Origin of the sequence: Anaerobium acetethylicum, assembly GCF_900096945.1 — a bacterium.
GTDB classification, from domain to species: domain Bacteria; phylum Bacillota; class Clostridia; order Lachnospirales; family Lachnospiraceae; genus Anaerobium; species Anaerobium acetethylicum.
This window is the reverse complement of sequence record NZ_FMKA01000005.1, coordinates 1-115,343: the sequence shown is the minus strand read 5'-3', so window position 1 is coordinate 115,343 and position 115,343 is coordinate 1. Positions and strand designations below refer to the sequence as shown.

The window sequence follows — 115,343 nt, the reverse complement described above, 5'->3', positions numbered from 1 at the left end:
TTGTCTATATCGCTGTTTTCTATCATCCTGTGTACGGCTTTTATAGCCTTCATAAGATTTTGATTTCCCTTTTCTTTAAAATTCATATCACTTTTGCGGTACAGCATATTGATCTGCGCCGCTTTCCTCCTCTCATATGAATTTACACTTGAAAACCTTTTTACGGATTCTGAATGGTTACAACGATTTTAACATATCAGCGGCTGCTTCATCAAGTCATGTAGGGCGAAATGGTGTGCAGCACCATTTCTGTGCATCGCGCAGCGTGTTACTGTTCACAGTGTGAACAGCAGCCAGTAAACAAGTACTTGTCAAAATCAGGCATAAGAGGATATAATTACAGCATAAGAAACTAATACAGATTGGGATGGTCTTATGCTAAATGAGAAATACAAAACAAACAAACCGCGAAAAGACAGACAGGTATGGTACAAGCTGGATCTATCTGCAAATGTATATCCCACTCTACAGAGAAAAAACTTTTCCTCTGTATTCAGGCTCTCATGCCTGCTTAAAGAAGAGGTAAGGCCGGATATCCTGCAGGAAGCGCTTGACAGGACCATACACCGTTTTCCTTCCTTCCATGTAGCCATAAGGAAAGGGCTGTTCTGGCGCTATCTGGAGCCAAACAGAAATCCCGGACCATTTGTTATGCCCGACATCATAAATCCCTGTATGCCGATGCCATTCAAATCAAAGCACCAGCATCTGATCAGAATTTATTATTATGACCGGAGAATCGCACTGGAAATATTCCATTCGGTTGCTGATGGCGGCGGGGGAATGTTCTTTTTAAAGACCCTGATTGCGGTCTACCTGAGGCTGCTTGGCCATGAAATTCCTGACACCTTTGGAGTTCTGGATATCAATGAGCCTCCCCACAGGGAAGAGCTCGAAGATGCCTATCTGCGGTATGCCAGTTCGAAGATCAGGCTGCCCAGAAGCCAGCAGAAAGCTTACCAGGTAAGCGGCACCAAAGAGCAGTTCCACACGCTCAACATCATCTGCGGAGTCATTCCCACAGACAAGATCCTGGCTGCAGCAAAAAGATATAAGGTGTCCCTGACGGAATATCTGAATGCCGTCCTGATTTATTCGCTTTTAGAAAAGCAGAAATCAGACGGGAATTTCCGGCTGAAGCCCGTTACGCTGGCGATACCAGTAAGCTTACGAAAATACTTTCCTTCCATGACGCTGAGGAATTTCATTGCCATGATTTATCCAACCGTGGATCCACGGTACGGAGATTATACATTTGAAGAGATTGTTGACCAGGTACATTTCTACATGCGGTATCATCTGAATGCAAAATACATGAATGCTTCCATCAGCACAAATATGAGTGCCACTCGAAATCTTTTCGTCAGAATTGTTCCTCTCTTTATAAAGGATTTTATATTAAAGAGGTATTACATGCGGATAGGTGACAAGCAGGCTTCTGCCGGACTGACGAATCTGGGCCCGCAGAGCGTCCCTGAAGAAATGAAGGAACATATCGAACGTTTTGACGTTCTCATGGGGCAGCCTTTTTCTGCCAAAACAAACTGCGCAGTCATTAGTTTCGGAAATGTCCTGACAGTTAATTTTGCAAGCAGCATAGTGGAAACTGATGTTGAGATGGTTTTTTTCAGAAAGCTTATATCTGACGGAATTCCAGTAAAAATCGAATCCAACAGAAATATGGAGGTGTTATAATGTCATACTGCGTCCACTGCGGAGTTGAGCTTGATCGTACGGAAGTTTCCTGCCCTCTTTGCAACACTCCCGTAAATAATCCGAACCAGCCAATAGATATAAACGGCAAACTCCCTTACCCGACCTTAAAGGGACAGGTCGATCCGGTAAAGAGAGGTGATTCCGCAATCCTTCTGACTGTCGTACTTCTTTCGACAGCAGTCGCATGCGGAGCTCTGAATCTCCTGGTATTTAAACAAGGGCTCTGGTCTCTGTATATAATCGGTCTGTGTGCACTTTTATGGGTATTTTTCATTCCTGTTCTTATATACAGCAGACTTTCCATATACCTGACCATATTATTCGACTGGGCTGCCGTGGCCCTGTACTGCTGGATCATCTATTACCAGTTTCCGGTCAACCACTGGTTCCTTAGGCTGGCCGTCCCCATCATTTCACTGCTGACGGCTTTTGTACTCATATTTACATTTGCAATCAGATATTTCAAAACATCCATCTTATCAACAGCCTTCCTGGTATTTGCAGAAATTGCCGGTCTGGGCGTTGGATTAGAAATTTTCATACGCATGTTCCTGAATCAGAAGATTCATATTACCTGGTCCGCTGTGGTACTGGTATGCTGCATCATAATCGACGGCATGCTCTTCACCATCCTCAAGCGTACTAGACTTCGAGAAGAGGTAAGAAGAAGGATGCATATATAATTACCAGATCAAGCAGGTTCAACTAAACCAGAGAGCCCGCCGCCATGAACGATTGTTCATGGCGGCGGGCTCTCTGTCTGTCATTCATGCTGACAGCATAGCAGTTCAATATCCTCTTTTGAAAGTGGTCTGCTGAAGAGATATCCCTGTCCATAATCGCAGTTGTGAAGCATCAGATAATCAAGCTGCTTCTCCGTTTCTATGCCTTCTGCAACGATTTCCAAAAGGAGGTCATGGGTCAGCTGTATAACGCTTTTCACGATCAGATCGACCTGATCCACATTCATCATATCCCAGATAAACTGCCTGTCCAGCTTCACCACGTCAATCGGAAGATTTTTCAGATAAGTAAAAGAAGAATATCCTGTACCAAAATCATCCAGCGCTATTTTTATCCCGATTCTCCTGATCTTCTCAAGTATCACAGCCGATTCCCTGATGTTTTCCATCAGAGCCGTTTCCGTGACCTCTATCTGCAAAAGGCTGCAGTCTATTCCGTATTCCTCAATCAGATCTTCGATACATTCAACGAGGCCTGTCTTGACAAGGCTTGACCCGGAAAGGTTTATGGATATCTTAAGATATCCCAAACCGTTTTCTTCCCATTCCTTCTTCTGCCTGCTGACGGTCCTTAAAACCCACTTGTCAATTTCATAAATCATACCTGTTTCTTCTGCCAGCGGTATAAATTCCACCGGCGAAACAAAGCCTTTAACAGGATGCTTCCACCTGATCAGCGCCTCAACCCCTACTATCTTTTTTTTGCCCAGGTTTTTTATTGGCTGATATAAAAGAATAAATTCCCCGTTATCCACAGCCTGCCTCAGTTCATTTGCAAGCTCGACTTTCCGGATATTCTTTTCCATGATTTCCGTTGAATAATAAGCGTGGCTGTCTTTCGTCTCTTTTTTGACTGCATACATAGCAGTATCCGCGTTCATCAGGAGCTTATTCATACTGATTCCGTCATCTGGGTATATGGTGATTCCGACACTGTAGGTAATGAAAAAATGGTGTCCGGAAATGCTCCATGGTTTCCTGATGTGATCCAGCAGCTGCGCAAGTTTTTCGTCTATCTCCTGTGTTGTTCCCGCATCAGCAAATATAACAGCGAATTCATCACCGCTTATTCTGAAAGCCATATCCGGCTTCCTGACCACCTTATCAATCACCCTGCTTATCTCTACCAGCAGTTCATCCCCTACATTATGGCCTAATGTATCATTGATGTTCTTGAAATTATCAACATCCAGATATAGTACGGCATACCTGCTCTGATCACAGCTATCGCCAATCCTTTGGACTTCCTTCTCCAATGCCCTTTTATTTGGAAGCCCTGTCAGGTAATCCGTGTAGGCAAGCCTGCTTAGATTCCCTTCCATTTCCAGAAGCTTCTCATGAGCTGTGTTCAGTTCCAGGTAATTCCGCCTGAACTTATCAATGATTTCCACAAAACTGAACATATTTCTGAGCACCATGCAGAAAACCAGAATCGTCGTCATTACTACGAACAGCCACCCTTTGTATATTTCATACCTTTCAAGCTCATCCAGATCAGTAACAAAAAAACGCAGCATCTTGCTTGAAAACAGTATCCAGAATATGCCCACGGTGCCATATGCCAGTGCAATTTTTACCGATACGAAAAAAGGTCTGAGCCTGCTGTTCTCATTCATATACGAGGTAATATCGGTGTCCGTCTTTATTATATTCTTAAACACGTTCATCATCACATTCTTTAATTTCCCTGACATACTTATCCCCGTATCTTTCTGCACTGAGCAATGGCTTCTTACTGATCATATTCCTATAGGATCACGATTGCACAGCTTTCTCATTCTTCTAAATATACAACTAAATATAGCATTTTTCAAATGCCGTGTAAATGGCTTGCAAGTCCAAAGCTGTTTATGATGTCTTTGAACTCAGCTGAATTCGCAAATCCAAGAAGTATTTCTTCTCTGCCAGTACCTTCCGCTATTCTTTTCAGATGGTAAGCAAGTCCTGATGGCTCCGCTTCTCTTCCCATAAAGGTTCTATAAAGCAATTCAACATAGGCTTCATCTGACAGATTCTTATTCCTAAATTCAGATGAGAATATAAAGTTCTGCGCTGCCTGCACCGGGGTTACCCTTCCGGCAAGAATTTCCCCTGCATGGTAATTCAGTCCGCCTGACTCTGCTTCTCTTCCCAATGCCTTGCTATACAGACGGTCCACATACATTGTGAGGAACGGGTTCTGATCTCTCGGCTCCGTAAGTGCAGTGTTACCTCTTTCGATTTCGCTGGATTCACAGATAGCAGTATATTCCTGTGATTCTACAAATCCTCTGAATACGTAAAGCCTCGAAACGCCATTGTCCAGGAAGTTTGTCCAGTATGATCTGCCGCCTTCATCCGAAGCACGTCCCATGAAGGTTTCATACAATACTTCGACGTAGTCGGCGTTGCTTAATCCCCGTCCTGTAAATTCAGGGCTGAACATGAATCCGTATCCTGCGTCAGCACCCGTCTTTTCTTTTGCTTTCAGGGATGTGGTGTAATAGCTGATCTCACTTTCTTCTGCAGTTCTGTCAAGTACTTTTTCATACAGTCTTTCAACGAACTCCCTTACCTTGTCTTCCCCGCGAAGTACCGTAAATATTTCATAAATTGAAGGGGTTGTACCCTCCGGCCATGTGAATTTCAATGAAAGGATGTCGGTTGCTGCTAACGGGAGATTAAATTCAGCACACGCCTGATCCATTGTTCCAAGCGTTATCTGTGAGACTTTGGTTCCGTCATAAACTTCCGCTGTTACAGTTGCATTTGTGATTTCTGATGCATCCTGAAGGATTGTAAGCTTTTCTACATTTGTATGATCAGAAAATCTGTATTCAAAATACGCTGAACCGTCCGATTCTGTTCCCGGACACCATACTGTTGAAACGTCGCCGTCAACAGTGCTTTCGTAGCTTCCACCAAGATTCCCTGAAAAGGAATTCCCGACAGTTTCTACCGTCTTGTTGATTGCAACCTCATTGATTCTCAAATATGCTTCAGTAGCAGATGTAATATAGATCCTCACATATCGTTCTGATTTGCCATGAAGGTTCTTGCTAATTGTATAAAAAGCTCCCTGATAGGATGCATCTCCTGCACTGTCAGAAACTGTCGCTATGGTTTCCCAAACCGTATTATCTGCAGACACCTGGATTTCGGCATCGTATAGTCTCGGTCTTCCGTCAGCTGTCGTGACCGTAACATCATAAACAGGTACTGAAGTTCCCAGATCGATTGTAATGTACTGCCCCTCTGCCTGATTTGCACTTGTCCATGCATAAGTTGAAACATCGCCATCGAATAGATTCGCCCACGCTCCCTCTTTTAAGGAAAGTGCCGTTGTGTCGCCCGCGGCGCCGCTCTTTCTGGTTTCACTCACTGCAGGACGGATTTCCATACGACCGGTAGTAACCGCAAAGCTTCTTGCAGTGAAAGCCGCATCTTCTGCTCCGAGATTGATCCATCTCGCATATCTTGCAGTTGAACCGTTTACGCTTTCACCTGCATCGGTCCAGATTACCCCGTTCTCCGAATACTGGACCGCAAGTGACCCGGCTGTTATTGCCGCATCTGCATTGATGGATGTTAAAGTTTCCACAGAAGGAAGTTTCATTCCAAGGTATTCGCCTGGTTTTAGTATCGCTTCCGTTACTCCGCTGATCGCATAAGTGTTATCCGTAACAGAAACTGCCTTGTATGCTAAATCCGGCTGGTTTGTATATATTTCTGCTTTCCCTGACCCCTGGTCTTTGTTGATTGCAAATTCACGGATAAAAGTCCAGTAATCATTTTTCTGGTATCCAACTTTTGTAAGCCTCATGCGCACATAACGTGCTTTGATATTAAGATCTGAAAGGCTGATTTTGTACTGCAGATCCTGCTGTCCAATACTGGTCCAGTTCTGTCCGTCTTCTGAATATTCAAGAGCTGCATAGTGGAAAATATCAATGTCCGAATCAGCCCTCCCTTGCAGGATATCGATTGTATTGACAGTAATAACCCTTCCCAGGTCAACGCCATAATAGTCTCCGGCCTTCTGAACTGTCTGGTAAGACCCGTATGTTGCTTCATCTTTGTCGAACAGTTTTGCTGACTGGAGATCATCTGTTTTGACCGCTCCCCCAAGGACTGCGTAAAAGCTGTTCGTAAATGCTGTGCTGTCCGGGTTCAGCAACGGAGTAATCATCTGTTTTGCGGCTGCAACTATTTTTGTCGCAAAAGGATAGATTCGTCTGCTGCCTCCTTTTGCAATAACTGTTTCTCCTGCAGCCGCACGATAGGTATATGCCGTTGAAAGTGCTTTTGATGCTATGCTCAGCTGCTGCCAGCCTCTTTCTGCATCTCCAGCCTGGAGAGCGATGACGCTTAGAAGACCTGACTGCGAAGCATGGACTCCATCCTTCAGGGATTTCAGCCATGGTTCGATTTCTGCAAGAAGAGCTGTGTTTTTACAGTTTGCACGCATCGTAGTGATTGCATTTAAAATATTGTCAAATTCTGCCAGAAGTTCTGCTGCTTCCTGGTCTGCTGCAAGAGGAGTTCCCATTGCAGCCTTGGCGAGTACGCTTTCAAGCCTGCTCCTGATATATTCCGATTCCGGAAATCCGGCTGCGATACGTCCCGAATTAGGGCAGTTTGATATGTTTCTTGCGATTGTCAGGTATTCCTGATAAACTTCCGGCTGCAGATACTTGAAGGACTCCTCCCAGACGGACTCTGCTTTTTCTTCATATCCGTTGTTATTCCACGTCAGCGCCGCCAGCTGAAAAAGCGCTGTTTTATTCGCTTCTGTATAGCGGCATGGATTTGATACAAGTCCTGAAAGTCCCGTTACGCTGTTTCTTGCGTAATAAGAAATGTTGCCCAGGAAAAGACCAGATGACGCATGTTCGTTAATCGGATAGTTTAGCCAGTACACCGGGCTGTGGTTTGTCCTCGATTTCAGAAAATCTACCGTGGACTGCGTGACTGGCGCGTTTACATCCGCTCCCGTCCAGTAGATGTCTATCGTATCATTCAGTCCCTGAAGCGCTGTCAGTTCAGTACCCGTGCCTGACCAGGCTTCATTATATCCCTGCGGGCAGTAGCTCATTCTTTCACAGCCGTTAGGTCTTAAGAATTCGTTATCCAGTTTATTGAGAAGACGTACAACCTCACTGTGGCTTCCCGCTCCAAAATCATCATTCAAAATATCGAATTTCCTGACCCCGGCATCATAAAGCTGCTGGAATTTCGCGAAAAGCTGTGTATACTGCGCGTTGAAATTCGTGTTATACTGCTCTGTTCCGACTGTATATCCGCTCAGGCTGTTGAAGAAATACGAAATATGTACCGACCAGGCATATTCGACCTTTGTCTGCTTCCCGATTTCCACCAGATGCGCAATCTCGGCCAGCTGGTCTGCAGGATAGAGAGCAGCGTTTTTGTGATAGCTGTCAGTTTTTGAAGCATAGACATAAGTATTCATCTTGTAGTCCCTGGCAAATCTCATCAGGCTCTCACGGCCAGCATAATCCCAGCTTCCGTAGAATCCCTCAATGAATCCCCTGGTCTCCATGGAGGCATGATCCTCAATCCTTGCTGTCAGAAATCTGTTTCCTGCAAATGAGGAGAACATCATCTGAAGCGTTGCTATCCCATAAAAGGCTGCTTCTGCATCGGCACCGATGATGGTAATTGCTCCGTTTTCTGCACTTATGGAATAGGCATCGATTCTACTGAATAAATTGACATCCCCCAATGTCACATGCTCAGTAAAATATTGTCTTGCCGTGCCTTCTGTTCCATTCGTACCAAGTAAAATATTAGTCCTGCCCTCAACGATCCCGTCCGTCACAGTAAAAGTGCGTCCATATTTCGTAAGGACTTCTGAAAGAAAATCTTTTGTATACTGGTCTATTCCCGGATCGCAGACTACATTCACGTCATCTGTAACCTGAAACTCTGTCGGTGCCGCATCATTGTCATATACAACTGACTGCGGCACCGGATACACTGCGTACCGGTTCCTTTCCGAAGAATAGCCCTCCTGCAGCACTGCTGCTGTGTCCGTATTCTGTGGCTCCTGGTAAGCGAATGCCGGTGCGCATGACGATAAAGCCATGACTGCAGCCAGAGCAAAACTTACCGCTGATTTCATTAATACCTTCATCTTTTCCTCCTGTACATTAAGTAGTTTTTCCCATTTATAGTTTCTATAACCTTTCCCACTAATATTATACATGAATCCGAATATTACTTCAAACCGGCTCAATCAAAGTCTTTCCTTTTTTTACACAAACGTTTTCCTTTCTACTAATTGCATTGTAAATATTTTCTATGTTATACTGGATTCACCACAGTGGTAGTCGGAGGCGGTTTACAGACCCAGACGCTGCTATCCGATATTATATTTAACAACACAACAGGAGGTATAAAATGCTTATCAACATACAAAGTAGCACCGCATCAGCGGCAATCAATTCTTTCGGGGCGGAACTGACATCCTTTAAAAATTCAGCAGGGAAGGAATTTATCTGGCAGGCAGACCCTGCTTTCTGGCCGAAACATTCGCCTGTACTCTTCCCGTCAATCGGCAATGTGCGCAATGGCAAAACCATGATTGAGGGAAAAGAATACGCAATTCCAAAACACGGTTTTGCAAGGGATTATGATTTTGAAATTGAAAAGGCCGGGGAGAGCGTGGCTGTATTCTCTCTGACATCCAACGACAACATGCTTAAGATGTACCCTTACAAATTCAAACTGACTATGACTTACTCCATTGAAGGAGAAACGTTGCGCCTGACCTATGACATTGCAAATCTTGACGACAGGGAGATGCCGTTTCAAATCGGCGCGCATCCGGGATTCAGCTGTCCACTCAACGAAGTAGAAGCCTTCGGGGACTATGCTCTCAAATTCGAGAAGCCGGAAACCGTGGACAGCCCTTTATATAATTTTGAAACATTGTCAATTGATCCCGACAGAACAGTTCGCTTCCTGAACGGCTCTGATACCCTCCCTCTTGATTACAGCATATTCGAAAACGATGCAGTGATTTTTGACGGACTTGAGTCAAAGAAAGTACAGCTCCTCAACCAGTCAACCGGAGAAGGTGTTGAAGTCAGCTATGATGGCTTTGAAGTTCTCGGATTCTGGACTCCGGTCAATCCGGGAGCTCCATTCCTCTGCATCGAGCCATGGAACGGCGGAGCCATCTACAGCGATGAAAGCGATGAATTCAGAACCAGGCGCCATACCCAGATAGCAGCTCCCGGAGCGACGAAAACTTATGCTTTGGAAATCAGGATTCTGTAGCAGAACGCTGACAAATCAGATGATGATAACATACGCGGCTCTGATCAGCTAATGAATCAGAAGACATAGACGCAGAAACAGCCGGAAAATCTCCCGGCTGTTTCTGCGTCATTTTTTTATAAAACCATATTCTGTTGCTATGTAACATTTCAGGGCAATGTCCTCGATTGCTACCTGCTAATCATTCTCATATCCATCAATAATAACCTCCAGACCGCCTGTCTGGGGATCCATAATCAGACCGTGTACCCTTATGTCACCAGGAATCATGGGATGTCTTTTGATCAGTTCCACACTCTCTCTGACCGATTCTTCAACGGAGTCAAACCCATGCAGCCATTTTTTTATATCAATTCCTGCATTTCCCAAGGTATCCATTACCTCAGGGGTTATGCCTCTCGCCGTGGCTTTTTTCAGTATCTCATCTGTATTGATGCTGCTCATCCCGCAGCCGTGATGGCCGACAACAAAAACCTCATCCGCCTGGAACTCGTAGACCGCAACTACAATACTCCTCATGATACTTCCAAACGGGTGCATAATTGTAGCACCTGCATTCTTGATCAGCTTTACATCGCCATTCCTGATGTTCATGGCTTTTGGAAGAAGCTCCGTAAGCCTGGTGTCCATGCATGAGAGAATAACCATCTTCTTATTCGGTTCCTTCGATGTGATATACTTGCAGTACTTCTTATCCTCAACAAATACCCTGTTGTGATCTAAAATCTCCTGTAATTTACTCATTCCTTTACCTCCCGGATTGTCTTCCAATGTACAGTTACTCCCAGCCTTTCCATATTTCAGGCCTATATCCTACAGTTGCCCTCTTTCCATCCCTTACGATTGGCGTTTTGAAAAGCTTAGGGTTCTCAAGAAGCTTTTCTTCCCTGTCCTCTTCTGCCAGATATTTAATCAGGACAAGCGTATCCTTATCCTTTGCCTTTTCGTCAATCAGCTTTTCATAGCCGCCAACAGCCTGTTTCACATTGTTGAACTCGCCTCTGCTCATTCCTTTCTGCGCCAGGTCAATCAGCTGATACTTTATTCCGCGTTCTTTAAAATAACGCTCTGCTTTCTTTGTATCGAAACATTTTGTTTTTCCAAATATCTGAATATTCAAATTTCAAACCTCCAGTCTGTCATGCTGTTGCTGTTTTCAGACCGTCATAAAGACCATAAAGTCCGGTTTCCCTGAATGGTATCTTATCAGCTTCCAGTTCTTCTGTTGTTACTTTGTATGTTTTTCTCCGTGTCTTAATCCACAGGGTGTATCCCATATCTTTCATGCTCATCCTGTAAAAATTGCTTTTGTAATCCAGACTGACTATCTCGTCATATCTGATGCTGAATAGTTTCCTGCCTACCCGCACTTCACAGGATTCTTCAGAAAACTCAGCCCCGCCATCCACGGTATAATCGCCGTATTTTTTTGACACTATGATTATGCCGGCTGCAAGAGTAATTAGCGGAATCAGATCCACAAACCAGCTGTCATATCCATTATTAGAAATTATCGCTGAAATCACCGCTCCCATTGCAAAAGAAACAAAACACAGAACTATGCTGTCCCTCTCCTGGTTTCTATCCTTGCACTTAAAATTCACTATTGTTTTCTCCATTTTTTCCTTCGCTTTCCTGTTGGCATTGCAATAAAATGGGCAGCTGTTGCAAGCCACCCATCCCTAAGTTCCTGTATAAGTATGCCTGCCGTCAGTCGTACATGCCGTGTTCAATTTCCTCAACGATCTTACTTGCAAATGCTGCCGCATTTTCCAGATCCCGTTTGTCAGGATGAAGCATCGCCTCATTGAAGTTCTTGATCATAAATTTGGCCTTTTCATCACCCGCATCGCGTTTCAGCATTTCCTCATACTTATTCCGGACCTGTATAGGCATTTTCCCCTGGCAGAGGAACATTCCAAGATATTCGTTGTCATCTGGAATGAAAGCGCTGACGCTTGCTTCTATTCCGGCATAATATTCTTTGTTCGATCCCATGCCGCAGGTTCCAAACAACGCAATCTTCTTCCCATGAATTTCATCAAGGCAGTCCATAACCTCCATGCTGCAGCTGCCGTGGTCAGCCCAGAACCCTATAAAATAGATTTCCGCATCATCCCCGCCTTCAAATGCTTCGATTTTCTGGATATCCTTCGAACTGTCTGCAATTGCCTCATAAATCTTCACTGCGACCTTTTCTGTATTGCCTGTACGGCTGGTAAACAATACCTTGTATTTTTTCATGCGAACCCTCCCTCTTATTTCGTGAATGTATTATGCCGCATCCGGCAGGAAGATGTCTTTACCACACATTTAAAAACCACATCTGCATCTTTTATACTGATTATAGCCCAAAACGGGCTTTTTTACAATCATGGCTGCCATTCCGGGCTATGTCCTTCCTGGCTGACCAGGATTCACGTTCAGCTCTTCTTAACGAATTCCGTCCTGCATTTCGGGCAGCGTACCATGATTTTCCCCTTGCCCTTCGGAATCCTGATCTTCTGCTTGCAGGACGGGCATTTATAGATATGATAGACCTTCCTCTGCTTCATCAGATTCATCCTGCTGATAAAATAATATTTGACCTTGTTATGGTATTTCATGTATTTCTGGTTCTCTTCATAGCGCCTGCAGGTGTTTTTCGAAAACACGCGGAAATATGAATAAAAAGCCAGCATAATGAACATCCAGTAAAAGAACTGGACTCCTGTGAATGATGACAACAGGACAAATACGAATGATACCGCCAGCAAAGTTTTTGACAGCTGGTCGACCCCATACCTTCCCTGCATAAATCTGATTAATTTTTCCTTCATTCCTTGTTTCCTCGCTTTCTTACAACTGTTTCTTCAAGCCAGGTTCTACAATCACTATATGGATGATTCCTGCTCTTCCCCGAATAATGAATTCGGGCCGAAATTCAACAATGTGTAGTTATTATATACGCATATAGTGGCAAATTTCAATTGATTTTTTACCATTTTTACAGGTTTTCCGGGTTTTTTTTCCTAATTGTTAAAAAAGAATTTCATCTATTAAAACCTCATAAAAATCGTATAATCTCAAGGTAAAGGATATATGAACAAAGTAATTTGGCAGTCTAAATGAAATTCTTATAATCAGCCAGATTCTTTTCCAGAAGCGCAGGTGTATCCAGTCCGTAAGGGCAGTGATTTTTGCAATGGTCGCAATGGATGCAGTCCTCGATCTTCTTCATCTTCGCCTTCCACTCATCATTCAGGTACACAGAAACAGGAGCTCTCCTGATCATCAGCGACATCCGTGCAGCGGTGGGGATATCGATGCCCGCAGGACATGGCAGGCAATAGCCGCAGCCTCTGCAGAACTCTCCGCCCAGTTCCTTCCTGTCCTTCTCTATAACAGACAGCAATTCTTCATTCATCACCGGCGGATTATCAATATAGGAAATGAACTCATCAAGTTCAGTCTCTTTCTGCACACCCCAGATAGGAAGCACATTATCAAACTGCGCCAGATATGCATAGGCGGCTGCAGAATTGGTAATGAGCCCTCCCGACAGCGCCTTCATGGCAATGAAGCCGATTTTCTTTTCCTTGCACTTTTGCACAAGCCCAATCTCTTCTTCAGTCGCGAGGTAGCTGAACGGGAACTGGATTGTCTCATAAAGCCCTGATTCTGCGGCCTCCATAGCAACCTTAATCCTGTGGTTCGTGATTCCGATATGGCGGATCATTCCTTTTTCCTTTGCTTCCAGCATGGCTTCATAAAGCCCGCTTCCATCACCTGGTTTCGGACAGAATGCCGGGTTGTGGAACTGGAAAACATCAAGATAATCCGTATTCATCATTTCAAGTGATGCATATAAATGCTGCCAGAATTCCTCCGCATTGGCAGACATTGTTTTTGATGCAAGATAGATCTTGTCCCTTACGTCGTCCAGTGCATATCCAATTTTTTTCTCGCTGTCCGTATAAAATCTGGCTGTATCGAAAAAATTGATTCCACTGTCGTAAGCTTTCCTCAAAATAAATTTTGCTTCCTCCATGCCGATTCGCTGGATCGGGAGCGCACCGAATCCGTTCTTATTCACAATGATCCCCGTGTTTCCTAATGTTATCTGACTCATATTGTTCTTCCTTTCTTTTATCTGAATCAGGTACTGTTCAGTACCTTTGTCCGCTGATTTTCTTCTATTGACTCTGATTATAGCGTTTTGCTCCTGTGTCATTCAAATCGCATCCTGATAACCGGACCGCTACTTCTGATTATACAACATTTTCAATTCACATGGCAATTTTCCTGGCTGTTTTCAACTATTGTCTCAATTTTATTTCTGTGCTATATTTTTATACGAAAGGTGGTTTTATTATGAACTATGATATCAAACTGATAGGTCTCGACCTTGATGGAACTGTATTCAATGACAACAAGCACATTACTGAACGCACCCTGAACGCATTCAGCAGTGCAATCGATAAAGGCGTCACCGTACTTCCCGCAACCGGAAGGCCATATCAGGGTCTTCCCACAGAATTCACCAGCATTCAGGGAATCAACTATGCAATCACCTCAAATGGCTCTTCCATCCGCGATTTAAGAAATGGAGAACTCATTTATGAGGATCTGATTACCCTTCCCGTGGCTTTAAAAGCACTCGAAATCATTTCAGACTTTGATTCCATGATGGAGGTATATATTGATGGCTGCGGCTATGCGTCCAGCTCATTTGTCAACCGTCTTGATGATTATATGCCTACTGCGTTTATCCCCTATTTTCACCAGACGAAGAAGCTTTTTAACGGAGATGCCCGTGATTATATCGTCGGCAGAAACAAACCGCTTGAAAAAATCAACCTTCTTTTCCGCGACATGTCTGAACGGGAAAAAGCCCTGCGGAAACTCCAGGAATTTTCTGACATATCAGTTACCTCTGCAATCTCAAATAATCTGGAACTTAATTCCGCAACGGCAAACAAAGGGAATGCCTTGCTTGCTTTAGGTGAAATCCTTGGAATCGCTCCGGAACAGATCATGGCCTGCGGCGACAGCCACAACGACTATGCCATGATCAAGGCAGCCGGTCTTGGCGTCGCTATGGGCAATGCCGTCCCGGAAATCAAGGCGATCTCTGATTACATCACGCTCTCCAATGAGGAAGACGGAGTAGCCTATGCAATTGAAAAATTTGTTCTCTAGACGAAAAAAGCAGCGATTCGATTAAGAATCGCTGCTTTTTAATTTACTGCACCCCCCAATGCATCTTCTACAGCGGACATGATTCCACGGCTGCTGAAAGTCGCTCCTGAAACGGCATCGACATCTGAAGACTGGGTCTCAATAATCTGTGATATGACGCTGCTTTTTGCCCGTTCAAAATATGGCCTGTCATCTCCGTAGGAAATAACTGCTACATCAGAAATCAAACCTCCTGAAACCGTAACAGAAACAGTCGTGGTCCGATTTTTAAACCCGATTCCCGAACCTTCATAGGTGCCATCTGCATATGCACCGGTTTCGACAGCGGCAGCTGAAGCCTGGTCGATGGCTGTATTTTCATCAGCGGCAGAAACATCTTTCTCGTCTGTCGTATCTTCTGCCATGTCTTCTGCCGTATCTTCAGCAATTTCTACAGAAGCATGTGAACGCTTTCCTCTATTGGTCTCTTCCTCTGCTGTGTCATAGGAAGCTGCCGAATCATAGGTGGCTGATGAACTACCTGTAATCGAAAGAGCATCTTCGACAGCTGACATGATTCCACGGCTGCTGTAGGTCGCTCCTGAAACAGCATCGACATCAGAAGACTGGGTCTCGATAATCTGCGCGATTACGCTGCTTTCTGCCCGTTCAAAATACGGCCTGTCATCCTGATAGGACAGTATTTCCACATCGGTTATATTTCCGTTTTCAACTGTAACGGATACCGACGTTGTTCCGCCATGGAAGCCAGTTCCAGAGCCTTCATAAGTACCATCCGTATACTTCCCGGCTGCTGTGTCTGTATAAGTTGAAGTTGTACCTGATCCACCGCCCGCCAGGGCCTCCCCTGTATAGTAGATGGAAGTGATAGCCGCAACAGCAAGCGTCCCTGCAACAATCGTGTTTACGTTTGCATCAGCAACAGCAAGCTGGGCATTGTTTCTGGGACATACAGCTGTACAGCGAAGGCACTGGATACATTCACCGGTCGATATTTTATCGTACTTGTACATCGGAATTCCCATAGGACAGTTATTGGTACATATTTTACACGCTTCGCACTTGTCACGGTTCTTTTTGATCTTTAAGAACCGGACCTTTGAAACCGCTGCAAATACGGCTCCAAGAGGGCAAAGGTATCTGCAGAAAAATCGTTCAACAAACATTGAGGCTGCAAAAATAATGATTAGCAGTATCGTTCCGAATACAAAATACTCCACGGCGCCGGCGATATCCGGAACACCTTTTACCGTGAAAATGAAGCCGAAAGCATCCCACGGATTTGTTCCTTCCAGGAAGCTCCAGTCGACATTCCATAATAATGCTGCCAGCAGCACAAGATAAATATATTTGAGTGATTTCAACACGCTGTCCGCTTTTTCAGATATCCTGAACCTGGTTTTAAATACCTTTTTTGAAAAAGCATAAAGCCAGTCGCTCACCGCCCCAAAAGCGCACATCCAGCCGCAGAAGAACCGTCCCAGCAAAATTGTAACCGGGATTACAGCAATCGCTTCCATGAAGCTTACCAGATTTGTACTCAAATCAAGATTGCCGCTGACGGCTCCCAGATAAAGGGTTTTCAGTCCCAGGAACGCACCCGCATAAAAACCGGGTAAAAGTATAAAGAATATAATCTGAACAGCGATTCTATATATTTGTAGTGAGTTGATTTTCTTTTTAACAGACATACATGTCTCTCCTATCCTTATCTATTGATTCTGTAATTTTAAATTTGCCTTTTAATCCATCCGTAATTTTAATTTCCATATCTTCTGTAATAAAAATTGCTTCGGCTCCCACTTTCTTCAGCAGTCCCATACCCTTTTCAACGCCTGATACAAACAAAGCAGTCGTAAGAGCATCTGCATCAATCGATTTGTCGCAGACCGCAGTTACACTTAAAAGTGCCGATTGCGCCGGATAACCTGACCGTGGATCCAGTATATGGTGATATCTGACTTTGTCTTTTATGAAAAACTGCTCGTTGCTGCCTGAGGTTACGATTGTTTTGTTCTCAGCTTCCAGGATCCCGATATATTCTCCTCTCGGTGCCAGTGGGTTCTGGATCCCTATCTTCCAGCAGTTCCCATCATGCCGGCGCCCTATAGCAACGACATTTCCCCCCAGATTTATGAGGGCATTTTCAATCCCATTTTCGAGCAGGATCCTTTTCACTTCATCCGCCGCAAATCCCTTTGCAATGCCGCCCAGGTCTGCAGACCCTTCTGGAATATCCAATTTCACCTGTAATGAATCCGGTTTCGTCAACAGCTTTGAAGCGTCTGTCTTTCTTTTTACATGTTCAATCTCTTGCCTGTCCGGAATAAAAGAATCCTTTTTCCCTATTCCCCAGAGTTCAACCAGAGGACGTATGGTAATATCAAACCCACCATCAGAACTGTGGTAATACCAAAGGGCACGTTCCAACACCTTCAAGGTATCCTCATGGACCGTTACATAGGAATTTCCGGCAGACGCAACTATTTTTGAAATGTCGCTGTCTCCATTGAATGCAGACATCTGATCATCGATTGTCTGGAGTTTCTTTACTATACAGTCCGCTATGAATTCTTTATTTTCGCAGCCATAAATTTTTATCTGATTGAATGTTCCAAGCGCAAAGCACTTGATTTCTACATCTTCCTGCATCTGTTATCTCCTTATTTTTTTATTATAATACACAATTGTGATGAATTCTTGAGCCAAATGTGAAATTTACATGAATTCTTCCTTTCCATTAACCAGCTCACACTCTGATTATAGGCACTGTACTTAAAATGAACTTTAAATGTAACTGTTCAGCACCCCTGTTCCTCACTTTATGTTCCCACAATCCTAAAAACATTCGAAATTCGCCCTGTCCGGGCTGATATCTTACAAATCCAAAAACGCATAAAACAGTAACCTTATTAAAAGTTGCCGCTTTATGCGTTTCTTCATTCTTTATCTTGAATGATATGCTGCTGTTCAAGACCAGTTTTTTACTTGCTATATAGAAATTTACCGTAATATTTAAAAGCGCAGCGCTTCCGCCAGTGCAAGTATCGTGAGGGACTGGCCGTAAGCCATCGGAGCAATCAGGATGTTTTTGTAATGATCCGCATCATACCCCATACCAGTGCCTCCGGATACATTTAATACCGTTCCGTCTTTATCTATGTTTTTCAGAATGGCATTGATGGCTTTTTTTGCACATTCCAGATAAGAATCATCTAAAATCCCATAGCGGATTCCTTTTAAAATACCGGCAGCTATAGCCGCGGAACCTGATACTTCCTCATAGCTGGATGGATCCGTGAGCACTGTATGCCAAAGGCCGCTTTTGCTCTGAAGCTTTTTCAGCGCCGATACCTGGGCTTTATAAGTGTCAATGATAAAGCTCTTAATTCCTGGATTCATCGTACCCTCGAACATATCGATATAGTCGAGGATTCCAAGGGTGAACCAGCTGTTGCCCCTGCACCAGAAAATTTCTCCGAAATTGTTGTATTCGTTAAATGTCCAGCCATGATAGAATAAGCCGGTCTTTTTGTCATACAGATACTTAATGTGAATCAGCACCTGATGGATCGACTCGTCAACCCATTCCTGAATCTTATATTTCTGGCCCATTTTATTCAGGAAAAGCACTGTCATGAAAAGAGTATCGATCCACATCTCGTTTTCATTCAGACGCACTCCCTGACGGTCCCCGTTGGCGCTTGTAACGTGCTGGAATCCGCCTTCTTTTGTTCTGGGGATGCAGTTCATCAGCCATTCTCCCCATTTTTTGCAGAGAGCTTCGAATTCCGGATCATGATAGTACTCGTTCAGTTCCACCAGGGTTAAAAGCGGCGTTGTCGTATTGATATTCTTCGACGGCAGTCCCTGAGCCATATTATCCTTGAACCATTTGTACAGGAATTCCTTATACTCGTCATTTTTTTCATGCTGCATGATCTTCAAAAGACCGTAGAGCCCTACACCTTGCGGCCAGTCCCATTCCTGGATTCCAAAATCACGTTTGAAAAATCCGATTGCTTCGCCTCCCTGGGTTTCAAGCTCTTCTGCATTATCAGGTCCGCCTAAATTCAGCAGTTTTTCGATAACCAGATTCAGTTTTTCTTTCAATTCCTTTTCATTGACATTCTTCATTTTTCATCAGCCTTTCTACTGTTCTTTTTTTCTTTTTTCATTTATACTATCTTTAAAAACGAAAGAGGGTGCAGTTTTGGAAAAAGTTACATATTTTGCAGAAACAGAAGGGATTTCCCTGGAGCATATAGTCCGGTATGGAAAATTTGATATGCGAGTCAAACATTTCCATAATGAATACGAAATTTTTTATATTATAGAAGGGGAGCGTCTTTTCTTTTTCAACAACCGTAGTTTTGTTGCCACCAAAGGGGATCTGATTTTGGTAAATTCGAATCTGATCCATATGACCAAATCAGTTTCCGAAAAGGATACAGGGCACAACAGAATCATCCTCTATATTTCCAATCAGAAAATGGCCCATTTAGAGCAGCTATGCCCGACTCTCCAGCTGACCCGCTTCTTTGATGAACATTACGGAGTTTATCACCTTTCCCAACCCCAGCGAAATGAGTTCCTGGCTATGTACCACTTTTTAAAAAAGGAATTCAACAATAGGGACCGCCACTACAAACTGGCGATTGAACTCAAGGTGCTGTCCTATCTTCTGTCTGTCACCCGGGAACTGAAGCCACAGTCCCAGGAACTTCCACATTCTGCCGACAAAGGCAAGTACCGTACTGCCTACGCAATTGCAGACTATTTATCGGCAAATTGTGAAAAACAGACTTCTCTTGAAGATCTGGCCAGCCATTTCTTCCTGAGCAAATATTACATCTGCAAGGTATTTAAAGAAGTGACCGGCTATACCATAAGCGAATACGTCAATATCCACCGCATCCAGAAAGCCAAACGGTATTTGGAAGAAACTGATTTGAGTATAACTGAAATTGCCCATCTTCTCAACTTTGGGAGCATCGCGCATTTCGAAAAATTATTTAAAACCTATATGACCGTTTCTCCTTTGAAGTACCGTAAACGTCCCAATACAGTCACGCATACGAATCTTCCCACGCTCCCATGAGTTCTGCTGCAGGCATTACATCAGGCCCAGCACTCCAGGCAGCCAGGTGCTCAAACCAGGAACGAAGGTTACAAACAGGAGTGCCACCAATATGGCTGCAAAATAAGGCATTAAATGCTTCATCACATCCTCTACCTGCAATTTCGCAACACTGCAGCCTACGAACAGCACGTTGCCTACAGGCGGCGTGATAGTTCCGATCGAGAGGTTCATAACGATCATGACTCCAAAGTGAATCGGGTCCATGCCCAGGTTCGTCGCAACCGGTAAAAATATAGGGGTGAAGATCAGAAGTGCCGGTGCCATATCCATGAAGGTACCTACAATCAAGAGCACAACATTTATGATCAGCAGAATAACAATTTTATTATCAGATATACCTAACATCAGGTCGCTGATAGCCTGTGGAAGCCCTGTAAAGGACATTACAAAGGATAAGACCGATGATGCTCCGATGATCAGCATGACAATCGTAGTCATGACCGCAGTATCGACCAGCAGTTTTTTCATATCTTTCATCTGAATCGACTTATACACCACGACTGCGAGAATGAATGCATAAATTACCGCAATTCCCGATGCTTCCGTGGGGGTGAACCATCCTGACAGGATACCGCCGATGATGATTACAACCAGGAACAGGCTCGGGATGGAATCCCAGACTGTTTTTAATACCGCTGATGCAGTAAGCTTCTCTCCCTCTATTACATACCCATGTTTCTTCCCATATGCAAATGCTACAACCATGCAAAGAAATGCCCAGAGAACTCCCGGTATCCATCCTGCCATAAACAGTGCAGCCACGGAAGTTCCGCCGCTTGCAGCAGAATATACAATGAATGCTGTCGTTGGAGGGATCAGCTGGCCTACCGGCGCAGTTGCGATATTCGTTGCTGCTGAAAATCCTTCGTCATATCCGCTTTCTTTCTCAAGAGGGTTCATAACACCGCCTATTGCAGTAGCCGCTGCTATACCGGAACCTGAGATAGAACCGAACATGGCATTACCTGCAATGTTGGTAACTGCAAGGCTTCCCGGTACCTTCCCCAGAAACAGGAGTGCCAGATTAATAAGACGTCTGGCGATACCGCCATTACTCATCAGCTGTCCTGCCAGAATAAAAAACGGTACTGCGAGCAGAGTAAAACTGTCAATACCGCTGACAAGCTTCTGTGCAGATATAAACATTCCGAATCCCGGAGTAAGAAACATGATAATCGTTACCAGTGCTGAAGTTATGATGCTGTATGAAACCGGCACGCTCAATGCCAGCAATAGGAAAAACAAGATTACAAGTACTAAAGCCGCTTGGAGTTCCATATTACTTTACCTCCTTAATTTCTTTACTGAATTTAATAAACCGTTCGATGCTGTATGCCGCCATCAATAAGCCGCTGATCGGGACGCATGCATAATAGAACTGCATCGGAATCTGCATAGCCGGCGAAATCTGACCAGCCGCATTCATCGTTACCATCCATCCGCCTGCAATCATTACAAAAACGCTGAGTGCCAATACCAGAACCTCTATCGCTATTTTTGTAACAAGCAGGTTTTTCATTTGAAAAGTCCTGGTTATAAACTGTATGGAGATATGTTCATCTCTTCCATATGCAAAAGGTACACCCAGCATTGTGAGCCAGATCAATACATATCTTAAAAATTCTTCTGTATATTTACTTGGGTTCCCAAGAATAAAACGTGTGAAAATCTGCCAAAAACATCCAAGGACCATAAGAATCACCATCAATGCCAGGACTGTTTCCAGAATTTTGTTTATCGCCTTCATATCTTTCCTCCCTATTCCTCTGTAACGTATTTTTGAATATCTTCATAAAGTTCCCGGAAGGCATCTCCCTTTTCACAGAAATCATCATGTATAGGCTGCACAGCTTCTATGAAAGCACTTTTATCAATATCCCTGTATACAGTTACGCCGTTCATTTCTGCTTCTTCCATGCCTTTTTCCATCATTCCGTTATATAGACTCTTGAAATTGTCATTTGTTTTTTCAAGGGCTTCAACCAGATATTCCTGCTGTCCCTTTGTCAGACTATTCCATTTTTTAGTGCTGATGATATAAATGTCAGGAGAATACTGATGCTCTGTATAGGTATAAGACTTGACAAGATCCTGGTGCCCATCGACTGTCAGTGCAAGTTCTGTATTTTCTGCCCCATCTACAATTCCCTGCTGCAGAGACGTATAGGTTTCTCCGGCTGCCATCGGAACCGGTGATCCTCCCATCAGTTCAATCATAGTCATGGAAGTGGTACTTGGCATGGAACGGATTTTCTTGCCCTTGAGCACTTCCGGTCTGTCGCATGCCACATCTTCCGTCAGATAAAAGTTACGTGCTCCGTTTGCATAATATCCAATGGCGATAAATCCGTCCTCTTCCGTTGAATAGAAAAGTTCTTTTACTTTTTCACTCTTTTCGATTGCTTCATAATAATGTTCCTGGCCTTTAAACAGATAAGGAATTGCAAAAATAGAGTATTCTTCCTTGAACTGTCCAAGTGTATTGGAGCTGACTTTTGCCATATCCAGAATACCTGCTTTTACCATTTCAATCTCATCTTTTTCAGTACCAAGCACACCGCTTGCATAAATATTAACCTGCAGGTTCATAGAATCATCCTCTGCCGCAAATTCCGAAAATTTAGCAATTGAATCTGCTATTTCAGAACCCCTTGACTGGTTATGCGCCAGGCGGATTTCAATCTTCTCTGTAGAATTGCCGGTTACAACTTTTACGAAAGTAACAATTACTGCAATCACACTGATAACCGCAATCACAATTCCGATTATTTTTTTTGCGTTTTTCATTTCGAATTCTCCTTTTCTTTTGCGGTAAATAACTGTAATTCTCAAAACCCACAGCATATTTATTTGTGCACTTTTATATAATCAGCGCCGATACACACTCTGTTTTTTGCTATTATTTAGCCACTTTTTACAATAGACATCATAGCATATTGTTTTTTTGATTTCTCAGCAATTCTTGTTGTTATTCTGTTTTTTTCACTCTATATTGTTCTATTTCCGATTGTGTGATAGCGTTAATACAGATTCAAGGGGCTTCGCCAGTTCAACTCCCGAAGCGTTTCCTCTCATAAAACGAACTTTCCTGTTAGAGAAAAATAAAAAATCAGGTAATCTCTCGGATTACCTGATCATAATATCACTTTGTTCTTGTGTATTTAAACTGAACCTCAAGCCTCGATTGACCAATGTTCTCCGTAACAATCCGATCATCCTCATCGAGGTATTTCTTCTCTTTACAGGTATATATCCACTTTGCCTCATATTTATCCTTTGATAGTATCCCTCTTACCCTGGATATGTTTTTATCCGGCACATATCCAAGTTTTCCGTGCTCTTCACTCATAATTGCAATAGCATTAGAATTGTAATCATTGTCAGGTTCATCCTTGAAATATATGTCATAACCTTCCTGAATCGGATATTTGTTGACGTGATACGAGTCTTCGACTTTCTGCCTTAAAGCAGATCCCTTCAATCCTTTATAAGGTACTTCCATGGCCTCGATTTTCCTCATAATCTGCTTCTCCCCTTCGTACTTGTTGCTCCATGCAACAAATATCTTATAGGTCAGCAGATCCGATTTCGATTTTACTTCCGTCTTAGGATTTGGTGTAGACAATAAGCCCTCGTCTGCAATGACGACCGCATTTCTTTTACTGAACATTTTCTCTAAAATCCCCATTTTTTTCTCCCCTTTTCTTCTGCAATTTTCAGCCTTGCGCAGTAAATTGTATCACAATTAACTGACTCTGCTTTAATACTAACAGTCTTCTTGCTGTTTATCAACAATGTTTCCGATTTCATACAAAAAGACCCGCCAGAGCAGATATTCGACCTGTCCAGAGAGTCTTTTTGATGTTACGAGACCGGCTTCACCACAACTAGCAATTTCTTGAAGAAAATCATGTCCCTAATACTCATATTGCATCTGTTCCAATGCAACAAAAAAACCCTGACTTCCGAAGAAATCAGGGCCTGTAATGCGTAATGCAGTCGAAGGGACTTGAACCCTCACCCACGTACGTGGACATGAACCTGAATCATGCGCGTATGCCAATTCCGCCACGACTGCTTGCTTACAAAACATATTGTATATTCTTTGCCACCAAATGTCAACCCTTAAATTGAATTTTTTTTGTAATTAATTCAAAAAATTCAAAAAATGTTAATTTTGTAAATTAGGGGTTGCAAAACCAAAAAGTGCGTGCTATAATAAATCTTGCTTGTGGCAGCAGCCGCAAACATAAGAAATGCAGTTGTGGCGGAATTGGCATACGCGCTAGACTAAGGATCTAGTGAGCATTGCGCTCGTGAGGGTTCAAGTCCCTTCGACTGCACTACTTTAAAAAAGAGAAAGTCCTGTTGATCAGGGCTTTTTTTGCTTTATAGGAATGGAGAGTCAAAAGCCCATTTACATAATTGGATTCGTTAATTTGCACGGGTTTCGAGAATGAGAACGTGATGCAAAACATGTTGATTCGCAGCGCGCTCTCGCTTAGATGAAGACGTAGTGGTACATAGGGCCGCAAAATACGCGGCCCAAGTGCCAACGTCTTCATAAAGCTGCTCATCAATTCATGTTTTGTATCACTGTGTGATAGTTGGCGACTGTGCAAATTGACGAAGCCGGAGTTTACGTAGGGCTTTTGACACGCTAGTCTATATAGAAGTTCCCCGAATTTCCTATATAGCAAAAATGCTCCGTGAAGAGGCGCATGACGTGCAAGAAAAGTGTGTCGCAGAAGCGGCTGCGCATCAGAGCAAGAGTTTCGCAAGCAAAACTCTTTATACTGTCATAAACACTCTGTTGTACGGTGGAATAACTGGTACAAGTCAATCAAGTACCATAAGCCCGACAAAATCTCATTTGCCAAATTGTATCAATAGTATGTGTTGGTTGTTTAATTAATGTTTTTTCAAAAAAACATTAAACTTTTTCAAAATGGCATTGACAAATCCAGCCGGACATTGTATTATAGACAAGTACTTCGGTACAGCAAACAGGAAATGCAGTTGTGGCGGAATTGGCATACGCGCTAGACTAAGGATCTAGTGAGCATTGCGCTCGTGAGGGTTCAAGTCCCTTCGACTGCACTACAACAAAAAAAACAGGAAAGCCCTGGAAACATGGCTTTCCTGTTTTTTTGTTGTAGAAAAGAGCAGAACAGCTATACGCAATCCTCTTATATTGTCTGCCCAGCAGCGGATTGCGGCATTTCAGGAGGACCTGTTACCAGGATCCTCCACCTCCGCCGCCTGATCCTCCGCCTGACGAGCCCCCGCCGCTGCTGCTACCGCTTCCGCTGCTTGAAGGCCTTGAAGACATGGCTTCTGAAGCGGATTTCATTGTTGTTCCCATGAAGGCTCCAAAGGCTGCCATAGTGAATGCATCGCGACCACTGTACCAGTCAGGAGCCCGCATCGCAATCGTTTCAAACTTCCTGATCCATTTATCAGATACCCCGAGCACATAGGTATACGGAAGTATGTCATAAAAATATGACGGATTTTCCATGACAAGAGCTTCCAGCCTCGGTTTTTCTGCTGTTTCAAGAAAATTTCTGAATCCTCTGATTTTTCCAAGCAACTGGTTGCCGTAAACCGTCCTTTTTGGCATGGCCTTTAGCAGCAGGACCATCAAGAAAATGCATACAAGCCCGGAGACATAAGCAATCAGGTACATGGAATCAGCCATCAGCGCTGGCAGAACCAGAAATCCCCAGGGCATGCCACCGAAGCCGAGCCCCCAGACCAGTCCGAAAAGCTTCACAGGTATAGGCGTCTTTCCAAACACCATACCCGCCAGAACCGAAAATCCAATTCCGGGAAAAATCAGCGCAAACGGAAGTGTTCCGGCACCGCCAAATTCTACCACCGGTCTGACTGTAATCAGGATGAATACCGCTATGATCATAAGTCCTACAAGCAGTCCTTTTCCAAGAGAGCTCTTTTCAAATATCGTCTGCCTGTTTTCCTTCTGGTTCAGATTCGCCACGATCCTGTCCAATGTGACGTAGAAGCTGTTATATAAATCGCTTCCGTTGACCTCTTCTACTTCCGTACCGCCGGTTTCATAGAAAGTCCCATAATCATTCCTGTAATTGCTTCCATTCATGTCATAAGCATCCTCTGGACGCTTAAAGACGGTTTTTCTGATCATGCCCGTTATATCTGCAAGGTTCATTTTTTTAGGCGTATTGAAAAGTCCCGATAAGAATATCCGCTCGTTCTCATTAGTCCCGTCATATTCCTTCAGCTTGGTAAGCTTAAAGTTCTTCTTTTTTACGAACAGTGAATTTTCTTCGACTTCAGATATTTTCATGTAGCCCTTATTTGCAAGATAGATCAACAGGGATACAGCATCATTCTGATCAGCTTTTCCTTTATACAGAAATCCCGTCTCTGCGCTGTTGAAGCCTTCAGGCGGATAGAATTCCACTGTTTCAACTACCCTGTTGTCCCTGCCGAATACAAACCACATCCCCCCTGTAATCAGCAGGAACAGGATCGGCAAAACGATCGATAATATCATCAGCAGGTCAACATTCGTGCCTGCTCCTTTGAAATATCCTTCCGGAAGCTCCAGCCTTACGGTAAGCCCTTCACCAGGCTGCAAGACGCCATTATAGCTGCCCCTTATGACGTTCCCCTGCACCTCATACGCAATACCGGAACTATCCGTGGAACCCGTCGCCCCACGGGAAAAACCCAGCTTTTCCGAATCAAATTCCTTAGGCATCGTGATCATAAATGTAACCTTACCGATTGCAGTATCCCATTCATCCCCGATTATATCAAGGTACAGCTCGTCATATTCCTTCCCTGTGTCTTTTCCGATATTATACAGGTAGCTGATTATATAGTTCACAGGCCCGGTCAGGGTCGAGTCGGGATTTCCTATTTTAATCACTTTATGTCCGTCTGCATTTGAAGCCGTATAAGCTTCATTTACATTAATGCTGCTGATTTTCGCCCTGTTATGGGAAATGGTCCCGTCCAGACGGACCACCTCATTTTTTAACGGTATTTTTCTGTAAATCCCGTGCTTGGGGATGTTAAAGTAAGCCTCAATGTTTTCAGTAATGTAGAATGTGTTGTCCTCGTTTACAAATATGTTCACATCATAGCTGTCGAGCACATATTCATAATAACCGTACGCGCTGTCCGTACTTATGCTTCCGGTTTCATAGTCCGTGTCCGCTGTGCTCCTCAGCATATATTCGCTTCGGGGACCGGATGCAGATGAATCGAAATACGGGAGCATACTAAATATGGCAATCAGAATTATAAAATATCTTATTCTCTTTTTCATTCCCTTCTCCTGTCTAGAACCTGACTTGTACGTTTTCTTTTTCACTTTCAGCAGCTTCAAACATCTTCGCTGCCTTAAAACCGAATACGGCTGAAATCATATTGCTCGGGAACATCTGGACCTTGTTGTTGAAATTCCTTACTACCGCGTTATAGTATTTTCTTGAGTTCGCGATATCTTCTTCGACCCTGGCAAGCTGTGCGCTCAAATCCAGAAAATTCTGGTTTGCCTTAAGATCAGGATAGCTTTCCGATATTGCCATCAGTTTTGACAGGGCACCCGTCATCTGGCTGTCTACAGCAATTTTATCGTCCTGTGACATTCTGTCGTATGCGCTGTTCCTCAGCTTTACTACGTTTTCCAATGTATCCTGCTCGTGCTTTGCATATCCTTTTACCGTTTCTACAATGTTCGGAATAAGATCCCACCTCTTTTTCAGATAGACATCCATTGTCGAAAACGCCTCCTCAACGGTATTTCTTGCATTTACCAGGCCGTTGTAGGATAGCAGCACATATGCTGCAAGCAATACCAGAGCACCAATCACAAAATATATTTCCATGTTTCATACCTCCCTTTCTAATCCATTACTGTCATTATATGGTTTCATTAGCCATTATGCAATACCATTTCTGTGTATCACGCAGCGTCTTACTGTTCACCATGTTAACAGCCACAAACTTTCTTATGATACAAAAAGAGGCTGCCGACACACTACGATTCATCGTCAGTGCGGCAACAGCCTTTTTTATTCTATATATGGCACCTGGTGCCTTTATTCCACAAAAAGAGTTGTCTTATGAAAAGCTCCTGGCATTTTTATTCCATACAAAATTTATTTACAGCATATGCAACACCGTCATCGTCATTTGAAGGTGCAACAAAGTCAGCAATCTTCTTGACGCTCTTCTGGGCATTTTCCATTGCCACGCCAAGTCCAGCGAATGCGATCATTGTTTTATCGTTGAATCCATCACCACATGCCATCACTTCTTCTCTTCTCATATCCAGATGCTTTATAAGTTTTTCCAAAGAAGCTGCTTTATCCACATTCTGAGGCATCAGCTCCAGAAAGTACGGTTCCGACCGGAATACATTGATGCGGTCTCCCACCTGGGCTTTCATGATTTCCTCAACTTCAGCCATATGGTTTCCCTCTCCGACCATCAGACATTTTGTCACCGGGAAAACGACATATTCCCCAAATGCCTCCACTTCCCTTACCTGCATCTTATTGATGGCCACTTCTTTCTGAATATAAACATCTCCGCCATTCTCCGTAATGATGAACTCATTCTGGTATGTAAGGATATCCGCATCATTTTCTTTTGCCAGCCTACTCAGAAGTGCGGGCATTTCCTGCGGAAGCTGATCCTGGTAAATGGTTTTCCCAGTAGCGCACTCTATGATCATTCCGCCATTGAACGACAGCATGAAACCGCCGTATTCCTTCAACTTCAATTCCTCCATCAGCGGCACGATTCCATATGTGGGCCTTCCCGATGCCAGTACAATCCTGCCTCCGGCTTTCTGAAATTTCATAAGCGTTTTTCTTGTATGTTCTGATATTACTTTTTTCGAATTTGTCAAAGTTCCATCTAGATCCAAAACTAATAATCTGTATTTCATGCGTACTCTCCATCTCATTCATCTTAAAATCCACCGTGTTCAGTTCCAAAACATGTCTTTATGCAAAGCCACATAAAAACTTCTCACTTAGGCGGATGCCTGCACAGTTGCTCTGACTATTACTATATCATCATCCGGGTATAAGTCAATATACACAGTATTCAAGATTCTGATGCAGATACCGCCTGGCAGGAGCAAAATCAACAACCGAAACCCGGCTGCACATCCCATGCGGAGCATTTTTCATCTCATGGGACGAACTTTTCAATAAGATAAAAAAGATGCCGGACACCATCGGCTTTATGTCGATCATGTCCGGCGTCCTGCCGTATACTCCATCTTCAGCTCAATACTGATTGATTAAGCTGCTATACATCCGATGCCAGCGTCAGTTTCCCGCCAACTATCTTTCCTATAAAATGATAAAACGCATCAATAACCGGCCCGAGAAGACATGTGCACACAATCGTACCGGCTCCGATTTCACCGCCCAAAACAAAGGCAAGCAACACGAAAATCACATCCATCGTTATCTTTGCCGCTCTTATAGAGATGTTCTTTTCCCTGCATGCAACGATCAGATCATCTGTAGGATTCGTCGGCAGGCCCGAAAGCATATAGGCAGCCACTGCAAAACCGATCAGGATGATCCCCATAAAGAGGAGCCCCGCTGAGCTTATAAAACCGGTTCCCTGAACATCAGCAAAGACAGTCTTCCACAAATCCGTTGAAACACCTATAAAAAGGGATGACAGAAACGTTGTGAACCTGGGCATTCCGCGTCTGACTGCCGCCGCTATGAATACAGCAATGAGCGCTGTTCCATAGATCGCATAGGATGTCTTTATGCCCAGAATTTCCGCCAGTGCAAAATTCAGGGCATCATATCCTCCCGCTCCCATATGGGCATTGATTGTAAAAACGACTCCCATGGGCATCACCACTACTCCGATGATATAAAGGATGATGCTGATCAGCAGTTTTTCGTTTTTCAACCCTTTGTTCCGTATAACTTCCATTCTCTAAGCCTCCCACAGCTATGCTTCTATAAAATGCACCTGCCATGCCTGATATTCATCCGACATATATGGAACCGGAATCCCTGCATTCATAAGCGCATCTCCGCTGTAAATGCCTTCTTCCCCTTCGATGCGGTATACCTTTTCAGGCGCAAGTCCCTTTAGTTTAACATACTGTACGGATGCATTGCAATGGGTGTCAATCGTGACTACATTCAGCAGTGCCTCTCCTGCGTCTGCCGCTGCAAACTCCCAGGCGGCAATTTCTCCGTGTACTGCCGGGTCTGTAAGCCTGTAGTAATTTCCGTTATGGATCATATTCCAGTATTTATGGTATTCTTTTATCTGTTCCCTGACCATCTGTTTCTCTTCTTCCGAGATCTTATTCAGGTCAAGTTCGTATCCAAAGCTTCCTGCCATTGCTACGACTCCGCGCGTCTTCATGGATGTACTTCGTCCTGTCTGGTGGTTCGGAACTGCTGAAACATGGGATCCAACCGATGAAACAGGATATCCGAAAGAAGTTCCATGCTGAATATAAAGCCGTTCTATGGCATCGGTATTATCGCTGCACCATATCTGCGGGGAATAGTATAGCATGCCTGCATCGAACCTTCCGCCTCCGCCGCTGCATCCCTCTATGAGCATATCCGGATACCTGGCAGCAAGACGTTCCAGAAAATCGTATACGCCGAGCACGTATCTGTACAGCACTGCGCCCTGGTTTTTGTCTCCGGCTGTTGCCGAATAGACATCTGTAATGCTGCGGTTCATATCTATTTTTATATACTCTACATTCACGCCGTCAAGCACTTCACAGATTTGTCCGAATATTCCGTCCACGACCTCTTTTCTCGAAAAATCGAGAACAAGCTGGCTTCTTCCTCTGACCGGCCTGCGTCCCGGAATCACGAAAGCCCAGTCAGGATGTTTCCTGTATAGTTCACTGTCCTCCGACACCATTTCCGGCTCGATCCAGATTCCAAATTTCATGCCCAGCGCATTTATCTTTTCAACCAGGCCTTTCAGCTCTCCGCCCATCTTTTTCTCGTTAACGAACCAGTCTCCCAGGCCTGAATAATCATTATCCCGTTTTCCAAACCAGCCATCATCGAGAACCAGCATTTCAACGCCCAGTTCCGACGCCTGTTCTGCTATGCTGTATATTTTTTCATCATTGAAATCAAAATAGGTGGCTTCCCAGTTGTTTATGAGGACCGGCCTCTGCTGATCCTTGTATTTGCCTCTGCAGACATGATACCTGATTACATTGTGATAATTCCTGGAGAGGCGTCCAAAACCGGCCTCAGAATAGCTCAGGATGACTTCAGGGGCATAGAACGCCTCCTGGGGTGCAAGCGGATACGAGAACATCTCATCCTGGATTCCGATTGTAACCCTGGTCTGATTGTACTGATCCAGTTCAACCTCGCCTTTAAAGCTTCCGCTGTACATAAGGGATAATCCATAACAGTCTCCTGTTTCTTCCGTTGCCGCTTCAGCTGCTACCATCATAAACGGATTGTGCTGATGGCTTGATGTGCCTCTCCTGCTGCCTATGGACTGCAGCCCGTGCATGGATTTTGTCCTCTGCATAACGCGCTCCATGCCATGTCTTCCGTGGAAATGGATGAAATCATAGCCGCCATCCATGAAATCAAGGCAGGCAGACTGAACTTTTTCAAGGCTGACATCGTTTTTTCCACCGTTTACGATTTTCACGCTTCTTGTTATGACATCCAGTTCTTCAAGAACACCGTAACAGAGAGTAGCCTCTATTCCAGTAACCACATCCGCCATAACGATTTCCAGTGTTTCCGCCTCGTTCTCATCTGCATAAACAGCCGGCAGAGCAGGGATTGCATATTTTCCCTGCACAATTCTGTGTTCTTTATATCTCAGGTCACAGCTGTATGTGCCATCGCTGTTCTTCACAACCAGGCAGGCTGTACGGAAATCGCCATTGCCCTGAGTCGGGAATTCCTGCAAAAGCGCATCCATTGAAAAAGTTCTGTCCGTTCCGGCATCATAAGGATTTCCCGAAAAGCCTCTGTCGGCATAGGTGAGCAGATAATCCATGCTCCCTTCTGTCCGTTTTCCATAATACAGATGCAGAAGGAATCCGTACTTCCCTACGCACATCTGATAAGTAGTATTCTTTGTATGGAGTGAAAATACCTGTTTCTCCTCGTTATATCTAATTGCCATATCGAATGCCCTTTCTTTTTCCGGCATGCGCTCCGCATGCCTTTTGCAAATTTTCGCGTCTGCTCCATCCTACCGGATGGAAGCTGCCGCTTCTCTATTTTCCACCTGACATGGCAATTCCTTCTATAAACTGTTTCTGGAAGAACAGATACAGGATTACCATTGGAATCATCGCCATAAGGGATCCCGCCATAAGAACGGGGTAATTGGTTGTGAACTGTCCCTTTAAGGTCGAGAGCCCTGCGGACAGGGTCATCATTTTCAGGTCCGTATTTACAATAAGCGGCCACATAAGATCCGCATATGCAAAAACTGCTGTGAATATTGCCAGTGCTGCCATTGACGCTTTCGTCAGGGGCATCATGACCTGATAAAATGTCTGCCATTTATTGCATCCATCCAGATACGAAGCTTCTCCGATTTCATCCGGAATCCCCATATACGACTGCCTCAGGAAGAATGTTCCGAATGCGCTTACAAGGCCTGGAAATACAAGTGCAAACACGGTATTGGTAAGTCCCAGATTAGCCAGCATCTGATACTGGGGTATGATGAAAATCTGGGATGGAAGCATCATCTGTACAAGCACGATTCCGAACAGAAGATTCTTTCCTTTAAATTTCAGTTTTGCAAATGCGTAGCCTGCAGTCGAAGAAAACAAGATTGCACATGCTACCCTGAAGAAGATCAGAAGCACGGTGTTTTTATAAAGGTTCACGAAGGGCAGGCTGTTCAGGGCCTTCTGGTAATTGTCCCTGATCCATTCTACCGGCAGTATCCTCGGGGGTATCTGCATACTCTCAGACACTGTCTTGAAGCTGGTCAGGAACATCCATGCGAACGGAAAGATCATCAGGAAAGCCCCTGCTCCCAGCAGCAGATAGACGACTGCATTATATGTTTTTTTATTCATTTCCAGCGATCCGGTTTTAGTTCTCATTTGAAATCCCCTTCCTATACATCATAATGAACCCATTTTTTCTGTCCCCAGAACTGAATAGCAGTTACAAATCCGATCAGAAGCACGGTCCAGACAACAATTGCAGAAGCATACCCTTTGTCTCCTGCCACGAAGGATTCCCTGTAGAACAGATACATAAGCGACTGTGCGCTCGTCAGTGACGGATTCGACTGCTCTACCATCATATAGATCAGATCATATACTTTAAGCGAAGCCATAAGCCTCATAATCACCACAACAAAGATCGTAGGCGATACCATAGGCAGCGTTATATGGATGAACTGCTTGATTTTTCCTGCTCCGTCAAGGCTGGCTGCTTCATAATAGCTTCCTGATATATTCTGGATGCCTGATAAAAGGAGGACTGCATCGTAGCCAATCGCACTCCATATAGCCACTATCGCACAGGTGCCAAGGACTATGGATGGATTTGTCAGCCAGTTCACGTGAATTCCGAACACTTCGTTGATGATTCCGTATTCCGTGTTGAACATCCATTTCCATACCATTGCAACTGCAGCCGGCGCAACAACCATCGGAAGAAAGTAGATTGCCCTGAATATCACTCTGCCTTTTATCTTCTCATTCAGGAACACCGCTACAAGAAGGGATATAAAAACCCCAACCGGAACAGTGAGTATGCAGAAATAAATAGAATTCCATGTTGCTTTCCAGAACTCTGCATTTCCCAGCATTTCCTTATAATTGCTGATACCCGAAAACTCATACTGTCCAAACGCTTTTGTTGATGAAAAGCTCAGGATAACTGTTTTAATAAAAGGATATATATTCAGCATCATCAATCCCAGGATTGTAGGGGCTATCATTAGATAGCCCCAGAAACCCTCTGAGTTAAGCCTTTTTGTTTTATTCTTTCCCATTTGTTTTTTCCTCCCCTTCAGGGATATTATTCGGCTGCAATCGCCTGATCAACAGCATCCTGCATATTCTGCAGACCTTCATCGATCGTGCTTTCGCCGGAATATATTTTCAATAGCTCATCGCTTACTTTTGATTTCCATACAGGTCTTGATGCGCTGTTTACGCTCTGAATGCCATATTCGAACATATCAATATATTTCTGAACGGCAAGTTTGTAATCGAATGCATCGAACACTTTGACCCAGGTGTCTTCCAGTCCAATATATGCCGGAATTGCCGCGCCTGATTCGCCCTGTATCTTCTGTCCTTCTTCAGAACCTAAGAATTTAAGGAAATCTTTAGCTGTTTCAAGGTTTTCACCTTTTGCTGCAGTTGCATAGCATAAACCGTTGGAAATAGAAGCCCTTCCGTCTCCGCTTACAGGATCAGGACATTTTGGAAGTACTGCAACATCCCATTTTCCAACCATTTCAGGATTGTTTTCCATCAGGGATTTCAGGTTCCAGCATCCTTCGTAATACATCGCTCCCTGTTCTGAAAAGAATGCAGTTCCAGGGCTTGTTTCTGCAAAATAGTTCTGATCAGGACACCATTCGTTCTGCTGAAGTCCGATATAGAATTCCATTGCTTTTACTGTAGCAGGATTTGTAAATCCGCCTTCTGTCTTGTCTTCATTCAGGATGTAGCCTCCTGCCTGGTATACGAAATTCCAGTATCCGATCTGGTCGTCGGCATATGCCATGTATCCGTATTTTCCTGTTGCTGCATTGATTTTTTCAGATGCTGCCACCAGATCATCCCAGGTCCAGTTTTCATCCGGATATGCAACTCCTGCTGCATCGAACATCTCTTTGTTATATACAAGTCCTATAGTATCTTTGTCTTTTGGAACGCCGTACATGTTTCCGTCCGAACCCTTTGTATTGTCAATTGATACATCTGAAAATTTATCTTCATAGTATGTTTTGCTTTCGTCGTCATATAAGTCCGTCACATCTGCTAAAATTCCGTTGTCAGCATATTTCAGGAGCTCATTTGTATGCATCCAGAAGATGTCCGGCAACTGGTTTCCTTCTGCCGCAGCTTCAAGCTTCGTCCAATACTCGTCCCAGCTTGTAACCTGTACTTCGATTGTCACATCAGGATTTTCTTCCGTATAAGCTGACGCTAAAGCTTCCATGCCTTCTTTCTGGGCAACATCCCAAATCTGGAAGGTAAGCTCTTTCTTTCCGCCAGCATCCTTTCCATCCGACGATCCGCATCCGCTTAACCCCGCTGCAGATGTCAGCAGGATTGCTGCACATAAAACAGTTGTCATACCTTTTTTCAATAATTTGATCATCTTTTTTCCCTCCATAGCTTGTGCATTTCGACATTTTTATGTCAAAATACGTTTCTTTTCCACTTTTCCTTTTCCCATATATAACCGGCCGGTTACTATGCTCTCCCTTTGTCTCTTCCAAGCATCACTTACTTGTTAAAGAAATAATACCACTTGCAACACTTAAAATAAATGAATACATAGAAGCAAAAATATACCTTAATGCTATTTTTCTGTTTTACTATTGAAGTGTGCTAGCATTTTGGCATATAATCAAGAAAAAGACCGGAGGCAACTTATGAGTGATGCACTTTTTTCAATATTTCCAAACGAACGGTTTGTCGATCTGAGCCTGTATCAGTTCGGCTGGGAAGCATGCGAGCCGCTGCATTCCTATGGACCGTTTGCAAGAAACCATTATCTGTTCCATTATATAATTTCAGGCGCCGGAACCCTGCAGTCTACGAATTCCGAAGGCGTAACCCACACCTACCATATAAAAAGCGGACAAGGCTTCCTGATCTGTCCAAAACAGATCAACACCTACTCTGCCGATGAAGACCACCCGTGGGAATACGCCTGGGTCGAATTTGACGGGCTCAAAGCGAAAGAAGTTCTTGAGCTGTCCGGCCTGTCCATGGACTCCCCCATATACCGTTCAAATGCGAAGGATATCAGTGCGCTGTTGTTGGAAGAGATCCTTTACATCGCCAGACACGCCGACGCTTCCCCCTTCAATCTGATCGGGCATCTCTACCTTATGATTGATTATCTTACTCAGTCCTCTGCCAGCAGAAAGATTATCAAAGGGGGAAGCATGCGCGATTTCTACATCCGCGAGGCCCTTTCCTTCATCGAGCAGAATTTCCAGAACGATATCACTGTCGAGGATATTGCGAATTTCTGCAATCTGAACAGGAGCTATTTCGGTAAAATTTTCCGTGATGCCGTAGGAAAAAGTCCCCAGGAATTCCTGATAACCTACAGGATGATGAAGGCTGCCCAGCTTCTGAAAATGACCGAACTTTCCGTGGGCGACATCAGCAATGCCATGGGATATCCCAACCAGCTTCATTTTTCCCGCGCCTTCAAAAAGATATACGGCATTTCCCCCAGACAATGGCGCACCGAGAACAAGATACCGGATAAAAGGACCTAACTCCTCATGATATGGCAAAAAGAGGCCACTCTACAGCATCAGCTGAAAGTTGCCTCTTATTTTGTATTTTATAGCAGTTTCATCACCTCATCAATCGTATAGGCATCCCCTATACGGTCCGCAACAGCCTTAGCTTCATTGTAGCTTGATTTTCGGATCTTGTCCTTGACTTCAGGGATAGAACCAGCCGATACGCTGAATTCATCCAGACCCATGCCAAGCAGAAGGCCTGTCCCCTTATCGTCAGCTGCAAATTCGCCGCACATGCCGACCTCTATGTTCTGTGCATGCCCTGCATCGATGACGCGTTTGATGCATTTGAGAACAGCCGGATGGAAGGTATCATAAAGTTTTGAAATCTTTTTATTTCCACGGTCTACAACCAGCATATACTGGGTAAGATCATTGGTTCCTATGCTGAAGAAATCAACATGCTTTGCAAACTCCTCAGCCTGTATTACGGAAGCCGGCGTTTCAATCATCATTCCAACCTTGATATTTTCGTTGAATGCCTTCCCTTCCGCCGCAAGCTCCTTCTTGCAGATTTCAAGAATCTCATTTGCCCGGGTAAGTTCTTCCATGGAAATGATCATCGGATACATGATTCGGACATCTCCGAATGCACTTGCACGCAGAAGCGCCCTGAGCTGAGCCTTGAATACGTCCACAAGTTCAAGGGAAATCCTGATTGCCCTGAATCCAAGGAATGGATTTTCCTCGGCTTCGAAATCATAATAGGATAATTCCTTATCTCCGCCTATATCCAGCGTTCTGATAATCACTTCCTTGCCGCACAGCACTGCTGCTTCCTTATATGCCTCAAACTGCTCCTCTTCCGTAGGGAAGTGGGTGTTTTCCATATAAAGGAACTCGCTTCTGAACAGACCGATTCCGTCCGGTGAGAATTTGAGCATATTTTTGACATCCTCTACGCTTCCAACATTAGCGCAGACTTTGACTTTTCTTCCATCGGTCGTGACAGCCGGAAGATGGCTTGCTTCCTCAAGTTCCTTCTGCTTCCTGGCAAATTCGTCTGCTTTCAATTTAAACTCAGCAACGAAATCATCAGAAGGATCTATATAGATTCTGCCTTCATTTGCATCAAGAATCACAAATTCATTCCCCTTAACTTCATCAAGAATCTCACTCACACCAACAAGCGCCGGAAGTCCGAGGCTTCTTGCCATGATGGATACATGGCTTGTAACCCCTCCGAGTTTTGTAATGAATCCGAGCACATAATTCAGATTCAGTTTTGCTGTATCCGAGGGTGCAAGATCTTCGGCAACAAGGATTACCTTTTCCCTGATACCACTGAAATCCCTTTCCTCCAGGCCTTTCAGTATACGCATGAACCTGTTGCAGATATCCTTTAAATCTGCACTTCTCTCACGCATATATTCGTCGTCCATCATGTCGAAAATGGCACAGTATTCTTCCTCTGTATTTCGCAGGGCGATCTCAGCATTCTGCTTTTCGTTTCGAATGCGGTTCACGACGCCTTCGTATAAGGCAATATCCTTTGCCAGCTCTACATGAGCGGCGAAAATCTCATTGTCCTTTGCAAGGACTTCAAGCTCGCTTACTGCTTTTGCAACGGCCTTATCATAGCTTGCCACTTCAAGTTCAATCTGATCTTCGTTTATCATGTCCTGGCGTGGTTTCAGATCCTGCTTCTCCACCAGATAGACGTTTCCCATAACAATTCCTTTTGAAGATTTCTTTTCCACTATGATAGTTCTCATTTTTATTCTCCTAATCCGCTTTCGATAGCTGCAACAATTGTCTTTAAATCTTCCTCTTCTGTAGGTCCATCACATTCAACAATGATTTCATCTCCGCACATAATTCCGGCACTCATTAAAATCAATACGCTCTTAGGGTTTACTCTCTTTTCGCCTTTGACAAGCGTAATATCCGACAAACATTTTCCTGCAATTTTAGTAAGTTCTCCTGCCGGCCTTAAATGAAGTCCTGATTTGTTAATAACCTTTATTTTCTGGCTTACCATATTTTTCCCTCTTCCCTTCTCTTATCATATCACGCAGCACTACTGCTTTTTAACCTGGATGACCTTAATCCTGCGCTCGCGCAGTTTCTCCAGCTCCTCTTCAGAAGCTTTTTCGTCTGTTATGACATGGGTAATGTTTTCTGTTCCCACGCTGACAAAACTGCTGTCAACACCGATCTTAGTATGATCTGCAAGGATATAGGCGGCACCGGCCACATTTTTCACCATCATGCTGTTAATAGGTGCTTCATTCATGATTTCAGTGGTCATGCCTTTTTCAGCCGTAAGTCCGCTGCATCCAAGGAAACTTTTCTTGACTGTGACTTTCCCAAGATTTCTCTGGGCAAAGTTACCGACCATAGCGTATTTGGGATACCTCAGTTCGCCCCCCGTTATGATAACCTGTATTGATTCCGGAATCTTCATAGCAAAAACCCTGCCATTATTCGTTATGACGGTAACCCTTTTGTTTCCAAGGTATTCGATCATCCTGAGGGCAGTCATGCTTGTATTTATGTATATGCTGTCTCCGTCTTCAACAAGGCTTGCTGCATATTTTGCAATCATATTCTTGCATTCATCGACTTCATCCACACTGGCAGTTTCTTTATCTGCCAAAACGGCTCCGCCATAAAACCTCTCGATTTTATTGTTGTCTTCCAGCCACTGCAGATCCCTTCGGATCGTCAGCGGTGTTACCTGATACTTTTTTGCAAGGGCATCCGCTTTTATTTCTCCGTTAGCCCTTAATTCTTCCAGAATCGAATTTCTCCGATTATCCACTATGCTTCGTTTTTTCTTCAAGATCTATCACCTTCGTCTTTTCAATATGAATCGCAGCGGTTCAGGAGAGTGCCCTTCACGGGACAACAGACCTGAACGGCTGCTATTAATCTGCTATAAAAAGGTGCCCCTTCCGGAAACACCTTTTTAATTATATCGTCAGAATCAAACCAGGCCTGAAGCTTTTAATTTTTCTTCCATTTCAGCCTGTGACAGAACATTTTTCAAACCGATTACATGAACCCCTTTTGCCTCTGCATCTTTGAACATGGTTATGAAGTTCAGCGGACAGAATACCACATCATACTGGGTAGCTGCACTCTTTCCTTCAGAAAGCGAGCAATGGTGTATCTTTCCAACTTTAATTCCCAATGCTTTAACAACCTTTTCCAAAGTCAGTTTCATCATCAAGCTTGTTCCTGCGCCATTTGCACATGCTACTAAAATATTCAACATAATAATTACCTTCCTTTCATGTTAACTTATATATCACTTCAATTTACTTTTTTGCCTGAGCTTTTCTTTCTTTATACGCTTCGTAATCGTCAGTAAGCAGGAAGTATCCTTCTTTGTCCATTCTGTACTCGATCTGCGGAATTGCGATCAATGCGATAACCACAATAGCAAGACCTGCGTAGCTTAAGTATTTCATAACTACTGTGAACACCGGCCATACAACTGCCCAGTCCCACATTCCTAAATATCCGCCGTAAGCTGCCATTCCAACCCAGCCTGCGATCAGAGCTGAACCAAATACCTGGCAGAGGCCTGAGATAAATGGAAGTATAACTGCTGCCCTTAATCCGCCTTTATTGTTTGCATATACTGCAATTGTTGCATTGTCAAAGAATACAGGAACGAATCCTGCGATGATCAATACAGGGCTCTTTAACAGGATCAGCGCGCCTATTGCAAGGAACTGTCCAACAGCGCCTGCTATAAATCCGATCGGTACTGCATTTGGTGAACCGAATCCGTATGCTACTGCACAGTCAACGCCAGGTACTGCACCAGGTAAGATTGTGTTTGAAATTCCCTGGAAAGCAGTTGTCAGTTCTGTTACGAAAGTACGTACGCCTAACTGGAGGATTGCTAAATATACTGCAAAATTCAAACATGTTTTCATGATGTAGAACAGGAAGCTGTCTGTTTCCAGCATGAACTTCGCTTCTACCAGATAATCTTTTCCTAATACAACAAGTATGATTCCAAAGAAGAGGAACATAAGGAGTGATGTACAAACCATGTTTTCGTTGAAGATTGACATGAATCCTGGAAGTTCGATATCTTCGAGTTTCTTTGATTTCTTTCCTCTTGTGCTCTTGCCCATTCTTTCAGCTATGGCAGAGAACAATGCGATACCAAACATCTGCTGGTGAGCGATACAGAATCCTGCACCGTCTGTCAGTTCCTGGCTTGGCTTGATTGTCATGTTAGATCCTACCGCCCAGTATAATCCAAGGATCAATGCCATTACTATCAGGATTGCCGTATTGTTTGTAGCTAATCCAGGAAGTGCGAATAAGATAAGCCAGTATGCTGTTGAAGCCTGCTGAACCTGAACATGTCCGGTCGTGAATACAGCACGTAACTTAGTGATTTTTCTAAAACGTACCAACAGGATGTTCGCTACGAATGCAATAAGCACCAGTACCATAACCTGTGAGAAGGATTTTCCAAAAACCTCTTCTACGCCTGCAGTTACTGCATTCTGTCCAAAATAGGGATCAATAACGGTCGCACTCAGATTGAAACGGTCTTTTAATCCTACAAGTACAGGTCTGAAGTTGCCTACAAGTCCGCCTGAACCTACGAGTAAGATCATGTATCCAACGACTGCTTTGATAGTGCCTGAAAGACAGTCATACCAAGGTTTTCTCAATAATATGTAACCTACAAGTACCATTAAACCGATGAAAAATGCTGGTTGTTTAAGAATGTTCTCCACTATATATGTCCAAATCGCCAATAAGATATCCATCTTTTTTCCTCCCTGTTAAACCTCTTTGTATTTGTGTACTAGTCTAAATATTTCTCCTGAAGTCTCAACAAATCTTCCGGGCCTTCCGCTTTCAGCAGCTCTTCAACAAGCTCTTCATTCATGAGCATTTCCGAAAGTTTCACCATATTTGCCATATGTTCGTCCGGATTGCAGGAAGCCAGCGTAAAGAACAGGTTCGCATCCTTTTCCGGATTGCCTTCTTCAAAATGAACGGCTTCTTTCACTTTCATAAAGCTGATTGCCGTTTTATTGACACCCTCCGCGCCTTCCTGGGAGTGAGGCATCGCAACATTTGGAATAATGATTATGTATGGTCCGTATTTCTTAACGCACTCTATAATCTGTTCAGCATAACGCGGGTCAACAGTACCGTCAGCTTCTATAGGCTTGCAGCCGATTCTGATTGATTCTTCCCATGTATCTATTTTATCAACGAATATATAGTGGTTCTTTTCAACAAATTCTCTTAACATGTTTTCCCCTTTCTCAGACTGTTACAGAATCGAACGGAATGGAACATTCGGTTCATCTGTGAAGCAGTCTTCAAAACCTCTGCGGTAATGGTACTGTCTCTTGTTCATATCATTCGGATATACGAATTTTCCACCGACATCCCAGATGAATGGTACAAATTTGTAATCAAGTGCATATTTCTTAAATTCATAAAGCATTGTTATTTCTGCCGGATCAGCTTTGAAATTAGTCCATACGTCATAGTGGAATGGTATCACGACCTTGCACTGTAAAGCTTCAGCCATTCTGAGAACATCAACCGAAGTCATCTTGTCCTGGTTTCCTGCCGGGTTTTCTCCGTATGAGCCAAGCGCCACATCAATCTTGTGGTCTTTACCATGTTTTGCATAGTAAGTTGAGTAATGAGAGTCACCGCTGTGATAGATGCTTCCTGCCGGAGTCTTGATCAGGTAGTTGACAGCTTTTTCATCCATATCCGTAGGGCATACGCCTTTGATATCTTCATCAGCTGTAACCAGGCATGTACGGTCGAAAGAATCAAGGATTACGATTTCACAATCTTTGATTTTAATCACATCTCCCGGTACTACCGTTTTGCACCTGTCTGCCGGAACTCCATAGCTTAACCATTTTTCGACGCTCTTCTTTGGTCCTATGAACGGAACATCAGGTGCGCAGTTCTTAAGTACAGCCGCTGCAAAAAAAGGATCGATATGGTCATTATGATAATGTGTTGACAGCACTGCATCAACCGTCGTAACTGCAAATGGATCGTAAACAACAGGAGCCGCACGAAGATTTGGCTGTGTCATCCTTCCGCCAGTCATATTTCTCATCTGATGGTATTTTTCCATTTCCGTTGTCTTTTTAGAACGTTTTCCATTTCCAAACCATAAGTCGATTGCGATATTGGTGCTGTTCTCTGACTTGACCCAGAGGCCTGTACATCCTATCCACCACATTGCAAAAGTTCCTGGTGCCACTACTTCCTGATCGATTTCTTCATTAAGCCATGTTCCCCATTCCGGAAATGCTCCTAAAATCCACTTTTCTCTTGTAATACCATCAATTTGACTCATTACTCTTCCTCCTTAAAATAGATAAACGTTAAATTGCTTAACAGATGCTCATTTCAAATCATTTATTTGTTTGTTTTTCTTATTATAGCATTGCATATGATTATTTCAATGGTTTTAAATGATTATTTGTGTTATTTTATGATTACTTTGTGTTATTTGTGACATTTATACGATATTATACGTTCTTTATTGTTCATTTTTACCGTGGTATTTTTGTTTTATATGTTCATTTTCTTATTTTATGAACTTTTCCACTGTGTGAACAAAGAGTTTAGCTTGCGAAACTCGCGCCCTGATATGCAGTCGCCTCTGCGACATATTCTTCTTGCGCATCACCGGACTACCGAACAGTCAAACCATGGTGTGTCTTCATCTGATCGAAAGCGCGCTGCGAATCAACCTATTTTTAAAGCCCTCTTGTAACCTTCAGCCTAGTCAATTTGCACAGCCGCCATCTATGACGCAGTGATACAAAACATGAATTGATGAGCAGCTTTAGAACAAAGTGGTTTCGCCGTTTCAGCTCCACTAACCCAAAACTTGAAGGCGAAAACACTTTGCAGTGCGGAGGGCTGATTGACGATAGTCAATCAAATACCACAAGCCCGACTGCAAATCAACTTATTTCAAAGCCCTCTTGTAACCTTCAGCCTAGTCAATTTGCACAGCCGCCATCTATCGCGCAGTGATACAAAACATGAATTGATGAGCAGCTTTATGAAGACGTTGGTACTTAGGTCGCGTACTTTGCGGCCTTACGTACCACTACGTCTTCATCTAAGCGAGAGCGCGCTGCGAATCAACATGTTTTGTATCACGTCCTCATTCATAAAACCTGTGCAAATTGACGAATACCATTATATAAATGAGCTCTTGACACTCCACCCCCAAAAAAAGGATGCAGCTTATGCCGCATCCTTCAAGTCTTCCACTATGACTATTGCTATTCTATTATATACATCGCTACTTCATTAATTTCACGGTTTGTTGCAATGAAAATATCTTTTCCTTCATTCACATAATGATATATATTCGCTGGTCCGCAATTTTCATCTATATTTTCTGTCTCATAGCTTCCTTTTTCTTTATTATAAGTAAACGCGATCAGATTTCTACAGCCCTGCCTGTGACCTACAACAGCCGCCGGCCTTCCACCGAGAATTCCTCCCCAGATTGCATGAGTGAATTCCGCCGGTTCCGGATAGTCATAAACCTTCTCATAGCTTTCGTTTTTCTTATGATAGATGCTAATGCTCGCTCCATGGAACGGCGCCAGAACCACCAGTTCTTTTTCTCCATCCCCATCGAGGTCTACAAGCACTGCATCGCTGCTCGGCGTATCAAGAAGCTGTTCAATCTTCCATTCCCCCGCAGCCGATTCTGGAGGAAAGAACCGAAAGACACCCTGTTCTGAAGAAATAACAGATGTTTCAACTCCGTCTTCTACCACTTTATAATACCCATGGTTTTTCAGCATACCATCTTTGACGACCGTCAATTGCAGCTGGTTATCCTGATTATATACGCTCAAATCATCCGGAAGGACAGCGGCATATACTTTTCCCGGCATTGACCAGTCCTCTTTAAATTCATGTCCGGATTTTAAGGTACATGCAATCAGATATTTCACACCATTTCTCTGAAGGATGTCAAAACGATGCACATGGGGCAACTCAGCCAATGTTCTTATTTCCCAGCCGCCTTCTTTTTTCGGGGTAGCAACGATTATTTTTGCTTCCTTCGAGTCATTTGGCGAATAGAATTTATGAGTTGCAAGGAATTGTCCATCCGTTCCCGGCACCTGAACCATTGTCATGACACCACCCGGTTCGTCCCAGACCGTCTCTTCTGTTTCTCCATTGATATCAAACATAATGCATTTATCTGTCTTTTCAGCCGCAACGAGAATATGCTGTTTTCCCTTATAATACAGCGGCGCTATCGAATAACATTTGTCCAGATTTGAAATTACTTTTTTATTTATCTTCATAATTACCTCCAATTAGGTTGACGATCATCATTTCCATTCAAACAAACAAACAAACAAACCATTATGAAGCATCCTTTTTCTAGACTCAGAGTAGCACAACGCAATAGATTATGCAATGTTCATTTCCGCTTTTTTATGTTCGTTTTACTTGTTAATGCTCGTTATACGGTTTTTTTATGAATTAAATGTCTTTTTGAAGCATTATATCTTTTTAAAATTATCATAAAACATTTCAATTCACCAGTGCCGGCTCACTAATCTTAGTACATGATACAGTTACTATGGGATCTTTCTTCCTGTTAACCAGAAAATGGCGATACAGCTCGATAGCTGTACCGCCATAATCACACTTTTGAATTTTCCTGCTCGAACCATACCAAAGCTGGTCCGGTTATCATTACATTTCTAATATTTTTTGCTTTTTACTATTGCTTTGCTGGATATAAATGATGTCGGGATCAAAATGTTTATCTTAATTTTCGCAACTGATAAGGTTCTGATCAGTTACTATATTTCTACTATTCGTCTGTGATTATGCCATTCTACCTCCTGCCCGCTTCATTTCCTCAAATATAATGTCCATATATCCTGCAGTTATCCGTTCAGCATTTCAATTGCATGCAGCTGTTCACTATATTAACGCAATCCTGAACAGTTGCTATTTTTTTAATACCTTTCTCCTTAATTCTCTGTTTCAAGTACTTTTCACTTGCGCACCACCCATGCGCAGTGTATTAAATATAAGACTAATTATGCCATTCCCTTTCTGTCAGCAGGTTAACGGTTCCATTTCTGCATTTCATTCTGTTTCTGGTCTTCATTTAATCTTGATGTTTAAATCGCAATACCTTACCCCTGATGTTTTAATCTTGATTTTTTCTTTAATTCCTTAACCTTGATGTCTCAACTTTGATGCCTTTACTTTGATATTTACTTTTGATGTCTGGTGTCTGATTTTAATGTCTTAAACTTGGTGGAGTAACCTGATACCTAACCTTAACGGCTTGAACTGATGCCTTATTCCGATCTCTTACTTATTCTTTTCTGTGGCCTCTAATTCCCTTTCTGTCTGCTTGTTATCTGGTTCCAAATTCTAATTCTCATCTTCGATTTCATCTGTCTTATGTATTTATTTTTCTTGCTTTAGCATCAGCCAAAATCAGGTTCAAATAAATCCAATTAATGTAATCTTTTAAATATTTAGTTTCTCTATTCACTACCCTCGCTTCCTTCTTTTTTTATTTTCATATTTAAAAGATTTTTCTTTTCATATGCATATCTTACTATCTTTCTTTGTTTTTGTCAATAAATTTATGCATTTTTATACCTTTATTTTATTCATTTATTTATAAATTGTGCTATTTGTATAAATAAACCTTTCAATAGCATCACCAAAATATGTATTTTGTATATTTCTTAAATAATTTCTTTTGTTATTGATTTATTTCTGCTGTTTTCTGTTAATACAATATTTCACATTTAATTCTATATTTTTAAGCATTATAGACATTCCTGTTTTTTCTTGACTTTTTCGGATAATGTTTTAATATAATTGTATGGTGATTTTTCAAACCGGTCAAATTATTGCCATACCACACAACGAAGAAAAATACTATAAGAAAAGAGGAACCGACATGACGAAAGATACTAATTGCGCATACTGCATGGAAGGCGATTTAGTCGCGAAATTTGGAATCAAAATCTGCGAGCTGAAAACTTCAAACGTATATCTTTTTAAGGAACAAAGCCACGAAGGCCGCGTTATTGTAGCGCACAAGAAACATGTCAGCGAAATAGTTGAACTGACAGATGAGGAACGCAACGATTACTTTACCGATGTCAACAAGGTTGCAAAAGCCCTTCATGCCGCTTTCCATCCAGACAAAATCAACTACGGAGCATATGGCGATACCGGACACCACCTGCATTTCCATCTGGTTCCAAAATACAAAAACGACTTCGAATGGGGCGGTGTGTTTGCGATGAACCCTGACCAGATTTATCTCGACGACGAAAACTATACCGAAGTGATCGATCTTATCAAAAAGCATTTAGGAAACAAATAAGACGGCCGTTCATCTCATAGGATAAATGCCCGTATGATTAAAAGAAGCAGCAGATACTTCACAAAGAAGTTTATCTGCTGCTTTTCCTTTGCGGCACCACCGCTATAGTATACTTTCAAGCACTGACTGTCCAAAATCAGCTACTTCCGCATCCTGTTCGGATGTCCCTCCACTTACACCAAGCCCTCCGATGATCCTGCCCTCAATACTAAGGGGTACACCGCCCCCAAATATGATCATTCGACCATTGTCAGCTTTGTCAATCCCATAGAAAGTCTGCCCGGGCAGTGCCAGCTTTCCAAGTTCTCTGGTAGACATTTTAACTGCCACTGAAGTGTATGCTTTTTTCATTGCTATATCAAAGCTTGCCAGGAACGCATTGTCCATCACGTGTATTGCAACTGGATTTCCATCAGGACCACAGACGGCGATAACCGCACTCAGGCCCTTTCTCACGCATTCTTCTTCTACTTTTCCAATCAGTTTCTTAGCCGATTCAAGGGAAATCCTTCCAAGCCCCTGACCGAGTTTTTCAAGAACGGCTTGTATCACATCATGATCTGTCATGGTAACGGCTCCTTTGTCTGATTTTGCTGCTGGTTTCATCTGTGTCGTGGTTTCATCCATCCCGCCCTCGAGGAAGTCCATATAGCGGGCTGTCACATAAAGGTAATCAGCAAGCCTGTTCAAATACCTCTTTGCATTCTTATCAACCGTAAATTTCCTGTCGACTGCAACCATCCATCTCTCAGCTCTTCTTGCCACAGTCCTTGCAATGTCCGTTTGGGCAGAAATTCTGCTTTTTCCCGGCAGTACGAATTTTTTATCACGGGGGAACCCTTCCTCAAGTCTGTCGATTTCTTCTTCAAGAACCGCCACCACTTCTTCTCCAAACCGATAATCCTTATTGTAGGGATCTGCAATTCCCGCCATGATTGTCATAAGATTCTTCTGGATCCTTTCGAACTGTTCCCTTATTTCAACGCTTATTCCGGACGCCTTCAAAAGGCCCAGGTTGCTTGTAAGTTCATCGATCGTTCCAAGCAGCTGGATTCTGTCATCATTTTTTGGTACATTCCGGGTCTTCATAAGGCTTGTGGTTCCATTGTCGCCTTCTTTTGTATATATCTTCACGTTTTTATTAACAGACACTTTTCTCACCCCCGTCTTATGGTTTCTAAAAAATCCTGAACGGCATTCGCTTGACAGCCCTGGCAGCATTTGCCCCCAGGATTCTGCACTGTCCCGATGTCGGATTGCTGACTTCAAACAGATTCCTGCCTTTTGGCACACCCTTCATCTGCATGCCTGTCTCAGAGAATGCCACGCCCACTCCCGTTCCCAGAACTGATTCATTTGCTGCATCATAGCAGAGAACATCCAGTTCTGTTTCCTGACGTTCCTCTATTTCGTACAGAACGCCTTCTTCTTCAATTCCCGCACAAATTTCTTTCAATATATCACGATCTGCATGGCAGGTATAGATTCTAATTGAAGGTCTGTTGATAATCATTGCTGCCCCCCTGTATATGACAGAACCAGCCCCGTCGCAACGGCATTTCTAGGCCCCTCTGATGCTCTGATATTTCCTCGTCCGCATACGATCTTATAGTTGGCCAGTTCCTCCATCAGCATTTCCGGCACTTCAAAATCCTCAGCCGAACCGCCGACCAGCACTACATTCGGGATATTTCTCAGATTATGTCCAGGTGCAATTTCTGTCAGTGCCCTGAGTGCATTCCTGACAAACACCTTTCGCTTAGCGTCTTTCCGAACTGCTGCAATTTTCTCAAGGGGAATGTCTTCGTCAATGATAACCATCTCCTCTGGATGAAGGAGAACAACATTTCCAAAATATTTCGGTTCTATTGCATTTTCAAAAAAATGCATAGCTCCATTTTCGAGCCTCATATGAAAAAGGCTCTCAACCTTTGCAAGGGGATATTTCTTGATCTGCTCCGCAGTATGCCTGCTCGAAAGTCCAAGTTCCGTCTGGATGATCATTGATACGAGCTCTCCAGCCCCTGCTTTATGGGTGGTCTTTACCCGGCCGTCACTGTCGATGACTGCCGCATCGGTAGACCCGCCTCCAAGATCCAGCATGGCAAGGGGAAGTCGTGTCCCAGGGGTTGTAAGCGCTCCCAGTGCCGCCATTACCGCTTCCACTCCGGCCACCTTCACATAGATGTGCAGACGTCTTTTCAGTTCATCTGCAATCTTTTCCATAGGGAGGTGCTTTGTCTTCACCATGGCTGCAACTCCTACTGCCTTTTCCATGCAGGATTCTCCTGCAAGTGAACCGGAAATCTGCACAGGAGCCAGCGTGTCAACAGCCAGAATGTCAGTAATCCTGATTTCACCAGATTCTTCACCCATCAGGTTCCCCATTCCGTTCTTTATATTGATCAGCATATTGCCGATATTCGTATCCGGCTGTCCGCTGATATCTATTACTTCGCCCGCTTGCCCAAGTACCTCCATAATCCTGTCAGCACCGGAATCTATATTAACCGGATAGACCTGATCAGACTTCACATATAGCTCACCGGCCGGCAGAACATTCTCTTTTACATTTCCGTGGGGGGTGCGGATGACCACTGCGCTCCTCTTTCCTATCAGGCTTTTTGCAATAGGAGTTGCAGCTTTGGTCTCGTCTGCATCCAGTTTCAGCAGCGTTGCTATTCCATACGGATTGGAAAGCATGCGTACAGACTGTCCCGGGAGGGCAACTTCTATTGCTGCCATTTTCCATTCCGGAATGCTGTTTATGCTTTTCACTTCATCTACAATCGGAATTTTGTGCTCCAGCCGGTTCTCCACAAGCACTGCTTCATCCGCCTGGAGAATCAATCCGGCAATATCGAGCTTCTTTGCATAACGGTTGATAACATCAGCTACCTCGTCATATGCTGAAAGGCTGCTTGCCGTTACAATGTAGGGAATTCCCGGTTTTCCTTCCGGAAGATGACCAATATAGATGATCGTGCCTGCCGCCTGCCCTGCTCCCGCCGGAGTCGACGGATTGTGTCCGATCATGGAAGATTCCGTGATGATCGTCTCCGTAATCGTCTCCATCGCAGTGTCTCCGATTACAGGCGCCGCTTCATTTATGCGTATCAGGCTGATCTCACTCACAGGTCTGTTGATTTTCCCCATTGCAGCGTCCAGCGCATGTATGACGCCTGCAGTATTGGCAACAGTGCCCTTCATTCCCGTCGTCATTACTGATGAAGAGGATAAAAAGCGCATCTTCCCGTCACCGCCGATTTCGCCGATGCACACTTCTGTTGTTGAATTGCCGATATCCACGCCTGCAATCAGTTTCAAAGAAGGATTCCCCTTTTCTCGTAAATTTCTGCCGCCTCCATCACCAGTTTTGCGCAATTTACAGCTTGATAGTTGTCAATCAGCTCTTTTGCCATTGTCACAAGCTCCAGTTTTGTTGATCGGTTCGGCCTCAGCCTGTTGTACATGTCCAGAATGACCTCGTCAGGAATGTCAACCATTTCCGATGCTCTTTCAAAATTTCCTGCCAGTTCAGGATTGTCTGCTTCTTTCGCGACCTGCCCTTGTTTATGAAGCATTTCCTTTGAAATTTTTATATCGTCAGCAGTTACGTTTCCTCTTTTTATTTCATCCAGTGTGATCTGGCTTAATTTTTTTCCCGTCTTGGAACGAATAGAGTCTTTTTCATACTCACCTAAAGGATATCTCATTTCGCTTACGCCTCCGTCCATTCAATGATAGGTCTTGATACGTCCACCTGTTCTGTTTCCTTGATATGCATCAGTGCAGCCTTGACCTGGTATTTAGCCCTGACCATGGGATCGTTCTGTCCTTCAATAGGAGAGACCTTTTCACCTTTGACATATTTCGCAGCATTTTTTCCGATGGCCCTGTAGGTTTCCAGAGTCATCAGAGGTGCCTGCGGAAACAATTCGAGATTTGAAAGCGGATAAAGGTCCTTCTGGTGGATTACCGCAGTCCCTTTAGACTGCAGGCCTATTCCAATACCGGAGCCGCTTATCTTTGCCGCTTCCAGGCCCATAAAACAGACATCGGAGGTCTTCAGCACTTTCACCACCCTTGGAACCATGCCTTCTTCTTCGATTCCAGCTTTGATGTTCCCGATTACATCATCCAGATTCAGTCCGTTTATTGTATTTCTGATTTCTTTCTGAAAAGCCGGTCCAACACCCACTACCACTTCTTTAGGATCCGTACCCTTCTTTGCGGGGGCATAGCCTTCATATGAAGTTTTAACTGCCGGAGATTTTTTCCCCGCACAGCTTCCGTTGCATTTCCCCGGCTGTCCGCCGCATGTGCATGTACTGGCAGCTGCCGGCTCTGGTTTTCCATTGATCTGTTCTAACACGATTTTCGCTATCTGTTCAATCAGCTGTTCATTGATTTCCATTCTCTTTCACACTTCCTTTCCGGGCTTTTGCACGCTTCCCCTAAAAATGATCCGGGTCGATGATGTTCGGTATTGCCTTGATTTCTTCCCATCTCTCCCCGTCTACGCGGTATCCCGTTCCCGGACCCATATAGTCATTTGGCCTGTTCACTGCCGAAACGACATGAAACTCTTCATCCAGTATCGCCGAAGTCTGCATATAATCTCCAACCACTCTCTGTTTCAGCATGCTCAGAATGCTATCGGCCAGTTCCTCGAATCCTGTCTCCGCGAGGGCCTTTACCACATCAACACCGGTAATCCCCCTCTTCATAAGGTCTTCAACAGCCATAAGGTCTGCAACAACATCCCTCGAAAGCGTATCTTTGCTACCATGGGCGTAGGTGACTGCTTCCACCTGCTCATCAGTAACTTCCGTCAGTCCAAGATATCTGAACACTGCCTGTACTGCCTTTGCCGCAGTGTATCTTACACGTATCACATCTTCCTCTTTAACAGGCCTCAGGCCTCCGTCAACCTGCATATCCCTCTGTAGCACATTGTAATCGTCAAAATCCTCTGCATCGAAATTCGACCCCGCAAAAAGATTGTCATAGTTAGGCTCCGCCGCATATCCCGAGAAAATAAAGTCTGTTCCCGGCAGAAACTGCAGCATGGTCCTTGCTGTCCTTCTGATGTCTGAATTGGAAAAGCTCTGGTCATTGGAAGATGCACATTCAAGTCCCAAAAGGGCCGCCACCAGATTCTCACCGATGATTTCCCGGATTCCGGAAGGGACACTGGCTGTGACTCCGATGCAGCTTACCGATCCATTCTGGATTCCCTGGGTTCCTGCCCCCTTCGTCACATAAAGACACCTTGTTTCCAGGTATAGCATCGACTTCTGTTCTGCACTTCCCATCAGGACTTCTGATCCGGATCCGGAAGTAAACCTTGTCTTCAGCCCCCTCGAAGCATATGCTGAAGCTAAAAATGCCTTCGAATACGGGGTATCATCCCCATCTACGAACACTTTTTCCGTACCATATACGGACATTGTTTCAGCATAGGTCGTAAATCCCCTGATTCCAAGTTCCAGCTCTGTGGCCTCCTCAACTGCACACTGAGTAAGAACGCCTTTTCTTCCTGCCTGGGAACCTATAAAAAGGGCAATCGCGTTAAAAGGTGCATAACGGGCAATTCCTACAGTAGTTTCCTCTTCCCTGAATCCCCTCAATGCGCCTTCCGCCGCATCAGCCGCGATCTGCACCGGATCATCCTTCAGATTCGTAATATGTGCCTGGTTTGCAGGTGTCTTTCTAGCCCTCATCTTCTGCATGCTCATCATCATCTCAACAACATTCAGGTAATTGATCACCTCTGTCATTTTTGCAGGGGTTATCCCTGACACAATTTCCAGAATCTCTTTCCTTGAAATATTGATATCCACTATCTTCCTGGCTATTTCAAGTGAGGAAATAGCCATCGCTCTTTCCGTTCTGTCAACACGTATGGCATAATCGGCAATAAACTGGTCAATGAAGTCAAATTCTTCCCTGCTCCTGCCATCAAGTTCCACGACCATCCCATCCTTGACCTTAACTGAAGGTTTTGGATCATATGGGCTTGACATTGCAACAAATCCTTTTTCAGGCCATTCATTAATATAGCCATCTTTATTTATCGGACGCCTTCTCAGCGCTTCCATCCTCTTTGACTGTTTCATAGGTTCCGCCTTTCATTTTAATTCCTGAAGATCAAACAAGCATCCTGTCAGCTTTTCTATATAATACCACATTCGCATATCCGATTCAACCATATTCTGTTGGTTTTCATTCTATTTATGTCTGTTTCGCATGTTTTCATGGTTGGTTTTTAGTTATTTTATGTCTGTTATTCCTCAGACAGAAGTATGGCGTCTTTTATTTAAAAAGAATCAAAAGCCCTCTTGTAACGTTCGGCTTAGTCAATTTGCACATTCGCCAGCTATAGCACAGTCATACAAAACATGAATTGATGAGCAACTTTATGAAGACGTTGGTACTTTGGCTGCGTATTCTGCAGCCTTACGTACCACTACGTCTTCATCTAAGCGAGAGCGCGTTGCGAATCAACATGTTTTGTATGACGTCCTCATTCTCGAAAGCTGTGAAAATTGACGAAAAAAAATCGCACCTGCCTGCTGACAGATGCGATACTATTCAAACGTGCCTGAAGGGATTTGAACCCCTGACCCACGGCTTAGAAGGCCGTTGCTCTATCCAACTGAGCTACAGGCACTTACTTGTATTGTAACCATTCTGGACTACGTCCTTCATAGTTACCTTGTATTTACTTTCAAATCGGGGTGACTGGATTCGAACCAGCGACCTCTTGGTCCCTAACCAAGCGCTCTGACCAAGCTGAGCCACACTCCGTTACCTTATAACTTCCTGAGCAGAACATGAATCTCTGTACTATGGCAATGCATCCACGCTCCCGTCTGTCTGACCGACAGCCTCAGTGAAAATATATTACCATAATATAAGAAATTTGACAAGAGTTTTTTTACAGGATTATTCAAAAAGCCAAGCCAAAAATATACTCGTCGTAGCTGTTTAAAGCCCCGACGAGTACGTTCTTGATCACTGGCATATTTTCAGAAATATTACAGACCGAAACTTTCCATAATAGTCTTGAATTCCGGCGAAGCAGCAAATCCTAAAAGGATGTCTTCCCGGCTGGCCCCATCTTCCATCCTGTCCAGATGATATTGAAGCCCCTTTGCATCATATTCCCTTCCCATAAAGGTTTTGTACAATACTTTCACATATTCTTCATTTCCAAGCTTTCTGTCCTCAAATTCCTGTGAGAAAATAAAGTTCTTAGCAGCCTGTAAAGGCAATACCTTTCCAAGTGAAATTTCTCTTGCGTAATATTCAAGGCCCTCTTCTTCACCAGCTCTTCCTAACGCCTCTCTGTACAGACGGTTAGTGAACATTGTCAGATTTGGATTTTTGTCAATGTATTTCGGAAGTTCTACATTTCCTCTCTGGATTCCGTAAGAACCACAGATTTTTGTAAATTCCGGAGACTCAATAAAGCCTTTGAATACGAATTCTCTTGATACGCCATTTTCCAGAAAATTGATCCAGTATGCTTTTCCCTCTTCATCAGACGGGCGATCCATAAAGGTGTAATAAAGAATCTCTACGTAATCCGCATTGCTTAATGCCTTGCTTGTGAATTCCTCGCTACACAGGAATCCATGGCCCACATCTGCTCCTGTGCTTTTTCCACTTGTAAGAGCTTCTGTGTAGTATTTCATTCCATCATCATCAGCAGCTCTGTCAAACACCTTACTGTAAAGCCTCTGAATGAAGCTTTCTGTCGGAGTATACTGCCTTGTAATAACAGTTATGGTACATTCTGCCGCTTTGCTTCCATCTTCTGTCACCACTTTAATAACTGCAGTTCCATCCGCTATAGCTGTAACCAGACCTGTGCTGCTGACAGTTGCTGCCGCAGGATTAGTAGAAGTCCAGACAACTCCTTTATTGGTGGCATCTTCAGGCATTACGGCTGCTGTAAGCTGAAGTTTTTCTCCTATTGCTGTCATGGTTTTTTCATTCAGATCAAGGCTCACTCCTGTTACAGCCGTGTTTGTTACTATTTTACCGAAAACAGCTGTGAATTCCTTATTCTCTGTAATGGTAAATGTATAATCTGCAGCCTCGCTTACAACATTTCCGCCCGCATCTACCCAGTTCAAAAATTCATAACCTGTGTCTGCGACTGCATTTATTGTAACTTCGGAACCTGAAGCAACTGTATTTCTCGTGGAAACTACTCCGTTCCCATTTGTCTTAGGGGTAACCTGAACAGCATCTCTGCCCATCAGATCTGTTAAACTGAGCTTTTCATACTTGATGGCATCCTGAGTATGCAGTTCTGAAGGATTGTAGGAATCATATTTTTCATAGAGGATACCAATACTGTTGTCAGGCAGTTCTGTCAGACATGAGTATCCAAATTGTACACTCGGGCTGTCTATTTCATAGTTATACTTCCATTCAACACTGTATTTTGCAGCTCCTGTGCTTCCTGTGTCGGTAATCAGACCGATCCTTACGCGTCCGTCCTTTCTGTAAGAACCTGACCCATTCGGATTTGAAAGGATAATCGCTGGTTTTCCATCGATTAGACCGTCATAGTTGATTACAGAAAGCTGCGAACCCCATCCAGGCTGTGTAAGTCCCGCAACATATTCTGCTGCTGTAAAGGTTTCTCCACCATCCAGGCTGACTGCTGTGGAAACCTTTGAACTATTTGATCTTCCATATACTCTGATTGTTCCATCTGGCAGTTCTACAAACTGTGTCTCTGACATTGCAGCATTTGCAGTTGAAGGCCCTGCTGCATAAGTCCATGTAGCACCATGGTCATCACTGTAGATTGCACCAGACTTGCCGCTGTCATATACAGGAATGATAAGACGTCCTGCATGTTCACCATTCTTAAGCTGGATGCCTCGTCCAGGACCTGTTACAAGTACCCTTGAATCTTCCGGCTTAACCATTCCATTTAACAGAATCGGATCAGACCAGGTCTGTCCGTCATTATCGCTGTATTTCATATACAGCCAGGTAGTCGGTAATGCCTTAAATGCAGCATCGGCATACATGATATTCATAGCTACATCTGTATTTGTGGTTTCCGATACGAGTGTTCCCGAACCGTTTGTCGGGTCAAATCTGGAAGTTTTCTGTTTAACGGTCTGTACCACGCCATTCTTAAGTATTTCAAAGTTACTGTTCAGGGAATACTCTGTAGCAGTATTTGCAGTGTCATTCCAGATTACATTGTTCTCACGAACAGTATAATTATATGCTGTTTCTCCTGCTTTCTGCAGTTTCAGATATCTCTTTCCGTTAATATCTTTATAGCCGCTTCCTGTCACTGCCTGAGGCGAGCCTTTTCCTGCTGTCATTGCATCAGCTATCAGGAATACCCTTCCTGTCACTTCATCCTGCAAAAGCACAGGATCTATGAAGGACGCACTGTCTGTTACCCTTGTCTGTGTTCCAACCGGGATCTCCAGGGTATCGTCCGAATAATCGTCATAATGCATAGGCATCGTTGGGTCGGACCAGGTATTTCCTCCATCTGTACTTCTGGATACTGCGATATCGATATTATTAGGTGAATCGTGGGTACCACCGAACCTTGCATCAATAGCGCTGATTACCGTGCCGCTCTTCAGTTTCAGAAGCGAAGGAATCCTGAAGTAGTTGCATCCGATTGAATCCTCCTTATCAAATATCATCTGAAGTTCAGGAGTTTCTGTTACTTTAGTTGTTTCAACCAGTTCTGAATCTGAAAGGGCAGAACCATATACCTTGATTTCATGAATTGTACCTGCGAAAGGATAAGCCGCAGCTCCATCACGCCTTGTTGCTCCGATCAGGGAATTGTCAACACCGGTAATATCCTTAACAAACTTAAAACCACCAAGATTTGCCGCATCGGTTTCTAACACCATAATTCCGTTCGCAAATATTTTATATTTGTTGTTTGCTTTATCTGCCTTAATTGCAATTGTATTCTTTGCAGCTACTCCTTTATAGGAAGTTTTTACTGCATTTGCTTTTACAATATTGTAACTAAATCCATTTGTGTTTCTGATTTCAAGTCCAAGAGCTCCATCCGGTTTAATATAAACGCTTAAATAGCTGTTCGTGTTTCCAGCCCTTCCATTAGAAACACTGAATAGCGACTGTACCACAAAATTGCTTGTTGAAGTATACTGTACTACAACAGTACCTTCTTCCATATTCAGCAGTTTGTCTGCATACGCTTCTCCGGAAAGATTTACAGGTGTACCAGACACTATATTCTGGTCGTTCTTTTCAAATATCAGCGCCCTGCCTGCTTCATTGATCTGATCTGTAACCTGGACATTCTGAGCTGCAAATGTAACATTTTTATTTACATCTTTAAGATATGCAGATACTACGACCTCATAAGTACGATTAACAGGAAGGTTGCTTAAAGTTGCATACGATTCTCCTGCATCTGCCGAAACCGAGTAGCTCTGGTTATTTGTCTGATCTGTTGCTTTAAGAGTTACTTTGCCTGTCTGAAGGCCACTGCTTGTCTGTAATGCAGCTGTAGAAACACCTATTTGTCCTACCGTACAGTCAAGTGTCGGAACAACCTGGGAATTCTCTTTTGTTATATTCATTTCATAGAACAGATTTGTAATTGTACTGTCTTCTGTCCACAGACCACATCCTTTTATAAACTGTCTGGTCATAATAAGCTGGCCATTTACACCTGGATGCAGGTCATTTCCGAACAAGTTGTTATATGTCCTGTCTGTGTTCTTTAACCACGGATATGTATTGATCAGAGTCTGAACTTCTGTAAACTGATCGATAAAAATACTTCCCGTAGTCTGTTCAGCCACTTCCCTCATTTTTTCAACATAAGGTGGAATCAATGCCACACGGTTGGTTGTCCATAAAGGTGCCGGACTCCTGAAAAGTATGATTGAATTCGGGTTGATTGTACGAATTTTTTCTATAATAATTTTCATGTTTGCAGCATATACTTCAAGGCCCAGTCCTGCTGTAGCCGCATCATTTGTTCCAAGCATTATAGATACAACATCTGGCGTGAATTTTTCCAGACGCTGGTCGATATTTTCCAGGGTAGTTTTGGTATCTGCACTTGATACTGCTGTGTTGATCACAACATCGTCAGTTCTTCCCAGTTCATTTCTCAGATACTTTTCAAATGTCTGCGCTGTTCCATCATATCCATACGTCCATAAAGCAGCATGGGTAATTGAATCTCCCATGAACAGCCAGTTCATTGGTTTACTGCCTTTTACCATATCCACAACAGACTGCTGGGCTGCATTTAATTCCTGGGTATTTACCACAGCGGTATTTCCTGCAGCAATTACACCTTTCATTGTAGTCAGCTGTTTTGCCCCGTCTGCAGACTGTATTTTCAGTGTGTATTTCTTTCCTCCTGCAAGTCCTGTAATTGTAAATGTATTAGAAGCTGCACTTCCTTCTACTAACGTTCCTTCCATATCCAGTTCATACTTCCAGTTCGTTCCGTTTCCGTCCGGAACCACAACATTCAATCCCGAATCTGAAGAGGTTACTGCTGGCTGAACCTTGAGGTATTCTGAAGGCTGGGCTTCTTCCGTACGGCTGACCATAGTATCGTTTACTGGAAATGCATCAACTGTTTTGATTGTAGCTAATGCCAGCTGTTTTGAAATTTCCAGATGCCCTTTCGCATTAAGGGTATCTTCATTCTGAAGACAGTTGCTCTTAAATGTATCTGTATTAGTCAGTGCAAAATGATCAACAACAACAATCCTGTCATATTTTGCTGCATCATTTTTATACTGTGCTAAAACTTCATTGACTGCTGTACAGTATTTATCTATCGTTGCATTAACAGTAGCATTCCTTGTAGCAAAAGGTTTCTGGATTACTGCAAACCCTTTATCTGATGCTTTCAGTGCAAGGGAATTGTCAATAAATACTTTCAGGTTCGCCTTGAAAGCTTCAATTCCTGCATCTCCCTGGGAATAGTCTTCTTCAGACACCATGTAAGCAGCTGCCTTTGGCTGGTATTTTGCCACCTTGTTGTAATAGTCTGCCACAATCCCATCCAGGGTCTGACCACTTTTAGCAGTATTGATCATGTAACGCTGACGACCTTTTAAAGTAGAACTCTTTGTCCATCTAACGTATTCCTCAAACTGTCCAACGTAGTTACGTACACCACGTACCTGGTCAAATCCACCCTGTACTGATGCACCTCCTGTGAATACCCAGGAATTATCTCCCAATGAAGTATCGAACATTTCTGAAATAGATGCTCCTGATGGAATTATGCCCGTATATCCGGCTCTGGAAATCTCAATTGCTTCAGCATCGGTCAGGATTTCATCTGTTACGATGACCTGGGATATAGAGCCCTTGAAGCCATTTGCTATAGTGCCATCCGGTTTTTTATGTCCACCGATCGTGACCTGATTCAGAACAGCCTGCTTTGCAAACATGCCCATATTGCTGGCTGTGGTATTAGAAAACTGTTCCACGCCATCAATAGTAAGCCTTATATACTTTCCTGACGGATTGCTGCTCAGAACAATACAATGCCAGTTTCCATCCGAAAATGCAAAAGGTTTCTTCTCAGCCTGTGTATGCTTATAGGAAAATCTGAAATTCGTATTGCCCCTCAGGAACATAGAAGTACAGTCAAAGCCAGAAGCCAGCGTAGTGGAAAGCGCAGTGCTTTTATCCTTTGTCCCAAGAATGACATTATCCCCTGTCATATCTGATGCTGCTTTAAATTTAAGGATGATGCTTCCCGAGCTTACGTTGTGTACTGCTGCCGCCCTGTCACTGAAGTCTTCGACACGTGTTCCATCAAACACCTGATCTTCATCAGCAAATTCTCCTGAAAGGGCTGCGTGTGCTTTCAGCGCTTCCATTCCTATTGCTGCATCTGATACGGCGGTACTCTGCCCGATTGTTTCGTCAGCTGCATTATATGCATGCACTTTATAATAATAGACCTTACCCTTTACGACGGTCGCATCTGTAAAGCTGACCACCGCTGCACCAGTTACATTTCCTACTTCTGCAAATGGACCATCCGCATTTTCCGAACGGAAAATCTTATATCCTGAGGCATCAGCTACCTGTGTCCATCCAATCGACTCGCTGGAATATCCTGCTTTGGCTGTTGCTTCGATTACAGCAGGCACGAATTCACCCTCGCTCGTCAGTATTGCCGGCGTTTCCTGTGCATAGTCTGGCGTTTCTGCCTGCACGGTCAGTCCTCCGCAATTGGGAATCGTCAGGCATACCGCCATCAGAACCGCCATCCATCTCTTGTTCTTCCTCATTTTTCGCACTCCTTTTAATGTAATTAAAAAACACTGATATATCTACGGGCTTACGACAAAAAGACCACAACTTATCAGCATCAATTTACTACATTATAACTTATGCGCATTTCTATTACTTTGCATTATCCCGTATGTTTTTTACCCTTTTTGCACAATCTTCTCATCTTTATACGGCACATCCTGTGCGGAGCTTTTTTTATCTCATGGCATTCTGTCATACAAAGCAAAAATCCCCTGGAAACACATGGTCTCCAAGGGATTGCTTTTTATGCTATTTTTGATTTCGCTAATTCTGCGAGTGCAGCAAAACCTGCAGCATCGTTGATAGCCATATCTGATAACATTTTTCTGTTCATTTCAACATTTGCTAATTTTAAACCATACATAAATTTGCTGTATGATAATCCGTTGATTCTTGCAGCTGCATTGATTCTGGCGATCCATAATCTTCTGAACTGTCTTTTTCTTTCTTTTCTACCAGCATAAGCGCTTGTTAAAGCTCTCATTACTGACTGTTTAGCTACTCTATACTGTTTTGATCTAGCTCCTTTGTAACCTTTAGCCAGCTTAAGTGTTCTATTATGTCTTTTTTTAGCGTTCATTCCGCCTTTAATTCTTGCCATCTTTACTTGTCCTCCTTCGGTTTATCTTATAAATAAGGTAAAATCTTCTTCATTGCTTTAACGTTTGCAGCATTAGTTATTGTTGCTTTTCTAAGATTTCTTTTTCTCTTAGTGGACTTTTTAGTTAAGATATGGCTTTTGTAAGCTTTCATTCTCTTTAATTTTCCAGTACCTGTTTTTTTGAAACGTTTTGCAGCTGCTCTGCTAGTTTTTATTTTTGGCATGATATGTCCTCCTTAATAATTTATCTTATTTATTTTAACGTTTTTCAGTTAAAAACATTATGATGCTTCTGCCTTCTAATTTAGCCGGTTTGTCTACTGTAGCGATGTCTGACAGCTGTTCAGCAAAATCATCTAAAATGTGTCTGCTGCTCTGCATATGCGCCATTTCTCTTCCCCTGAAGCGTAAAGTAACTTTAACCTTGTCGCCTTTTTCAATGAATTTTCTTGCGGCGTTAATCTTTGTATTTAAATCGTTAGCTTCAATGTTTGGTGACAGACGTACTTCTTTGACATCAATAGTTTTCTGTTTTTTCTTGGCTTCTTTATCTTTCCTGGCCAATTCATATCTGTATTTACCATAGTCTGTGATTTTGCATACCGGTGGTTTTGCTGTAGGGGCTATCTTAACCAGATCCATTTCAGCTTCCTTTGCAAGTCTCATAGCTTCCTTCGTAAGCATTACGCCTAACTGTTCGCCATCTTCTCCGATAACGCGTACCTCTTTGTCTCTAATCTGTTCATTAATCATTAATTCGCTAATAATTGTACACCTCCATGGATTGTTATAAGTATCTACAAAAAAAGTGGATAGTCAGACTATCCACTTAAATTCAAGCATAATAATAAACCTGGGCTTATTATAAGTTCTTAAATATTAACCATTAGTCACATTGTGCTAAGGTGAGAGCGGATACTCTTCTTTATTGTCCTGCTGCGTCTCCACAACTTAGTTGAGTTTAACACGTTTCACCCAGGCTGTCAATAGTTTTCTTTTGTTTTTTTCTTCTGGCATCAGTCCTTGACAATCCTGCCCTGATACATCGTCTTTGCCAGTATGTTGATTCCAAAAGCTTTCTGGTAGGCTTTTACTCTTGCAAGTTCTTCTTTTGTGACAATAAGGACGCTGAGACCTTTTTCCTGACCTCTGCCGGCACGGCCTGCCCTGTGGAGATAATCCATCGGGTCTTCCGGTATGCTCAGATGAAATACCGTAGTGACGCCTTCTATATGAAGACCTCTTGCGGCGATATCCGTGGCTATAAGGAACTGGAGCTTTCCGGTCTGGAAATCCTCTATTACCTTCTTTCTGTCCTTCTTGATGTTGGCGCCGTGTATGCATTCTGCGCTGTATTTATGATACTGGAGTTTCTGTGTAGCTTCCTCGGTGTCCGCCACCTTGTTTACGAATACCAGAGCCTTCTTCGGGTTGATGCTCTTTGCCAGTTTTCTAAGCATCTCGATTTTATCGCGTCTTTCAACCAGCAGATAGATATGGTCTATATTCTTCGGAATTTCAAATCCTTCCGTAGTCTTGATCACTTCAAATTTTTTATTGAAGCCTTCTGCCGCCGTTACTGTCGATTTAGAAATGCTTGCAGAGAACATAAGAAGCTGGGTATCCCTCATGCAGCATTTTATCACAGCCTGAACCCCTTCGATATTGTTCTTGTCCAGCATTTTGTCGGCTTCATCCACAACCACCGTCTTAATGGTGTGTGCGGAGATTTTTTTCTTCTTGATCAGTTCGAAGATTCTGCCGGTAGTTCCGATTATGATCTCAGGCTTCTCCCTCAGTTTTTCTATCTGACGGTTGATGTTTACATCTCCGAATATCGTTGTTGATGCAATGCTTACGCCTGCGTTTTTTGACAGGCGCTGCACCTGCTTGTGAACCTGCATTGCAAGCTCGTGGGTAGGAACGAGGACAAGGACCTTCATCCCTTTTTCCATGGGCATGATCTTTTCGTAGAGAGGAAGCAGATAAGCCAGTGTCTTGCCAGAACCTGTCTCCGACTGCACAATCAGGTCTTTTCCTTCCAGCACCTTGCCTATTACTGCCTCCTGGACTTTTGCCGGTTTTGAAATTCGTTCTTTTTTTAATCCTTCGATAATGGAGGGGCTTAGCCCTAATTCCTTAAAATCCATATGTATCCTCTTATTCTTTCATTAGAAAATCTCAACTGAATTCAGGTGTGGCTAAACCACACCTGAACACCAGCTGTACCTGTCTATTTTTCTTCCTGTACTTTGATTTCCTTGATTTCTTTTGTCCTGATTTCTTTGCAGATTTCATTTGTAAAATCAGCGAGAGGCTTCTGGCCTTCGTCACCGTTGAATCTGCTTCTTACTGAAACCACACCGTCTTCCTCTTCCTTCTGTCCCACTACCAGCATGTAAGGAACACGGTCAAGTCTTGTTTCCCTGATCTTGTATCCGATCTTTTCTGCACGTTCATCTACTGTACATAAAACACCGTTAGCTTTCAGTTCATCTGCCACTTTATTTGCATATCCATGATATTTTTCTGAAATCGGGAGTACTCTTACCTGTTCAGGACACAGCCATGTAGGGAATAATCCTGCATATTTTTCTATGAGCGTTGCAAGGGTTCTTTCGTAGCATCCCATTGAAGTCCTGTGGATGATATAAGGGCGCTTCTTCTCTCCGTCCTTGTCAACAAAGTACATGTCGAATTTTTCAGCAATAGCAAAGTCCAGCTGTATTGTAACCATGGTGTCTTCCTTGCCGTAAACGTTCTTTGTCTGGATATCAAGTTTAGGTCCGTAGAATGCCGCCTCGCCTTCCGCTTCAGTAAACGGAACGCCCATGTCGTTCAGAACATCACGGATGATTCCCTGTGCGGATTCCCATGTTTCTTCTGAGCCTACGTATTTTTCCTTATTTTCAGGATCCCATTTTGAAAGGCGGTAAGTCACGTCATCCTGTAAGCCAAGCGTTTCGATGCAGTATTTTGCGAGATCCACGCAGCCTACAAATTCCTCTACAACCTGCTCCGGAGTAACAATCAGATGGCCTTCAGAAATTGTAAACTGTCTGACTCTTGTAAGGCCGTGCATTTCGCCTGACTCTTCATTTCTGAAAAGAGTCGAGGTCTCGCCGTATCTGCACGGAAGATCCCTGTAGCTCTTCTGGCTTGCTTTATATACATAGTACTGGAACGGGCATGTCATTGGGCGGAGTGCGAATACTTCGCTGTCTTTTTCTTCATCGCCGAGAACGAACATTCCATCCTTATAGTGGTCCCAGTGTCCTGAGATTTTGTACAGATCTGATTTTGCCATAAGAGGAGTCTTTGTCCTCATGTATCCGCGTCTTTCCTCTTCGTCCTCAATCCATCTCTGCAGGGTCTGAATCATTTTCGTTCCTTTTGGAAGCATCAGCGGAAGTCCCTGTCCGATAACGTCTACCGTGGTGAAGAGCTCCATTTCACGGCCTAATTTGTTGTGGTCGCGTTTTTTGATTTCTTCAAGATAAACCAGATATTCATCCAATTCCTGTTTTTTAGCGAATGCAGTACCATAGATTCTTGTCAGCATCTTATTTTTTTCGCTTCCTCTCCAGTAGGCTCCTGAAGATGAAATAAGCTTGAAAGCCTTGATGCCCTTTGTGCTCATAAGATGAGGACCTGCACACAGGTCTGTGAATTCGCCCTGGCTGTAGAAAGAAATGATTTCGCCTTCCGGGAGATCCTGAATGAGTTCCACTTTATAAGGTTCTCCCTTTTCCTGCATGAAGGCGATTGCCTCTTCTTTCGGAAGGGTGAATTTTTCGATTTTAGCGCCCTCTTTAATGACTTTTTTCATTTCTGCTTCGATTTTATCAAGATCTTCCCTGGAAAATGGCTGTGATTCGAAATCATAGTAAAATCCAGTGTCGATTGAAGGTCCAATTGCGAGTTTGGCTTCTGGATACAATCTCTTAACCGCCTCCGCAAGTACATGGGATGCTGTATGTCTGTATGCCGCCTTGCCTTTTTCATCGTTGAATGTAAGTATGTTTAATTCACAGTCGCTGTCCACAACGGTTCGGAGGTCGACAACCTCGCCATTTACTTCGCCTGCGCATGCCATTCTTGCAAGTCCCTCACTGATATCGGCTGCAATTTCGTGCACCGACATCGGCTGCTGGTATTCTTTTGATGATCCATCTTTTAAAGTAATCTTCATTTTTTAATTTCCCCTTTCGGATTGATTTGTTTAAACTATTCAGGATTACTGGATAGTTATGTTCTGCTAACTGTTATTTCTTATATACTCTGAGTTCTGCAGGAATGCTGTTCTTTATCTGGCTTTCTTTCCGGATGCTGCAAGACGGTCACCCTGTAAGAATGCACAGAGCCGATCTGCAGGATCGTCGCTGAAACAGAAAAAGACCCGTCCACTTCCTGCATAAGACTATACAGAAAGGGACGAGTCCTATTATATGCACTCGCGGTTCCACCCTAATTGTTTTTTTTCAAACCACTCAATTATGATTGTAACGGAATCACCGGGCTGGATTAGAGCCACTCCGAGTTAGTTTTCAAATGCTTCCTATTGAGATATTCACAGCACCCATATCTCTCTCTGGAATATTCCACATTCTACTCTTCTCATCAACGCTTTATACTATATCATCATGATGATTATAGCACTCTGTATTGCATCAAGTCAACTGCAATCCTGTCCAATTAATCTGATTATTTACCGCAGCATTTTTTGTATTTTTTTCCGCTGCCGCATGGACATGGATCGTTTCTTCCGACTTTAGGTCCCTTTACAATTGTTCCGGAAGCTTTCTGCTCTTTATAAAGCTCTTTTCTTCTTTCTTCCGTAAGAAGCTCATCCCACTGTGGAAGTTCGTATAACCACTGTGCTTTTGCATCAACCATGTTATAGAATAATTTTTCTTTATCAAAAACAAGGCTGACTTTGGTATCTTCAGTCATCTCTTCAATCGGATTTGGATTTACAAGACTGTCATTGATACCGTCAAGGAATCCTACCATAATCATAACATCAATATCGTATTTTTCAGCTAATTCTTTAACGGTGCCTTCAACCGCTGTTTCAGGATCTGATAACAGCTGTTCGTAGATTCCCTTTTCTATGATAAAGTAGTGTTCCCAGAATTTTTCGCTTTCTTTCTGTTCAACTTCCTGTGAATACGCAACGTCTCTCCATGCTTTTAACAATCCCATTTTCATACCATCCTTTATATGTATTTTCCTGGATATGGTCATTAATTCCATATCTCTCTATTTACAGATATGATTAGTATATACCAAAACTCTGCTTTTTTCAAAAAGTTTTTCATTTTTATCTCAAAACTATCGAATTCGGCGCCGTGCTGAAACTGCAGATCTCTGCTCCCAGCTCCTCCATAAGCTTTCTGTTCTCAGGTGTATCATAGCCTGCCGTCTCCAATGTGGATGGATTCTGATTATTCATGAGCCAGTCCGGTGCATCGAAAAACACCTTTTTTGGTGATACCAGCCTGTAGAATTCATCGTTAAGGCCTCCATTTCCATGATGTGCGATCTGAAGATAGTCCGACTTCAGTTCCCCCCCGTATTTCTGAACAAGGGAGTCGCTCATCGATATGCCGACATCTGCACAGAAAAGCATGCTTTCGGCATTTCCCTCCAGCCTGAACATTAAGGAGCCGTCATTGGCAAGATCCCCTGAAACCTGGTCGACATAGTCATGATACGCATTGAATACCGACATCTTCAGCCCTGCCACCTCCAGTCTGTCCCCCTGGTATAGATAAGCGACATTTTCAGCATCCTTTGTCAGCGCCAGAAACTCTTCGTACATCTCATAGGTATCCCATGGCTGAGCCTTCTGCCTGTATTTTTCCTGATCAATATAAGTCGTATAGATCTGTCCTATTTCTATGCCCGCCGGATCTGCATAAATCTGATTGAATGCCCCGATATGATCGTAATGCGGATGTGTCAGTATCCAGCAGTCCGCCTTACCCCCAAGGCTTTTGATGGTCTCCCGCACAAAATCCGCTTCCTCTCTGAGCCCTCCATCAATCACAACAAGACTTCCAGTTTCAGACTGTATTGTATAAAACATATGCTGACTTCCATCCGCGTCCCCATACTGGGTGATGGTCCACTCTGACGGCCTGTTTGTATCTTCTTCACTACTGTCTTCCTGTCCATTTTTATTCCCGCTGTCACTTTCGTTGTCGTTCCCGTCGTCATTTTCAGTCTCGGTCTTATTCTCTGTCGCAGTATTGCTGTCAGCCGTACTGCCTTCTCTTTCCTTCATGTTCCAAAGCACCGCAACCAATACCCCTATTGCAATCAGCGCCAGGACCATGCAGTACCTGATCATCATATTCGATTTTCTGCTATTCATTATGCTTCACCCCGTATCATAATTGTTTCCCTTCCCACTTCTATTAGTCTGTGTCTTATATTTTTATTTTATACTACTTTTTTACTATTTTCAACAAAACAGGCAATCGAATTTGTTTTCAAGACATTGCCGAAAGGCCGAGCAAATGTATTCTCATACACTTGATCGGCCTTTCCAGTTTTCTAACATTTCTTTACTTTTTTCTGTGCATGGAAAATCTGTACTTTTCATACTCCTGCATATTCTCACGAATTCCGCGGCCGTCAGCTTTTGAAAGAAGGGCTTCCCTGTCTTTCTTTGCTTTGACGGCTCCCCTGATATTTCCGGGACCGCTGACGCACCCACCTTCACAAGCCATTCCTTCGATAAAATCTTCAGGAAGCCTTCCTGCTTTCAGAAGTGTCAGTGCTTTTTTGCATTCCAGGGCACCGTTGCACTGCTTCACATTTATTTCGGCATTTTCGCCCGCTTCTTTCAGGGCTTCAACGACTGCTCCTGTAACGCCTCCCGAAGCAGCAAAACGCTTTCCGAAAATACTTCCCTGTTGCATGTCTGTACCGCGTGGAGCAATTGAAATCTGCTTTGCCCGGAACATGGCATGAAGCTCTTCAAAGGTCAGTGCGTAGTCCGCCGTATTGTCAGCCACGGTTTCGATGACCTCACTCTTTTTTGCTATACACGGTCCGATGAATACCGTTACTGCATCAGGATTCATCGCCTTAATCAGCCTCGAAGTTGCAGCCATGGGTGAAACAGTGGTCGAAATGCTGTCCATCACTGACGGGAAATGTTTCTTTACCATATTCACAAAGGCCGGGCAGCATGAAGTTGTCATTTTCTTGCCTTCGCGATATGCTTCTGACCATTCTTCGGCCTCACTCGCGGCAACCAGGTCTCCACCCAGCGCGACTTCAAAATTCCCAGCAAACCCCATTTCGCAGATCATTTCCGACAGATCGCTTATGGTTACATCCGGACCGAACTGACCTTCCACAGCCGGGGCTGTCATTGCATATACCGGAACACCGGCCTTCAGAAGATTGATTACATCTGTAAGGAAGGAACGGTCTGAAATTGCGCCAAAAGGGCAGTCGCTTATGCATGCGCCGCAGCTTATGCATTTTTCCTTATTGATTTTTACAATGCTATTATCATCCATCGTAATGGCATCTACCGGACAGCTCCTCTTGCAAGGACGCATGATGTCTGCAATTGCATTGTATGGGCAGGCCTGTGCGCACTTTCCGCACTCTCTGCATTTATCCGGGTCAATCCGGGCCTTGTCTCCGTCTATCGTAATCGCGCCGAAGCTGCATGCCGCCTGGCATTTTCTGCTCATGCACTTCTGGCAGTTGTTTGTGACGACAAAGCGGGTGATCGGACATCCCTCACAGGCAGAACGGATAACCTGAACAATATTCTTGTCATCCTCATTGCCACACGGCGTCTTCCCCTGTGCCAGCCTTACCCTCTCCCTGATTATCTCTCTTTCCCTGTAGACGCAGCATCTGAAATTGGCTTTCGGACCCGGGATTATGGAAAATGGAATCTCCTCTTCCATTTCCTTTAATTTATCTTCAAAGGCAAGCTTTGCTACCTCATAGAGCACTTCGGCTTTTATGCTGCCTATATCTGCATCATTTTCTATCATTACAATACCTCCTTGATCAAATCGTCACTAATAGTAAGCTATCGAGACATACTTTCCCATTTTAACCGCCGTCTCCCTGATCTGTTCCACAAGATTCATGCGGATGCTCAGATCAAAGGGAAGCTCCGGATTCTGGTGGGCAGCATTTATCTTTTTCCCCACATACATATTCAGATGCGTGCACTCTTCTATAATCATGCGGGCCACCATCGACCCGCCGTTTCCTTTATCAAGTTCAAGAAAATACTCCTCGTCCAGACCTTCTCCCATGGCATATCTGCGCAAGAGCTGAAGGGTCCTGCTCAGAGTGATTACACCTTCTGTCACAAGGTCTATTCCCTGTATCACAGCCGTCGGCGGTATTTTAGGGTCTGTATAGTTGAACGAGGTCTTAATCTCACGTTCCAGTATACGGGCTGCGATGTTGGCGCTTGTGCCTCCGCATACGATTCTTTTTGCATGTCCTTCCATAAACCTGTTAATGACCACAGCGTCATCTTCCGGATTCTCGGGCGGGCCGGTAAACAGGTTCACGACCTTCGGTTCAGTAATCCTTGCCACCGCAATTGTCGTATCATCTCCCGGATGACCCATATAGAGATCGTCGCATGCCTTGCTTAAAAGATTTGCAAATCTGTTTGCCGTATATCCCCGGCTGTTGTTCTGCACCGCATATTCAGCAATATGTTTCCATGTCCACCCAAAATTCAGCAGCTGGCCTACACCGGCATGTATGGCACCATCGCTCATCAGCACAAAGCAGTCGTTTCGTCTTACCTGGAAGCGGCACTCATTTACCCTCTTCCCTTCTATCAGCCTTTCATTGAAACTGATGGGCTCAAGCTTGCCCTCCCGCATGAAAATGCAGGACGGGTTATCGAATTCCACCAGATATGCATCTCCATTCCTGAAGATCTGCAGAATACTGAAAGTTGAGTATGCCACCTGCCTGACCTGACAGACAGGAAGGGTCTTCACTATAGTCTCCACGCACTGGTCAATCGTCGCCCCATTCAACAGCATTGTCCCGAGTATCTTTGAAGTCAGCGTTGCCAGGATATTTGCCTTGACTCCGCTCCCCATTCCGTCAGCCAGTATCAATATATCAGAATCGGCGGTCTTTATGATTTCAACCTTATCACCGCAAAGCTCTTCATGATATTTATTTAAACTTCTGTAAGATATGTCCGTACAGATATCCATGTTATTCCCTTCCCAGCTTGCGTATTTCACGGCTGCTGTTCAGCCAGTACTTTCCATACGCTGCTTTCATCCATTAATTTCCGTCATTAATAATCATATCCCTCAGTTTTGTCAGGGTTACCTTTGTTTCAGCAGTGGTTTCCCCCAGAAGGCCTGCTATTTCCTGGGCGACCATCATCTGCTTATCAATTACCTTCTGAGCCATCTCGATTGTCTCGAATTTGAGCTTCTGGCTCTGGCGGATTTTGTCCTCGTCCTCCGTGATATCCTGCATAGTGCCGAGGACACAGTTCTGATCCTTGATGTACACGATGTTCTGAAGGGTTGTGATCCCGAGATCAGGGTAGCATACTTTTTTCCCAAGTATGCTTGTCCTGGTATTCAAAACATATTCAAAATCAGTATGGTCTATCAGTTCAAAAAGATACATTTCCCTGGCCTGGGCCTTCGTCTTCTTAAAATAGCTGACTGCCGCATTTGAAAATTCAATTATCTTCATATCCGAATCCACAATCACTACAATGTTTGGCGTGGTATCAAGCACGACGTTAGCCATTGACTGGGCCTTCTCGTTCATGTATGGCAGACACATGGTAAGTTCTGCATTGCCGTGGTAGACAGCAATCGCTTTGTCCCTGCAGGTCGAATACCCGCAGGCGCTGCAGTTGAGCTCGTCCTCTTTATTGACCTTTCCGATTTTCTTCAGAATGCGCCTGATTTCTTCTTCTCCCGGCATGCTGCTTTTATCAGAACGGTCAGCGAATGTCCTTGCCATGGAGACTGTTCTGCCCTGGTCCAGATACCCTTCCTCAACCCATCTTTTTTCCACAGCATCCTCCATCTCAAGTCTTGCCTGAAAATGGGATTTACCCCTGTTTTCCATAGCCGAACCCTTCAGGCATCCGCCGCTGCATATATCAGCTTCTATGAAACAGCCGCTGATTTCTCCCCTTTTCATATTCTCCAGGAGATCCATGCAGCTTTCTATGCCGTGAACATAAAATTTTTTATAGGTTTCCTTCTCTTTTCCATCTTCAGCAGCCGCTATGCCTGCGCAGGCCAGAACAGAAGACAGGATGCCTCCACTGACAGGATAAAGCCTGTTGACAGCAGCATTCCTGTTGTCCGGAAGCTCATCCCCACATTCCATGATTTCTATTTTCTTCTCTGCGAGCCACCCTTCAAATTCGTTGAAGTTTATCACCGCATCAATGTAGCCGGAGGTCCTTCTGTCATTCTCCGCCTCGCGTTTTTTTGCAATACAAGGTCCCAGAAATACGACCTTCACGCTGTCCCCCTGTTCCTTCTTGATCAGCTTTCCATGGGCAATCATGGGCGAAACTACAGGAGCCAGATATTTCGTAAGCTCAGGATAATATATTTCAACGAGTTCATTCATGCTCGGGCAGCAGGTGGTAATGATGTTTTCCATTTTTTTCTCTGCCAGGAGCCGGTCGTATTCCGCCGTCACGAATGCTGCCCCTTCCGCGGTTTCCCTTACCTGGGAGAATCCAAGCTTCCTGAGTGCAGAAAATACCTGTCCCGGAACCCTGTAGTTCAGTATCCCCATATAGGATGGCGCTACCGAAACCACAGTTGGAATACCCCTCCTTATATAATCCTTCACCTTATCCAGATCGCTTATGAATGTTTTTGCATTCTGCGGACATGCCTCAAGGCACTGACCGCACAGGATACATTTATCATTGATGATCTGGGCCTGTTCATCCTTGACCTCAATTGCCTTGACATTGCACACGCGCACGCATTTATAGCAGTTTTTGCATTTTGCTTCCTTGAATCCAATAACGTCCATTAAACGTCCCTCCTGAGGATCTCCTTGCAGAAGAATTCCTCGGTAGTTTCCGGCTTAAGCGAAAAGAATCTGTCGTCCGCCCTTACACACACGCCTTCCACGCAATGCTCCATGCAGAACGATCCATTCAGTTCGACCTGTCCTTCAAGTCCATATTCTGCCACGAGCTCTTCTAATTTTTTCACAACTTCCCTTGATCCTTTTAAATGGCATGAGCTGCCGATGCATATTGTTATTACCATGTTTTTCCTCCTCATACTGATTCGTATATATCGTGTCTGACAACAGATCTTTATCTGCCAAACTTCTCTTCAACATGCTTTGACAGCACCGCCAGGGATGCCGCCATGTTTTCATTCTGTATCAGGATATCCTCCGGGGCATCCAGATATACCGGAGCGAAATTCCAGATTGCAAGGATTCCGCTTCCGACAAGCAAATCACAGACTTCCTGGGCACTTTCAGCCGGAACGGCAATGATTCCGATCTTCACCTTAAGCCTGCCTGCCAGATCTTCCAGCTTTTCCATAGGGAAAATCGGATGGCCCCCTGCCTCTGTCCCTGCCACATGTTTATCTATGTCAAAAGCTGCAACAATTTTCATGCCGCATTCCTCGAATCCTTTATAGGAAAGCAGTGACCTCCCAAGATTTCCTGCCCCAATCAGAATCGCATCATGGGTGTTGTTGTATCCGAGGAACTGCTCGATATCGGATATCAGGTCTTCAGTCCCGTAACCAGTCTTCGGACGACCGCCCGAACTAACAGCCGCAAGGTCCTTCCGGACCTGAACCTGGTTCAGACGAAGCCCCTCCGCAATCATGGAAGCCGAAGTGTTTGACTGCTTTTTTGCCTTCTGTGATTTCAGAAAGTTCAGATAATACGGCAGGCGCTGAAGTGCCTGCTTTGAAATCGTTTGAAATTTATTGATGTTTTCCAATTTTTCTCCTTTGAATAATCCGTGGTGCCCTGCCGGGATTTTTTAACATTTGCTATACCTGAATTTATTTGCGAAATAAATAAGTTTGAGTGCTTGATGGCTGGACACCAGGATCTGAAGTTACTGCGTTACAGTATGAAGCATTCCGTACCTGTAACATTAAATATTATTATATCGATATCGAAATATCGATATAATAATATACCTTTCGTTAATGTTTTGTCAATAAAACATGTAATGGTTTTTTATTTAGTACAACAAAAAAGAGGGCTCACGTCTTTTCGACGAACCCTCTTTTTTTGACTATCTCTATTTGCAGCCTATTTTATAACCAATATAGGCTGTTTTGCATAATGAAGAACTTTTGAAGTCACGCTTCCCATGAGCAGACGTTTGGTTCTTGAACCAAGTCCCTGGGATCCCATGATAATAAGATCAACTTCGTTTGCGTCAAGATACTCCAGAATTCTGTCTGCAGGGCTGCCGTCCAGAATTATCGTCTCAACCTTGTCTGCATGTTCTCCAAAGGATTCTTTCTGTTTTTCAAGATATGCTTCCGCATTTTCTCTTATTTTCCGGACCAGGGTGTTATCAAACTGGGTATAATCGACATAATCCTGGGAAACAAAAGGAAACGTATGGCTTATGACGTTTAACAGCACAATTCTGCTGTCAAGCAGATCAGCTATCGCCTTTCCTTTTTCCAGGGCTCTTTCAGCATATTCCGAAGTATCCATAGGGATTAAAATCTTAATCATTGTGATTTCCTCCTTCATGTTTGCCTGACAGATTCAGGTCATGCACTTTATATAAACCATGCAAGTAATTTAACCCATCTGCCGGTGCAGCCGAATTGTTTCTTTTTTTATTATACAACAGTTTTCTGTATTCTTCAATCATCTGCTTTTATTATCCGACAAATTCAATTTAAACCATTTAAACCTGAATTGAGCCCATTTAAGTTGCATTTGCCTGCCGCCCAACGTATAATTAAGCTTAGCTGAGCTCAACAGACATCAAATATATTTACGGAGGTATTTATGAATAAAAAAGTACTGCAGTTTCTTTGCATCGGAGGCGTGGTTTTCCTCGTTGCTCTTTATGTTGCCACACTGATATTTGCAATTATACCGGTTCCCGGATCCGCAGGTCTTTTCAAGGCCTCCATCTACTGCACCATTGTCGTGCCTGTATTCTTATACGCAATATCAATGGTCTACAAGCTGATGAAGAACAAGGAAGCCGGAAACAAAGAAGAGGACAACTAAATCCATAACCGCCGGCTGCGGCTGATTTTCAATAACCTGTATCCATTTTGGATAACAGGTTATTTTACTCCCAGTGCCATTAATTCCTTCAAAGCCTTATCTTTCGAAGTAAATTCTATTGTATGGAAGCCGATTTTTTTTGCCGCTTCGACATTCGCCTTGGAATCATCCAGAAACACTGCATTTTCCGGAACTATCCTGTATCTGGATACCAGTGTTTCATAGATTTCTGGCTCTGGTTTTACTCTTTTTATTTCAAAGGACAATATTCCCCCATCCGCTTCCTCTATGAAATTCATGATATCCCATGCCTGCTCAAATGTTTTCTTGGCAAAGTTCGAAAGATAGTATATCTTATATCCTTTCGCTTTCAGCTCCCTGATCCATTCCCTTGCATAATCATATTTTTTGATGACGCCTCCAATCGTTGCGAAAACTTCCCTTATTTCCTTTTCCCTCGCTGGATTGTTTCCGATGAAGCTTTCAAGTATTTCCTCATCAGAAAGCAGGCTTCTGTCAAATTCATTCCACTCGCTGCTCAGGAACATGGCTTCAGCCACCTCCCCCGCAATCTGTTCCGGATAATGAAAGCTTTCAAGATACTCTTTCCAGCAATATCCAACAAGCACCATCCCCAGGTCAAAAATAACCGTATTTATCATGTCTTATTTTCCTTTCTCATTTCCTGCATACGAAACTCTCGCAGAACTTTTTTAAATATACGAAATTCGAGGTATTTGCTATATTAGCCAGAGTGTCAACAGCCCTTCACAAACTCGGGCTGCGTATTCTGCAGCCCTACGTACCACTACGTCTTCATCTAAGCGAGAGCGCGCTACGAATCAACGCGTTTTGCATCACGTCCTCATTATAAAAACTTGCGCAAATTGACGAATACTATTTTGTAAATAGGCTTTTGACACTCCACTCCTATAAAGATTAGCGTGTGAAAAGCCCTCTCGTAACGTGCGGCTTCGTCAATTTGCACATTCGACATCTATCACACAGTGATACAAAACATGAATTGATGAGCAGCTTTATGAAGACGTTGGTACTTAGGCCGCGTACTTTGCGGCCTTACGTACCACTACGTCTTCATCTAAGCGAGAGCGCGCTGCGAGTCAACATGTTTTGCATCACGTCCTCATTGTTGAACCTGTGTAAATTGAAGAATTCAATTGTATATATAGGCTTTTGACACTCCCCTCCTATAAAGATTAGCGTGTAAAAAGCCCTCTCGTAACGTGCGGCTTCGTCAATTTGCACATTCGCCATCTATCACACAGTGATACAAAACATGAATTGATGAGCAGCTTTATGAAGACGTTGGTACTTAGGCCGCGTACTTTGCGGCCTTACGTACCACTACGTCTTCATCTAAGCGAGAGCGCGCTGCGAATCAACATGTTTTGCATCACGTCCTCATTCGAAAACCTGTGCAAATTGACGAACACTAAATTCCAAAAAAGGTTCCCGCCATAAGGCGGGAACCCTGACGCCGGATAGACGTCTTATTTGTTTTTGTAAATGATATCGTCTCTGCCTGGTCCGTTAGAAACCAATGTAATTGGAACACCAAGTTCTTTTTCAATGGTCTCGATGTAGTTCCTGCAGTTTTCAGGAAGTTCATCATAATTCCTGATTCCCCTGATATCTTCGTTCCATCCTGGAAGAACCTTTAATACAGGTTTTGCCTTTTCAAGGAATGTAGTTGTAGGGAAGTCTTTTGTAATTTTGCCGTCAATTTCATAACCGATACAGATCGGGATTTCTTTAAGATATCCTAATACGTCCAATACAGTGAATGCAACTTCTGTAGCGCCCTGCATTCTGCAGCCGTAACGTGTAGCAACAGCATCGAACCATCCCATACGTCTTGGACGTCCTGTAGTTGCGCCGTATTCTCCACCATCTCCGCCACGCCTTCTGAGTTCATCCGCTTCTTCACCGAAGATTTCGCTCACGAATGCGCCTGCTCCTACTGCTGAGGAATAAGCCTTTACAACAGTGATTACGTCTTTGATTTCCTGTGCCGGGATTCCTGCACCGATTGCACCATAAGCCGCAAGCGTTGAGGAAGAAGTTACCATAGGATAGATTCCGTGGTCAGGATCTTTTAAAGCGCCTAACTGGCCTTCTAAAAGGATGTTCTTTCCTTCTCCAATGGCATTGTGAAGAAACAGTGAAACATCCGCAACATATGGCTCAACCATTTTCTTGTATTCCAAAAGGTCAGCATACACCTTTTCAGGATCAAGAAGAGGTTTGTGGTATAAGTGTTCAAGAAGTACGTTCTTGTATGCGCATACTCTTTCCACTTTTTCTTTTAATGCAGCTTCATCAAATAATTCACTTACCTGGAATCCGATTTTTGCATATTTATCTGAATAGAAAGGAGCGATTCCGGATTTTGTGGAACCGAACGATTTTCCACCTAATCTTTCCTCTTCATAAGCGTCAAAGTCAACGTGGTATGGCATAAGAATCTGAGCTCTGTCTGATACGAGAATCTTTGGAGCAGGTACGCCTCTGTCCACAAGCCCTTTGATTTCGTTGAAAAGGTAAGGGATATTTAATGCTACGCCATTACCGATAACGCTTGTTGTGTGGTCATAAAATACGCCTGACGGAAGCAGATGTAATGCGAATTTACCATAATTGTTGATGATGGTATGTCCTGCATTGCTTCCTCCCTGAAACCTTACGATGATATCTGATTCTTTGGCGAGCATATCGGTAATTTTACCTTTACCTTCATCTCCCCAGTTAGCTCCTACGATTGCTTTAACCATAACATATCCTCCTGTTATTCTAACATTATTAAGCGCAAACGTAACTATTCAGGACTACGCCCTGAAGTTACATAAAAATATTCCAGCAGTCTCCTGCCTTTTACTTCAAAAGTATACACCACTTTTCTTCATAAGTAAAATTAATGTTAGTTATATTACTCATAACTTTTAATTATATCATGTCTGGTCCATCATATTCAGCAACGATTTTGCTGCCGATGAAGCCGGATTTTTCTGGTCTGTAACCACGCAGAAATTTCTTCCCGGTATTTCACATTCGAATTTCAGCTCGATCAGTTCTCCACTTTCGATATATTTTTTTGCAAAGTCTTTCATTACACAGGCGACCCCAAGATTTCTGATTGCAAACTGCACAATGATCTCGCTGGTTGCCAGTTCGAATTCCGGATTCAGCACAACCCCTTTTCCTTCCAGATAATGGTCTATGTATCTCCTGGTGCTTGTATTCTGCTCCAGACATATTGTCGGCAGCTCTTCAAGTGCCTTATACGGAAGCTTTTTGTCCTTCAGGTGTTCGAATTTCGAACCCGCAACAAATACATCTCCAATCTCCCTTACCTTGGTGATATGGAAGTCCTGTTTGCAGATGATCGGGGTGCTTACCACGCCAAAATCAATCCTCCCCTCCTGCAGGTACCTGAGAGTCTCAGGAGTAGGGCCATTCGTAACCGTAACCTTGATTTTCGGATATAGTTCATGAAACTTCTCCAGATATGGAAGAAGGTAGAACTGCAGCGTCATGTCGCTTGCACCAATCCTGATTTCTCCGTTTTCCATATTGATCATCTCTGACAGCTTGTTTTCCCCAAGAAGTATGCTCTCATACCCTCTCTTCACGTAAGAAAAAAGCAGTTCCCCTTCTGCCGTAAGCCTGACGCCTTTTGATGTCCTGACAAACAAGGAAGTTCCGAGATTGGATTCAAGCTGTTTCAATGACTGGCTGACAGCCGGCTGCGAAATCGAAAGCTCTTCTGCTGCAAGCGTGATTCCTCCTGCCATTGCTACATGATAAAAGACTTTGTAATGCTCCAGATTTACATTCATGCAATTCCCCTTTCCCAATGAATATGACCTGCTATCCCATAAAACAACAAGACCCGGAATCCATATCTTAAGCTGATAAGTGCTCCGGGTCTGATAATTGCTTACACGTTGATTTCGGCTTTCATGCCAAGTATATCCTTATTTTCTTCGAGAATCGGTGTCACATATTCTTCTAAGAATTCAACAACCTGTTCTTTTGAACGGCCTACGTATTTTGAAGGATCCATTGTCTTCTGGAGATCTTCAAGAGTCATGTTGAAAGCAGGATCTGCTGCGATCAGTTCGAGGAGATTGTTTTCAAGTCCTTTTTCCTTAACGTTCTTTCCAGCTTCCATGGATAATGTCCTGATGCTTTCGTGAAGTTCCTGTCTGTCTCCGCCTGCTTTTACAGCATCCATCATGATATTTTCGGTAGCCATGAAAGGAAGTTCTGAAAGAAGTCTTTTTTCAATAACTTTCGGATAAACAACAAGTCCATCTACTACGTTCAGGTAAAGATCCAGGATTCCATCGATTGCAAGGAATGCCTCAGGAACGCTGATTCTCTTGTTTGCAGAATCATCAAGAGTTCTTTCAAACCACTGCGTAGCTGTTGTCATTGCCGGATTGAGGGCATCAATCATAACATACCTCGAAAGGGATGCGATTCTTTCGCTTCTCATCGGATTTCTCTTGTAAGCCATTGCCGAGGATCCGATCTGGTTCTTTTCGAATGGTTCTTCTATTTCTTTCAGGTGCTGAAGAAGGCGGATATCATTTGAAAATTTATGAGCACTCGCTGCAATGCTTGCAAGCACGTTCAGAACCCTCATGTCCACTTTACGTGAATATGTCTGCCCTGCTACAGGATAGCAGTTTTTGAAGCCCATTTTTTCAGCAATCATCGGATCGATTTTCTTGATTGTTGCATGGTCGCCGTCAAAAAGTTCAAGGAAGCTTGCCTGTGTTCCTGTAGTTCCTTTTGAACCGAGGAGCTTCATATTTGCCATTGTGTGGTCGATGTCTTCTAAATCAAGAAGAAGTTCCTGCATCCATAAAGCCGCCCTTTTTCCCACTGTCGTAGGCTGTGCTGGCTGGAAATGTGTGAATGCCAGTGTCGGAAGCCCTTTATATTCATCAGCGAATTTTGCAAGTTCTGCAATAACGTTGACTAATTTCTTCTTAACGAGCTTTAATGCTTCGGTCATAACGATGATGTCCGTGTTGTCACCTACGTAGCATGAAGTTGCGCCGAGGTGGATGATTCCTTTTGCCTTCGGGCACTGTACGCCGTATGCATAAACGTGAGACATTACATCGTGCCTTACGAGTGCTTCTCTTTCTTTTGCAACATCATAGTTGATGTCATCCTTGTTTGCTTTCAGTTCATCAATCTGTTCCTGAGTAATGTTAAGTCCAAGTTCCTTTTCTGTTTCCGCAAGTGCGATCCAAAGGCGTCTCCATGTGCGGAACTTCATATCCGGCGAAAAAATATACTGCATTTCTTTGCTTGCATAACGTTCTGAAAGCGGGCTCTGATATTTATCGTTCATATTTACTCCTATCTGCCTGATTGGCCTAAAGGGCGGATACCTGCTATCCGCTCTTCCATTCTCTGAATGCACAGCACTTGTTGTTGTGCATGTGCCTGTTTATATACCGTATCAAGGGACAGGCGCCAATGGTGTCTGTCCCCTGAAAATTATTCAATTCATCTTAAAACATATTATTTTATTGTAGTCTGCCTGTTTCCATTCAGCACACCTGTAATTCTGAACAATTACTTCTATCTTGTATATTCGCCTCGAATATCACATTCAGGAGGATCCATCGGATACTCTCCCGTAAAGCAGCCGTGACAGCAAGGTTTACTTTTTACAATTCCGCAAAGCCTGTCAACTCCAAGGTATCCCAGAGAATCTGCTCCGAGAATTTTTCTGATATCCTCTACACTTCTGTTGTAGGCAATCAGCTGTTCCCTGTCCGGAATGTCCGTTCCGAAGTAGCATGGGTAAAGGAACGGCGGTGAACTGATCCTCACATGGACCTCAGTTGCTCCCGCTTCCTTAAGCATGCTTATAATACGGTCACTGGTGGTTCCCCTTACAATCGAGTCATCAATCATGATAACCCTTTTGCCTTTGACAGCTTCAGCAAGAACGTTGAGTTTAACCCTTACGCTTGATTCCCTGTTGCTCTGTTTCGGCTTGATAAACGTACGTCCTACATAGCCATTTTTCACAAATGCGGTCCCGTATGGAATTCCTGATTCCATGGCATATCCCAGGGCTGCTGCGTTTCCTGATTCCGGAACACCTACAACAAGATCCGCCTCAACAGGATGGTCCATTGCCAGATACCTTCCTGCCTGGATTCTTGAGTAATAAACGCTGATTCCGTCTATATGGCTGTCAGGCCTTGCAAAATAGATATATTCAAAAATACATCTTGCTTCCTTATTTCCAGGAATGCACATGCTTGTATCGGATTCAATTCCGTCCGGAGTAATCGTAACAATTTCTCCAGGAAGGACATCCCTTACAAATTCCGCTCCGACTGTTTCAAGGGCACAGGTTTCGGATGCAATAATATATGCATTCTCCCTTTTTCCTATGCATAATGGTTTGAATCCATGTGGATCTCTCGCACCAATCAGTTTTCTCGGGCTCATTACGACAAGGGAATATGCTCCCTTGATTTTCTTCATTGCCCTGGCGACAGCTTTTTCAACCGAACCGCAGTTCAGCCTTTCTCTTGCGATATGGTAGGCAATCACTTCGGAATCTATGGTTGTCTGGAAGATGGCTCCCGTGTATTCCAGTTCTCTTCTTAATTCAGGAGCATTTATCAGGTTGCCGTTATGTGCCAGAGCAAGAGTACCCTTTACATAGTTCAGTACCAGAGGCTGCGCATTTTCTCTCGTGCTGCTTCCAGCCGTCGAATACCGTACGTGTCCAATACCGATATCTCCCTTCATGCCATCTAAAGCTTCAGGGGTAAAAACCTCGTTTACCAGGCCCATTCCCTTGTATGAATGTACTTTGCCCTTCGGGCCTATAGTATCACTTACTGCAATACCACAGCTTTCCTGTCCTCTGTGCTGAAGTGCAAACAGGCCGTAATAAATGGTGGAAGTCACGTCGTTTCCGTCAAAGTCATACATACCAAAGACGCCACATTCCTCATGAAGTTCATCTGTCATTTCATATTGTTCGTGTATACGATTTTTATCCATCTATTAAACCTTTCCTACGATCGAAACTTACTTACAGCAGTTATGCTGTCATTATTTTACTGTTAACGTTCTTAAAGCGGATACATGATATCCGCTTTGAGATTTCTTTATTACTGTATGCCTAAACGCTTGAAAACTTCATTATAAGCATCTTCCACGTTTCCTAAGTCTCTTCTGAAACGGTCTTTATCAAGTTTTTCATGGGTATTCAGATCCCATAATCTGCATGTATCAGGTGAGATTTCATCAGCGAGGATGATTTCTCCTTTGTATCTTCCGAATTCAACTTTGAAATCGATGAGTTCGATTCCGGCTTCTGCAAAATACTTGCAGAGTACTTCGTTTACCTTGAATACCAATTCTGTGATTTTATCTATTTCTTCTCTGGTAGCGATACCGATTGCAATTGCATAATAGTCGTTGATCATAGGGTCGCCTAAGTCATCGTTCTTGTAGCTGAATTCAAGAGTAGGAGCTTTCAGTTTCGTTCCTTCTTCAATTCCCAGTTTTTTTGAGAAGCTTCCTGCTGCAACATTCCTTATGATTACTTCAAGCGGAACGATCTCCACTTTTTTAACAGCTGTTTCTCTGTCGCTTAATTCCTCAACAAAATGAGTAGGCACTCCGGCTTTTTCCAAAATCTGGAATACATGGTTGGTCATACGATTGTTGATGATACCCTTGCCAACGATTGTTCCCTTCTTTAAACCATTAAATGCTGTCGCGTCGTCTTTATAATCTACAATATAGACATCTTCCACATCAGTCTTAAAAACTTTTTTTGCTTTACCTTCATAAAGTAAATCTAATTTTTTCATTGCTCGCCACCTATCCTTTTCTTTGAGAATAATGCTTTCCACTGATGACGCCCTATGCTTTTTCCACACAGAAGCACCCATCTTCAAGAAAATTATAATACATCATTATTATAAAAGCAATAAGCAATATTATTAACCAGGCTTATATTCCCATTATTTTTATTAAGCAATACTTATAAACATATTTAATAAACAGAACAAAGGGGCTTCGCCAGTCAGTCAAATACTGTAAGCCCGACTGCCCATCCTGCGCAGAGCGTTTTTTATCTCATGGGACGAACTTTACTATGAGATGAAAAAGCCCGGCCAAAGCCGGGCTTTTTCATCTCACATATAAATATTCACATTTCATTCCTACTCCAGATTCACCTTCCGGCTTACAATGAAGCTGCTTAAGGCATAGAACGCTGCACACAGAAGGACGGATACCAGAAGACCGCCTGGCAGCATTATATTGTACAAATCCAGCATTCGTTCTTCATCCATCGCATAAAATCCAAGCAATGTAACCAGTATCTGGCTGGCTATCTGCAGCACCGTCGTGATTGCCATCCACGACACGACAGCTCCTATTATCCTGTGCTTTCCAAACATCTGGCCGATATTGATCGAAGTATATATAATCAGCATCTGGTATGTGGCTGATAATATGACCCCTATGGTTATATAGAAGATAAAAAGTCTGATATCCATACCCATAGCTGCTTTGAATTCATTGATTGCAATAGGAATTCCAGTTTTTATGGTTTGGATTACTTCGTCATTCATGACAAGCACGAATACGGCGAGAATCGTAATCAATCCGTTAAGTAGCTGCCAGAACACAGCCACAATAAGCTTTGATGCGAGAAGCAGCGATGGCTTCACCGGAAGCGTGAACATCAGGTAGCCTTCATCCGAATACATATTCCTGAAATATCTGACAATGAGGAACACGCTTGTTCCAATCAGCATGACAATCATGAACATTGCATAGAAAAAGGTCAGAATGCCTCCCAGTATCGCAAACTGATTATCAAAAACTTCAAGATTCAGCATAATCCTGCCTAATATCGTAAGAACAGCCAGAATTGCATAGAAAAGCAGAAATATTTTCGTCGTAGCTTTGAATTCATGTTTTATAAGTTTCCCTAACATCTGAATACCTCCCTGAATACTGCATCAATGGATTTTTCTTCCCTTTCCCTGACATCATCTACCGATGCTGCCAACTTCAGCATTCCATCTTTTATGAATATGACGTCCTCAAGTATATTCTCAATATCGGAAATCAGATGCGTGGAAATAATGATTGTTGAGTTCTCATTGTAGTTGTTCAGAATCGTACTTAGAATGTAGTCCCTGGCCGCCGGATCAACTCCCCCGATTGGTTCATCCAGACAGTACAGATCCGCATCCCTGCTCATCACGAGTATAAGCTGTACTTTTTCCTTTGTTCCTTTTGACATGGTCTTAAGGCTGTCCTGCGGATTTATCGCAAGCCTCTGAAGCATGTCATAAGCTTTTGCCTTGTCAAAATCCTCATAGAAATCAGCGAAGAAATCGATGATATCATTGACCTTCATCCATCCGTTCAGATAAGTCCTCTCGGGCAGATAGGACACGATCTTTTTGGATTCTGCTCCTGGTTTTTTCCCGTCGATCAGTATCTCTCCCGATGACGGCACCAGTATACCGTTAATCAGTTTAATCAGTGTTGATTTTCCGCTTCCGTTTGGTCCGAGCAGGCCGACTATACGCCCCCTGTCAATGCTCAGGCTCAGATCCGAAAGAGCTGTCTTGTAACCAAATTTCTTTGAAAGCGATTTGCACTCAAGTATGTTCCCCATTATTCTCCTCCTGCTGCTTCAGCCTCTGTCAAGGCTGCTATCTCCTCTTTTTCATACCCCAACTGTTCCATTTTTTCGAAGAACCCGGCAATCAGCTGGTGTGCCATCTGAACCTTGATTTCTTCTATTTTTTTCTTATTCTCCGTTATAAACCTGCCGCTTGTCCTTTGGGTAAATACCATTTCCCGCCGTTCAAGCTCTGTTAAAGCCTTCTGCATGGTGTTTGGATTAACAGATGCTTCAGCTGCCAGTTCCCTGACTGAAGGAAGCCTGCTGCCAGCCTCGTATTCCCCTGATACGATCTTTCTCTGTATAATCTCAACGATCTGTGCATAAACAGGTCTGTCGGAATCAATATTCCATGTCATCTCATCACCTCGGCATTTCTGCATAACTGTATTATTGAGTTAATACAATGGTACATTAATATTTTTCTATTGTCAATATCTATTTTATCTTATAAACGGATAATGATTGATTTTCTATAGCACATCGACTCAACTGTCTTTTACACTTTAGAAATAGAAAAAGCCCGAAAACACAAGCAATTTTCTTGTATTTCGGACTTTTTCGATATGATAATTCAGTATATGATGTAACTCACAAAAATATTGCATTTATAATTCAGGAACTTATCTTTACCTTCTTTGAATTTATTTTTCATGATTCGTAGTGCTTTTTTTTATGAGTTTTCCAATAATTGCTGACAAAAAAACAGCAGATGCATATACTGCATAATCACGAGTATCTATTGCATCCCAAATATAACCTTTATAACCAATATTATAAATCAGAAGTAATACAGTGAATATAGTTACCGTTAATAAAGCTTCCAGTATGTTTTTTTTCATATTCATAATCACCCGTTATCCTTATATTTCAGGCTATGGCCAATATTCTTCTGTAGTTAGTCCATCGCCTCTGTGTCTAGTGCGCTGACACATTGACACTTAAGCTAATGACGCTAAATTAGTTTTCATTCTGCAAGGCGGAGGAATGAGGCGTAGCGGTGGCTACGCTGATTGACAACAACGCCGCAGATGGAAACTAAGGCAAGTCATTTGTCAAGATGTCAACGTGTCAGTGCACTAGTCTAAATGAAACACGTTCTTTAAATCTACTGCCACCGGGCTGTTGTCCGGATTTGTCTCCATGATATCCGCCATGAAATCCCACCATTTCCTGTTGATGGCAGTATCCGCTCCTTTTGCCCATTTTTCAGGATCTTCGATTTCTATATATCCGAAAAGCACATTTGTTTCTTCATCCAGGAAAATGGTGTAGTTTTTTCCGCCAAATTCATGGATCATATCTACCATTTCCGGCCAGAGTTCATTATGCCTTTTCTCGTATTCTGCTGCCATTCCTTCATAAATCTTCATTTTAAATCCTTTGATCATATTCTTTTCCTCCTGTTAGATGATAAAAATTCCTGCGGCAGAAACCGCAGGAATCAGTTTGTGTCTATGTGATATATCCTACTTCATTCCCTCCGGACCGTCAACCGTCTGATAGCAAAGAATGCGTTAGAAAACATCCGTGACGGTTCAGAGCTGCTGTTCCGATTTAGTATACAGTCTTCCAGTCTTCGATGTTTGATGGATCGAATTTGAAAGGTGATCCTAAGATGATTTCTGTTCCGCCGTCAGCCGCTTTTACGATTTCATATGCTCCGTTGTTGTCTCCAAGGTCGCCTGCAGTAAATGTTTCGCCTGCTGCTCCGGTAATTGTTCCGCCAACTAATTCAAGTGCAGTGTAAGCTGCAAGCGCTCCGATATCAAGTGGATTCCATAAGTACATGTAAGGGCACACAGCGTCTTCGCCGATATAATCAGCCATTTCTGAAGGAAGTCCGAGTCCTGTTACCTTGATTGTATCTGTAAGTCCTTTATCTGTAACGACTTTTGCTGCAGCCATGATACCAACTGTTGTAGGTGCACAGATTACTTTCAGGTCTGGATAGTTCTTGATCAGGGCTTCTGTTTCATCAACAGATTTCTGGAATTCGTCATCGCCATAAGCGATTTTTACAAGTTTCAGTCCGCGTGCATCTTTTTCAAGTTCTGCCTGCATGGATTCAATCCAGGCATTCTGGTTTGTTGCCTGGCTTGTTGCTGAGAGGATCGCGAATTCTCCGCCGCTTTCTCCAGCAAGGTCTGCAACTGCATCAACTAAAGTCTGGCCGATAAGTTCGATACCTGCCTGGTTTACATGCACAAGACGGCTGTCTGAATTTACTGAAGAGTCAAGTGACAATACTTTGATTCCCTGGCTCATAGCTTCTTTTAATGCCGGCTGAAGAGCATCAGGGTCATTTCCTGCTATTGCGATGGCATCCACATGCTGTGCCACAAGTTCATTGATCATGGTGATCTGCGCTTCTGCTGTTGCGCTTTCAGGAGCCTTTACGATACAGGTTGCACCTGCATCTTCTATGACTTTCTGGAATCCTGCAGATTCTTTTTCATTGTAAGGATTTCCTGCATTCTTAACCAGGATTGCGATTGTCAGGTCTGATGCATCCTTGCTTTCTGTGGTGCTTTCATTAGAAGAACTTGATGCTGTCTCGTCTGTTCCTTTGCTTCCACAGCCAGCTAACATAGCTGAAATCATGGATGCGCATACTAAGATGCTGAGTAATTTTTTCTTCATTTTTGTTTCCTCCCTAGAATAAATCAATGGTTTCATTTTATACTGAACGGTCATGCCGTCTGTATATATGGTTAGTATTTTGTAACAGTTCCCAGGCTATGCAGCCTTTGCAGCTTTTTTCCCGAATATTTTTTTGAAGTTAAGGTTTGGAGCCATAACCGCTATGATCAGAAGACCGCCTATTACGATCATCATTGCCTGTGACGGGAAATTGATCAGTCCGAGGCCGTATCTCAAAAAGCCTATTGTGAATATGGAAATGATTGCTCCTATAAATCGGCCTTTTCCGCCGTCTGTGGAGATTCCACCAAGTACAATCATGGAAATTGCCTCAAGCTCGTACCCTTCACCAATATTCGGCCTTGTGCTGCCCATCCTTGCTGTAAGGAATACGGCTGTTACTGCTGCGAAAAGTCCTGTCAGGGTGAATACAATAAGCCTGATCTTCTGCACCGGAATACCTGCATATTTACTTGCGAGGCTGTTGCTTCCGATTGCGAAAAGCCTTCTTCCGAATGTAGTCTTATGGAGCACTACTCCGAATGCCACTGCACAGATGATGAAGAATACCAGCATGTATGGAACGACTCCGCCGATTTTACCCCAGTAGATGTTGCTGAACCACATCGGGAAACTGCCTGATGCCTGATCTTCCAGGATCATGACGGCTATTCCTCTGTAAAGTATGCTTGTACCCAGGGTGACGATCATTGGGGCAAGCTCTGGAAATTTCGTAAGTATGATGCCGTTGATGAAGCCGCAAAGCGCTCCCACAAGGAGGCACACGATCAGGGCAAGCCCCATTGGAAGTCCCAGATTGTTATAGGAAACCGCCATCAGCACTGAAGAAAGCGCCACCGTGGATCCTACGGAAATATCGATGTCCCCCATTACGAGGATGTATGCCATGGGAAGGGCTACAAATGCCTTTTCCAGGAAAGAGGAGGTTGCCGTAAGCAGCCCTGATGTACTAAGGTAATATTCCGATGTGAAGGAATTCATTACATTGATTGCGATAAAAATCAGTAACAGGAACCATTCCCATTGTACGAAGAACTTTTTCCATGAAAATGCCTGTTCTGCAACAATTATTCTTTTTGTCTTTGCCATGATTACATCTCCCTCCTCTTCAGGTTATTTTTATCCATAGCTCTCTGGGTTACCGTATTCAGGATGACCGCCGCAATAATGATGAGGCCTTTGATTGCATCCTGCCAGAACGAGGATACGTTGATCAGCGGAAGTGCGTTGTTCAAAATACCAAGTGTGAGGGATCCAAGGATGACCCCGAATACTGTTCCCTTACCACCGGTAAGGCTGACTCCGCCGATAACGCATGCCGCGATGATATCCATTTCAAATCCTTTTGCCGAGTCTCCCTGTGCCGAAGCATATTTGGAAACCCAGAGGCCGCCTACGAGGCCGCAGAGGGCACCCATAAGGGAATAGACCATGATCTTGACATTTGCAATATTGATGCCGCTTACTGCAGCAGCTTCCGAATTGCTTCCGACTGCATAGATCTTACGGCCTGTTCTTGTGTATTTGATGAAATATGCAAATACCAGGTAACAGATAACCGTGACAATCAGCATGTTATTGATTCCGAATGTTTTTCCCAGTGTAAACGCCTTGTAGTTTTCTGGTATCTGGTATGCCGCAACCCACTGGTTGTTGGCGATCAGATAGGTGATGCCTCTGTAGATATTCATGAAACCCAGGGTTGCGATAATCGGGATGACCCTGCCTTTGGCGATTACGAGGCCAATGATAAATCCAGCTGCAAGTCCTACCAGGATCGCAATCAGGAATCCTAAAAAGGCGGGAATCCCAGGGTTGTCCCTCATGACGAGTGCTGTAGCCATACCGGATAACGCCACTGTGGATCCTATGGAGATGTCGATTCCTCCTATCAGCAGGACGCACATCATGCCGATTGCAAGTATTGCCATTAAGGATGCATTGATCAGCATGTCCCCGATATTCGAAGGTGTGAGGAAGATGCTGTTCCTCAGCTGGATGAAGATACATAAAACGGCAAGTACGACAACCAGACTCATCTCCCTTGAAGAGGTAAGGCTCTTCAGATCGATTTTTTTCTTATTCATTTCTAATTTTCCTATTTCAGCTTTCATCAGTTCCCACCTCCCTCTATTCTTCTGATTTCTGATGAGACTTTGCCATCGCTTTTACAAGGATCATCTCCTGAGTTGCTTCGTCTCTCGAAAGTTCGCCTGTCACCCTGCCGTCGCACATGACGACAATCCTGTCGCTCATGCCCAGTATTTCCGGCATTTCCGAAGATACCATAATAATTGCGTATCCCTGTTTAGCGAGCTCTCCCATGATTTCATATATGGAGGCTTTTGCGCCTACGTCGACGCCTTTTGTCGGTTCGTCCAGGATAATTACTTTCAGGTCCGATGCAAGAAGTTTCGCAACTACGACCTTCTGCTGATTTCCTCCGGACAGGGAGCTTGCCAGATCGAAGAGCGTGACCGCTTTCGTATCGACGCGCTCTGCCAGTTCTTTCGCAAACCGCCTTTCCCTTTTATCGTCGAGCCATCCGTGTCTGCTAAGCTGGCTGATTACGGGAAGCGTTATGTTCCGGCCGATTCCCCAGTCCAGGATCAGTCCCTGGTGCTGTCTGTCTTCAGGAAGATAGCCGATTCCAAGCTTCATTGCATCCTGTGGATTGTCAATTGCAACTTCCTGTCCGTTTAACACGATTCGTCCGCCTGATTTCTTCTCTATGCCGAAAATAGTTTCGCATACTTCGGTCCTTCCTGCTCCGACCAGTCCTGTCAGACCAAGGATTTCGCCTTTTCTGACTGAAAAGCTGACGTTTTTAAAGTATCCTGTCCTGCTTAAATCTTCAATCTTAAGCACTTCCTCACCGAGTTTCACCACTGGTTTTGGGAAGAGGTCGTTTATTTCACGTCCAACCATTGCCGTAATCAGATTTTCATTGGTAATGCCGTTTACGTCATAGCTTCCGATGTATTTTGAATCCCTGAATACAGTTACCTTCGTCGCGAGCCTGTACATATCTTCAAATCTGTGGGAAATGAAGATGATCGCTGCGCCTTCGTCCCTGAGTTTTTCGGTAATCCTGTAAAGCTCCTCGCTCTCGCTTTTTGTAAGGGCTGCCGTCGGTTCATCCATAATGATGATTCTGGCTTTCATGGAAAGTGCTTTCGCGATCTCTACCATCTGCTGCTGGGCAACGCTTAATGCGCCCATTTCTTCGGTTGCTGTGAAGTCGGCATTCAGTTCCCTTAAAAGGGCATTCGCCTCTTCATGCATATCCTTCCACTGTATTCTTCCGCCTTTTACTTTTTCATGGCCCATGAAGATATTTTCAGTAACCGTAAGGTGCGGGTATGCTGTAACATGCTGGTAGATTGCTGCGATTCCTGCAGCCTGCGCATCCTTTGGGCCTTTGAAATCGACCTTTGCCCCGTCAAGGAACATCTCCCCTTCTTCAGCTTTATGGACACCCGTAATTACTTTTATAAAAGTGGATTTTCCTGCGCCGTTTTCACCCATGAGCGCATGGATTTCACCCGGCTTCAGCTGAAAATGCACTTGATCCAGAGCCTTTACACCCGGGAAAATTTTTGTTATTCCTTTTAATTCAAGAACATACTCGTACACGTCTATTCTCCTTCCTACTCTTGTTTTCTGTTTGTCTGTCATCATTCCTGTTTCAGATGCCCTCTGTTTCCCTGCATCTTTATTTCTCCTTAATCCTAACATCTGCCCCAAACGATTCATACGGTAAATTTCTTTGAAACAGGGTAATTTTATCCGCAGATTTTACCTGCCGTTGTGTTTGGATTTCAAATTTGATACAATAGCACCATCAGTAAAAAGCAGAAAAGACAGGGGGAATTTCAATGAACCTATTAATAGTAGACGACGAAGAACTGACACGTGAAGGGCTTCTTGGCAGCATAGACTGGAATTCCCTTGGAATCCATAACATATATCAGGCCGATGACGGGATGAACGGGCTTGCTCTGGCAAAAAAATACAGGCCTGAAATCATCCTGAGCGATGTCCGCATGCCCCGCATGAACGGCATTGAGATGGCGGAAAAAATAAGGGAGACTGTTCCTGACAGCCATATCATTTTTATGAGCGGCTATTCCGATAAGGAATACCTGAAGGCGGCAATCCGGCTGAAAGCCATCAGCTATGTGGAAAAGCCCCTTATGCCCGCTGAGGTTGAAGAAGCCATCAGAGAGGCGATCTCAAGCGACAAGATCCTCAAGCTCAGCAGGGACTCGGCTTCAAGGCACCTGCAGGAGGCATCCGGGAAGCTGGCCCTAAAGGTCACCTACCCGATTTCCGATGAAGGGATCTCATCAATAGAAAAGGATTTTGCAGCCCTGGGCATCCAGACCAGACCCTCGGCATATTTCGTCACGGTCATGATCAAGATCGTCGGCGGCATGCATTCCCTGGAAAATGAGCATCAGGAAAACCTTCCTGCTTCCCTCGGTGCCATCATCGGACAGCACCGCCTCCACGGCATTTATGCCTCGAAACAGGATGAATACCTGATTTATCATATTTTCTCTCCGGAGAAGCCCGCTTCTTCCCAAATGCGAAAACTCGCCGAAGCATTTTCGGGCTGTCTTTCCTTCTGCCCTTGCTTCTACATAGCCATAGGAAAAACCGTTTCCGGACCGGCAAAGATATTCGATTCCTACAATTCTGCAGTCATCCTTCTGCAGAGCTCCTTCTTCTACGAATGCGGCACGATTCTGGAAACCGGGAAGGAACCGGCAAACAAAGTTCCGGGATTTCTCGAAGCTGTGGTTCCGGCCATTCATGAGGCCCTGTCCTCAAAAAACAGGCAGGAGACAGACAACGCTGCAGCAAAACTATATGCTTCCCTTGCAGGAAACAGATCCGTTCTCCCGAATCATGCAAAAGACCTGTATTACAAGCTTTTTATGGAGCTTTATGAAGCAGCCTCCGCAAATTATATTAAGCTGCCTGAGACAGACGGCGGTTTTGAGACCATTCTGGACCACATATCCAGAAGCTCCAATCTGTCCTCTCTCCACCAGCTGCTCCGTTCAAAAATCGAGTTGTTTTTTACAGCCCTTGAAGAAGGGACCGAAAAAAATTCAACCGTATTTCTTATTGAGGATTACATTGGAAGGAATTACCAGAACGAAAATCTGTCCGTGAAAGATATCAGCGAGCATGTTTTCCTGTCCTCCACCTATGTGTGCACCGTATTCAAAAACGAGACCGGCAGGACCCTGAACCAGTATCTGACAGAATACCGGATGGAAAAAGCAAAAAAACTGCTGCTGGATCCCCGCTATAAAATCACTGACATTTCGGCAAAAGTCGGCTACAGCGACGGCAACTATTTTGGAAAGACCTTAAAAAGCACACAGGCCTTTCACCTTCTGAATACAGGGAGCAGAATGTAAAATGATAAAACTATTAAAGAATGCATATTATTTTTACTTTCATGATATGAAGCTGAGGAACAAATTCATGATATCCCATCTGATCCTGTTCCTCATCCCTGCGACTGTCATAACCATCCTCCTTTACAACCAGCTGTCAGGCGTCCTTCTGTCAAATATCACGAACTCCGAGCTGTCCATGTCAAGGCAGACTGTCAGCGGAATCGAAACTGCCATCTCCCAGGTCAATTCCGCCTCAAACAACATTATCGGAAATTCCGACTTCATGACCATGCTTCAGTACGATTACGCAGCCCTGAATTCGGAGCTTGCAGAAAATCCCGATTTCGTACGGAAAATGCTCATCTTCCTGATTTCCTCCAGCGCCATGATCGATGATATCAACATTACGGATATCAAAATATACCTGGACACACCTTTTGAGGCTATGTATAAGGATTCCCGTTTTTCCGCTTATGATATTTACCGCCCGCTTTCGGCAATCGAAGGGTCCTACTGGCACGGCATATTCAGCAGCACCAATAAACGGATGATCGTATGCCCGAGCCTGTATCTGACCCCTTCTGAGGCATCGAACTACGGGGAGTTTGCGATTGCAAGGAAGCTTTCCTACTATTCAGATTCCGAAAAGACTGCTGCTTATGTAGTAGTGTATTTTTCAAAAAGCAATATCGAATCCATTCTTCGCAAAAACATCACAATTACCGGCAGCGCCGCATACATCCTGAACGAATGGGATACCCTTGTATCCACCTCAGACATGTATCTGTCGGGCAAGTATTTTCTGAACTACAGCGAGCTGGCTTCCCGCTTTCCAGACACCACGAAATTTGAAACAGCAGAATTTGCTCTTGAGAAGACTTACGTAAACCATAAGGAAATAAGCGGCACCGACTGGCACATGGCATCCGTCATCCCTGTGAAAAGCGTGCTGCAGCAGAACCGGGATATCGTATTGAAATTCATAGTTGTATATCTGTTTTTTGTAATCATATCCTTTGGGGTCTCCCAACATATTTCCAACTCTGTTTCAAAACGTATCTCAACCATCATCGGCCAGATGCGGGAGGTAAGGAACGGAACTCCGAAACCGATTGTCCAGAAGCCTGAATATGATGAAATCGGCGATCTCATCGACACCTACAACTATATGACAGAGGAACTCCACTGGCTTATGGAGAAGGAAGTCAAGGCTGCCGACGACCTTCGAAAATCAGAGTTCAAGGCTCTGCAGGCCCAGATCAACCCGCATTTCCTTTACAATACCCTGGACATGATCAACTGGCTTTCAAAAAGCGGAAAAAGCGACGAGGTCTCCCAGGCAGTTCAGGCCCTTTCAAAATTCTACAAGCTTACCCTGGGGAAAGGCAGCATAACCGTCAGCCTCAGGGATGAGCTCACCCATGTATCCCTTTATGTCCAGCTTCAGAACATGCGCTATAAGGACAGGATACACTTCTTCGTGGACATTCCTGACGAGCTCCTGGATTATGAAATACCAAAACTTGTGCTTCAGCCGATTGTTGAGAACTCCATACAGCACGGCATCTTCGGAAAGGAATCCAAGGAGGGCAATATCGTAATCACTGGCTGGACCGAAGAGGAAACCGTGGTGCTCATCGTAAGTGATGACGGCATCGGCATTCCCCCGGAAAAGATCGATTCCATTCTGACCGGACAGGGTGAAAGCCGCACTGGAAGCAATATCGGTATATACAATACCCATCAGAGACTGCGTCTGTTCTACGGGGACGAATACGGGCTGGCCTACAGCAGCGTGCCGAACGTGGAAACCTCTGTGGAGATACGGATTCCTTTGACCAGGTATCTGACTTCTTAACCGCTTATTACACATAACTATGAGCATGTCTCCCCGGAAGGTGACATGCTCGTTTTTTCTTTGCATTCTTTATGGCTGCGAAAGATGCAGGGCTGAACAGTTGAAAGTTACCTATAATAAAACACAAGGTACATTCAAAATATCCGCTATCTTTGCAAACAATGCCGCATTATGCCCTGTCGACATTGCAAAATGATGAGTCGGAGCCTCAGCAAACCATTCATCCATATAAGAATCCGGATCTTTTCTGAACCGGACAGGCGTCTGGGTGTTACCGATTGCCATAACAGGACCGTCTGTGGATTCCGCTTCTGTTATGATAAATTTCAGTTTTCCCTCGATTGTCTGGGTGGTTCCCAGGTTGGTGATGGCCCCTGTACGGACTTTCGCTTCTACCGAAACGCCGGTTCCCTGTTTTCCATGATAAAGTCCCATTCCGCGCAGAATCGGTTTTCCATTTGCAATTTCAAGATGGAAGGGGCCGTCATGGCCAAGCAGGATTGTTCCATCTTCATAGTCGGTAACGACAATTTCACAGAAGCTTCCACCTTTTCCTACGATGTCGCAGATTTTCATTGCCAGGCAGGTCTTCAGGTCTCCTTCGCCAGCGCATGGGATGCCTTTTGCAGTGAGAAGGGAATGTCCGACTATAAATCCGCCCTGGAGCTTCTCGTACTCTCCGCCAGGTGCACCGTGATAATAATAGGTGAGTCCGTCAAGGTCATATTCCTTTACAAGCCGTTCCTGGGCTGCCGCTACCCTTGCAGACCAGTCAAGCTGCTCTGCTGTTGGTTTTTTCGCCAGTGGGTCGGCCTGGGAATCTTCGCTGATTACAAAGAAATCCGCTATTTCTTTTTTCTTCTCTTCCACTTCCTGTTCCGTCACCTCATGAAGCATCCTGTCCAGATCGCACATTTCAAGCACTTCGATATGAGCACCTGTCTGTCCCTGGAACATGGTGAAATCGCTGTACATGTCAAGCATTCCGCTATAAGTGTTGCCAAGAAACCCGAATCTGGCATTGGCAAGCCCGCTCTTCACACTTGCGGCCATTACCCACTCCTCTATCTCTTTCCATGCCCTGACTGCCTCTTTCCTGCCCGCTGTAACTTCATCCGTCAGGGATATCTCCGGAGTCTTTTCAAGGCCAAGCAGGCCGTTCACGACCCGGTATCTGATGCCTGCACGGTTGAATGCGTTTGATATCTCAGGGACAGGACATGCTCCGCAATGTGCGAGCCATTCGCCTGTTGTAGTCTTCTCATAATTGATTCTTGCTGCCGGCTGCAGGTTGAGCACGACCGCCTGGGCCCTGCAGATCTGGTGTACCGGCAGCAGGGAGGCACTTGTAACGTAGGTGCCTGCATGGGCAAATATAAGGTCCACGTTATTCGCACTGAAATATTCTCCGGCTTTTCTGCCCTCCTGCTCGCAGTCCACAAGCCCATAGTTGAATACTTCAGCATCTGCGATCTGTGATACCTTCTCCTCTATGAAACTGCCGTATCCTGTGAGCCTTTCCCTGAGCCCCGGGAACTGGTCCCAGTAGTGCTTCAGCCCCATTGTATAGATTCCGATTCTTGGTCTTCTTGTTGCTTTCATTTTATTCATTTCCGATTCCTCCATCTGCGATATGATTTTCACAACTAATCAGGACAGTATCCTTCGTACCTGCTGATGCACATGAACAGCAAAAACTTGTGTTTTAACGTTATATTGCTTCTTTACAAATTAATTCTAAGCCATTAATATAAATATTACATCCAATTTTATTGTGTAAAAATAATAGTATCTTGCATCACACAAGGAGGATATTTATGAAAGACTTTCCAGAAACCAGTATCTCGTCAGGAAACGCAAAAATGAAAATGAAAGAAAAAGAGAAAAACCAGTACACCGAAAGGGCCTCCTATGCCTGGTCCGAGGATTCCGTCCGTTTCATTGCAAGCCCTAGCGCCACTGCAAAATCCATCTATTTCTATGCCCAGGAAATCGGTTATTTCAAGACCTCTTATCCCTATTTCACTGAAAGGCAGAACCTGAACTCCTTCCTGATCGTATATACCATATCCGGTGAAGGAACTCTGCACTATCATGAAAAAGACTTTACGCTGACGTCAGGGCAATGTTTTTATATAAACTGCATGGACTACCACTACTACGAAACAAAAAGAGGAAACGACTGGGAATTTTTATGGATTCATTTTAATGGCAGCAACGCCCTCGGATACTATGAGGAATTTACAAAGGATGATTTCAGCATTCTGGATATAGAGGAGAGCTCCGTTGTTGAAAGCACCCTCAGAAGGATACTGGCAATCAACCAGAAAAAAGATATCACCACGGAAGTGCTTACCTCAAGCCTGATAGCCAGCCTGCTGACTGAATTCATTATCCTGGGCAGCACAAACAGGACAGACACCATCCTGATGCCGGAATATATCAGGGCGGTCATGAAATATACAGACAGGAATTTTCGCGAACCGCTTTCCCTCGATGATCTGGCATCCAGATACGGGATAAGCAAATTCCATCTTTCCAGGGAATTTAAAAAGCATACGGGAACCACCGTCAATGAATATATCATCAACACGAGGCTCTCGTATGCCAAAGAACTTTTAAAATATTCAGATTTATCCGTTAATGAAATAGCCTACTCTGCAGGCTTTCATAATGTCAGCCACTTCATCAATCTCTTCAAGGCCCGCGAAAACATGACTCCTCTTGCCTACAGAAGGGAATGGAAGATATGACAAGGATGTATGATTCTAGTGTTTGAAGTGTCTCATTCCTGTAAACACCATTGCGATTCCGTATTCGTTGCATTTGTCGATTGAATCCTGGTCACGTACCGATCCGCCCGGCTGGATGATTGCAGTGATTCCAGCTTTGTGAGCAGCTTCAACACAGTCTGAGAACGGGAAGAAAGCGTCTGATGCAAGTACTGCACCTTTTGTAGCGTCTTCACCGATTAATTCCGCAGCATGGGCGATTGCCTGTTCTGTAGCCCATACGCGGTTGACCTGTCCAGGTCCGATACCAACGGACTGTTTGTTTTTCGCAAGCGCAATACCGTTTGATTTAACGAATTTAACCATTTTCCATGCGAACATCATGTCTTCCATCTGTTCCTTCGAAGGAACATTCGCAGTAACGACCTTCACTTCTGATTCATCATCTGGAAGAAGCTTGCTGTCGATTGTCTGAACGATAAGACCGCCGTTTACTTTCTTCAGATCGTAAGCAGTTGCTGCCTGTGGAACTGAAATGTCAGCTAACTGAAGCACGCGGACGTTTTTCTTTGTCTGAAGAACTTCAAGAGCTGCCGGTTCATATCCTGGAGCTACGATTACTTCTAAGAAGATCTGTTTCATCGCTTCTGCAAGTTCAAGAGTCACTTCTCTGTTGATTACTACGATTCCGCCAAAGATTGAAGTCTTGTCAGCTTCATAAGCTTTTGTCCATGCTTCCATGATGGTATCAGCTGAACCGACGCCGCATGGATTTCCGTGCTTGCATGCAACTACCGTAGGTTCTGTATATTCTTTCAAGAGCTCTAATGCACCGTTTGTATCATTGATGTTGTTGAAGGAAAGTTCCTTGCCGTTAAGCTGTACCGCATCTGCAAGGGATCCTTTGAATTTTCCAATTTCCCTGTAGAAGGCCGCTGCCTGGTGAGGATTTTCGCCGTATCTCATATCCTGAACCTTTTCAAATGTCATGGTAAGGGTTTCAGGAAATTCTGTGTCATTTCTCTGTTTTTTCAGGTAATCGGCAATCATTGTGTCATAGTTTGAAGTGTGCATGAACACTTTCTGCATCAGGTAGAATTTCGTCTCTAAAGAAACTTCCTTGTTTTCCTTCAGCTGGCTCAATACAACATCATAGTCTCTCGGATCTACGACAACAGCAACGTCCTGGTAGTTCTTTGCTGCCGAGCGGAGCATGGTAGGTCCTCCGATATCGATATTCTCAACTGCTTCATCCCTTGTAACGCCGTCTTTCAAAATAGTAGCCTTGAATGGGTAAAGGTTAACAATTACGATGTCGATAGTTTCAATATTTAAATCTTCGAGCTGTTTCATGTGTTCCGGTTTTGAACGCATTGCTAAAAGTCCTGCATGTACGATTGGATGAAGTGTCTTAACACGTCCGTCTAAGCATTCTGGAAATCCTGTCAATTCAGAAATTTCGATTGCCGGAACTCCCTCTTCCTTCAGTTTGTTGTAAGTACCGCCTGTTGAAATGATTTCCACACCTAATCCTACTAATTCCTTCGCTAATTCTACAATTCCGGTTTTGTCTGATACACTGATCAATGCTCTCATTTTACTAATTCCTCCGTTTTCTGGCTATAGGCAGGCTGGAGCTATGTCCCTCCGCCTTCTGATTAATGAAAATTTCAGCTGCAGCATGTATTACAGGGAAGCTTATGTCTGCCTGTAATTGTGCATAAAAAAACCACCCAGGTAACCTTAGTGGTCGCCCAGGCGGTCGGCATTTGATGTTTTCTGTACTCCCTATGGGTAATCCCATTTATCCGCCAGTCGTACAGGTTATGAGTTAATAGTACACTATGATTTTTCGTTTTTCAAGACAAAAAATTATTTTTGTTCATCTTTGCCTGTATCTGTAGAAGGCCGGCTTGTTTTTTGGCAATTTCTCTTTCCCGGAGTCCGGACAGGCTCAGCCTTTCATTCCGATTACGAATACATAGGTGTCGTGGCGCTGGTCCATCAGGAACTCCCTCATCAGCTTCAGGTTGCGGTTGAGTCTCAGATATTTCTTCACAAGATTCTTTTCGCCGGAATACATAATGATGACACCAGAATCCGTAAGAACCTCCTCTGCCTTTTCAAAAAAGTTCTTATATACGTGATTCAGATCCGCATCCGTCATCCTTCCCGTCTTCGACGGCATATTCGTAATGATTTCGTCAAACTGGTATTCATGCCTGAAATCGAAGAAATCCCTGTTGATGTAATTGATGATTACGTTTTCATCCATGGAATTCTTTCTGGCCTTTTCTATCGCCTCCCCGAAAGAATCGATGCCGTAGATAGGGCTGGCGCTGACTGCCCTGTTTCTTTCAATCAGCATGGTTCCGACTCCGCAGAAAGGATCCAGAATCTGCGCATCCTCTTTCATAAACTCCTTTGTAAGCTCCACGACAAGCGCCGCTGTAACCGGATGGATAGAAGCGGCAACAGTCTCTTTTCTGTAATCGAAGCGCTTGTCCTTAATCGTAAAAAGTTTAAGCATCACATAGAACCTGCCGTCCTTGTTTTCAACGAGCCTGATCTCGACCTCATAATTCGAAGTTGAATTGATCAGCTTCCTGTCGGTCTTCCCTTCTATTGCTGCTGAAAGCCTCTTTGCAAAAGAAGCTTTTTTGTCCATTTCCATTCTGCTTCTGATTTCAAGCCGGAAATAGAACGGTGCCGGACCTTCATGCATGTTCTCCAGCATTCCCACAATGTCCTCTTCTACCAGCCTGTCCGCTATCAGCGCAGGCTCGGGAGCCACGTCTTCATCTGCAATTACAGGAAACAGCAGTTCCAGATATGTCCTGATCGGAAGGATGTTTCCCAGATCCTTTGTCTGTATTCTCAGACCTCCGGCAGTCTCTGTGATTTTGTCTTCCGGAATCTGCCTGGCAACTGTAGCCTTATGATGCTTATTGGTAGTCAGTATGATATCAGCAGGTTTGTGGAAAGCAATGAATCTGTGCTTTTTCGGCTTTTCATATTTCAGTATCATATCCCTGAGGATTCCGCTTTCCTCTCTGACATGCTTGCTTTCAGTCTCCTCGGCCGGTTTGGCCATGAGAGATTCAAGTCTTTCTTTGAGTCTCTCCAGATATTCCCTGTAATCGTAGTTGCTCATCGCCACAAGGTATGCGCTCTTCACAAAGAGCTGCTCCTCTTTTTCATAGGCATTGTAAAGGACTGGAAGCAGTTCGTCATCCTCAAGCTCGCCCAGGATCAAAGCTGCATTTTTTCGGGTCTTGGCATCTTCTGAACCAAGGAATTCAATAAAAAGATCGAAATTCCCTCCCGTCTGGTACACAAGGGCTCTTTTGCAGTCCTCTTCCCTGATTGCCTTTTTTATTTCAATTAAATTTTTTCTGATATCCTGTCTGTTTATTAAATTCTGATAGTTTTCCTGAATCATATATGCCTCTTTTCCGGTTGTTTAAACACCTTTGCAATCACTTGGTTTCTGTTTCCCAAAGTATTTACAGCTCTGCTGTTGTATTCTGCTGGTATTTTCTTTTATGATAACTTATAACGTTCGTGACTGCAAGGCTTTTAAGCTCGTAAATACAGGTCTGGCCGGACTGCAATGTTGCTTGCTTCCCGGCCAGACCTGTATATTCAACCATTTGGTCCTGCATCCATCTAATCTGTAAACGATGCACAAATGCGTTTTCATTTTTCTGATTCATGGAATTATAAAGAATGCACGGCCTTTTCCTTGTAAGGAAGCTCCACCGTCATACTTGTTCCCACACCAACCTTGCTTCTGACAGCGATAGTTCCATGATAGTTCTCTACGATATGTTTGACAATTGAAAGCCCTAGTCCGGTTCCGCCCTGCTTCCTGGACCTCCCCTTATCCACTCTGTAGAAGCGTTCGAAGATCCGTTCAAGATATTCTTCCTCCATACCAATGCCTGTATCAGTCACGTCAATGATCAGCTTATCATCTTTTTCCTTACAGGTTATTGTAACAGAGCCTTTTTCCGTATAATTGATGGCATTGTCCACCAGATTGATCATGAGTTCCTTGATCCTGTTGTGATTGCAGTAGAAAGGCCTCAGAGGCGTTTCCTCCCTGTAGATCAGTTTGGTCTCATCTCCCGCTTTTGATGCCAGGAGTTCCACCACTTCATTCATGATTGGAGTGATATCACACAGTTCCCTGTTGTTGTCTTTTTTTGACTCGATTTCTGACAGAAGCAGAATATCCTGTATGAGGCTGTATAGCCTTTCCGCCTCAATATCAATGATGTTCAGGAATTTCATCGCTACTTTTTCATCATGGATGGCTCCGGTTTTGAGGGTGTCTACGAATCCCCTGATTGAAGTGAGGGGTGTCTTAAGCTCATGGGTCACATTCGAAACAAAATCGCTTCTCATATTTTCCAGCTTCTTCATTTCCGTTATGTCCTCAATTACAACCAGGACGCCGAGCATCCTGCCTTCATTTTCAAACAGCGGGGTTCCGGTTACACGGACAGCCTTTTCCTTCCTGATATCCAGCCTGCCCTCTCTTACGATCGTGTCTCTGGTTTCCCTGACATCGTCGATCACATCGAAGATCAGGGCACTTCTCATGAAGCTGTACAACGAAGATTTGATGATATCTTTATTTCCAAGATCAACCATTTTTGAAAAGGTTTCATTATGGAAAAGGACTGCATTAGAATCATTTACCGCTACAACACCGCTTGCCATGCTTCTGAGTATTGCCTCAAGCTCCGCATTCTTACCGGTAAGGCTCTGCATGTTTTCTTTCAATGTTCCAGTCATGTGGTTAAACGATTCAGCAAGCTTGCCAATCTGATCATGCTGCCTCGTGTATATTTTCATATCATAATTTCCATCTGTTATCTTTTCAGCGACCTGGGTGATTTCGTCAATTGGCTTCGTCAGATATCTGCTGAAATAAATTGCCATAACGATTGCAACACCTGAAGCTATCAGCAGTGAAAAAAGGATTGTTTTGAACAGATTGCTGTCCAGTGTCTGCAGCTGATCCAGCGGCACAGACACTCTCAATACGCCTTCAAATTCATCATCCGTAACAGGCACCGCCGAATAGCTGTAATCCATCTTCAGCGTGCTTGAATAGCGCTGTACGCTCATGGCTTCCCCCGCTATCGCTGCCTTCACTTCCTCCCTGCTGGCATGATTCGCCATGGTAGCCGGATCGGACTGCGAGTCAGCTACTACTGTGCCGTCCATGGATATTAAGGTTATACGTATGCTGTAGTCATCTCCATAGTTTCTTGCAAAAGTCTCGTATGTTTCTTTTTCATCAAATTCCGTATTCTCAAACACATCCACAAGCATTTCTGCCTGGGTAAGATAAAGATCCTGTCCCATGTCTTCGACAAAACTATGTTCATTATTCCAGAATGCGGTTCCGGATATGAATAATGTTACTAAAATAATTATAAAATAGGTACTAAACAGTTTCTTCTTCATAGGCCCTCCTGTTATGCAAACTTATACCCGACTCCCCTTACAGTCTTTATATAAACTGGGTTTGTGTCATCCTCTTCAATCTTTTTCCTCAGATTTCTGATATGCACATCGACAGTCCTTGTCTCCCCCGAATAATCATATCCCCATATTTTCTCCAGAAGCATATCCCTTGAAAATACCACTCCTCTGTTTTTTGCCAGAAGATAGAGCAGATCAAATTCCTTCATGGACAGTTCCACATTATTTCCGCCAACCGTGACGACTCTGGTGGTCCTGTTGATCATGATTCTGTCAATCGTTATCTTTTCTTCATTTCCAGCCTCCGGAATATCCTCAGTCCCTTCGGTCCTTCGGAGTACCGCCTTGATCCTCGCAACCAGTTCGTGAACACCGAACGGTTTAGTGAGATAATCATCGGCTCCTAGTTCCAGGCCTATCACCTTGCTGAATTCATCGCTTTTTGCGGTCAGCATAATGACCGGAAGCTTTTTATATTTGCTGTCCGTGCGGATTGCTTTGAGAACTTCTATCCCGTCTATCCCGGGAAGCATATAATCAAGAAGCACCATGTCTGGCCGCTCTGCTTTTATTATCTCAAGAGCGTCTTCGCCTGTTTCAGCCTTCAGCACATCATAACCGCCTGCCAGAAGGTTATACTCTATCAGGTCAAGAATATGCTCCTCATCATCTACTGCCAGAATTTTTTTCCTGCTCATCTGTTGACCCCGTCATTCCTTTTTCGTATTCAATAAAATCCAGGACTTCCAATCCCCTGTTGATCATTACCCTACTCTTATACCTATTCAAAAAGCGGATCAGAACAATCCGCTTTCAAAATGTCAGTTCATATCCTACTGTTTTCCGATCTCGAGCTCACCGGTAATAATAAATTCAATCCATTCTGCGATGTTCGTCGCGTGGTCTGCCATTCTTTCCAGATATTTAACGATCATAAGATACTCTGAATACTGGCGTATCTTATCCGGATTATGCTTCATCGCAATGCACAGTTCATCCATAATCTTTTCAAAATAATCATCTACAATATCATCTGCGGCAATAACCCGCTCTGCCTGGTCATGGTCTTCATTTACAAAGCTTTCGATGGTATCGACTACCATCTGCTTCATCGCATACACCATTTCAATGACATATTTCGGCATTACTATCTCTTCCTCATTGGAAAGTTTGATAATATATTCCGATATATCGGCGCAATGGTCAGCAATCCTTTCAACATCAGCGATAATCCTCATGATTGAAGTCACCCTTCTCAAATCCGAGGCAACGGGCTGCTGCTTTGCAATCAGAGCAATGCAGGCTTTTTCAATTTTTCTTTCGTAATCGTCGATTTTGTCGTCGGAAGCTATAATATCCTCAGCCAGCTTCCCATCGACCTTTTTAAGGGCTGTAACCACGTTGTTGATTGATTCTTCAAGCACGCTTCCCATCTTTATAACATCATTTTTCAGTTTTTCCAATTCATCAAGATATCCTTGTCTTGCTGGCATAATCATCTCTCCTTAATCATATGAATTTGTGGCTGTTCTTTTCATCCCGCATGATTGCTTTGACAGCCGTTATCAACCGAAACGTCCTGTAATATAATTTTCAGTTTTCTTATCCCTCGGATTACTGAATATCTGGCCTGTTTCTCCAAATTCAATCACTTCTCCCGAAAGGAAAAAGGCAGTCTTATCGGAAATACGGCTTGCCTGCTGCATGTTGTGGGTTACCATAATAATAGTGTAATCCTTTTTCAGTTCTACCGCAAGGTCTTCTATCTTCTGTGTGGAAATCGGGTCAAGGGCAGAGGTTGGTTCATCCATCAGGATTACCTCCGGCTGCACTGCAAGCGCTCTCGCTATACAGATTCTCTGCTGCTGTCCGCCTGAAACGCCGATTGCATTCCTTTTGAGACGGTCCTTGACTTCATCCCAGATTGCAGCCTGCCTCAGACTTTTTTCAACGATTTCGTCAAGTACGCTTTTCTTCTTGATTCCATGAATTCTTGGACCATATGCAACATTGTCATATATGCTCATGGGAAATGGATTCGGCTGCTGGAATACCATCCCGACCCTCTGGCGCAGCTTGATCACATCAATGTCGCTGTAGATATCGAGACCATCAAGCTTTATCGATCCGTCAATTCTCACGCCTGGAACAAGATCATTCATTCTGTTGATCGTCTTTAAGAACGTCGATTTCCCGCAGCCTGAAGGACCGATAAAGGCCGTTATTTCATTGCTTGAAATATTCATGTTGATATTTTTCAGAGCCTGGAAATCGCCGTAAAAAAGATTCAGATTGTTCACTTCAAATTTTGGTTTCTTATTCACTTCCATATATTATCTCCTTATATTCCTTTCTTTTTCAGGAATTTATTGGTAATCAGTTTAGATGCAACATTTATCGCTATGATAATGACAAGAAGCACGATACCGATTGCACAGGCAGAGGTCAGATCGTTCTCTTCCTTCATCAACGTATAAGCCTTGATCGTAAGCGTTGCACCGCTGGCAGAATTTCCGAACAGTGCGTGCGGTATCTGGGCAACCGTACCTGCCGTCAGAAGAAGCGCTGCCGACTCGCCAACGATACGTCCTATGCTAAGAAGGACTGCTACCAGTATGCCTGGAAGCGCATTCGGAAGAATTACCCTGCTTATGGTCTGGAGCTTTGTCGCTCCCAGCCCAAGAGAGGATTCCCGGTACGTTTTTGGGATGGATTTAAGCGTTTCCTCAGTTGTTGCAATGATTGTCGGCAGAAGTATAATACTGATCGTCAGAGCGCCTGCAAGCAGTGAATACTGCATCTTCAGTATCTGAACGAAAAACAGTGATCCGAAGAGCCCGTAGATGATCGATGGTATGCCTGCCAGGTTCTTGATTGCAAAATGTATGGTCGTCATTATTTTCCCCGGTCTTGCATACTCGTTCAAATATACAGCTGACAGGATTCCGACAGGACCCGCTATCATAAGAGACAGGATAATCATATAAATGGTTGTTACAGCCATCGGTACGATCCCTCCGCCAATTCTGACAACTCTCAGTCTGACTGAATCTTCTTTTACGGCATCGATCTCGTCAATGGCCTTCTGTACAAATTCGGCAGCTGCCTTCTCATCCTTGCTGTCAAGCTCCTTGAATTCCCTGTCAATTCTGAGATCGCCGATCCTTGTCAGAATATCGCCCTTTTTTACAGTGTATTTTTCATCATTACCGTCAAGTGCATTCCTTACCGGAGAATCTTTATCGATTTCTGCTATGACCAGGCCGTTTTCTTCATCGAAATCAAGTGTGATCCCGAGCCTTTCCGAATATCCTTCAGTGCTGTTTCCTTCCTGCGTTTCCAGAAGTTCCGAATATACATAGGTGGTATTGTCTTCGTAGTCTCTGGTCAGAAAATCGATACTGAGTCCCGGGAGACCTTTGATGATTATAAAGCCCAGGATTACTGCCAGTATTCCGACCGTAGAGGCGGCCGAAAAATAAATAAGTCCTTTTACGATCGTATCTTTTGCTTGTCTGGATAACATTATTTTTCACCTGCCTTGCTTGTCAATTTGATTAAGGTTATATTTACCAGCATAATAAAAATAAAGAGCACAACTCCTGTTGCGAAGAGCATTTCAGACTGTCTTCCTGACGCATAGCTCATTTCCATCGCGATATTAGTCGTAAGCGGCCTGACCATGGACCAGATGCTTTCCGGCATGCCCGCCGTCGGATTTCCTGCAATCATCATTACTGCCATTGTCTCTCCGATTGCCCTGCCGATTCCAAGTACTGTTGCAGACAGGATTCCCGATTTTGCAGCAGGCAGAACCACCTGGAAAATCGTCTGTATCTTTGATGCTCCGAGCCCTAATGAAGCTTCTCTGTATTTCTTAGGGACTGCACGGATTGAAGATTCGGACAGGGAGACGATTGTAGGCAGTATCATGATCGAGAGCACTATGATAACAGCCAGAAGAGACTGGCCCTGAACCTCAGGGGTTATTTTCATGATTAAAGGAACAACAACGCCAAGACCGAAGGCTCCATAGAGTACTGACGGAATTCCTGCCAGTATTTCAATTGCAGGTTTCACGATTTTCACAAGCCCCTCGGGTGCAATTTCTGAAATGAACACCGCTGTCAGAACTCCGATCGGAACACCCACGAGTATCGCACCTGCTGTCGACAGGACAGAAGCTGTAATCATATAGAATATGCCGTATATGTTTTCGCTCGGCGCCCATTTCGTTCCTGTCAGGAAATCCTTGATGCTGTAAGCATCTTCACCAGTAAACGGACGTATTCCCTTATAAAATACGAAAAAAATGATTGCTGTTACCGACAGCACTCCCACCAGCGCGCAAAGCAGAAAAATTGTTTCCACTATTTTTTCAGTGATATCCCTTTTGACATTTCTCTTCATGTACTGGATCGAGATATCGGTTTCATTTACAGAATCCGGCTTCACTTCATTATGACCCATGTTATTATCCATAATTATCTTCTCCTCGTTAATAGTACTTGTATTCATAATTAGTCCACTGTGATCCCGTGGTTATCTTCAACACAATACTGGCCATCTTCTGAAACTGCAAATTCCAGAAATGCAAGACCGGCCTCCGTAGCCTTATCTTCATAATAGACAAACACGAATGGTCTTGACAGTTTGTATTCTCCTGTCTTTGATGCCTCCGGTGTCGGTTCCGCTCCGTCAAGCTTCAAAGCCTTTACGCTTTCATCAATATACGCAAAGGACACATATCCGATGGCATTCTTATTGCCCGCAACTGATGCCTGGACAGGCCCGTTACCTTCTGCCACGGCGGCTTTGCTTGTAAGACCTCCTGCATCCGGTAGTCCTGTAAGTTCCTCAAATGCACTTCTCGTTCCTGAACTCTCTTCTCTGGACACCACGAATATAGTCTCATCCTTTCCGCCTATTTCACTCCAGTTTGTGATTTTTCCGGAATAGATATCGGCCAGCTGCTGAAGCGTGATGTCCTGTATTTCATTTGCCGGATTCACGATTGCCGCTATGCCGTCATAGGCAAATACTTCCTCCTTCAGCTTCTCATCCTTTTCTTCTTCCTTGATTTCCCTGGAGGACGCTCCGATGTTATTGACCCCGGCTTTCGTGTCCTTTATGCCTGCCGATGAACCGCTTCCGGTGTATTCGATGGAAACCGATGGATAAAGCGCCTCGAACTCGTCCATCATGTCTGTCAGTATATCCTCAACTGAAGTCGATCCGGTTATTACAATTGTCCCTTTCAGACGATCATCATCCTCTGCAGAGTTTTCATTTCCACAGCCTGAAATTCCCATTGCTAATACACAGGCTACAGCTGCTGCTATTATACTCTTTACTTTCATACCTGTATTCCTCCCGAAATTTATATGTTATTTTTTTGTTAAAAACAGTTTTATATTTTATTGACGGGTTCTGGATGTTTAGTCAGGCTCCTGCTTCAACCATTCCTCAGCCGTCTGATTTGCATTACTTTACATGTATAATCTATCACTATGCTGTTAAGACTGTATTGCACTTATGTTAAGTTTATGTAAAGTGTTTAACAGAATATTCTTCTTATTAAATAAAAATACTCCTGAGACATTTCTGTCCCAGGAGCACTTTTTATTTTTTATGATCCGCAGCCGTTGATCCAGCTAAGGCCGCGAGATTTTCTTATGTACTATTCTTCTACGCTGTAATTTGGAGCTTCTTTTGTTATATGGATATCATGAGGATGGCTTTCTTTTAAGGAAGCCGCCGAAATCTTAATAAATCTGCCGTTTTCCTTCAGCAGTTCAATGGTTGCTGTACCGCAGTAGCCCATTCCTGACCTTAAACCGCCGAGAAGCTGGAATACCGTATCTTCAACAGTTCCTTTGTAAGCAACCCTTCCTTCAACACCTTCAGGAACCAGTTTCTTGGCATCTGACTGGAAGTAACGGTCCTTGCTGCCGTTTTCCATTGCAGCAATCGATCCCATTCCGCGGTATACCTTATATTTTCTTCCCTGGAATAATTCAAATGTTCCCGGGCTTTCGTCACAGCCTGCAAAAATGCTTCCGAGCATACATACATTTGCACCTGCAGCAATGGCTTTTGTGATATCGCCTGAGTATTTGATACCGCCGTCAGCGATGATCGGGATATTATATTCTTTGGCTACAGCATAGGAATCCATTACCGCTGTCACCTGAGGTACGCCTATTCCGGCTACAACCCTTGTCGTACAGATAGATCCTGGGCCGATACCGACTTTAACCGCATCTACGCCTGCTTCTATCAGAGCTCTTGTAGCATCTCCCGTAGCAACATTTCCTGCAATAACCTGTAAGTCCGGATATTTTTCCTTGATCTTCTTTACTGCGTTGATGATATTTGAAGAATGTCCGTGAGCTGAATCGATAACGATAACATCGACTTTCGCTTCTACAAGAGCATCAACCCTTTCAAGAACATTTGCTGTAATTCCTACAGCCGCTCCACAGCGAAGTCTTCCCTGTGAATCTTTCGCCGATAACGGATATTTAATCTGTTTTTCGATATCTTTGATTGTGATAAGACCTTTTAAATTGAAGTCCTTGTCAACAATCGGCAATTTTTCTTTTCTTGCTTTTCCAAGGATCTGTTTTGCTTCATCCAGGGTAATGCCTTCCTGTGCAGTGATCAGTCCTTCAGAAGTCATTGATTCCTTGATCTTCTTAGTGAAATCGGTTTCGAATTTGAGATCACGATTCGTGATGATTCCGACTAACTTTCTTCCTTCCGTAATAGGAACACCTGAAATTCTGAATTTCGACATCAGGTTGTCTGCATCTTGTAATGTATGTTCTGGTGATAAATAAAAGGGATCGGTGATAACACCATTTTCAGAACGTTTTACCTTATCTACCTCTTCAGCCTGTGCCACAATCGACATGTTTTTGTGGATGATACCAATTCCACCCTGTCTTGCCATGGCAATCGCCATCCTATGTTCTGTTACCGTGTCCATGCCAGCGCTCATCATCGGAATATTCAACTTGATCTTGTTAGTCAAATAAGTCGATAAATCAACCTGACTAGGAATCACTTCTGAATATGCCGGTACTAAAAGCACGTCATCAAATGTAATTCCTTCACCAATAATCTTACCCATCCCATTGTCCTCACTTTCATAATCCTATTTCTCTACAAAGAAGGGGAGCCTCTTTGCAGTCAGTTTTTTGTTATAGTTTCTCAAGTTTATCAAAAATCATAGTGTATGTCAATTCATAGATTTTAATATAATAAATTAGCGCCGCTTATAAGCGGCGCTAATTTATTAACTTTTACTTATAACTATGCAAATTGCCAGACAGATATGTACATCTCTGCCAAAAAACATCTTTTCCAAATCAACGATAAATTTCTGACGGCTGACTTTCCGGAAGTTTTTACGAGCCAGCTGCTCTAAATCGTCACCTTGCTCGGTGCTGCATATTTCATTCCCTTCAGAATCTGTTCGTTAGGTTCGAACATTACCTTGATTCGTTCTTTATCACCGTTTACTACCATGACATAAACCCTGCGGCCCGGTTCAAGAGAAGTGAAATCCATCTGCCTGTACTGGCCTGACTTATAATTATCCAGCTGGTAGGAATCCGCAGGCGCAAGAATTTCCATTTTCTGGAGATCAAAAGCCGCTACCCTCTTACGTTTTGACCTGCCCATGATCTTATCGATCTGAAGTTCCCTGTCATAATAGATATACTCGTATTCAAGTTCTCCATTTCTGAAAAGAAAAACATCCAGAACAATAAGTGCAAGTCCTCCATATATGACAAGCGGAATAAACACCCCTGCAACAATTACAATCACTGTGAGCGACACCATCATCGCCATCAGCATTTTGTGTTTTGAAGGTGTTTTCCTTTTCACAAGACATTCTGCATATAAATCGTTCATTCTTATACCTCCTCAATTTCTAGTGCTATGATGTAGTGGCAAAATGTATTTTGCCATTGATACCTGCGGATTGTTCCGCACTTTGTGCTCCCACAATCCTAAAAACATTCGAAATCCGCCCTGTTCGGGCTGCTTTCTCATGTTTTGCGGGTCCCAAAGTCATGTTTTTTCATGCAAGCATGAAACACATGACCTTTTGACCCTGGTATCATGTTATTATTATACCTAAATATACGCCCTTTTAAAAGGTTTTTCCAGTTCTGAACAGCTGTAAATTTATTAAAATTCTCTTAAGTGCCATTTTCTGCTGAAATTTCATGTGCATTTATGTTACAATTATTATTAAAATATGACTTTAATCAAGGAGAACAAAATGTCAGCACAGAATTTTCTAAAAGAAGAAAAACATAAACTGAAAGGGATGCCATTTAAAAAGAAGGTTGAATACATCTGGGAATACTACAAGCTCTGGATTATCGGAACCATCTGCCTGGTCGCGGCCATTACCAGCTTTGTCACGACCCTTGTCAATAACCCGGACCATATAGTCCTGAATGCGGTATTTATAAATGCCTCCATCCTCGATCCCGACGAAACTACCATCGCATCCGGTTTTCTGAAGGATTCCGGAATTGAAGCTGAAGAGAACCAGGTTTTCCTGGACACTTCCATGCAGATCAACCGTGAAGCAGAAGATTACATGAGTTCTACCTTCAACCAGAAGCTTATGGCTTATATCGCAGCTGAAACCATAGATGCAATATTAGAAGATGAACTCAACTTCCAGTATTACGCCAAAAACGGGATGTTCACTGATCTGAAAGAGCTGCTTCCTGAATCATTGTTCCTTTCATTGGAAGAAAGCGGCCGTCTCTGTTACGCATCCACCGAAGACGATCAAGAACCCAAAGCCTACGGAATCAGGATAAATGACAGTACCGTCCTTGAAGAAAACAACGCATTTACGGAAGCTCCTGTATTCTCAGTTCCTGCAAATGCTCCGGAACCGGAAAATGCCGTGAAGTTTCTGGAGTACCTTCTTAAATAACAAACCTGTATCAGGATCATGACAAAAACGAACCGGCACTGTAAAACAGCCTCCGGCCCCAATCAAAATCCCCCGCTTTCCAAAAGATGAAGCGGGGGATTTTCTATTTGATTATACTGATTACATCATTCCCATTCCAGGGCCGCCTGCTGGCATAGCCGGTGCTGCCTCTTTGATGTTTGCAACAACTGATTCTGTAGTGAGAAGTGTTGAAGCAACACTTGTTGCGTTCTGAAGAGCGCTTCTTGTTACTTTGGCTGGATCAAGAATGCCTGCCTCTACCATGTTCACATATTCTTCACGGAGTGCATCAAATCCCATTCCTGGTTCCTGTTCTTTTACTTTGCTGATGATTACAGCGCCTTCTAATCCGGCATTTGCTGCGATATGGAACAGCGGAGCTTCGAGAGCTTTCAGGATGATGTTCGCTCCTGTCTTCTGATCTCCTTCAAGGGTTTCTGCAAACTTCGCTACTTTCTTCGAAGCATGGATGTATGCTGAACCGCCGCCTGCGATAATTCCTTCTTCAACTGCTGCTCTTGTAGCTGCAAGTGCATCTTCCATACGGAGTTTGTTTTCTTTCATTTCAGTTTCCGTTGCCGCACCAACACGGATTACAGCTACACCGCCTGCTAATTTAGCAAGTCTTTCCTGCAATTTTTCTCTGTCAAAGTCTGATGTAGTTTCTTCAATCTGGGCTCTGATCTGGTTAATTCTTCCAGTAATCAATTCTTTATTTCCTTCACCATCTACGATGATTGTGGTTTCTTTCTGGATCTTAACTGATTTTGCACGTCCTAACTGGTCGATCGTTGTTTCTTTCAGGTCTAAGCCTAATTCTTCTGAGATGACCTGTCCGCCTGTCAGTATTGCAATATCTTCTAACATCGCTTTTCTTCTGTCGCCGTATCCCGGAGCTTTTACACCTACTACAGTGAATGTTCCCCTTAATTTGTTGACGATCAATGTTGTAAGAGCTTCCCCTTCGATGTCTTCTGCTACAATGAGAAGTCTTGCGCCAGACTGTACAATCTGTTCAAGGATTGGAAGGATTTCCTGGATGTTACTGATTTTCTTGTCTGTAATCAGGATGTATGGATTGTCAAGCACTGCTTCCATCTTATCCATGTCTGTTGCCATGTAAGCTGAGATGTATCCTCTGTCAAACTGCATACCTTCAACTAAATCAAGTTCCGTTTTCATTGTTTTTGATTCTTCGATGGTAATAACGCCGTCGTTTGAAACTTTTTCCATAGCGTCAGCAACTAAATTTCCAACTTCTTCATCTCCGGCTGAGATTGCTGCTACCTTAGCGATCTGGTTCTTTCCTGTAAGCGTGCTGCTCATTTCAGCAATCGCTTCTACTGCAACATCTGTGGCTTTCTTCATGCCTTTTCTTAAGATGATCGGGTTAGCGCCTGCTGCAAGGTTTTTGATTCCTTCATTAATCATCGCCTGTGCGAGTACAGTTGCTGTTGTAGTTCCGTCACCGGCAACGTCGTTTGTCTTTGTAGCAACTTCTTTTACTAACTGTGCGCCCATGTTTTCAAAAGCGTCTTCCAGTTCGATTTCCTTCGCGATAGTCACACCATCATTTGTAATTAAAGGAGCTCCATAGGATTTATCGAGTACTACATTTCTTCCTTTCGGTCCTAAAGTTACCCTTACTGTATCTGCTAATTTGTTGACACCCATTTCGAGGGCTGTTCTTGCTTCTGCGCCATATTTAATCTCTTTTGCCATTATTATTACCTCCTGTTATTGTCGACTCTGTTAGTAGCTGTTCAGCCTTGCAGGCTGCCATAATCTGTATTATTCGATTACTGCTAAAATATCGCTCTGTTTAACAATGATGAATTCTTCCTCTTCTATTTTAACTTCTGTTCCGGCATATTTGGAGTAAATAACTTTATCTCCTGCCTTAACCTGCATTGTGATTTCTTTTCCATCAACAACTCCACCTGGTCCTACAGCAACTACTTCCGCCTGCTGTGGTTTTTCTTTGGTCTGTCCTGGTAAAACGATTCCTGATTTTGTTGTTTCTTCAGCAATTAACTGCTTGATTACGACTCTGTCTCCTAATGGTACTAATTTCATCTGTGAAATCCTCCTTTTTCATTCTGCATATTTTCAATTGCATTTTCCTGCTGTTTTTGTTATTAGCACTCTCATTTGATGAGTGCTAAACGATAGTCATATATTAGTTAATTTAAACGGATTATGCAAGTTTCTTCACTGCTGCCATTTAGGTACATTCCTGCATTTTACTCGTTTTATCTTGTTTTTTCTCGCTTTTTCTTATTTTTTCGTTTGTATACCTATACATCCGGCTGATTTCCCGAGCTTCTGCTCCCTTCCATAATAGAAAAGATACTGCTGCGCATAACCTCCATATTCTCCATAAAGCTCTTTTGCAAGTGACATGATTTCCACATTGGAAGCCTCGTGATCGAAATACAGCTCGTTCATGATCCTTTTGATCCATACATCCACAGGAAAGGCGGAACGTTTTTCAAGCCCGAAGAGGAGGACGCAGTCAGCAATCTTTTCCCCTACTCCTTTTATGGTCAAGAGCTCCCTTTTTGCCTCGGCAGGATCTGCGGCCCTGAGCCTTTCCTCAGAGATTAAGCCTGACGCCACTTTTCTGCTTGCATCAAGGATGTAGGGGGCACGGAATCCCACCCTGCATGCGCGCATCTCCTCATCAGTGACCGCTGCAAGGGTCTCTGCATCAGGAAAGCTGTAATAGTCATTCCCATTCACTTCACCCAGATAGGTACCGTAGCGCTTTGACAGGGCTGCGACGATCTGCTTGATGTGGGGAATCTGCTTGTTCTGGGATATGATGAATGAAATCAGAGTTTCAAAAAAATCCTGATTCAGGATGCGTACCCCGCCCTTCTCTTCCACTGCCTTCCTGAGTTCCGATTCCCGGTGCCCATGCAGATCCAGGTAGTTCTTTTCGTTTTCCACGATTGTTTTGATTATGCCGCCATAATCCATGTCCATGTCGAAATAATCACGCCAGATCTCCCGATATGTCTCTTCGTCCGTGTTGTAAAAAGTCACGCTCGCACCTTCCTGTTTTATATGAAGCAGGCGGCTTTTCGCAGCTATGGCATATTCGTTATCACATATTTTTTCAAAATGGAAACACTGGCCGCATTCAAGAATCTGTTCGATGTTAAAATTCCGTGTTTCTTCTATTATAATACAATTATTTTCACTCCTGATGCGTTCCAGATGCATGTTCATCTTTTCTTCCTTTTCTATTCCTTATTCATTAAAAACATCATACAGGCTAAATAAGTCCGAAATGCTTAAGTCCGTTCATGATTCCATGGTCCCTGATATCATCGGTAATATAGTCTGCCGCCTTAAGGATGGCATCGGTACTATTTCCCATGGCAATTCCATACTGCACGTATTTTATCATTTCCATGTCGTTGTTGCTGTCGCCAAAGGCATATGTATTTTCCCTGCTGATTCCAAGCTTCTCCGTGATGATCTCTATTCCCCTGGCTTTTGAAAAGCTTTTAGGAACAAATTCGATCGAATGGGAATCATGGAAAATTGGTTCAAAATCTGATGCCAGCTCCCTGCATGCCTCTTCAATTGCGGAATCCGGTCTTCTCTTGACCGTAAACTTATTGATCTTCACTGAATCTTCATTGCCCTTAATAGGCTTTCTCCTGTCCCCAATAGAAGCTTCCATTGCTCCTGCAAACGGATCTATTTCTTCCGTATATTCTTCCTTATCAAAATAAATATATTCGGCGCCTTCCAGAACCGGAATAAGCTTGTGTTTTCGAAGAATTTCAACAGAATCCCGAACAAGCTTCGGATCAAGTTCTCTATTGTAAACATTCGTTCCTTCATAGTCTATATATGTCCCACAGGCTGCGACAATCCCGTTGAATCCAATCGGAAGGAAATCCTCTTCCGGCACCAGGGCTTTGCTTCTTCCCGTGCATACGAAAGCCAGATGGCCATTCTCAACCAGCTGCCTGATCGCCTTCCTGGTGCTGTCGATAATCCCAAGCTTATCGTCATATAAAGTTCCGTCAATATCAAAAAAAACTGCTTTCCTACTCATATTCTTACTCCTTTAGAACTGTAACTCTACGGCCTTCACTACTTTTTATATCATGAATTTCCCATTATGTCCATATGACAACAAAGAGTTTCGCTTGCGAAACTCTTTGGATTTTCTCTAATAGAGTAGAGAAATAATAGCTAGTATTATTTCCCTCTCATTGAACCGTACGTACGGGTCTCGTATACGGCTCTACAATTTATATTCCAACGCT

The 115,343-nt window shown here is 43.6% G+C and carries 96 protein-coding genes, 5 tRNA genes, 1 riboswitch and 1 other annotated feature (1 of these 103 running past the window's edge); of the genes, 14 read left to right on the top strand and 87 right to left on the bottom strand.

Going from position 1 to position 115,343, the window contains the following annotated elements; all coding sequences use genetic code 11:
* Positions 1 to 86, bottom strand: the beginning of a protein-coding gene (locus BJR36_RS06825) for an alpha/beta hydrolase (RefSeq protein WP_091232112.1). Its footprint begins 811 nt before the window's first position; 86 of the gene's 897 nt are visible here — the first part of the coding sequence; it begins with the start codon at positions 84 to 86; its stop codon lies beyond the left edge, outside the window.
* A gap of 289 nt (positions 87 to 375) precedes the next feature.
* Here BJR36_RS06825 and BJR36_RS06820 point away from each other — a divergent pair, with 289 nt between their 5' ends.
* Positions 376 to 1,695 (top strand): condensation domain-containing protein, encoded by a 1,320-nt coding sequence (locus BJR36_RS06820; protein WP_091231944.1) that lies wholly within the window; start codon positions 376 to 378, stop codon positions 1,693 to 1,695.
* Positions 1,695 to 2,399, top strand: a complete 705-nt coding sequence (locus BJR36_RS06815; protein WP_091231941.1) for a DUF6320 domain-containing protein — start codon at positions 1,695 to 1,697, stop codon at positions 2,397 to 2,399. The genes BJR36_RS06820 and BJR36_RS06815 overlap by 1 nt, the downstream gene beginning before the upstream one ends.
* A gap of 80 nt (positions 2,400 to 2,479) precedes the next feature.
* Here the strand turns inward: BJR36_RS06815 and BJR36_RS06810 are convergent, their stop codons facing one another.
* Together BJR36_RS06810 and BJR36_RS06805 are read right to left on the bottom strand one after the other, a co-directional pair.
* Entirely contained in the window at positions 2,480 to 4,153 is a 1,674-nt protein-coding gene (locus BJR36_RS06810; RefSeq protein WP_091231939.1) for a putative bifunctional diguanylate cyclase/phosphodiesterase, read from the bottom strand.
* Between the two features lie 116 nt (positions 4,154 to 4,269).
* Entirely contained in the window at positions 4,270 to 8,592 is a 4,323-nt protein-coding gene (locus BJR36_RS06805; protein ID WP_169823611.1) for a beta-N-acetylglucosaminidase domain-containing protein, read from the bottom strand.
* 266 nt (positions 8,593 to 8,858) lie between these two features.
* On the opposite strand from BJR36_RS06805, the gene BJR36_RS06800 reads away from it, so the two are divergent.
* A complete protein-coding gene (locus BJR36_RS06800; RefSeq protein ID WP_091231934.1) occupies positions 8,859 to 9,740 on the top strand; it encodes an aldose 1-epimerase family protein in 882 nt (293 codons plus the stop codon).
* Positions 9,741 to 9,917: 177 nt separating this feature from the next.
* Here the strand turns inward: BJR36_RS06800 and BJR36_RS06795 are convergent, their stop codons facing one another.
* The 6 genes from BJR36_RS06795 to BJR36_RS06770 all read right to left on the bottom strand — a co-directional run bounded on the left by BJR36_RS06795 (position 9,918) and on the right by BJR36_RS06770 (position 13,851).
* Positions 9,918 to 10,484, bottom strand: a complete 567-nt coding sequence (locus tag BJR36_RS06795; protein WP_091231931.1) for a beta-class carbonic anhydrase — start codon at positions 10,482 to 10,484, stop codon at positions 9,918 to 9,920.
* Between the two features lie 34 nt (positions 10,485 to 10,518).
* Positions 10,519 to 10,860 (bottom strand): arsenate reductase family protein, encoded by a 342-nt coding sequence (locus BJR36_RS06790; protein ID WP_091231929.1) that lies wholly within the window; start codon positions 10,858 to 10,860, stop codon positions 10,519 to 10,521.
* Positions 10,861 to 10,879: 19 nt separating this feature from the next.
* Positions 10,880 to 11,359: a hypothetical protein gene (locus BJR36_RS06785; RefSeq protein WP_091231926.1), complete on the bottom strand. Its 480-nt coding sequence runs from the start codon at positions 11,357 to 11,359 to the stop codon at positions 10,880 to 10,882.
* Between the two features lie 91 nt (positions 11,360 to 11,450).
* Positions 11,451 to 11,984 carry a flavodoxin family protein BilS gene (bilS, locus tag BJR36_RS06780; RefSeq protein WP_091231923.1) on the bottom strand — a complete coding sequence of 178 codons (534 nt, stop codon included), beginning with the start codon at positions 11,982 to 11,984 and terminating at the stop codon, positions 11,451 to 11,453.
* Positions 11,985 to 12,163: 179 nt separating this feature from the next.
* Positions 12,164 to 12,559, bottom strand: a complete 396-nt coding sequence (locus BJR36_RS06775; protein ID WP_091231919.1) for a zinc ribbon domain-containing protein — start codon at positions 12,557 to 12,559, stop codon at positions 12,164 to 12,166.
* 284 nt (positions 12,560 to 12,843) lie between these two features.
* Positions 12,844 to 13,851, bottom strand: coding sequence for an aldo/keto reductase (locus tag BJR36_RS06770; protein ID WP_091232110.1), 1,008 nt, complete (start codon positions 13,849 to 13,851; stop codon positions 12,844 to 12,846).
* 242 nt (positions 13,852 to 14,093) lie between these two features.
* Here BJR36_RS06770 and BJR36_RS06765 point away from each other — a divergent pair, with 242 nt between their 5' ends.
* Positions 14,094 to 14,921 carry a Cof-type HAD-IIB family hydrolase gene (locus BJR36_RS06765; RefSeq protein ID WP_169823610.1) on the top strand — a complete coding sequence of 276 codons (828 nt, stop codon included), beginning with the start codon at positions 14,094 to 14,096 and terminating at the stop codon, positions 14,919 to 14,921.
* A gap of 38 nt (positions 14,922 to 14,959) precedes the next feature.
* Here BJR36_RS06765 and BJR36_RS06760 read toward each other — a convergent pair whose 3' ends face one another.
* From BJR36_RS06760 to BJR36_RS06750, 3 genes are all read right to left on the bottom strand, one after another.
* Positions 14,960 to 16,612: an FMN-binding protein gene (locus BJR36_RS06760; protein WP_091231914.1), complete on the bottom strand. Its 1,653-nt coding sequence runs from the start codon at positions 16,610 to 16,612 to the stop codon at positions 14,960 to 14,962.
* Entirely contained in the window at positions 16,602 to 17,573 is a 972-nt protein-coding gene (locus BJR36_RS06755; RefSeq protein WP_091231912.1) for an FAD:protein FMN transferase, read from the bottom strand. The genes BJR36_RS06760 and BJR36_RS06755 overlap by 11 nt, the downstream gene beginning before the upstream one ends.
* Before the next feature lie 363 nt (positions 17,574 to 17,936).
* The gene (locus tag BJR36_RS06750) at positions 17,937 to 19,058 is read right to left on the bottom strand and encodes a glycoside hydrolase family 88/105 protein (RefSeq protein WP_091231909.1); all 1,122 of its coding nucleotides are present in this window, start codon (positions 19,056 to 19,058) and stop codon (positions 17,937 to 17,939) included.
* A 76-nt stretch (positions 19,059 to 19,134) separates the two neighbouring features.
* Between BJR36_RS06750 and BJR36_RS06745 the strand changes: the two genes are divergently transcribed.
* Entirely contained in the window at positions 19,135 to 20,022 is an 888-nt protein-coding gene (locus tag BJR36_RS06745) for a helix-turn-helix transcriptional regulator (protein ID WP_091231906.1), read from the top strand.
* A gap of 15 nt (positions 20,023 to 20,037) precedes the next feature.
* On the opposite strand, the gene BJR36_RS06740 is transcribed toward BJR36_RS06745, so the two are convergent.
* The 5 genes from BJR36_RS06740 to BJR36_RS06720 all read right to left on the bottom strand — a co-directional run bounded on the left by BJR36_RS06740 (position 20,038) and on the right by BJR36_RS06720 (position 24,142).
* The gene (locus BJR36_RS06740; protein WP_091231904.1) at positions 20,038 to 21,342 is read right to left on the bottom strand and encodes a TRAP transporter large permease; all 1,305 of its coding nucleotides are present in this window, start codon (positions 21,340 to 21,342) and stop codon (positions 20,038 to 20,040) included.
* Between the two features lies 1 nt (position 21,343).
* On the bottom strand, positions 21,344 to 21,811 hold the full coding sequence (locus BJR36_RS06735) for a TRAP transporter small permease (protein WP_091231902.1): 468 nt from the start codon (positions 21,809 to 21,811) through the stop codon (positions 21,344 to 21,346).
* A gap of 11 nt (positions 21,812 to 21,822) precedes the next feature.
* On the bottom strand, positions 21,823 to 22,851 hold the full coding sequence (gene dctP / locus BJR36_RS06730; RefSeq protein WP_091231899.1) for a TRAP transporter substrate-binding protein DctP: 1,029 nt from the start codon (positions 22,849 to 22,851) through the stop codon (positions 21,823 to 21,825).
* Between the two features lie 355 nt (positions 22,852 to 23,206).
* Positions 23,207 to 23,752 (bottom strand): HIRAN domain-containing protein, encoded by a 546-nt coding sequence (locus tag BJR36_RS06725; protein ID WP_091231896.1) that lies wholly within the window; start codon positions 23,750 to 23,752, stop codon positions 23,207 to 23,209.
* A gap of 306 nt (positions 23,753 to 24,058) precedes the next feature.
* Positions 24,059 to 24,142, bottom strand: a tRNA-Leu gene (locus BJR36_RS06720).
* A 180-nt stretch (positions 24,143 to 24,322) separates the two neighbouring features.
* On the opposite strand from BJR36_RS06720, the gene BJR36_RS06715 reads away from it, so the two are divergent.
* Both BJR36_RS06715 and BJR36_RS06710 read left to right on the top strand, forming a co-directional pair.
* Positions 24,323 to 24,407, top strand: a tRNA-Leu gene (locus BJR36_RS06715).
* Between the two features lie 672 nt (positions 24,408 to 25,079).
* A tRNA-Leu gene (locus BJR36_RS06710) sits at positions 25,080 to 25,164 on the top strand.
* A 136-nt stretch (positions 25,165 to 25,300) separates the two neighbouring features.
* Here BJR36_RS06710 and BJR36_RS06705 read toward each other — a convergent pair.
* The 8 genes from BJR36_RS06705 to BJR36_RS06670 form a co-directional block, all read right to left on the bottom strand.
* Positions 25,301 to 27,382, bottom strand: coding sequence for a DUF2207 domain-containing protein (locus tag BJR36_RS06705; RefSeq protein ID WP_091231893.1), 2,082 nt, complete (start codon positions 27,380 to 27,382; stop codon positions 25,301 to 25,303).
* A 13-nt stretch (positions 27,383 to 27,395) separates the two neighbouring features.
* Positions 27,396 to 27,944 carry a LemA family protein gene (locus BJR36_RS06700; protein WP_091231890.1) on the bottom strand — a complete coding sequence of 183 codons (549 nt, stop codon included), beginning with the start codon at positions 27,942 to 27,944 and terminating at the stop codon, positions 27,396 to 27,398.
* A 257-nt stretch (positions 27,945 to 28,201) separates the two neighbouring features.
* Positions 28,202 to 29,011, bottom strand: coding sequence for a Cof-type HAD-IIB family hydrolase (locus tag BJR36_RS06695; protein WP_091231887.1), 810 nt, complete (start codon positions 29,009 to 29,011; stop codon positions 28,202 to 28,204).
* Positions 29,012 to 29,379: 368 nt separating this feature from the next.
* Positions 29,380 to 30,030 carry a YczE/YyaS/YitT family protein gene (locus BJR36_RS06690; RefSeq protein WP_091231885.1) on the bottom strand — a complete coding sequence of 217 codons (651 nt, stop codon included), beginning with the start codon at positions 30,028 to 30,030 and terminating at the stop codon, positions 29,380 to 29,382.
* A gap of 18 nt (positions 30,031 to 30,048) precedes the next feature.
* Positions 30,049 to 32,238: an alpha-galactosidase gene (locus BJR36_RS06685; RefSeq protein WP_091232108.1), complete on the bottom strand. Its 2,190-nt coding sequence runs from the start codon at positions 32,236 to 32,238 to the stop codon at positions 30,049 to 30,051.
* Positions 32,239 to 32,332: 94 nt separating this feature from the next.
* Positions 32,333 to 33,178, bottom strand: a complete 846-nt coding sequence (locus BJR36_RS06680; protein WP_091231883.1) for a carbohydrate ABC transporter permease — start codon at positions 33,176 to 33,178, stop codon at positions 32,333 to 32,335.
* A 14-nt stretch (positions 33,179 to 33,192) separates the two neighbouring features.
* Entirely contained in the window at positions 33,193 to 34,080 is an 888-nt protein-coding gene (locus tag BJR36_RS06675) for a carbohydrate ABC transporter permease (RefSeq protein ID WP_091231881.1), read from the bottom strand.
* 26 nt (positions 34,081 to 34,106) lie between these two features.
* Positions 34,107 to 35,423 (bottom strand): ABC transporter substrate-binding protein, encoded by a 1,317-nt coding sequence (locus tag BJR36_RS06670; protein ID WP_091231877.1) that lies wholly within the window; start codon positions 35,421 to 35,423, stop codon positions 34,107 to 34,109.
* Positions 35,424 to 35,700: 277 nt separating this feature from the next.
* Between BJR36_RS06670 and BJR36_RS06665 the strand changes: the two genes are divergently transcribed.
* Complete coding sequence (locus BJR36_RS06665; RefSeq protein WP_091231875.1) at positions 35,701 to 36,561, top strand: AraC family transcriptional regulator; 861 nt, start codon at positions 35,701 to 35,703, stop codon at positions 36,559 to 36,561.
* Positions 36,562 to 36,629: 68 nt separating this feature from the next.
* Here the strand turns inward: BJR36_RS06665 and ptsP are convergent, their stop codons facing one another.
* The 8 genes from ptsP to BJR36_RS06625 all read right to left on the bottom strand — a co-directional run bounded on the left by ptsP (position 36,630) and on the right by BJR36_RS06625 (position 44,900).
* On the bottom strand, positions 36,630 to 38,306 hold the full coding sequence (gene ptsP, locus BJR36_RS06660) for a phosphoenolpyruvate--protein phosphotransferase (protein WP_091231872.1): 1,677 nt from the start codon (positions 38,304 to 38,306) through the stop codon (positions 36,630 to 36,632).
* A 2-nt stretch (positions 38,307 to 38,308) separates the two neighbouring features.
* Positions 38,309 to 38,572, bottom strand: a complete 264-nt coding sequence (locus BJR36_RS06655; protein WP_091231869.1) for an HPr family phosphocarrier protein — start codon at positions 38,570 to 38,572, stop codon at positions 38,309 to 38,311.
* Positions 38,573 to 38,611: 39 nt separating this feature from the next.
* Complete coding sequence (locus tag BJR36_RS06650) at positions 38,612 to 39,376, bottom strand: DeoR/GlpR family DNA-binding transcription regulator (protein WP_091231867.1); 765 nt, start codon at positions 39,374 to 39,376, stop codon at positions 38,612 to 38,614.
* A gap of 144 nt (positions 39,377 to 39,520) precedes the next feature.
* Positions 39,521 to 39,811, bottom strand: a complete 291-nt coding sequence (locus BJR36_RS06645) for a PTS sugar transporter subunit IIB (protein WP_091231864.1) — start codon at positions 39,809 to 39,811, stop codon at positions 39,521 to 39,523.
* 43 nt (positions 39,812 to 39,854) lie between these two features.
* Complete coding sequence (locus BJR36_RS06640) at positions 39,855 to 41,336, bottom strand: PTS ascorbate transporter subunit IIC (RefSeq protein WP_091231861.1); 1,482 nt, start codon at positions 41,334 to 41,336, stop codon at positions 39,855 to 39,857.
* A 38-nt stretch (positions 41,337 to 41,374) separates the two neighbouring features.
* Entirely contained in the window at positions 41,375 to 41,830 is a 456-nt protein-coding gene (locus tag BJR36_RS06635) for a PTS sugar transporter subunit IIA (RefSeq protein WP_091231859.1), read from the bottom strand.
* Positions 41,831 to 41,851: 21 nt separating this feature from the next.
* Positions 41,852 to 42,910 (bottom strand): L-ascorbate 6-phosphate lactonase, encoded by a 1,059-nt coding sequence (gene ulaG, locus BJR36_RS06630; RefSeq protein ID WP_091231856.1) that lies wholly within the window; start codon positions 42,908 to 42,910, stop codon positions 41,852 to 41,854.
* Between the two features lie 943 nt (positions 42,911 to 43,853).
* Entirely contained in the window at positions 43,854 to 44,900 is a 1,047-nt protein-coding gene (locus tag BJR36_RS06625) for a hypothetical protein (protein WP_091231853.1), read from the bottom strand.
* A gap of 1,634 nt (positions 44,901 to 46,534) precedes the next feature.
* On the opposite strand from BJR36_RS06625, the gene BJR36_RS06620 reads away from it, so the two are divergent.
* Positions 46,535 to 46,966: an HIT family protein gene (locus BJR36_RS06620; RefSeq protein WP_091231850.1), complete on the top strand. Its 432-nt coding sequence runs from the start codon at positions 46,535 to 46,537 to the stop codon at positions 46,964 to 46,966.
* 102 nt (positions 46,967 to 47,068) lie between these two features.
* On the opposite strand, the gene BJR36_RS06615 is transcribed toward BJR36_RS06620, so the two are convergent.
* From BJR36_RS06615 to BJR36_RS06510, 22 genes are all read right to left on the bottom strand, one after another.
* The gene (locus tag BJR36_RS06615; protein ID WP_242875485.1) at positions 47,069 to 48,118 is read right to left on the bottom strand and encodes a cob(I)yrinic acid a,c-diamide adenosyltransferase; all 1,050 of its coding nucleotides are present in this window, start codon (positions 48,116 to 48,118) and stop codon (positions 47,069 to 47,071) included.
* A 25-nt stretch (positions 48,119 to 48,143) separates the two neighbouring features.
* Positions 48,144 to 48,479, bottom strand: coding sequence for a glycerol dehydratase reactivase beta/small subunit family protein (locus tag BJR36_RS06610; protein ID WP_091231848.1), 336 nt, complete (start codon positions 48,477 to 48,479; stop codon positions 48,144 to 48,146).
* Positions 48,476 to 50,293 carry a diol dehydratase reactivase subunit alpha gene (locus BJR36_RS06605; protein WP_091231846.1) on the bottom strand — a complete coding sequence of 606 codons (1,818 nt, stop codon included), beginning with the start codon at positions 50,291 to 50,293 and terminating at the stop codon, positions 48,476 to 48,478. Before BJR36_RS06605 ends, BJR36_RS06610 begins: the two co-directional genes overlap by 4 nt.
* A complete protein-coding gene (locus BJR36_RS06600; RefSeq protein ID WP_091232103.1) occupies positions 50,290 to 50,682 on the bottom strand; it encodes a diol dehydratase small subunit in 393 nt (130 codons plus the stop codon). The genes BJR36_RS06605 and BJR36_RS06600 overlap by 4 nt, the downstream gene beginning before the upstream one ends.
* Before the next feature lie 5 nt (positions 50,683 to 50,687).
* Entirely contained in the window at positions 50,688 to 51,383 is a 696-nt protein-coding gene (locus tag BJR36_RS06595) for a propanediol/glycerol family dehydratase medium subunit (RefSeq protein ID WP_091231843.1), read from the bottom strand.
* Positions 51,384 to 51,423: 40 nt separating this feature from the next.
* Entirely contained in the window at positions 51,424 to 53,088 is a 1,665-nt protein-coding gene (locus BJR36_RS06590) for a propanediol/glycerol family dehydratase large subunit (RefSeq protein WP_091231841.1), read from the bottom strand.
* 480 nt (positions 53,089 to 53,568) lie between these two features.
* A tRNA-Arg gene (locus BJR36_RS06585) sits at positions 53,569 to 53,642 on the bottom strand.
* A gap of 62 nt (positions 53,643 to 53,704) precedes the next feature.
* Positions 53,705 to 53,779 (bottom strand) — tRNA-Pro (locus tag BJR36_RS06580).
* 230 nt (positions 53,780 to 54,009) lie between these two features.
* Complete coding sequence (locus BJR36_RS06575; RefSeq protein ID WP_091231839.1) at positions 54,010 to 60,282, bottom strand: DUF4214 domain-containing protein; 6,273 nt, start codon at positions 60,280 to 60,282, stop codon at positions 54,010 to 54,012.
* Between the two features lie 269 nt (positions 60,283 to 60,551).
* Positions 60,552 to 60,908, bottom strand: coding sequence for a 50S ribosomal protein L20 (rplT, locus tag BJR36_RS06570; RefSeq protein WP_091231836.1), 357 nt, complete (start codon positions 60,906 to 60,908; stop codon positions 60,552 to 60,554).
* 26 nt (positions 60,909 to 60,934) lie between these two features.
* Positions 60,935 to 61,132 carry a 50S ribosomal protein L35 gene (rpmI, locus tag BJR36_RS06565; RefSeq protein ID WP_091231833.1) on the bottom strand — a complete coding sequence of 66 codons (198 nt, stop codon included), beginning with the start codon at positions 61,130 to 61,132 and terminating at the stop codon, positions 60,935 to 60,937.
* Between the two features lie 34 nt (positions 61,133 to 61,166).
* Complete coding sequence (gene infC / locus BJR36_RS06560; RefSeq protein ID WP_091231831.1) at positions 61,167 to 61,661, bottom strand: translation initiation factor IF-3; 495 nt, start codon at positions 61,659 to 61,661, stop codon at positions 61,167 to 61,169.
* Between the two features lie 263 nt (positions 61,662 to 61,924).
* Positions 61,925 to 63,058: a DEAD/DEAH box helicase gene (locus BJR36_RS06555; protein WP_242875484.1), complete on the bottom strand. Its 1,134-nt coding sequence runs from the start codon at positions 63,056 to 63,058 to the stop codon at positions 61,925 to 61,927.
* 83 nt (positions 63,059 to 63,141) lie between these two features.
* Positions 63,142 to 65,100: a threonine--tRNA ligase gene (gene thrS, locus BJR36_RS06550; RefSeq protein WP_091231826.1), complete on the bottom strand. Its 1,959-nt coding sequence runs from the start codon at positions 65,098 to 65,100 to the stop codon at positions 63,142 to 63,144.
* Between the two features lie 235 nt (positions 65,101 to 65,335).
* Positions 65,336 to 65,541 (bottom strand) — a binding site (T-box leader).
* A gap of 71 nt (positions 65,542 to 65,612) precedes the next feature.
* The gene (locus BJR36_RS06545) at positions 65,613 to 66,113 is read right to left on the bottom strand and encodes an SEC-C metal-binding domain-containing protein (protein ID WP_091232101.1); all 501 of its coding nucleotides are present in this window, start codon (positions 66,111 to 66,113) and stop codon (positions 65,613 to 65,615) included.
* A gap of 118 nt (positions 66,114 to 66,231) precedes the next feature.
* Positions 66,232 to 67,287, bottom strand: coding sequence for a ComEC/Rec2 family competence protein (locus BJR36_RS06540; RefSeq protein WP_139133519.1), 1,056 nt, complete (start codon positions 67,285 to 67,287; stop codon positions 66,232 to 66,234).
* A gap of 193 nt (positions 67,288 to 67,480) precedes the next feature.
* Entirely contained in the window at positions 67,481 to 68,938 is a 1,458-nt protein-coding gene (locus tag BJR36_RS06535; RefSeq protein ID WP_091231820.1) for a 4Fe-4S dicluster domain-containing protein, read from the bottom strand.
* Between the two features lie 27 nt (positions 68,939 to 68,965).
* Positions 68,966 to 70,141, bottom strand: a complete 1,176-nt coding sequence (locus tag BJR36_RS06530) for a SpoIIE family protein phosphatase (protein ID WP_091231818.1) — start codon at positions 70,139 to 70,141, stop codon at positions 68,966 to 68,968.
* A gap of 73 nt (positions 70,142 to 70,214) precedes the next feature.
* Positions 70,215 to 71,957 (bottom strand): [Fe-Fe] hydrogenase large subunit C-terminal domain-containing protein, encoded by a 1,743-nt coding sequence (locus BJR36_RS06525; RefSeq protein WP_091231815.1) that lies wholly within the window; start codon positions 71,955 to 71,957, stop codon positions 70,215 to 70,217.
* A complete protein-coding gene (locus BJR36_RS06520) occupies positions 71,957 to 72,199 on the bottom strand; it encodes a (2Fe-2S) ferredoxin domain-containing protein (RefSeq protein WP_091231814.1) in 243 nt (80 codons plus the stop codon). The genes BJR36_RS06525 and BJR36_RS06520 overlap by 1 nt, the downstream gene beginning before the upstream one ends.
* Before the next feature lie 50 nt (positions 72,200 to 72,249).
* Positions 72,250 to 72,897, bottom strand: a complete 648-nt coding sequence (locus BJR36_RS06515; protein WP_330387837.1) for a redox-sensing transcriptional repressor Rex — start codon at positions 72,895 to 72,897, stop codon at positions 72,250 to 72,252.
* 320 nt (positions 72,898 to 73,217) lie between these two features.
* Entirely contained in the window at positions 73,218 to 73,655 is a 438-nt protein-coding gene (locus BJR36_RS06510) for a universal stress protein (RefSeq protein ID WP_169823609.1), read from the bottom strand.
* A 282-nt stretch (positions 73,656 to 73,937) separates the two neighbouring features.
* Here BJR36_RS06510 and BJR36_RS06505 point away from each other — a divergent pair, with 282 nt between their 5' ends.
* Complete coding sequence (locus tag BJR36_RS06505; protein ID WP_091231808.1) at positions 73,938 to 74,165, top strand: hypothetical protein; 228 nt, start codon at positions 73,938 to 73,940, stop codon at positions 74,163 to 74,165.
* A gap of 59 nt (positions 74,166 to 74,224) precedes the next feature.
* Here the strand turns inward: BJR36_RS06505 and BJR36_RS06500 are convergent, their stop codons facing one another.
* The 15 genes from BJR36_RS06500 to BJR36_RS06430 form a co-directional block, all read right to left on the bottom strand.
* Positions 74,225 to 74,827 carry an HAD family hydrolase gene (locus tag BJR36_RS06500; protein ID WP_091231805.1) on the bottom strand — a complete coding sequence of 201 codons (603 nt, stop codon included), beginning with the start codon at positions 74,825 to 74,827 and terminating at the stop codon, positions 74,225 to 74,227.
* Positions 74,828 to 75,676: 849 nt separating this feature from the next.
* Complete coding sequence (locus tag BJR36_RS06495; protein ID WP_091231803.1) at positions 75,677 to 76,957, bottom strand: adenylosuccinate synthase; 1,281 nt, start codon at positions 76,955 to 76,957, stop codon at positions 75,677 to 75,679.
* Between the two features lie 177 nt (positions 76,958 to 77,134).
* The gene (locus tag BJR36_RS06490; RefSeq protein WP_091231799.1) at positions 77,135 to 78,022 is read right to left on the bottom strand and encodes a LysR family transcriptional regulator; all 888 of its coding nucleotides are present in this window, start codon (positions 78,020 to 78,022) and stop codon (positions 77,135 to 77,137) included.
* A 101-nt stretch (positions 78,023 to 78,123) separates the two neighbouring features.
* Positions 78,124 to 79,554 (bottom strand): adenylosuccinate lyase, encoded by a 1,431-nt coding sequence (gene purB, locus BJR36_RS06485; RefSeq protein ID WP_091231797.1) that lies wholly within the window; start codon positions 79,552 to 79,554, stop codon positions 78,124 to 78,126.
* Between the two features lie 233 nt (positions 79,555 to 79,787).
* Complete coding sequence (gene purF, locus BJR36_RS06480) at positions 79,788 to 81,236, bottom strand: amidophosphoribosyltransferase (RefSeq protein WP_091231794.1); 1,449 nt, start codon at positions 81,234 to 81,236, stop codon at positions 79,788 to 79,790.
* A 110-nt stretch (positions 81,237 to 81,346) separates the two neighbouring features.
* Complete coding sequence (gene purC / locus BJR36_RS06475; protein WP_091231791.1) at positions 81,347 to 82,054, bottom strand: phosphoribosylaminoimidazolesuccinocarboxamide synthase; 708 nt, start codon at positions 82,052 to 82,054, stop codon at positions 81,347 to 81,349.
* A 354-nt stretch (positions 82,055 to 82,408) separates the two neighbouring features.
* The gene (locus BJR36_RS06470) at positions 82,409 to 83,191 is read right to left on the bottom strand and encodes a hypothetical protein (protein WP_091231788.1); all 783 of its coding nucleotides are present in this window, start codon (positions 83,189 to 83,191) and stop codon (positions 82,409 to 82,411) included.
* Complete coding sequence (locus BJR36_RS06465; RefSeq protein ID WP_091231785.1) at positions 83,185 to 83,883, bottom strand: ABC transporter ATP-binding protein; 699 nt, start codon at positions 83,881 to 83,883, stop codon at positions 83,185 to 83,187. Before BJR36_RS06465 ends, BJR36_RS06470 begins: the two co-directional genes overlap by 7 nt.
* Positions 83,883 to 84,251, bottom strand: a complete 369-nt coding sequence (locus BJR36_RS06460; RefSeq protein ID WP_091231783.1) for a GntR family transcriptional regulator — start codon at positions 84,249 to 84,251, stop codon at positions 83,883 to 83,885. Before BJR36_RS06460 ends, BJR36_RS06465 begins: the two co-directional genes overlap by 1 nt.
* 285 nt (positions 84,252 to 84,536) lie before the next feature.
* The gene (locus BJR36_RS06455; RefSeq protein WP_139133518.1) at positions 84,537 to 84,734 is read right to left on the bottom strand and encodes a hypothetical protein; all 198 of its coding nucleotides are present in this window, start codon (positions 84,732 to 84,734) and stop codon (positions 84,537 to 84,539) included.
* A 237-nt stretch (positions 84,735 to 84,971) separates the two neighbouring features.
* Positions 84,972 to 85,283, bottom strand: a complete 312-nt coding sequence (gene rhaM, locus BJR36_RS06450) for an L-rhamnose mutarotase (protein ID WP_091231777.1) — start codon at positions 85,281 to 85,283, stop codon at positions 84,972 to 84,974.
* 166 nt (positions 85,284 to 85,449) lie between these two features.
* Positions 85,450 to 86,535 (bottom strand): rhamnose ABC transporter substrate-binding protein, encoded by a 1,086-nt coding sequence (locus BJR36_RS06445; RefSeq protein ID WP_091231774.1) that lies wholly within the window; start codon positions 86,533 to 86,535, stop codon positions 85,450 to 85,452.
* A 96-nt stretch (positions 86,536 to 86,631) separates the two neighbouring features.
* Positions 86,632 to 87,645 (bottom strand): ABC transporter permease, encoded by a 1,014-nt coding sequence (locus tag BJR36_RS06440; RefSeq protein WP_091231771.1) that lies wholly within the window; start codon positions 87,643 to 87,645, stop codon positions 86,632 to 86,634.
* Between the two features lie 2 nt (positions 87,646 to 87,647).
* Positions 87,648 to 88,670: an ABC transporter permease gene (locus tag BJR36_RS06435; protein WP_242875483.1), complete on the bottom strand. Its 1,023-nt coding sequence runs from the start codon at positions 88,668 to 88,670 to the stop codon at positions 87,648 to 87,650.
* Between the two features lie 16 nt (positions 88,671 to 88,686).
* Positions 88,687 to 90,192, bottom strand: coding sequence for a sugar ABC transporter ATP-binding protein (locus BJR36_RS06430; RefSeq protein ID WP_091232093.1), 1,506 nt, complete (start codon positions 90,190 to 90,192; stop codon positions 88,687 to 88,689).
* A gap of 242 nt (positions 90,193 to 90,434) precedes the next feature.
* Between BJR36_RS06430 and BJR36_RS06425 the strand changes: the two genes are divergently transcribed.
* Positions 90,435 to 91,991, top strand: a complete 1,557-nt coding sequence (locus tag BJR36_RS06425; RefSeq protein ID WP_091231768.1) for a response regulator — start codon at positions 90,435 to 90,437, stop codon at positions 91,989 to 91,991.
* A 1-nt stretch (position 91,992) separates the two neighbouring features.
* Positions 91,993 to 93,831 (top strand): sensor histidine kinase, encoded by a 1,839-nt coding sequence (locus tag BJR36_RS06420; protein WP_091231766.1) that lies wholly within the window; start codon positions 91,993 to 91,995, stop codon positions 93,829 to 93,831.
* Between the two features lie 111 nt (positions 93,832 to 93,942).
* On the opposite strand, the gene BJR36_RS06415 is transcribed toward BJR36_RS06420, so the two are convergent.
* Positions 93,943 to 95,442, bottom strand: a complete 1,500-nt coding sequence (locus BJR36_RS06415; protein WP_091231763.1) for an L-fucose/L-arabinose isomerase family protein — start codon at positions 95,440 to 95,442, stop codon at positions 93,943 to 93,945.
* Positions 95,443 to 95,648: 206 nt separating this feature from the next.
* On the opposite strand from BJR36_RS06415, the gene BJR36_RS06410 reads away from it, so the two are divergent.
* Positions 95,649 to 96,584: an AraC family transcriptional regulator gene (locus BJR36_RS06410; RefSeq protein ID WP_242875482.1), complete on the top strand. Its 936-nt coding sequence runs from the start codon at positions 95,649 to 95,651 to the stop codon at positions 96,582 to 96,584.
* Positions 96,585 to 96,599: 15 nt separating this feature from the next.
* On the opposite strand, the gene purH is transcribed toward BJR36_RS06410, so the two are convergent.
* The 12 genes from purH to BJR36_RS06350 form a co-directional block, all read right to left on the bottom strand.
* Complete coding sequence (purH, locus tag BJR36_RS06405; protein WP_091231760.1) at positions 96,600 to 98,159, bottom strand: bifunctional phosphoribosylaminoimidazolecarboxamide formyltransferase/IMP cyclohydrolase; 1,560 nt, start codon at positions 98,157 to 98,159, stop codon at positions 96,600 to 96,602.
* Between the two features lie 149 nt (positions 98,160 to 98,308).
* A riboswitch (ZMP/ZTP riboswitch) is annotated at positions 98,309 to 98,392 on the bottom strand.
* Positions 98,393 to 98,517: 125 nt separating this feature from the next.
* A complete protein-coding gene (locus tag BJR36_RS06400; protein WP_091231757.1) occupies positions 98,518 to 100,005 on the bottom strand; it encodes a methyltransferase in 1,488 nt (495 codons plus the stop codon).
* A 64-nt stretch (positions 100,006 to 100,069) separates the two neighbouring features.
* Entirely contained in the window at positions 100,070 to 100,228 is a 159-nt protein-coding gene (locus BJR36_RS20225) for a hypothetical protein (protein ID WP_207648830.1), read from the bottom strand.
* 55 nt (positions 100,229 to 100,283) lie between these two features.
* Positions 100,284 to 102,044: a two-component system histidine kinase PnpS gene (gene pnpS, locus BJR36_RS06390; protein WP_091231754.1), complete on the bottom strand. Its 1,761-nt coding sequence runs from the start codon at positions 102,042 to 102,044 to the stop codon at positions 100,284 to 100,286.
* Positions 102,045 to 102,055: 11 nt separating this feature from the next.
* Positions 102,056 to 102,760, bottom strand: a complete 705-nt coding sequence (locus BJR36_RS06385; RefSeq protein ID WP_091231751.1) for a response regulator transcription factor — start codon at positions 102,758 to 102,760, stop codon at positions 102,056 to 102,058.
* A gap of 135 nt (positions 102,761 to 102,895) precedes the next feature.
* Positions 102,896 to 103,555 (bottom strand): phosphate signaling complex protein PhoU, encoded by a 660-nt coding sequence (gene phoU, locus BJR36_RS06380; RefSeq protein ID WP_169823607.1) that lies wholly within the window; start codon positions 103,553 to 103,555, stop codon positions 102,896 to 102,898.
* A 72-nt stretch (positions 103,556 to 103,627) separates the two neighbouring features.
* Positions 103,628 to 104,392, bottom strand: a complete 765-nt coding sequence (gene pstB / locus BJR36_RS06375) for a phosphate ABC transporter ATP-binding protein PstB (protein ID WP_091231748.1) — start codon at positions 104,390 to 104,392, stop codon at positions 103,628 to 103,630.
* An 11-nt stretch (positions 104,393 to 104,403) separates the two neighbouring features.
* Positions 104,404 to 105,588: a phosphate ABC transporter permease PstA gene (pstA, locus tag BJR36_RS06370; RefSeq protein WP_091231745.1), complete on the bottom strand. Its 1,185-nt coding sequence runs from the start codon at positions 105,586 to 105,588 to the stop codon at positions 104,404 to 104,406.
* A complete protein-coding gene (gene pstC / locus BJR36_RS06365; protein WP_330387835.1) occupies positions 105,588 to 106,544 on the bottom strand; it encodes a phosphate ABC transporter permease subunit PstC in 957 nt (318 codons plus the stop codon). Before pstC ends, pstA begins: the two co-directional genes overlap by 1 nt.
* A gap of 38 nt (positions 106,545 to 106,582) precedes the next feature.
* Complete coding sequence (locus BJR36_RS06360) at positions 106,583 to 107,422, bottom strand: phosphate ABC transporter substrate-binding protein (protein ID WP_091231743.1); 840 nt, start codon at positions 107,420 to 107,422, stop codon at positions 106,583 to 106,585.
* Positions 107,423 to 107,742: 320 nt separating this feature from the next.
* Positions 107,743 to 109,197 carry an IMP dehydrogenase gene (guaB, locus tag BJR36_RS06355; protein ID WP_091231741.1) on the bottom strand — a complete coding sequence of 485 codons (1,455 nt, stop codon included), beginning with the start codon at positions 109,195 to 109,197 and terminating at the stop codon, positions 107,743 to 107,745.
* A gap of 293 nt (positions 109,198 to 109,490) precedes the next feature.
* Positions 109,491 to 109,985, bottom strand: a complete 495-nt coding sequence (locus BJR36_RS06350) for a DUF6106 family protein (protein WP_091231738.1) — start codon at positions 109,983 to 109,985, stop codon at positions 109,491 to 109,493.
* Between the two features lie 373 nt (positions 109,986 to 110,358).
* Here BJR36_RS06350 and BJR36_RS06345 point away from each other — a divergent pair, with 373 nt between their 5' ends.
* Complete coding sequence (locus BJR36_RS06345; RefSeq protein ID WP_091231735.1) at positions 110,359 to 111,033, top strand: hypothetical protein; 675 nt, start codon at positions 110,359 to 110,361, stop codon at positions 111,031 to 111,033.
* A 120-nt stretch (positions 111,034 to 111,153) separates the two neighbouring features.
* Here BJR36_RS06345 and groL read toward each other — a convergent pair whose 3' ends face one another.
* The 4 genes from groL to BJR36_RS06325 form a co-directional block, all read right to left on the bottom strand.
* Complete coding sequence (groL, locus tag BJR36_RS06340; protein WP_091231732.1) at positions 111,154 to 112,776, bottom strand: chaperonin GroEL; 1,623 nt, start codon at positions 112,774 to 112,776, stop codon at positions 111,154 to 111,156.
* A gap of 69 nt (positions 112,777 to 112,845) precedes the next feature.
* Entirely contained in the window at positions 112,846 to 113,130 is a 285-nt protein-coding gene (locus tag BJR36_RS06335) for a co-chaperone GroES (protein WP_091231730.1), read from the bottom strand.
* A gap of 201 nt (positions 113,131 to 113,331) precedes the next feature.
* On the bottom strand, positions 113,332 to 114,288 hold the full coding sequence (locus BJR36_RS06330) for a DNA-3-methyladenine glycosylase family protein (RefSeq protein ID WP_242875481.1): 957 nt from the start codon (positions 114,286 to 114,288) through the stop codon (positions 113,332 to 113,334).
* Positions 114,289 to 114,334: 46 nt separating this feature from the next.
* Positions 114,335 to 115,129 (bottom strand): Cof-type HAD-IIB family hydrolase, encoded by a 795-nt coding sequence (locus BJR36_RS06325; RefSeq protein ID WP_091231728.1) that lies wholly within the window; start codon positions 115,127 to 115,129, stop codon positions 114,335 to 114,337.
* Between the last annotated feature and the right edge of the window lie 214 nt (positions 115,130 to 115,343).

Bases quoted from the DNA above. Each gene is read 5' to 3' on its own strand.
- BJR36_RS06695 (WP_091231887.1), bottom strand. From the start codon at position 29,011: ATGAAATACAGATTATTAGTTTTGGATCTAGATGGAACTTTGACAAAT.
- BJR36_RS06505 (WP_091231808.1), top strand. From the start codon at position 73,938: ATGAATAAAAAAGTACTGCAGTTTCTTTGCATCGGAGGCGTGGTTTTC.
- BJR36_RS06575 (WP_091231839.1), bottom strand. From the start codon at position 60,282: ATGAGGAAGAACAAGAGATGGATGGCGGTTCTGATGGCGGTATGCCTG.
- ptsP (WP_091231872.1), bottom strand. From the start codon at position 38,306: ATGAGAACTATCATAGTGGAAAAGAAATCTTCAAAAGGAATTGTTATG.
- BJR36_RS06330 (WP_242875481.1), bottom strand. From the start codon at position 114,288: ATGAACATGCATCTGGAACGCATCAGGAGTGAAAATAATTGTATTATA.
- BJR36_RS06460 (WP_091231783.1), bottom strand. From the start codon at position 84,251: ATGACATGGAATATTGATTCCGACAGACCTGTTTATGCACAGATCGTT.
- BJR36_RS06360 (WP_091231743.1), bottom strand. From the start codon at position 107,422: ATGAAAGTAAAGAGTATAATAGCAGCAGCTGTAGCCTGTGTATTAGCA.
- pnpS (WP_091231754.1), bottom strand. From the start codon at position 102,044: ATGAAGAAGAAACTGTTTAGTACCTATTTTATAATTATTTTAGTAACA.
- BJR36_RS06705 (WP_091231893.1), bottom strand. From the start codon at position 27,382: ATGAAAAAGAGAATAAGATATTTTATAATTCTGATTGCCATATTTAGT.
- BJR36_RS06760 (WP_091231914.1), bottom strand. From the start codon at position 16,612: ATGTCTGTTAAAAAGAAAATCAACTCACTACAAATATATAGAATCGCT.
- BJR36_RS06350 (WP_091231738.1), bottom strand. From the start codon at position 109,985: ATGAACGATTTATATGCAGAATGTCTTGTGAAAAGGAAAACACCTTCA.
- BJR36_RS06545 (WP_091232101.1), bottom strand. From the start codon at position 66,113: ATGGGATTGTTAAAAGCATGGAGAGACGTTGCGTATTCACAGGAAGTT.
- BJR36_RS06465 (WP_091231785.1), bottom strand. From the start codon at position 83,883: ATGGGGAACATACTTGAGTGCAAATCGCTTTCAAAGAAATTTGGTTAC.
- BJR36_RS06495 (WP_091231803.1), bottom strand. From the start codon at position 76,957: ATGGTTAAAGCAATCGTAGGAGCTAACTGGGGAGATGAAGGTAAAGGT.
- BJR36_RS06590 (WP_091231841.1), bottom strand. From the start codon at position 53,088: ATGAAACAGTCAAAGAGGATGGAAGCGCTGAGAAGGCGTCCGATAAAT.
- BJR36_RS06345 (WP_091231735.1), top strand. From the start codon at position 110,359: ATGTCAGCACAGAATTTTCTAAAAGAAGAAAAACATAAACTGAAAGGG.
- BJR36_RS06425 (WP_091231768.1), top strand. From the start codon at position 90,435: ATGAACCTATTAATAGTAGACGACGAAGAACTGACACGTGAAGGGCTT.
- BJR36_RS06410 (WP_242875482.1), top strand. From the start codon at position 95,649: ATGAAAGACTTTCCAGAAACCAGTATCTCGTCAGGAAACGCAAAAATG.
- purH (WP_091231760.1), bottom strand. From the start codon at position 98,159: ATGAGAGCATTGATCAGTGTATCAGACAAAACCGGAATTGTAGAATTA.
- BJR36_RS06435 (WP_242875483.1), bottom strand. From the start codon at position 88,670: ATGAAAGCTGAAATAGGAAAATTAGAAATGAATAAGAAAAAAATCGAT.
- BJR36_RS06500 (WP_091231805.1), bottom strand. From the start codon at position 74,827: ATGATAAATACGGTTATTTTTGACCTGGGGATGGTGCTTGTTGGATAT.
- BJR36_RS06510 (WP_169823609.1), bottom strand. From the start codon at position 73,655: ATGATTAAGATTTTAATCCCTATGGATACTTCGGAATATGCTGAAAGA.
- bilS (WP_091231923.1), bottom strand. From the start codon at position 11,984: ATGAAAAAATACAAGGTATTGTTTACCAGCCGTACAGGCAATACAGAA.
- phoU (WP_169823607.1), bottom strand. From the start codon at position 103,555: ATGCCAGCAAGACAAGGATATCTTGATGAATTGGAAAAACTGAAAAAT.
- BJR36_RS06595 (WP_091231843.1), bottom strand. From the start codon at position 51,383: ATGGAAATCAATGAACAGCTGATTGAACAGATAGCGAAAATCGTGTTA.
- pstA (WP_091231745.1), bottom strand. From the start codon at position 105,588: ATGTTATCCAGACAAGCAAAAGATACGATCGTAAAAGGACTTATTTAT.
- purF (WP_091231794.1), bottom strand. From the start codon at position 81,236: ATGGATAAAAATCGTATACACGAACAATATGAAATGACAGATGAACTT.
- pstC (WP_330387835.1), bottom strand. From the start codon at position 106,544: ATGGATAATAACATGGGTCATAATGAAGTGAAGCCGGATTCTGTAAAT.
- BJR36_RS06490 (WP_091231799.1), bottom strand. From the start codon at position 78,022: ATGAATGTAAATCTGGAGCATTACAAAGTCTTTTATCATGTAGCAATG.
- BJR36_RS06540 (WP_139133519.1), bottom strand. From the start codon at position 67,287: ATGAATAGCAGAAAATCGAATATGATGATCAGGTACTGCATGGTCCTG.
- guaB (WP_091231741.1), bottom strand. From the start codon at position 109,197: ATGGGTAAGATTATTGGTGAAGGAATTACATTTGATGACGTGCTTTTA.
- rpmI (WP_091231833.1), bottom strand. From the start codon at position 61,132: ATGCCAAAAATAAAAACTAGCAGAGCAGCTGCAAAACGTTTCAAAAAA.
- BJR36_RS06665 (WP_091231875.1), top strand. From the start codon at position 35,701: ATGAGTGATGCACTTTTTTCAATATTTCCAAACGAACGGTTTGTCGAT.
- BJR36_RS06445 (WP_091231774.1), bottom strand. From the start codon at position 86,535: ATGAAGAAAAAATTACTCAGCATCTTAGTATGCGCATCCATGATTTCA.
- BJR36_RS06770 (WP_091232110.1), bottom strand. From the start codon at position 13,851: ATGAGTCAGATAACATTAGGAAACACGGGGATCATTGTGAATAAGAAC.
- BJR36_RS06610 (WP_091231848.1), bottom strand. From the start codon at position 48,479: ATGATTATCAACAGACCTTCAATTAGAATCTATACCTGCCATGCAGAT.
- BJR36_RS06675 (WP_091231881.1), bottom strand. From the start codon at position 34,080: ATGGGAAAGAATAAAACAAAAAGGCTTAACTCAGAGGGTTTCTGGGGC.
- ulaG (WP_091231856.1), bottom strand. From the start codon at position 42,910: ATGAGTCAAATTGATGGTATTACAAGAGAAAAGTGGATTTTAGGAGCA.
- BJR36_RS06750 (WP_091231909.1), bottom strand. From the start codon at position 19,058: ATGAAGAATGTCAATGAAAAGGAATTGAAAGAAAAACTGAATCTGGTT.
- BJR36_RS06535 (WP_091231820.1), bottom strand. From the start codon at position 68,938: ATGATAGAAAATGATGCAGATATAGGCAGCATAAAAGCCGAAGTGCTC.
- BJR36_RS06415 (WP_091231763.1), bottom strand. From the start codon at position 95,442: ATGAATAAAATGAAAGCAACAAGAAGACCAAGAATCGGAATCTATACA.
- BJR36_RS06685 (WP_091232108.1), bottom strand. From the start codon at position 32,238: ATGGCAATTAGATATAACGAGGAGAAACAGGTATTTTCACTCCATACA.
- purC (WP_091231791.1), bottom strand. From the start codon at position 82,054: ATGAAAAAATTAGATTTACTTTATGAAGGTAAAGCAAAAAAAGTTTTT.
- BJR36_RS06800 (WP_091231934.1), top strand. From the start codon at position 8,859: ATGCTTATCAACATACAAAGTAGCACCGCATCAGCGGCAATCAATTCT.
- BJR36_RS06815 (WP_091231941.1), top strand. From the start codon at position 1,695: ATGTCATACTGCGTCCACTGCGGAGTTGAGCTTGATCGTACGGAAGTT.
- BJR36_RS06735 (WP_091231902.1), bottom strand. From the start codon at position 21,811: ATGAAGGCGATAAACAAAATTCTGGAAACAGTCCTGGCATTGATGGTG.
- infC (WP_091231831.1), bottom strand. From the start codon at position 61,661: ATGATTAATGAACAGATTAGAGACAAAGAGGTACGCGTTATCGGAGAA.
- BJR36_RS06635 (WP_091231859.1), bottom strand. From the start codon at position 41,830: ATGTTAAGAGAATTTGTTGAAAAGAACCACTATATATTCGTTGATAAA.
- BJR36_RS06520 (WP_091231814.1), bottom strand. From the start codon at position 72,199: ATGGTAATAACAATATGCATCGGCAGCTCATGCCATTTAAAAGGATCA.
- BJR36_RS06690 (WP_091231885.1), bottom strand. From the start codon at position 30,030: ATGGAAGTTATACGGAACAAAGGGTTGAAAAACGAAAAACTGCTGATC.
- BJR36_RS06455 (WP_139133518.1), bottom strand. From the start codon at position 84,734: ATGAAAAAAAACATACTGGAAGCTTTATTAACGGTAACTATATTCACT.
- BJR36_RS20225 (WP_207648830.1), bottom strand. From the start codon at position 100,228: ATGCAGGACCAAATGGTTGAATATACAGGTCTGGCCGGGAAGCAAGCA.
- BJR36_RS06400 (WP_091231757.1), bottom strand. From the start codon at position 100,005: ATGATTCAGGAAAACTATCAGAATTTAATAAACAGACAGGATATCAGA.
- BJR36_RS06740 (WP_091231904.1), bottom strand. From the start codon at position 21,342: ATGGAACTCCAAGCGGCTTTAGTACTTGTAATCTTGTTTTTCCTATTG.
- BJR36_RS06555 (WP_242875484.1), bottom strand. From the start codon at position 63,058: ATGGATTTTAAGGAATTAGGGCTAAGCCCCTCCATTATCGAAGGATTA.
- pstB (WP_091231748.1), bottom strand. From the start codon at position 104,392: ATGGAAGTGAATAAGAAACCAAAATTTGAAGTGAACAATCTGAATCTT.
- thrS (WP_091231826.1), bottom strand. From the start codon at position 65,100: ATGAAGATTACTTTAAAAGATGGATCATCAAAAGAATACCAGCAGCCG.
- groL (WP_091231732.1), bottom strand. From the start codon at position 112,776: ATGGCAAAAGAGATTAAATATGGCGCAGAAGCAAGAACAGCCCTCGAA.
- BJR36_RS06820 (WP_091231944.1), top strand. From the start codon at position 376: ATGCTAAATGAGAAATACAAAACAAACAAACCGCGAAAAGACAGACAG.
- BJR36_RS06620 (WP_091231850.1), top strand. From the start codon at position 46,535: ATGACGAAAGATACTAATTGCGCATACTGCATGGAAGGCGATTTAGTC.
- BJR36_RS06670 (WP_091231877.1), bottom strand. From the start codon at position 35,423: ATGATCAAATTATTGAAAAAAGGTATGACAACTGTTTTATGTGCAGCA.
- BJR36_RS06700 (WP_091231890.1), bottom strand. From the start codon at position 27,944: ATGGAAATATATTTTGTGATTGGTGCTCTGGTATTGCTTGCAGCATAT.
- dctP (WP_091231899.1), bottom strand. From the start codon at position 22,851: ATGAAAAACGCAAAAAAAATAATCGGAATTGTGATTGCGGTTATCAGT.
- BJR36_RS06795 (WP_091231931.1), bottom strand. From the start codon at position 10,484: ATGAGTAAATTACAGGAGATTTTAGATCACAACAGGGTATTTGTTGAG.
- BJR36_RS06805 (WP_169823611.1), bottom strand. From the start codon at position 8,592: ATGAAGGTATTAATGAAATCAGCGGTAAGTTTTGCTCTGGCTGCAGTC.
- rplT (WP_091231836.1), bottom strand. From the start codon at position 60,908: ATGGCAAGAATTAAAGGCGGAATGAACGCTAAAAAAAGACATAATAGA.
- BJR36_RS06680 (WP_091231883.1), bottom strand. From the start codon at position 33,178: ATGAGAACTAAAACCGGATCGCTGGAAATGAATAAAAAAACATATAAT.
- BJR36_RS06385 (WP_091231751.1), bottom strand. From the start codon at position 102,760: ATGAGCAGGAAAAAAATTCTGGCAGTAGATGATGAGGAGCATATTCTT.
- BJR36_RS06725 (WP_091231896.1), bottom strand. From the start codon at position 23,752: ATGGGGATTTTAGAGAAAATGTTCAGTAAAAGAAATGCGGTCGTCATT.
- BJR36_RS06765 (WP_169823610.1), top strand. From the start codon at position 14,094: ATGAACTATGATATCAAACTGATAGGTCTCGACCTTGATGGAACTGTA.
- BJR36_RS06420 (WP_091231766.1), top strand. From the start codon at position 91,993: ATGATAAAACTATTAAAGAATGCATATTATTTTTACTTTCATGATATG.
- BJR36_RS06655 (WP_091231869.1), bottom strand. From the start codon at position 38,572: ATGGTAAGCCAGAAAATAAAGGTTATTAACAAATCAGGACTTCATTTA.
- BJR36_RS06530 (WP_091231818.1), bottom strand. From the start codon at position 70,141: ATGGATATCTGTACGGACATATCTTACAGAAGTTTAAATAAATATCAT.
- BJR36_RS06785 (WP_091231926.1), bottom strand. From the start codon at position 11,359: ATGGAGAAAACAATAGTGAATTTTAAGTGCAAGGATAGAAACCAGGAG.
- rhaM (WP_091231777.1), bottom strand. From the start codon at position 85,283: ATGATCAAAGGATTTAAAATGAAGATTTATGAAGGAATGGCAGCAGAA.
- BJR36_RS06625 (WP_091231853.1), bottom strand. From the start codon at position 44,900: ATGAAGATAAATAAAAAAGTAATTTCAAATCTGGACAAATGTTATTCG.
- BJR36_RS06640 (WP_091231861.1), bottom strand. From the start codon at position 41,336: ATGGATATCTTATTGGCGATTTGGACATATATAGTGGAGAACATTCTT.
- BJR36_RS06600 (WP_091232103.1), bottom strand. From the start codon at position 50,682: ATGAGATATCCTTTAGGTGAGTATGAAAAAGACTCTATTCGTTCCAAG.
- BJR36_RS06325 (WP_091231728.1), bottom strand. From the start codon at position 115,129: ATGAGTAGGAAAGCAGTTTTTTTTGATATTGACGGAACTTTATATGAC.
- BJR36_RS06525 (WP_091231815.1), bottom strand. From the start codon at position 71,957: ATGGACGTTATTGGATTCAAGGAAGCAAAATGCAAAAACTGCTATAAA.
- BJR36_RS06775 (WP_091231919.1), bottom strand. From the start codon at position 12,559: ATGAAGGAAAAATTAATCAGATTTATGCAGGGAAGGTATGGGGTCGAC.
- BJR36_RS06645 (WP_091231864.1), bottom strand. From the start codon at position 39,811: ATGTTGAATATTTTAGTAGCATGTGCAAATGGCGCAGGAACAAGCTTG.
- BJR36_RS06440 (WP_091231771.1), bottom strand. From the start codon at position 87,645: ATGGCAAAGACAAAAAGAATAATTGTTGCAGAACAGGCATTTTCATGG.
- BJR36_RS06470 (WP_091231788.1), bottom strand. From the start codon at position 83,191: ATGTTAGGGAAACTTATAAAACATGAATTCAAAGCTACGACGAAAATA.
- purB (WP_091231797.1), bottom strand. From the start codon at position 79,554: ATGAACGATAAATATCAGAGCCCGCTTTCAGAACGTTATGCAAGCAAA.
- BJR36_RS06755 (WP_091231912.1), bottom strand. From the start codon at position 17,573: ATGCAGGAAGATGTAGAAATCAAGTGCTTTGCGCTTGGAACATTCAAT.
- BJR36_RS06335 (WP_091231730.1), bottom strand. From the start codon at position 113,130: ATGAAATTAGTACCATTAGGAGACAGAGTCGTAATCAAGCAGTTAATT.
- BJR36_RS06810 (WP_091231939.1), bottom strand. From the start codon at position 4,153: ATGTCAGGGAAATTAAAGAATGTGATGATGAACGTGTTTAAGAATATA.